The sequence below is a fragment of the Micromonospora sp. NPDC049891 genome, assembly GCF_040660295.1.
Taxonomy (GTDB): Bacteria; Actinomycetota; Actinomycetes; order Mycobacteriales; family Micromonosporaceae; genus Micromonospora.
This window is the reverse complement of record NZ_JBFAML010000001.1, coordinates 56,512-170,455: the sequence shown is the minus strand read 5'-3', so window position 1 is coordinate 170,455 and position 113,944 is coordinate 56,512. Positions and strand designations below refer to the sequence as shown.

Annotated in this window: 106 protein-coding genes, 1 tRNA gene, 1 pseudogene and 1 riboswitch (2 of these 109 running past the window's edge); of the genes and pseudogenes, 34 read left to right on the top strand and 74 right to left on the bottom strand. The window is 71.4% G+C overall.

Annotated features, from left to right (window positions below):
- A protein-coding gene (locus AB0I71_RS00815; RefSeq protein ID WP_357581151.1) for a response regulator transcription factor crosses the window boundary here: on the top strand, window positions 1–14 show its 3' end. The gene continues 589 nt to the left of window position 1, outside the view; 14 of the gene's 603 nt are visible here — the last part of the coding sequence; its start codon lies off the left edge, out of view; its stop codon occupies window positions 12–14.
- 28 nt (window positions 15–42) lie between these two features.
- The gene (locus AB0I71_RS00810; protein WP_357581150.1) at window positions 43–432 is read left to right on the top strand and encodes a DUF4260 domain-containing protein; all 390 of its coding nucleotides are present in this window, start codon (window positions 43–45) and stop codon (window positions 430–432) included.
- 68 nt (window positions 433–500) lie between these two features.
- Here the strand turns inward: AB0I71_RS00810 and AB0I71_RS00805 are convergent, their stop codons facing one another.
- From AB0I71_RS00805 to AB0I71_RS00795, 3 genes are all read right to left on the bottom strand, one after another.
- Complete coding sequence (locus AB0I71_RS00805) at window positions 501–1,139, bottom strand: hypothetical protein (protein ID WP_357581149.1); 639 nt, start codon at window positions 1,137–1,139, stop codon at window positions 501–503.
- Complete coding sequence (locus AB0I71_RS00800; protein ID WP_357581148.1) at window positions 1,139–1,654, bottom strand: SigE family RNA polymerase sigma factor; 516 nt, start codon at window positions 1,652–1,654, stop codon at window positions 1,139–1,141. Before AB0I71_RS00800 ends, AB0I71_RS00805 begins: the two co-directional genes overlap by 1 nt.
- Window positions 1,655–1,950: 296 nt before the next feature.
- Window positions 1,951–2,023 (bottom strand) — tRNA-Thr (locus AB0I71_RS00795).
- A gap of 127 nt (window positions 2,024–2,150) precedes the next feature.
- Here AB0I71_RS00795 and AB0I71_RS00790 point away from each other — a divergent pair.
- Complete coding sequence (locus tag AB0I71_RS00790; protein ID WP_357581147.1) at window positions 2,151–3,938, top strand: metallophosphoesterase; 1,788 nt, start codon at window positions 2,151–2,153, stop codon at window positions 3,936–3,938.
- Between the two features lie 71 nt (window positions 3,939–4,009).
- On the opposite strand, the gene ricT is transcribed toward AB0I71_RS00790, so the two are convergent.
- From ricT to tmk, 6 genes are all read right to left on the bottom strand, one after another.
- Complete coding sequence (gene ricT, locus AB0I71_RS00785) at window positions 4,010–4,858, bottom strand: regulatory iron-sulfur-containing complex subunit RicT (protein WP_357581146.1); 849 nt, start codon at window positions 4,856–4,858, stop codon at window positions 4,010–4,012.
- A gap of 436 nt (window positions 4,859–5,294) precedes the next feature.
- The gene (locus AB0I71_RS00780) at window positions 5,295–5,990 is read right to left on the bottom strand and encodes a hypothetical protein (protein ID WP_357581145.1); all 696 of its coding nucleotides are present in this window, start codon (window positions 5,988–5,990) and stop codon (window positions 5,295–5,297) included.
- The gene (locus AB0I71_RS00775; RefSeq protein WP_357581144.1) at window positions 5,990–6,295 is read right to left on the bottom strand and encodes a type VII secretion target; all 306 of its coding nucleotides are present in this window, start codon (window positions 6,293–6,295) and stop codon (window positions 5,990–5,992) included. Before AB0I71_RS00775 ends, AB0I71_RS00780 begins: the two co-directional genes overlap by 1 nt.
- 1 nt (window position 6,296) lies before the next feature.
- Window positions 6,297–6,626 (bottom strand): YbaB/EbfC family nucleoid-associated protein, encoded by a 330-nt coding sequence (locus AB0I71_RS00770; protein WP_093404078.1) that lies wholly within the window; start codon window positions 6,624–6,626, stop codon window positions 6,297–6,299.
- Window positions 6,627–6,770: 144 nt separating this feature from the next.
- Window positions 6,771–7,985 (bottom strand): DNA polymerase III subunit delta', encoded by a 1,215-nt coding sequence (locus tag AB0I71_RS00765; protein WP_357581143.1) that lies wholly within the window; start codon window positions 7,983–7,985, stop codon window positions 6,771–6,773.
- Entirely contained in the window at window positions 7,985–10,081 is a 2,097-nt protein-coding gene (gene tmk / locus AB0I71_RS00760) for a dTMP kinase (protein ID WP_357581601.1), read from the bottom strand. Before tmk ends, AB0I71_RS00765 begins: the two co-directional genes overlap by 1 nt.
- Window positions 10,082–10,478: 397 nt before the next feature.
- Between tmk and AB0I71_RS00755 the strand changes: the two genes are divergently transcribed.
- Window positions 10,479–11,687: an amino acid deaminase/aldolase gene (locus tag AB0I71_RS00755; protein ID WP_357581142.1), complete on the top strand. Its 1,209-nt coding sequence runs from the start codon at window positions 10,479–10,481 to the stop codon at window positions 11,685–11,687.
- Between the two features lie 30 nt (window positions 11,688–11,717).
- Here the strand turns inward: AB0I71_RS00755 and AB0I71_RS00750 are convergent, their stop codons facing one another.
- On the bottom strand, window positions 11,718–12,371 hold the full coding sequence (locus AB0I71_RS00750; RefSeq protein WP_357581600.1) for a TetR family transcriptional regulator: 654 nt from the start codon (window positions 12,369–12,371) through the stop codon (window positions 11,718–11,720).
- Between the two features lie 224 nt (window positions 12,372–12,595).
- On the opposite strand from AB0I71_RS00750, the gene AB0I71_RS00745 reads away from it, so the two are divergent.
- Window positions 12,596–13,912, top strand: a complete 1,317-nt coding sequence (locus AB0I71_RS00745; protein WP_357581141.1) for a D-arabinono-1,4-lactone oxidase — start codon at window positions 12,596–12,598, stop codon at window positions 13,910–13,912.
- Between the two features lie 352 nt (window positions 13,913–14,264).
- Complete coding sequence (locus AB0I71_RS00740) at window positions 14,265–15,152, top strand: DUF559 domain-containing protein (protein WP_357581140.1); 888 nt, start codon at window positions 14,265–14,267, stop codon at window positions 15,150–15,152.
- A gap of 63 nt (window positions 15,153–15,215) precedes the next feature.
- Here AB0I71_RS00740 and topA read toward each other — a convergent pair whose 3' ends face one another.
- The 6 genes from topA to AB0I71_RS00710 form a co-directional block, all read right to left on the bottom strand.
- Entirely contained in the window at window positions 15,216–18,014 is a 2,799-nt protein-coding gene (topA, locus tag AB0I71_RS00735; protein ID WP_357581139.1) for a type I DNA topoisomerase, read from the bottom strand.
- A gap of 303 nt (window positions 18,015–18,317) precedes the next feature.
- A complete protein-coding gene (locus AB0I71_RS00730; RefSeq protein WP_357581138.1) occupies window positions 18,318–19,088 on the bottom strand; it encodes a hypothetical protein in 771 nt (256 codons plus the stop codon).
- Window positions 19,079–19,621 (bottom strand): hypothetical protein, encoded by a 543-nt coding sequence (locus AB0I71_RS00725; RefSeq protein WP_357581137.1) that lies wholly within the window; start codon window positions 19,619–19,621, stop codon window positions 19,079–19,081. Before AB0I71_RS00725 ends, AB0I71_RS00730 begins: the two co-directional genes overlap by 10 nt.
- Window positions 19,622–19,739: 118 nt before the next feature.
- Window positions 19,740–22,118, bottom strand: a complete 2,379-nt coding sequence (locus AB0I71_RS00720) for a sodium-translocating pyrophosphatase (RefSeq protein ID WP_357581136.1) — start codon at window positions 22,116–22,118, stop codon at window positions 19,740–19,742.
- Window positions 22,119–22,411: 293 nt separating this feature from the next.
- Window positions 22,412–22,849 (bottom strand): ATP-binding protein, encoded by a 438-nt coding sequence (locus AB0I71_RS00715; RefSeq protein WP_357581135.1) that lies wholly within the window; start codon window positions 22,847–22,849, stop codon window positions 22,412–22,414.
- Window positions 22,846–23,187 carry an STAS domain-containing protein gene (locus tag AB0I71_RS00710; protein WP_357581134.1) on the bottom strand — a complete coding sequence of 114 codons (342 nt, stop codon included), beginning with the start codon at window positions 23,185–23,187 and terminating at the stop codon, window positions 22,846–22,848. The genes AB0I71_RS00715 and AB0I71_RS00710 overlap by 4 nt, the downstream gene beginning before the upstream one ends.
- Before the next feature lie 200 nt (window positions 23,188–23,387).
- On the opposite strand from AB0I71_RS00710, the gene AB0I71_RS00705 reads away from it, so the two are divergent.
- The 3 genes from AB0I71_RS00705 to AB0I71_RS00695 all read left to right on the top strand — a co-directional run bounded on the left by AB0I71_RS00705 (window position 23,388) and on the right by AB0I71_RS00695 (window position 26,890).
- Window positions 23,388–25,895, top strand: a complete 2,508-nt coding sequence (locus AB0I71_RS00705; protein WP_357581599.1) for a DEAD/DEAH box helicase — start codon at window positions 23,388–23,390, stop codon at window positions 25,893–25,895.
- Window positions 25,896–26,000: 105 nt separating this feature from the next.
- Window positions 26,001–26,207 (top strand): hypothetical protein, encoded by a 207-nt coding sequence (locus AB0I71_RS00700; RefSeq protein ID WP_099847877.1) that lies wholly within the window; start codon window positions 26,001–26,003, stop codon window positions 26,205–26,207.
- Window positions 26,208–26,311: 104 nt separating this feature from the next.
- A complete protein-coding gene (locus AB0I71_RS00695; RefSeq protein WP_357581133.1) occupies window positions 26,312–26,890 on the top strand; it encodes a hypothetical protein in 579 nt (192 codons plus the stop codon).
- Between the two features lie 243 nt (window positions 26,891–27,133).
- Here AB0I71_RS00695 and AB0I71_RS00690 read toward each other — a convergent pair whose 3' ends face one another.
- The 7 genes and pseudogenes from AB0I71_RS00690 to ssd form a co-directional block, all read right to left on the bottom strand.
- Window positions 27,134–27,532 carry an Rv3654c family TadE-like protein gene (locus AB0I71_RS00690; protein WP_357581598.1) on the bottom strand — a complete coding sequence of 133 codons (399 nt, stop codon included), beginning with the start codon at window positions 27,530–27,532 and terminating at the stop codon, window positions 27,134–27,136.
- A gap of 185 nt (window positions 27,533–27,717) precedes the next feature.
- Window positions 27,718–28,086 carry a TadE family type IV pilus minor pilin gene (locus tag AB0I71_RS00685; RefSeq protein WP_357581132.1) on the bottom strand — a complete coding sequence of 123 codons (369 nt, stop codon included), beginning with the start codon at window positions 28,084–28,086 and terminating at the stop codon, window positions 27,718–27,720.
- Window positions 28,083–28,211, bottom strand: coding sequence for a DUF4244 domain-containing protein (locus tag AB0I71_RS00680; RefSeq protein WP_205808979.1), 129 nt, complete (start codon window positions 28,209–28,211; stop codon window positions 28,083–28,085). The genes AB0I71_RS00685 and AB0I71_RS00680 overlap by 4 nt, the downstream gene beginning before the upstream one ends.
- A 62-nt stretch (window positions 28,212–28,273) precedes the next feature.
- A complete protein-coding gene (locus AB0I71_RS00675; RefSeq protein WP_357581131.1) occupies window positions 28,274–28,951 on the bottom strand; it encodes a type II secretion system F family protein in 678 nt (225 codons plus the stop codon).
- Window positions 28,952–29,127: 176 nt separating this feature from the next.
- Window positions 29,128–29,823, bottom strand: a pseudogene (locus AB0I71_RS00670) (hypothetical protein); the annotation flags it as partial.
- Window positions 29,824–30,743: 920 nt separating this feature from the next.
- Entirely contained in the window at window positions 30,744–31,943 is a 1,200-nt protein-coding gene (locus AB0I71_RS00665) for a TadA family conjugal transfer-associated ATPase (protein WP_357581130.1), read from the bottom strand.
- Window positions 31,940–33,043, bottom strand: a complete 1,104-nt coding sequence (gene ssd / locus AB0I71_RS00660) for a septum site-determining protein Ssd (RefSeq protein WP_357581129.1) — start codon at window positions 33,041–33,043, stop codon at window positions 31,940–31,942. Before ssd ends, AB0I71_RS00665 begins: the two co-directional genes overlap by 4 nt.
- A 263-nt stretch (window positions 33,044–33,306) precedes the next feature.
- On the opposite strand from ssd, the gene AB0I71_RS00655 reads away from it, so the two are divergent.
- Together AB0I71_RS00655 and AB0I71_RS00650 are read left to right on the top strand one after the other, a co-directional pair.
- Window positions 33,307–34,194 (top strand): hypothetical protein, encoded by an 888-nt coding sequence (locus AB0I71_RS00655; protein ID WP_357581128.1) that lies wholly within the window; start codon window positions 33,307–33,309, stop codon window positions 34,192–34,194.
- 169 nt (window positions 34,195–34,363) lie between these two features.
- Complete coding sequence (locus tag AB0I71_RS00650) at window positions 34,364–35,305, top strand: hypothetical protein (protein ID WP_357581127.1); 942 nt, start codon at window positions 34,364–34,366, stop codon at window positions 35,303–35,305.
- A 114-nt stretch (window positions 35,306–35,419) separates the two neighbouring features.
- Here AB0I71_RS00650 and AB0I71_RS00645 read toward each other — a convergent pair whose 3' ends face one another.
- Window positions 35,420–35,863, bottom strand: coding sequence for a hypothetical protein (locus AB0I71_RS00645; RefSeq protein ID WP_357581126.1), 444 nt, complete (start codon window positions 35,861–35,863; stop codon window positions 35,420–35,422).
- A 407-nt stretch (window positions 35,864–36,270) separates the two neighbouring features.
- Here AB0I71_RS00645 and AB0I71_RS00640 point away from each other — a divergent pair, with 407 nt between their 5' ends.
- Window positions 36,271–37,077 (top strand): HAD-IB family hydrolase, encoded by an 807-nt coding sequence (locus AB0I71_RS00640; protein ID WP_357581125.1) that lies wholly within the window; start codon window positions 36,271–36,273, stop codon window positions 37,075–37,077.
- 17 nt (window positions 37,078–37,094) lie between these two features.
- On the opposite strand, the gene AB0I71_RS00635 is transcribed toward AB0I71_RS00640, so the two are convergent.
- Window positions 37,095–37,838 (bottom strand): oxidoreductase, encoded by a 744-nt coding sequence (locus tag AB0I71_RS00635; protein WP_357581124.1) that lies wholly within the window; start codon window positions 37,836–37,838, stop codon window positions 37,095–37,097.
- Window positions 37,839–38,395: 557 nt separating this feature from the next.
- On the opposite strand from AB0I71_RS00635, the gene acs reads away from it, so the two are divergent.
- From acs to AB0I71_RS00615, 4 genes are all read left to right on the top strand, one after another.
- Window positions 38,396–40,390: an acetate--CoA ligase gene (acs, locus tag AB0I71_RS00630; protein WP_357581123.1), complete on the top strand. Its 1,995-nt coding sequence runs from the start codon at window positions 38,396–38,398 to the stop codon at window positions 40,388–40,390.
- Between the two features lie 267 nt (window positions 40,391–40,657).
- Window positions 40,658–43,063 (top strand): immune inhibitor A domain-containing protein, encoded by a 2,406-nt coding sequence (locus AB0I71_RS00625; RefSeq protein WP_357581597.1) that lies wholly within the window; start codon window positions 40,658–40,660, stop codon window positions 43,061–43,063.
- A gap of 135 nt (window positions 43,064–43,198) precedes the next feature.
- The gene (locus AB0I71_RS00620) at window positions 43,199–43,702 is read left to right on the top strand and encodes a DUF5818 domain-containing protein (protein ID WP_357581122.1); all 504 of its coding nucleotides are present in this window, start codon (window positions 43,199–43,201) and stop codon (window positions 43,700–43,702) included.
- A gap of 97 nt (window positions 43,703–43,799) precedes the next feature.
- Window positions 43,800–44,732 carry an alpha/beta hydrolase gene (locus AB0I71_RS00615; protein ID WP_357581121.1) on the top strand — a complete coding sequence of 311 codons (933 nt, stop codon included), beginning with the start codon at window positions 43,800–43,802 and terminating at the stop codon, window positions 44,730–44,732.
- 15 nt (window positions 44,733–44,747) lie between these two features.
- On the opposite strand, the gene AB0I71_RS00610 is transcribed toward AB0I71_RS00615, so the two are convergent.
- Both AB0I71_RS00610 and AB0I71_RS00605 read right to left on the bottom strand, forming a co-directional pair.
- On the bottom strand, window positions 44,748–45,113 hold the full coding sequence (locus AB0I71_RS00610) for a hypothetical protein (RefSeq protein WP_357581120.1): 366 nt from the start codon (window positions 45,111–45,113) through the stop codon (window positions 44,748–44,750).
- Window positions 45,110–48,163: an SseB family protein gene (locus AB0I71_RS00605; protein WP_357581119.1), complete on the bottom strand. Its 3,054-nt coding sequence runs from the start codon at window positions 48,161–48,163 to the stop codon at window positions 45,110–45,112. The genes AB0I71_RS00610 and AB0I71_RS00605 overlap by 4 nt, the downstream gene beginning before the upstream one ends.
- A 152-nt stretch (window positions 48,164–48,315) precedes the next feature.
- Here AB0I71_RS00605 and mycP point away from each other — a divergent pair, with 152 nt between their 5' ends.
- On the top strand, window positions 48,316–49,566 hold the full coding sequence (gene mycP / locus AB0I71_RS00600) for a type VII secretion-associated serine protease mycosin (protein ID WP_357581118.1): 1,251 nt from the start codon (window positions 48,316–48,318) through the stop codon (window positions 49,564–49,566).
- 38 nt (window positions 49,567–49,604) lie between these two features.
- Here mycP and AB0I71_RS00595 read toward each other — a convergent pair whose 3' ends face one another.
- Entirely contained in the window at window positions 49,605–49,898 is a 294-nt protein-coding gene (locus tag AB0I71_RS00595) for a WXG100 family type VII secretion target (protein ID WP_357581117.1), read from the bottom strand.
- 26 nt (window positions 49,899–49,924) lie between these two features.
- Window positions 49,925–50,245, bottom strand: a complete 321-nt coding sequence (locus tag AB0I71_RS00590) for a WXG100 family type VII secretion target (RefSeq protein ID WP_357581596.1) — start codon at window positions 50,243–50,245, stop codon at window positions 49,925–49,927.
- A 217-nt stretch (window positions 50,246–50,462) separates the two neighbouring features.
- Between AB0I71_RS00590 and eccE the strand changes: the two genes are divergently transcribed.
- The 4 genes from eccE to rarD all read left to right on the top strand — a co-directional run bounded on the left by eccE (window position 50,463) and on the right by rarD (window position 54,327).
- The gene (gene eccE, locus AB0I71_RS00585) at window positions 50,463–52,337 is read left to right on the top strand and encodes a type VII secretion protein EccE (protein WP_357581116.1); all 1,875 of its coding nucleotides are present in this window, start codon (window positions 50,463–50,465) and stop codon (window positions 52,335–52,337) included.
- A 45-nt stretch (window positions 52,338–52,382) separates the two neighbouring features.
- Window positions 52,383–52,769 carry a phage holin family protein gene (locus tag AB0I71_RS00580; protein ID WP_357581115.1) on the top strand — a complete coding sequence of 129 codons (387 nt, stop codon included), beginning with the start codon at window positions 52,383–52,385 and terminating at the stop codon, window positions 52,767–52,769.
- A gap of 128 nt (window positions 52,770–52,897) precedes the next feature.
- On the top strand, window positions 52,898–53,395 hold the full coding sequence (locus AB0I71_RS00575) for a GNAT family N-acetyltransferase (protein ID WP_357581114.1): 498 nt from the start codon (window positions 52,898–52,900) through the stop codon (window positions 53,393–53,395).
- Window positions 53,392–54,327 (top strand): EamA family transporter RarD, encoded by a 936-nt coding sequence (gene rarD / locus AB0I71_RS00570; RefSeq protein ID WP_357581113.1) that lies wholly within the window; start codon window positions 53,392–53,394, stop codon window positions 54,325–54,327. The genes AB0I71_RS00575 and rarD overlap by 4 nt, the downstream gene beginning before the upstream one ends.
- Before the next feature lie 58 nt (window positions 54,328–54,385).
- Here the strand turns inward: rarD and AB0I71_RS00565 are convergent, their stop codons facing one another.
- Both AB0I71_RS00565 and AB0I71_RS00560 read right to left on the bottom strand, forming a co-directional pair.
- Window positions 54,386–55,078 carry a zf-HC2 domain-containing protein gene (locus AB0I71_RS00565; protein WP_357581112.1) on the bottom strand — a complete coding sequence of 231 codons (693 nt, stop codon included), beginning with the start codon at window positions 55,076–55,078 and terminating at the stop codon, window positions 54,386–54,388.
- The gene (locus AB0I71_RS00560; protein WP_093404197.1) at window positions 55,075–55,590 is read right to left on the bottom strand and encodes a sigma-70 family RNA polymerase sigma factor; all 516 of its coding nucleotides are present in this window, start codon (window positions 55,588–55,590) and stop codon (window positions 55,075–55,077) included. The genes AB0I71_RS00565 and AB0I71_RS00560 overlap by 4 nt, the downstream gene beginning before the upstream one ends.
- A gap of 227 nt (window positions 55,591–55,817) precedes the next feature.
- Here AB0I71_RS00560 and AB0I71_RS00555 point away from each other — a divergent pair, with 227 nt between their 5' ends.
- Window positions 55,818–57,941, top strand: coding sequence for a PhoX family phosphatase (locus AB0I71_RS00555; RefSeq protein WP_357581111.1), 2,124 nt, complete (start codon window positions 55,818–55,820; stop codon window positions 57,939–57,941).
- Between the two features lie 82 nt (window positions 57,942–58,023).
- Here AB0I71_RS00555 and AB0I71_RS00550 read toward each other — a convergent pair whose 3' ends face one another.
- The gene (locus tag AB0I71_RS00550; RefSeq protein ID WP_357581110.1) at window positions 58,024–58,806 is read right to left on the bottom strand and encodes an IclR family transcriptional regulator C-terminal domain-containing protein; all 783 of its coding nucleotides are present in this window, start codon (window positions 58,804–58,806) and stop codon (window positions 58,024–58,026) included.
- A 154-nt stretch (window positions 58,807–58,960) separates the two neighbouring features.
- On the opposite strand from AB0I71_RS00550, the gene AB0I71_RS00545 reads away from it, so the two are divergent.
- On the top strand, window positions 58,961–60,151 hold the full coding sequence (locus AB0I71_RS00545) for an MFS transporter (RefSeq protein WP_357581109.1): 1,191 nt from the start codon (window positions 58,961–58,963) through the stop codon (window positions 60,149–60,151).
- Between the two features lie 69 nt (window positions 60,152–60,220).
- On the opposite strand, the gene AB0I71_RS00540 is transcribed toward AB0I71_RS00545, so the two are convergent.
- The 27 genes from AB0I71_RS00540 to paaA all read right to left on the bottom strand — a co-directional run bounded on the left by AB0I71_RS00540 (window position 60,221) and on the right by paaA (window position 87,687).
- Window positions 60,221–61,294 carry a polyprenyl synthetase family protein gene (locus AB0I71_RS00540; RefSeq protein ID WP_357581108.1) on the bottom strand — a complete coding sequence of 358 codons (1,074 nt, stop codon included), beginning with the start codon at window positions 61,292–61,294 and terminating at the stop codon, window positions 60,221–60,223.
- Between the two features lie 102 nt (window positions 61,295–61,396).
- The gene (gene nuoN, locus AB0I71_RS00535) at window positions 61,397–62,947 is read right to left on the bottom strand and encodes an NADH-quinone oxidoreductase subunit NuoN (protein ID WP_357581107.1); all 1,551 of its coding nucleotides are present in this window, start codon (window positions 62,945–62,947) and stop codon (window positions 61,397–61,399) included.
- Complete coding sequence (locus tag AB0I71_RS00530; protein ID WP_357581106.1) at window positions 62,944–64,476, bottom strand: NADH-quinone oxidoreductase subunit M; 1,533 nt, start codon at window positions 64,474–64,476, stop codon at window positions 62,944–62,946. The genes nuoN and AB0I71_RS00530 overlap by 4 nt, the downstream gene beginning before the upstream one ends.
- Window positions 64,477–64,555: 79 nt before the next feature.
- Window positions 64,556–66,502, bottom strand: a complete 1,947-nt coding sequence (nuoL, locus tag AB0I71_RS00525) for an NADH-quinone oxidoreductase subunit L (RefSeq protein WP_357581595.1) — start codon at window positions 66,500–66,502, stop codon at window positions 64,556–64,558.
- Between the two features lie 24 nt (window positions 66,503–66,526).
- On the bottom strand, window positions 66,527–66,844 hold the full coding sequence (gene nuoK / locus AB0I71_RS00520) for an NADH-quinone oxidoreductase subunit NuoK (protein WP_013731028.1): 318 nt from the start codon (window positions 66,842–66,844) through the stop codon (window positions 66,527–66,529).
- Complete coding sequence (locus tag AB0I71_RS00515; RefSeq protein ID WP_204019985.1) at window positions 66,841–67,611, bottom strand: NADH-quinone oxidoreductase subunit J; 771 nt, start codon at window positions 67,609–67,611, stop codon at window positions 66,841–66,843. Before AB0I71_RS00515 ends, nuoK begins: the two co-directional genes overlap by 4 nt.
- Window positions 67,608–68,249, bottom strand: coding sequence for an NADH-quinone oxidoreductase subunit NuoI (gene nuoI, locus AB0I71_RS00510; RefSeq protein WP_357581105.1), 642 nt, complete (start codon window positions 68,247–68,249; stop codon window positions 67,608–67,610). The genes AB0I71_RS00515 and nuoI overlap by 4 nt, the downstream gene beginning before the upstream one ends.
- A gap of 1 nt (window position 68,250) precedes the next feature.
- The gene (gene nuoH / locus AB0I71_RS00505; protein ID WP_357581104.1) at window positions 68,251–69,597 is read right to left on the bottom strand and encodes an NADH-quinone oxidoreductase subunit NuoH; all 1,347 of its coding nucleotides are present in this window, start codon (window positions 69,595–69,597) and stop codon (window positions 68,251–68,253) included.
- Entirely contained in the window at window positions 69,594–72,089 is a 2,496-nt protein-coding gene (locus AB0I71_RS00500) for an NADH-quinone oxidoreductase subunit G (RefSeq protein ID WP_357581103.1), read from the bottom strand. Before AB0I71_RS00500 ends, nuoH begins: the two co-directional genes overlap by 4 nt.
- Window positions 72,089–73,405 (bottom strand): NADH-quinone oxidoreductase subunit NuoF, encoded by a 1,317-nt coding sequence (gene nuoF / locus AB0I71_RS00495; protein ID WP_099847906.1) that lies wholly within the window; start codon window positions 73,403–73,405, stop codon window positions 72,089–72,091. Before nuoF ends, AB0I71_RS00500 begins: the two co-directional genes overlap by 1 nt.
- Window positions 73,402–74,442 (bottom strand): NADH-quinone oxidoreductase subunit NuoE, encoded by a 1,041-nt coding sequence (nuoE, locus tag AB0I71_RS00490; protein ID WP_357581102.1) that lies wholly within the window; start codon window positions 74,440–74,442, stop codon window positions 73,402–73,404. Before nuoE ends, nuoF begins: the two co-directional genes overlap by 4 nt.
- Entirely contained in the window at window positions 74,439–75,764 is a 1,326-nt protein-coding gene (locus tag AB0I71_RS00485) for an NADH-quinone oxidoreductase subunit D (protein WP_099847908.1), read from the bottom strand. The genes nuoE and AB0I71_RS00485 overlap by 4 nt, the downstream gene beginning before the upstream one ends.
- Window positions 75,761–76,492, bottom strand: a complete 732-nt coding sequence (locus tag AB0I71_RS00480; protein ID WP_357581101.1) for an NADH-quinone oxidoreductase subunit C — start codon at window positions 76,490–76,492, stop codon at window positions 75,761–75,763. The genes AB0I71_RS00485 and AB0I71_RS00480 overlap by 4 nt, the downstream gene beginning before the upstream one ends.
- Window positions 76,489–77,166: an NADH-quinone oxidoreductase subunit B gene (locus tag AB0I71_RS00475; protein WP_093404021.1), complete on the bottom strand. Its 678-nt coding sequence runs from the start codon at window positions 77,164–77,166 to the stop codon at window positions 76,489–76,491. The genes AB0I71_RS00480 and AB0I71_RS00475 overlap by 4 nt, the downstream gene beginning before the upstream one ends.
- Window positions 77,167–77,179: 13 nt before the next feature.
- Entirely contained in the window at window positions 77,180–77,545 is a 366-nt protein-coding gene (locus AB0I71_RS00470; RefSeq protein ID WP_278178368.1) for an NADH-quinone oxidoreductase subunit A, read from the bottom strand.
- A 108-nt stretch (window positions 77,546–77,653) separates the two neighbouring features.
- Complete coding sequence (locus AB0I71_RS00465) at window positions 77,654–78,928, bottom strand: geranylgeranyl reductase family protein (RefSeq protein ID WP_357581100.1); 1,275 nt, start codon at window positions 78,926–78,928, stop codon at window positions 77,654–77,656.
- Between the two features lie 132 nt (window positions 78,929–79,060).
- Window positions 79,061–79,270 carry a hypothetical protein gene (locus AB0I71_RS00460; protein ID WP_357581099.1) on the bottom strand — a complete coding sequence of 70 codons (210 nt, stop codon included), beginning with the start codon at window positions 79,268–79,270 and terminating at the stop codon, window positions 79,061–79,063.
- A 93-nt stretch (window positions 79,271–79,363) separates the two neighbouring features.
- On the bottom strand, window positions 79,364–80,077 hold the full coding sequence (locus AB0I71_RS00455) for a demethylmenaquinone methyltransferase (RefSeq protein ID WP_357581098.1): 714 nt from the start codon (window positions 80,075–80,077) through the stop codon (window positions 79,364–79,366).
- A 137-nt stretch (window positions 80,078–80,214) separates the two neighbouring features.
- Complete coding sequence (locus tag AB0I71_RS00450) at window positions 80,215–81,399, bottom strand: hypothetical protein (protein ID WP_357581097.1); 1,185 nt, start codon at window positions 81,397–81,399, stop codon at window positions 80,215–80,217.
- A gap of 503 nt (window positions 81,400–81,902) precedes the next feature.
- Window positions 81,903–83,093, bottom strand: coding sequence for a cyclic dehypoxanthinyl futalosine synthase (gene mqnC, locus AB0I71_RS00445; RefSeq protein ID WP_357581096.1), 1,191 nt, complete (start codon window positions 83,091–83,093; stop codon window positions 81,903–81,905).
- A 114-nt stretch (window positions 83,094–83,207) separates the two neighbouring features.
- On the bottom strand, window positions 83,208–83,618 hold the full coding sequence (locus tag AB0I71_RS00440) for a type II toxin-antitoxin system VapC family toxin (RefSeq protein ID WP_357581095.1): 411 nt from the start codon (window positions 83,616–83,618) through the stop codon (window positions 83,208–83,210).
- Window positions 83,615–83,893 (bottom strand): type II toxin-antitoxin system prevent-host-death family antitoxin, encoded by a 279-nt coding sequence (locus tag AB0I71_RS00435; RefSeq protein WP_357581094.1) that lies wholly within the window; start codon window positions 83,891–83,893, stop codon window positions 83,615–83,617. The genes AB0I71_RS00440 and AB0I71_RS00435 overlap by 4 nt, the downstream gene beginning before the upstream one ends.
- A gap of 32 nt (window positions 83,894–83,925) precedes the next feature.
- Window positions 83,926–85,089 (bottom strand): 1,2-phenylacetyl-CoA epoxidase subunit PaaE, encoded by a 1,164-nt coding sequence (gene paaE / locus AB0I71_RS00430; protein ID WP_357581093.1) that lies wholly within the window; start codon window positions 85,087–85,089, stop codon window positions 83,926–83,928.
- A complete protein-coding gene (paaD, locus tag AB0I71_RS00425) occupies window positions 85,086–85,562 on the bottom strand; it encodes a 1,2-phenylacetyl-CoA epoxidase subunit PaaD (RefSeq protein WP_357581092.1) in 477 nt (158 codons plus the stop codon). Before paaD ends, paaE begins: the two co-directional genes overlap by 4 nt.
- A gap of 4 nt (window positions 85,563–85,566) precedes the next feature.
- Window positions 85,567–86,292, bottom strand: a complete 726-nt coding sequence (paaC, locus tag AB0I71_RS00420; protein ID WP_357581091.1) for a 1,2-phenylacetyl-CoA epoxidase subunit PaaC — start codon at window positions 86,290–86,292, stop codon at window positions 85,567–85,569.
- Between the two features lie 55 nt (window positions 86,293–86,347).
- Window positions 86,348–86,635, bottom strand: a complete 288-nt coding sequence (gene paaB, locus AB0I71_RS00415) for a 1,2-phenylacetyl-CoA epoxidase subunit PaaB (RefSeq protein WP_357581090.1) — start codon at window positions 86,633–86,635, stop codon at window positions 86,348–86,350.
- Window positions 86,632–87,687, bottom strand: a complete 1,056-nt coding sequence (paaA, locus tag AB0I71_RS00410) for a 1,2-phenylacetyl-CoA epoxidase subunit PaaA (RefSeq protein ID WP_357581089.1) — start codon at window positions 87,685–87,687, stop codon at window positions 86,632–86,634. The genes paaB and paaA overlap by 4 nt, the downstream gene beginning before the upstream one ends.
- Before the next feature lie 357 nt (window positions 87,688–88,044).
- On the opposite strand from paaA, the gene AB0I71_RS00405 reads away from it, so the two are divergent.
- Together AB0I71_RS00405 and AB0I71_RS00400 are read left to right on the top strand one after the other, a co-directional pair.
- On the top strand, window positions 88,045–89,022 hold the full coding sequence (locus AB0I71_RS00405) for a hypothetical protein (protein ID WP_357581088.1): 978 nt from the start codon (window positions 88,045–88,047) through the stop codon (window positions 89,020–89,022).
- Window positions 89,022–89,966, top strand: a complete 945-nt coding sequence (locus AB0I71_RS00400) for a serine hydrolase (protein WP_357581087.1) — start codon at window positions 89,022–89,024, stop codon at window positions 89,964–89,966. Before AB0I71_RS00405 ends, AB0I71_RS00400 begins: the two co-directional genes overlap by 1 nt.
- 127 nt (window positions 89,967–90,093) lie before the next feature.
- Here the strand turns inward: AB0I71_RS00400 and AB0I71_RS00395 are convergent, their stop codons facing one another.
- The 3 genes from AB0I71_RS00395 to AB0I71_RS00385 are packed head-to-tail and all read right to left on the bottom strand — an operon-like array spanning window position 90,094 to window position 93,002.
- The gene (locus AB0I71_RS00395) at window positions 90,094–90,945 is read right to left on the bottom strand and encodes a menaquinone biosynthesis protein (RefSeq protein ID WP_357581086.1); all 852 of its coding nucleotides are present in this window, start codon (window positions 90,943–90,945) and stop codon (window positions 90,094–90,096) included.
- A 33-nt stretch (window positions 90,946–90,978) separates the two neighbouring features.
- Window positions 90,979–92,379: an MFS transporter gene (locus AB0I71_RS00390; RefSeq protein WP_357581085.1), complete on the bottom strand. Its 1,401-nt coding sequence runs from the start codon at window positions 92,377–92,379 to the stop codon at window positions 90,979–90,981.
- 41 nt (window positions 92,380–92,420) lie between these two features.
- Window positions 92,421–93,002: a metalloregulator ArsR/SmtB family transcription factor gene (locus tag AB0I71_RS00385; protein ID WP_357581084.1), complete on the bottom strand. Its 582-nt coding sequence runs from the start codon at window positions 93,000–93,002 to the stop codon at window positions 92,421–92,423.
- Window positions 93,003–93,175: 173 nt separating this feature from the next.
- Between AB0I71_RS00385 and AB0I71_RS00380 the strand changes: the two genes are divergently transcribed.
- Together AB0I71_RS00380 and AB0I71_RS00375 are read left to right on the top strand one after the other, a co-directional pair.
- Window positions 93,176–95,254 (top strand): AAA family ATPase, encoded by a 2,079-nt coding sequence (locus tag AB0I71_RS00380; RefSeq protein WP_357581083.1) that lies wholly within the window; start codon window positions 93,176–93,178, stop codon window positions 95,252–95,254.
- A gap of 124 nt (window positions 95,255–95,378) precedes the next feature.
- Window positions 95,379–96,143: a VOC family protein gene (locus AB0I71_RS00375; RefSeq protein WP_357581082.1), complete on the top strand. Its 765-nt coding sequence runs from the start codon at window positions 95,379–95,381 to the stop codon at window positions 96,141–96,143.
- A 61-nt stretch (window positions 96,144–96,204) separates the two neighbouring features.
- Here AB0I71_RS00375 and AB0I71_RS00370 read toward each other — a convergent pair whose 3' ends face one another.
- The 7 genes from AB0I71_RS00370 to mqnE form a co-directional block, all read right to left on the bottom strand.
- Window positions 96,205–97,038, bottom strand: a complete 834-nt coding sequence (locus AB0I71_RS00370) for an ABC transporter ATP-binding protein (protein WP_357581594.1) — start codon at window positions 97,036–97,038, stop codon at window positions 96,205–96,207.
- Window positions 97,039–97,070: 32 nt separating this feature from the next.
- Entirely contained in the window at window positions 97,071–98,174 is a 1,104-nt protein-coding gene (locus tag AB0I71_RS00365; RefSeq protein ID WP_357581081.1) for an iron ABC transporter permease, read from the bottom strand.
- A gap of 33 nt (window positions 98,175–98,207) precedes the next feature.
- Window positions 98,208–99,143 carry an ABC transporter substrate-binding protein gene (locus AB0I71_RS00360; protein ID WP_357581080.1) on the bottom strand — a complete coding sequence of 312 codons (936 nt, stop codon included), beginning with the start codon at window positions 99,141–99,143 and terminating at the stop codon, window positions 98,208–98,210.
- A 110-nt stretch (window positions 99,144–99,253) separates the two neighbouring features.
- Window positions 99,254–99,314, bottom strand: a riboswitch (cobalamin riboswitch).
- 160 nt (window positions 99,315–99,474) lie between these two features.
- The gene (locus AB0I71_RS00355) at window positions 99,475–101,355 is read right to left on the bottom strand and encodes a M14 family zinc carboxypeptidase (protein ID WP_357581079.1); all 1,881 of its coding nucleotides are present in this window, start codon (window positions 101,353–101,355) and stop codon (window positions 99,475–99,477) included.
- Between the two features lie 175 nt (window positions 101,356–101,530).
- The gene (locus tag AB0I71_RS00350) at window positions 101,531–101,821 is read right to left on the bottom strand and encodes a DUF4229 domain-containing protein (protein ID WP_357581078.1); all 291 of its coding nucleotides are present in this window, start codon (window positions 101,819–101,821) and stop codon (window positions 101,531–101,533) included.
- 39 nt (window positions 101,822–101,860) lie between these two features.
- Complete coding sequence (locus tag AB0I71_RS00345) at window positions 101,861–102,283, bottom strand: hypothetical protein (RefSeq protein ID WP_357581077.1); 423 nt, start codon at window positions 102,281–102,283, stop codon at window positions 101,861–101,863.
- A gap of 23 nt (window positions 102,284–102,306) precedes the next feature.
- Entirely contained in the window at window positions 102,307–103,476 is a 1,170-nt protein-coding gene (mqnE, locus tag AB0I71_RS00340; RefSeq protein WP_357581076.1) for an aminofutalosine synthase MqnE, read from the bottom strand.
- A 248-nt stretch (window positions 103,477–103,724) separates the two neighbouring features.
- Between mqnE and AB0I71_RS00335 the strand changes: the two genes are divergently transcribed.
- Both AB0I71_RS00335 and AB0I71_RS00330 read left to right on the top strand, forming a co-directional pair.
- Entirely contained in the window at window positions 103,725–105,293 is a 1,569-nt protein-coding gene (locus AB0I71_RS00335; RefSeq protein WP_357581075.1) for an NlpC/P60 family protein, read from the top strand.
- Between the two features lie 444 nt (window positions 105,294–105,737).
- Window positions 105,738–105,920, top strand: coding sequence for a hypothetical protein (locus tag AB0I71_RS00330; protein ID WP_357581074.1), 183 nt, complete (start codon window positions 105,738–105,740; stop codon window positions 105,918–105,920).
- 310 nt (window positions 105,921–106,230) lie between these two features.
- On the opposite strand, the gene AB0I71_RS00325 is transcribed toward AB0I71_RS00330, so the two are convergent.
- Window positions 106,231–107,022, bottom strand: a complete 792-nt coding sequence (locus tag AB0I71_RS00325) for a hypothetical protein (protein WP_357581073.1) — start codon at window positions 107,020–107,022, stop codon at window positions 106,231–106,233.
- A 190-nt stretch (window positions 107,023–107,212) separates the two neighbouring features.
- Here AB0I71_RS00325 and AB0I71_RS00320 point away from each other — a divergent pair, with 190 nt between their 5' ends.
- The 3 genes from AB0I71_RS00320 to AB0I71_RS00310 all read left to right on the top strand — a co-directional run bounded on the left by AB0I71_RS00320 (window position 107,213) and on the right by AB0I71_RS00310 (window position 109,872).
- Complete coding sequence (locus AB0I71_RS00320) at window positions 107,213–107,425, top strand: hypothetical protein (RefSeq protein WP_357581072.1); 213 nt, start codon at window positions 107,213–107,215, stop codon at window positions 107,423–107,425.
- A gap of 198 nt (window positions 107,426–107,623) precedes the next feature.
- Window positions 107,624–109,165, top strand: coding sequence for a DEAD/DEAH box helicase (locus AB0I71_RS00315; RefSeq protein WP_357581071.1), 1,542 nt, complete (start codon window positions 107,624–107,626; stop codon window positions 109,163–109,165).
- A 77-nt stretch (window positions 109,166–109,242) separates the two neighbouring features.
- Entirely contained in the window at window positions 109,243–109,872 is a 630-nt protein-coding gene (locus AB0I71_RS00310; RefSeq protein ID WP_357581070.1) for a putative glycolipid-binding domain-containing protein, read from the top strand.
- A 67-nt stretch (window positions 109,873–109,939) separates the two neighbouring features.
- On the opposite strand, the gene AB0I71_RS00305 is transcribed toward AB0I71_RS00310, so the two are convergent.
- Window positions 109,940–111,031: a PLP-dependent cysteine synthase family protein gene (locus AB0I71_RS00305; RefSeq protein ID WP_357581069.1), complete on the bottom strand. Its 1,092-nt coding sequence runs from the start codon at window positions 111,029–111,031 to the stop codon at window positions 109,940–109,942.
- Between the two features lie 37 nt (window positions 111,032–111,068).
- Window positions 111,069–111,527, bottom strand: a complete 459-nt coding sequence (locus tag AB0I71_RS00300; protein ID WP_357581068.1) for an Lrp/AsnC family transcriptional regulator — start codon at window positions 111,525–111,527, stop codon at window positions 111,069–111,071.
- A 269-nt stretch (window positions 111,528–111,796) separates the two neighbouring features.
- Between AB0I71_RS00300 and AB0I71_RS00295 the strand changes: the two genes are divergently transcribed.
- Window positions 111,797–112,066, top strand: coding sequence for a BldC family transcriptional regulator (locus tag AB0I71_RS00295; protein WP_357581067.1), 270 nt, complete (start codon window positions 111,797–111,799; stop codon window positions 112,064–112,066).
- A gap of 27 nt (window positions 112,067–112,093) precedes the next feature.
- Here AB0I71_RS00295 and AB0I71_RS00290 read toward each other — a convergent pair whose 3' ends face one another.
- Window positions 112,094–112,723, bottom strand: coding sequence for a UbiX family flavin prenyltransferase (locus tag AB0I71_RS00290; protein WP_357581066.1), 630 nt, complete (start codon window positions 112,721–112,723; stop codon window positions 112,094–112,096).
- A 182-nt stretch (window positions 112,724–112,905) separates the two neighbouring features.
- Here AB0I71_RS00290 and AB0I71_RS00285 point away from each other — a divergent pair, with 182 nt between their 5' ends.
- Window positions 112,906–113,889 carry a terpene synthase gene (locus tag AB0I71_RS00285; protein ID WP_357581065.1) on the top strand — a complete coding sequence of 328 codons (984 nt, stop codon included), beginning with the start codon at window positions 112,906–112,908 and terminating at the stop codon, window positions 113,887–113,889.
- 27 nt (window positions 113,890–113,916) lie between these two features.
- Here AB0I71_RS00285 and mqnP read toward each other — a convergent pair whose 3' ends face one another.
- A protein-coding gene (gene mqnP / locus AB0I71_RS00280; RefSeq protein ID WP_357581064.1) for a menaquinone biosynthesis prenyltransferase MqnP crosses the window boundary here: on the bottom strand, window positions 113,917–113,944 show its 3' portion. Its footprint extends 947 nt past the window's final position; the window shows 28 of its 975 coding nt (coding positions 948–975); its start codon lies beyond the right edge, outside the window; it ends in the stop codon at window positions 113,917–113,919.

Here is a 113,944-nt window from a genome sequence, read left to right as displayed (position 1 = left end):
ACGACTGGCTGTAACTCAGATCGCCACCCTGGGAGTTGTCGCATGAACCCGGTCCAGACGCAGCGCATCGAAGGCGTCGTCGTGGCGGCCTTCGCCATCGTGGTGACCGTCTCCGTCGGGTACGCATGGTGGTGGTTGCTCGCCCTCTTCCTGGTCTTCGACCTGTCGATGGTCGGCTATCTGCGCGGCCCGAGGGTGGGTGCCTTCTGCTACAACCTGGGGCACTCCTACGCGCTGCCGGCGTTGCTCGGCATGATTGCGGTGGCCTTCGCCGCGTTCCGTGACCCGATCGACTGGCTCGGCATTCTCGCCATCGCCTGGGCGTTCCACATCGCCGTCGACCGCGCCCTCGGCTACGGCCTCAAGACCACCGAGGGGTTCGAACACACCCACCTCGGCTCGATCGGCAAGACCAAGCGGTCCGCCGGCTAATCAGCTCGGCGGCCGTCCCGCCTCGCCCGCCGCGCACCTTGAGCAGGTGGGCGGCGGGCGACGGACCTTCAGCCGACGATGCGTTCGACCCCCGGCTGGACGTGGATGCCGTCGGCGAACTCGATGATGTCCTGCTGGGTCCAGCCGCGGGCGTCCCAGATCTGCACCAGCATCCAGACGCCGTCCGGCTGCTTGACCCACAGGTTCTTGCCGCCTTGAGTGCCATCGGCGGTATTGAGCACGCCAGGCTTGCCGCCGACCTCAAGTTGCGTACCGGTCGGGGTGGAGCGGTCGCTCGCCGACTGCAACATGATGCCGATCTTGCCGACGAACGCCAGTGGGTTCTTGTCCGCCGCGTTCTTCGGAGCGATCGTCAGCTCGCTGGTGGTGCCGCCCTGGATCTCCCAGCCCGCTGGGACTTTGTCGATCGTGAAGCCTTGAGGCTGCTCGCCCTCGTAGGCCACGAGGCGGGTAGCCGCGGCTTGGGCCGGCGCGTTGTTGGGAGTGGTGGTGGTCGGGCCAGCCTGGGTGCCGTAGGTGACGGCGACGGCCAGCGCGACGAGCGCGAAGGCTGAGGTACCGAGCGCGCGGGCGGACCGGCGGCGGCGCAGCGCCCGGCGGCCCCGGGCCAGGTCGGCGTCGGCCTCGGCGGCCGACGGCTCGGCGACTGGGCCGGCGATTCGGTCGAGCCGGTCGTGCAGATCCATCATCGGGTGACTCCCGTCAGGGGATACTGGGCAAGGGCGGCCCGCAACCGGTCCAGGGCGCGGGCGGTCTGGCTTTTCACCGTTCCCTCGGAGCAGCCGAGGGCGTCGGCGGTGTCGGCTACGGAAAGGTCGTAGAAGTAGCGGAAAACCACTGCGGCGCGCATCTTTGGTGGCAGGTCCCGAAGGGCCGCGCGCAGGCCGTCGTCGAGATCGCCGCCGCTGCCCGGTTCGGCTCGGGAACGGTCCGGAAGTTCCGCCACCGAGCGTTCGTGCCGGCGCCACCACCTACGGCGTTCGTCGGTGAGCGCGTTGACCAGGGTCCGGCGCAGGTAGCCCTCGATGTTGTCCGCCCGCTGGACCGCCGGCCAGGCGACGTACAGCTTGGTCAGCGTGGACTGGACCAGATCCTCGGCCAGATGCGCGTCACCACCGGTCAGCAGCGTCGCCGTTCGTACCAGCCCGGAACGCCGGCTGAGGACGAAGCTGTGGAACTGCTCGTCACGGTCACGTCTCACACACGCTCTCCTTCACTCTCACAGCCCCCTGACGATTCGCGAGCCAGCGGGGTTGCATGGCGGAGAATGAATGCCCCAATGGTTTGTCGCCCGGTCCGGCAGTGCCTCGGAGCCCGTTGCTCGACTGACGGTTCCGGATGGCGTCCACAGCGTGTGCGGAGTTGCTCGCGTCGTCGGGGTCGAGCCGGCACGCCCACAGGAATGCCTCGGCCGCGCCGAACAGGTCCCCCTCGCGGTGAGGTCGTCGACCTTCGGAAACGGCGAAGCCCAGGTCGATGACCTGGGCTTCTTTACCGAGCCGCCTGACGGAATCGAACCGTCGACCTACGCATTACGAGTGCGTCGCTCTGCCGACTGAGCTAAGGCGGCAACGGTGCTCAAGTGTACGGTACGCGCCGCTCCCGGGCCGAGCGGGATTGCCCCCGAGGCGAACGAACCGGGCACCGGGGCGTTTCCGGGGTCGTCGGGTCACCCGGGCCGCACTACGCTGCGGCGAATGACCGACGATCACACCTCTCGCGACGAACCGGTCGATGTCGGGCCGACCTCCAGCGGCCGGCCCCAACCGCCCGGGGCGTACGCCGAGGAGGCGGCCGGTGGCCGGGCGTCGCGGCGGCCCCGCAGCACCGATCGGCTGGAGCTGGGCTTCACGCCCCGCAAGCCGGTGCCGTGGCTCGCGCCGTTCCTGCTGATCAGCACCGGCCTGCGGACGCTGCTGGCGATGCTGTTCGGTGCGTACCTGGACAAGCGGGAACTCCAGAAGGCGCTGGACGCGGAGATCGCCCGGCAGGTGGGACCGGACGGTGGGCTCTGGCTCGACTACGTGGCCGACCTGGGTGACGGGTTCAACGCCACCTATTCCGTCGCCTACCTGCTCGCCCAGCGGGAGATCACCGTGGACGGGCACCGGCTGCCCCGGGCGCAGACCCTGGTGATGGGTGGCGACCAGGTCTACCCGTCGGCGGAGTACGAGGCGTACGAGGACCGGTGCAAGGGGCCGTACCAGGCGGCGCTGCCGGCCACCCCACCGGAGCAGCCGACGATCTTCGCGGTGCCCGGCAACCACGACTGGTACGACGGGCTGACGGCGTTCCTGCGCCTGTTCGTCCGTACCCGGGACCGGCATTTCGGCGGCTGGCGTACCGGGCAGTCCCGGTCGTACTTCGCCGCCGAACTACCGGCCGACTGGTGGCTGCTCGGTCTCGACGACCAGTCCGGCTCGTACGTCGACGACCCGCAGCTCACCTACTTCGACGCGGTGGCGAAGCGGCTCGGGCCGCAGAGCCGGGTGATCCTGGCGGTGCCGGCGCCGGCCTGGGTGAAGGCCGTCGACCAGCCCACCGCGTACGACTCGATCGACTACTTCATCCGGACCATCGTCGCGCCCACCGGCGCCCGGGTCCGCCTGCTGATCTCCGGCGACCTGCACCACTACGCGCGCTACACCGGGCCGGACGGGCGGCAGCTGGTCACCTGCGGCAGCGGCGGTGCCTACCTGTACCCGACGCACAAGCTGCCCGAGCGCATCGAGGTGCCGCCACGCGACACCCTGGCCCGACGGTCCAGCCCGTCCCGCGCGTACGAACTGGCCGGCCGCTACCCCGACGCCGCCCGCTCCCGCCGGTACGGCTGGGGGATCTTCGCCCGACTGCCGCGTCGTAACCCGGGCTTCTCGACCTTGCTGGGCGTCCTGCAGACCCTGCTGATGCTCTCCATGGCCGGCGTGACCGACTTCCGTTCCGAGGCTTCGGAACAACGGCTGTTCAGCGTGCCGCTGGTGATGATGGTGCTGGTGACGGTGCTCGGGGCGGCGATGTTCGCGAAACCGCCGAGTTCCAGCGGCAAACGCCACGCCCGGCACTGGATCCTCGGCGTCGGGCACGGGTTGGCGCACGTCGGGTTGGCTGCCGCCGGCACCTGGGCCTGGCTGGCCCTGCCGTTCCACGACTGGTCGTGGCCGTTGCCGGCGGTGGCCGCGGCAGTGGTCTACCTGCCGGTGATCGGGCTGGTGGCCAGCCAGTTGGTGGCCGCGTACCTGCTGCTCGCGAGCGCTTTCGGGGTCAACGTCAACGAGCTGTTCGCCGGGCAGGGTATCGAGGACGCCAAGGGCTTCGTCAGGATGCGCATCGATCCCGGCGGCACGCTCACCCTCTACCCGATCGCCGTCGACCGGGTCGCCCGCGACTGGCGGATCAACCCCGACCAGTCCCCCGACTCCTCCTGGCTGACCCCCACCACCCCCCTGACCCCCCGCCTGGCCGAACCTCCCATCACCCTCACCTGACCACCCGACCCACAGCGTTGATCATGAAGTTTTGTCCTCGGCACGGCGTGTGCGGGACAACAACTTCATGATCAGCTCGGTCCAGGGGTGTAGTGCTGGTCGTGTGCCTGGCGGGGGGCGCAGACGGAGGCGCGGGAGCAGGAGCAGCGGGAGCCGTCGGCGTCCAGACGGACGGTCACCGCGTCTCTCGGGACGCTGTGGCCGACCACCCGGCCGTCCCCTTGCGGCGTGGAGACCCGCGAGCCGACCCCCGGGGCGGACTCCTGGAACTTCTGGTACAGCGGATGTTCGTACTTCAGACAGCACATCAGCCGGCCGCACGCGCCGGAGATGCGCAGCGGGTTGAGCGGCAGATCCTGGTCCTTGGCCATCCGGATGGTGACCGGCTCGAAGTCGTTCAGGAACGTCGCGCAGCACAGATCCCGCCCGCAGGAGCCGATGCCGCCCTGCACCCGCGCGGAGTCGCGGGCCGAGAGCTGACGCAACTCCACCCGGCAGTGCAGGGTCGCGCCCAGATCACGGACCAGCGAGCGGAAGTCCACCCGGTGCGGTGCGGTGAAGTAGATGGTGCTGCGCTCACCGCCACCCTCGCCGTTGCCGAGCACGTGGTCGACCGCGACCACCTTCATCGGCAACCCGTGCTCGCGGATCAGCCGTTTGGCCGCGACCTTCGCCTCGGCCTTGCGCCGCCGCAGCTCCTCGTCGCGACGCAGGTCCTCGTCCTGTGCCAGCCCCGCCAGCCGGGGGAAGCCCGCCGTCTCCTCGGTGACCCACTGCGCCGCCCACACGCACTCCGCCACCTCGGGACCGTCATCGGTGGGCACCAGCACCTTGTCGCCCACCTGCGGTCGCAACTCACCGGGGTTTAGATAGTAGAGGCGCCCGTACCGCTGGAAACTGACCGCGCAGAGCATGCCCATTCCCTCACCCTACGTCGCGCGGGGCGGATCGCCCCCCGGACTCCGCCTCGGCTCGACCGAGCACGTCGACGCCCGCCCTGACCGCGCAGCCATCCACGATTGTCGACTCGACCGACCCCCATCCCGGCTACCGGTACGACGATGCCGCCCGGACGGCTGAAACCTGCGTCGCAGGCGGGACAAGACCGGATTGAACGCGTTGAGTGGGAAGCAGACCTGCGGGGGGTGCAGGGAAGGTCACGGCGTCGCTGACGGCCACCCGGGAGGGTGCCCGCGAGCGGCGCCGTGCGCCCTGTGGGCCAGCCCGCGCTTCAGCAGGCTCGGCCGAGCGAGCCGAGCCCGAGCCTGCTGAGCCCGAGCAAGCCGAGCCCGATCGAGCTGAGACCGAGCGAGCCGGGGCCCGGCCGGGCAGCGTCCTGCGAAGCGCGGCCTGGCGTCACCAACCGACGCGGGTCGTCCGGCCGCCCGCCGGGCCGGTGTCCGGGCGGAACCGCCCGCCGCCCGGTCGCCACGGCGACTCGGCCAGGCTCGGTGACCACTGCCGCAACAGGGTCTCCGCTCCGTCGTACGCGACGCAGAGCACCGCCAGCACCCGGGCGCCGATCTCGGCGGCGGCCGCACCCGACCCGGACGTCCCGGCGTCCGACGTCATCCGGCGGACCGAGGTGGCGGCGACGACGGCCACCGCCTCGGTCGAGCCGATCACCTCGGCAAGTGCCCGGGCGACGGCGAGCCGGCTGCCCTCCACCCAGTCGGCGAGCGCGTCGGCGTAGCCGGCGGTGGCTTCCAGCCGCCCGACCAGGCTCTCCGGGCCCTCGTCCAGATGTCGCAACAGCATCGCCCGGGACTGGCCGTACGCCATGGCGGCTGAACCGGACCAGAGCACCGGGTCGGTGAGCGCGGCGCAGGCGTGGTCGTAGCCGTGCACGTGCCGGCGCACGGCGTGCCCGGCGGTGGCCAGCGGCCCAGGCCGCAGGTCGAGGAAGCCGCGCAGCGCGTCACCCGGCAGCACCTGCATCCGGCGCAACAGCGGCCAGACCCGGTGCCCCTCGGGCGCACCGGCCGCGAGCAGCGTGTCGACCCGACCCAGCAGGTCGAGGCCGGGCTCGGTGAGCCGGTCGAGGAAATCCATCACGCCTCACCGGCGAGCCGGCGGGAGACGGCGGAGTCGGTGTCGGAGTAGCGGTCGGCCGCCTCGCGCAGTGCGGCGGCCACGGACGCCACCTGGGCGGCGGCGGCGTGCGCCTCCCGGGCCCGATCGCCGGTCGCGGCCACCCACTGCCGGTGCAGCGCCCGACCCACCTCACCGGGCCGACCCGGTGCGTCGGCGCCGAACGCCACCTGCGCCGGGTCGCCGGCGGTGACCGATCGGGAGAGCGCGGTAAGCGTGGCGCTCGCCTCGTCGAGGCGGCCGGCCAAGATACGAAGGCTGTCCATCTCAGGCCCCCGTCAGCGGTCGGTAGGCGGTGAAGGTCTCGTTGTGCAGCTTTTCCCTCGCCCATTCCGCAGCGTCGGCGGCGGCGGTGACCGCAGCCCGCACCGAGTCGGCCACGTCACGCGGTGCCCGGGTGTGCAGGGGACCGAGGAACCGCACGTCGGTGATCCGGCCGCCGGCGGTGACCACCACCTCGACCAGGCCGTCCGGTGAGCGGACAGTGACCTCGACCGTCGCCACGGCCTGGTCGAACTCGGCCTGGAGAGACTCGATGCGGCGGTAGCGCCGGACCGCCTCCTCAATCCATGCCTCGTCGATCTCACCCCGCGGCATCGCCGGACTCCTCCCGGTTTCATCACTGTGCGTGCCGCTACCGTCACCACGGCACACCGGACCGTACCGCACGCGAATTGCGCCTGTCGATGGCTGTGGGCAACGGTCCGGCTACAGGCGGCCGGGGACGCCGAGTGGCGGCGGTCAGCCCTTCCAGAGGGCGAGCATCATCGCCTCGACGGCGATCCGGGGCTTGACGTTGGCCTCGATCGCGGCGCGACAGGTGAGCACCGCCTCCAGGCGCCGCAGCGACCCCTCCGCCTGCCAGCTACGGGCGCCCGCCCGGGCCAGCTCGGCGGTGTCGGAGTGCACCGGCGACACCGGCGCGCCCAGCGCCATGGTCAACGCGTCCCGGTAGAAGGCGGCGAGATCCACCAGGGCCCGGTCCAGCGCGTCCCGCTGGGCCCGGGTCGCCCGCGACTTCTGGCGTCGTTCCAGGTCCTTCAGTTGTCCGGCGGTGCCGCGGGCGGCGCTGGCCGCGCCTCGACCGGTGCCGCCGGCACCGAGCGCGGTCTCCAGCGCCGAGCGCTCCGCCGCGTCGATCTCGGCGACCGACGCCTCGGCCTCCGCCTCGGCGGCCTCGATCAGCGCGGACGCCGCGTCGAAGGCGGCGCCCACCCCGGTGAGTCGACGCGGCACCGCGAGCACCGCCTCCCGGCGGGCACGAGCCTGCGGATCACGGGCCAGCCGGCGAGCCCGCCCCACATGGCCCTGCGTTGCGGCGGCCGTCCAGCGGGCCACGTCGGGGGCGATCCCGTCCCGACGGACGAGCACCTCGGCCACCGCCTCGGCCGCCGGTTGCCGCAGCGGTACCACCCGGCACCGCGACCGGATGGTCACCGAGATGTCGTCCGGGTGGGTGGACGGCGCACAGAGCAGGAAGACGGTACGCGGCGGAGGCTCCTCCACCGCCTTGAGCAGCGCGTTTCCGGCCGCCTCGGTCAGCCGGTCGGCGTCCTCAATGATGACGACCTGCCAACGCCCGCCGGACGGCGTGCTGGCCGCGCGGAGCACCAGGGCCCGCATTTCGTTCACCCCGATGGAAAGGCCCTCGGGCACCACCAGCCGGACGTCGGCATGGGTGCCGGCCAGGGTGGTGTGGCAGCCGGGGCACTCACCGCAGCCGGTGCCGGACACGCACTGGAGCGCGGCGGCGAAGGCCCGCGCCGCGACCGACCGGCCCGAGCCGGGCGGGCCGGTGAAGATCCATGCGTGGGTCATCCCCCCGCCCGGGTCGGCACCCGTGGCCACCTCGGGCTCGCCGGTGGCGCGCAGCACGGCGACGGCAGCGGCGGCGGCCCGACGAAGCGTCTCCACCGCCTCGTCCTGCCCGACCAGGTCGGCAAAGACGTCCGGCATCAGGTCCGCTCCGTCGTCACCAGCTCCGACGGGGATAACTCGGGCTGCACCGAGGTGTCCGGACCGTGCGCCGGGCCCGGGTGTTCGACCCCGTCCGGGCTGCCGAGCAGTTCCTCCACCCGGCGGGCGACCCGCTCGGCGATCTCCTCGGCCGGGCGGGCGGCGTCAAGCACCAGGTAGCGCTTGGGGTCGGCGGCAGCCAGGTCGAGGAAGGCGTAGCGGACCCGGTCGTGGAAGGTGATCGATTCGGCCTCCAGACGGTCGGCGCTCTCCGCGCGGGCGGCGACCCGGGACAGCCCGGTACGCGGATCGACGTCGAGCAGCACCACCAGATCGGGCTTGAGCCCGCCGGTTGCCCAGGAGGAGAGCCAGGACACCTCGTCGACCGGCAGCGTCCGACCGGCCCCCTGGTAGGCCAGGGACGAGTCGACGTACCTGTCGCTGATCACCACGGCCCCCCGGGTCAGGGCGGGCCTGACCACGGTGGCCACATGATGTGCCCGGTCGGCGGCGTAGAGCAGCGCCTCGGCGCGCGGGGATGGCGCTTCGTCGGTCGAGGTGTCGAGCACCAGCGACCTGATCCGGGCCCCGATGCCTGTGGCACCCGGCTCCCGGGTGACCACCACGTCCCGTCCCTGGCCGCGTAGCAGTTCGGCCAGCTCGCCGAGCTGGGTCGACTTGCCGGCACCCTCGCCGCCCTCGAAGACCACGAAGAGTCCGGCGGAGACGAACGGCTCGGCCGGCATCAGCGGACGGCCCCGGATCGACCCCCACAGGTCGGCCAGGACCGGCACGCCCTTCTTGTCGTCCATCTGCCCGAAGGCGCTGATCCCGGCGAAGATTCCGGCCGCTCCGGCGGCGAGCAGCAGCAGTCGGGTGGAGGAGACGGAGATGCCGAGGTCGGCGATGGTGAGTGTGCGGGAGCCACCGACACCGGCCAGCAGGCTCCCGAGCGCGATCGCCAGGATCAGCACGAGCCGGGTGCCGATCTGGACCACGGCGAAGACCCGGCCGCGTACCTCGTCGGCGACCTCGCCGCCGAGCAGGGTGGTGCCGGAGAGGAAGGCCATCCCGGCACCGGCCCCGACGAAGACCGCACCGACAAGCGCCATGGACAGGTGGATGGCGAAGGCCAGCGTCATCACCGAGGCGCTGGCCAGCACGATGCTCATGCCGAACCAGCGGCGTCGGGACATCTCCCGCACGATCATCGGCCCGAGCCCGATGCCGATCGCCAGGCCGATGAAGATCGCGCCGAACAGCAGGTAGAACGCGGCGTCACCGGCGCCCAGCGAGTCGGCGAAGAAGCGGGCGGTACCGATGACGATGCCACCGCCGGCGAAGGCACCGAGGATGCCGAGGACCAGTCCGCGTACCAGTGGGGTCTGCCCGATGAACCGCCAGCCTTCGGTGAACTGGCGCATCATGCTCTGCTCGGTGCGGTCCCGTTCGTCGGTCTGTCCCTGGCTGATCTCCTTGATGCCGAAGGCCACCACGATGGCGGTGGCGAGCCGGGAGAACGCGTTGAACCAGAGCGCGAGCTGGGCCGGCTGGGCCCAGTCCGGCATCTCGCCGCCGGTGGCGCCCCGGACGATGCCGTCGCCCGAGGCGAGCAGGATCGCGGCGGCGACCGGGGTCAGGCCGTACGTGGTGATCAGGGTGAGCTGGTTGGCCGACTCCAGCCGGGCCCGTGGGATGAGGTTCGGTACCGCGGCTTCCTTGGCCGGGATCCAGAGCAGGGTGACCGTCTCGATCAGGAAGGTGGCGATCGCCGCCCAACTGACCACCCGCGCGCCACTGGCCCCGGTAAGCGCGTAGAGCGGAATGGAGGCGAAGAGCACGAAGCGCAGCAGGTCACAGATGACCATCGTCCAGCGTCTGTCGAACCGGTCGGCGAGCACTCCGGCGACCGGGCCGAGCAGCAGGGCGGGTAACAGCCGAATGGCGATCACGCCACCGAAGGCCGCGCCCTTGGCGGTGCTTCCCTCCACCTGGGCGGCGGCGAAGACGCTCGTGGCGAGCAGGCCGAGCCAGTCACCGAAGGAGGCCGCGCCGAGCACGATCCAGAGCCGGCGGAACGGCCGGATACGCAGCACCGAGCGGATCGCACCGTACCCGGTCAGGTCGGGTTTGCCGCTCGGTCCGCCCGACGGGCTCTGCGTCCCCGCCTTGCCGGGCTGGTTCGTGGCGCCACCGGACTGGCCGGTCGCGTCGCGGCCGGCTGGGCCGGCGGGCTGTCCGGCTGGGCCGGCCGGCTGGTCCGCGGATGGCGACACGCCGGACGACTCGCCGTTGAACTCGCTTTCGATGGCCGTACCTCCACGTGCCGGCCCATCGCTGGGCACCCCCGGTGGAACACTCTAGACCCGGCAGGGACGTCTTCCCGTCCTGCACCGCCTGCTCGCCGAGCCTAGGCCGCCGTGGCCAGCCCGACCCAGGCAACGCGGACGCGAGGCTATTTCGCATTCACCGTTTCACAGTTAGCGTGCACACGTGGCCACCGACAGCGAGAATCTGCGCCACCGGCTGGACCGGGCGACCGCGCACCTCGACCCGCCGTACGCGGTGGTCGACCTGGGCGCCTTCGACGCCAACGCCGCCGCGCTCGTCGACCGGGCCGGCGGTAAGCCGTTGCGGGTCGCCAGCAAGTCGGTGCGCGCCCGTGAACTGATCGCCCGCGCGTTGGCCCGACCGGGATGGCACGCGGTGATGGCGTTCACGCTGCCCGAGGCGATCTGGCTGGTCCGCAGCGGGATCAGCGCCGACGTGCTGGTGGCGTACCCCACGGTCGACCGAGGCGCGCTTGCCGAACTGGGCGCCGATCCGGTGCTCGCCGCCGCGGTCACCCTGATGGTCGACGATCCGGATCAACTGGATTTCTGCGACTCGGTGTCGCCTTCCGGACACCGGCCCGAGCTACGGATCTGCCTCGATCTGGACGCTTCCTGGCGTCTGCTGGGTGGGCGGTTGCACGTCGGCGTCCGCCGCTCACCCGTGCACAGCGCGCGGGCGGCCGGCCGGCTGGCCGCCACCGTCGCCCGCCGGCCAGGCTTCCGACTGGTCGGGCTGATGTCGTACGAGGCGCAGATCGCCGGCCTGGGCGACGCACCGCCCGGGCGGGCGGCGCTCGGCGGCGCGATCCGGCTGGCCCAGCGCGGGTCGTACCGCGAGTTGCTGGTCCGCCGGAGCGCGGCGGTGGCCGCCGTACGCGAGCACGCCGACCTGGAATTCGTCAACGGCGGCGGCACCGGCAGCGTGGCCGCGACCGGCGCCGATCCCGCGGTGACCGAGATCACCGCGGGATCGGGCCTGTACGGGCCGACGCTGTTCGACGGGTACCGCGCCTGGCGTCCCACCCCGGCGGCCTTCTTCGCCTGCGGGGTGGTCCGACGCCCCACGCCCGACCTGGCCACCGTGCTGGGTGGTGGCTGGATCGCCTCCGGCTCGGCCGACCGAAGCCGGCTGCCCCGACCGTGGCTGCCCGCCGGACTCAGCCTGCTCGGTGCCGAAGGTGCCGGCGAGGTGCAGACCCCGTTGACCGGCTCACCCGCCGCCCACCTGCGCATCGGTGACCGGGTCTGGTTCCGGCACGCGAAGTCGGGCGAACTGTGTGAACGGGTGAACGAGCTGCACCTGGTGGACGGCGACAAGGTGGTGGCCACCGTGCCGACCTACCGGGGCGAGGGTCGAGCCTTCCTCTGACCGCCTGCCCGGCCGGCCCGATTGGGCGCGTCAGGCGGGCTGGGCCGCCGGCTGCGCGGGCTCGGCGTCGGCGACGATCTGGTCGTCGGCCGGTTTCGCGGGTTGGACCACCGGCCGGCGGCCGGCGTCGCCCCGAGCGTTGACCTGCCGGTGCAGGTACTCCCGGATCAGCGCCTTCGCCTCGGTCAGCACCCGGTCGTCCCCGTCCGGCTTGCGCCGGAACGCCAGCTTGATCAGGGCGTCGGCCGCCTCCACCGCGATCTCCAGGTGGAAACGCAGGTCCGGTACGTCGGCCAGGCCGAACCGCTCGGTGAGCACCCGGGCCAGCTGGTCAGCGATCACCCCGTTGTTGTCCCGCTGCTCATCGAGCAGATGCAGGTCGACCACGTCGCCGAAGTGCAGGGTACGGAACCCGGGAACGGTGCGGTGCATCGTGATGTATTCATCGATCCCCGCGTCGACCCCGTCCCACCAGTGGGTCAGGTCGTCCGAGGCGAAGCGTTCATCGAGCCGCTGGAGGTAGGACTCCATCGTGCGCAGCGTCAGCGCCTGCACGATCGCCCGCTTGTCCGGAAAGAACTGGTAGACCGACCCGATCGCCACCTCGGCCCGCTCGGCGAGCAGGGTGGTGGTCAGCCCCTCGTACCCCACCTCGTCGACGAGTTCGGCGCAGGCGTCCAGCATCCGCTGGACCCGCGCGACACTACGACCCTGCACTGGCACTCGACGCAGTGGCCCGGTCGTGGCGGCTGAAGTGGACACTCGCCACCCCCTCTCGACGGATGAACATATCTGCACGTCACGAGTCCGTGACTACCGGTACAACGAGCGGACCTCGATTGCGGTGTTTACCAGGGACAACGTTCCTGATATGAATTCGGTTCATATTCATCTTTAGGAGCGGGCAGATGGTCGAGAGCACCGCCACCGAGACCGCCGCCTGGTCGAACTGGGCGGGCAACCAACGCGGCGTGGCCACCGCCGTACTCCGGCCGTCCTCGGTCGACGAGGCCGCCGAACAGGTCCGTCGTGCCGCCGAAGCCGGTGAGCGGATCCGCCCGGTCGGCAGCGGCCACTCCTTCACCCCCGTCGCGGTCAGCGACGGGCAGCGGATGGACCTGACCCGACTCGCCATCGACGTACGCGTGGACGTCGATCGGCGCCTCGTCACCGTACCGGCCGGGATGACGCTGCGGGAGGTGAACGCCCTACTCGCCGGTCACCGACTGGCCCTGCCGAACCTCGGCGACATCGACGCGCAGACGGTGGCCGGGGCCATCTCCACAGGCACCCACGGCACCGGCGCGGCCTACGGCGGCCTGGCCACATTCGTCGAGGCGTTGACCCTGGTGACCGGCGCCGGAGAGGTGCTGCGCTGCTCCGCCGAGGAGCATCCGGAGGTCTTCGACGCCGCCCGCGTCTCGCTCGGCGCACTCGGCGTACTCGTCGAGGTGACGCTGCGCTGCGTGGACGCCTTCGTCCTGCTGGCACACGAACGTCCAGCCGCACTGGACGCCGTGCTGGCGGAGCTGCCCGAACTGGTCGACGCACACGACCACCTGGAGTTCTTCTGGTTCCCGTACACCACCCGGGTGCAGCTCAAGACCAACGACCGGGTGCCCGTCGACGACCGCCCGCTGTCCCGCTGGCGGGGTTGGCTGGACGACGACTTCCTGGCCAACACCGTCTTCGCCGGAGCCTGCCGGCTCGGCCGTGCCGTGCCGGCCCTGGCACCGGGGATCAGCGCGATCTCCGCGCGGGCGCTCAGCGAACGCCGCTACACCGGTCGCTCCGACGCCGTCTTCTGCAGCCCGCGCCGGGTCCGCTTCCTGGAGATGGAGTACGCGCTGCCGCGCGAGTCCCTGGCCGAGGCGCTGGAGGCGGTACGTCACATCATCGACGGGTTGCCGTTCAAGGTGCTCTTCCCGGTCGAGGTGCGGTTCGCCGCAGGTGACCGCATCTGGCTGTCCCACTCCTACGGCCGTGATTCGGCGTACATCGCCCTGCACCAGTACGTCGGCATGCCGTACGAGCCGTACTTCCGGGCCTTCGAGAAGGTGGCGACCAGGCTGGGCGGCCGGCCGCACTGGGGCAAGCTGCACTGGCGCGACGCCACCTCGCTCGCTGCCGCCTATCCCCGCTGGCACGACTTCCAGCAGATCCGCGCCCACCTCGACCCCCACCACACCCTCACCACCCCTTACCTGACCACCCTCCTCGGCTGAACCCACCGCGAATCTTGGTCCGAACCCGCCCCCCAAGGGGCACTTCCGCACCAAGATCTGCCGGCTATCCACAGGGGCAGCGCGGGGAGAAGGTGCCCGGCAGGGTGGTGGCATGGGGAGTCGTGGTGCGGGACCAGTGGAGGGGCCATCCGTTCAAGGCGGATCAGCGGGGCGCGGGGTGGGACCGGGGCAGCGACGAAGCGAGCGGGCGGTCCAGGGGGCACACCAACGCCCGTATGGAAGAGATCCGAGGGCTGGCTGGCGAAACGCTTGGGAGCGTAATCCGGGCTCGACATCCCGGCGAGGATGGGGGTCGGTCCCACCAAGGGACGACGCGGATGAGCTGACCTGGTTGCTGTTCCACCAGGAGCAGGTGCTCAGCCTCGATCAGGCCCGCCAGCACCTGTCGCCGAAGGCCATCCGGCACCGGGTCACGTCCGGTCGTTGGCGGCAGGTGCATCGAGCCGTTTACGTGACGCACAACGGTCCTTTGACACCTACGCAACTGCCGTGGATCGCCGTTCTGTCCGCCGGCCCGGCGGCGATGCTCGGTGGGTTGAGCGCCGCCCGGGCGTGGGGCCTGCGCAGACATGACGACGGATTCGTGCACCTGCTCATACCGGCCGGACACCGGCCGCGTGCGATGCCACCCGGTGTCCAGGTGCACCGCACCACCATTCTGGCCGACGAGGACGTTCTCCACGTCGGGCAACCGCGTCGGACGATGCCGGCTCGGTCGATCGTGGACGCAGCGCAATGGGCGGCCGATGACCATGAGGCGGGTGCCATCATCGCGGCCGGATTCCAGCAGCGCCTCGTCGGCGGCGACGATGTCCAGCGCGTACTCGATCGCCTGCCCCGCGCCCGGCGGCGCAGCCTGATCCGGCGGACGGCTGTCGACGCGGCCGGCGGCGCTCACTCCCTGCCGGAGTTGGAGTTCCTCGCCCTCGTCCGGCGCGCCGGGTTGCCCGAGCCGACCCGGCAGGCGGTCCGGCGGGATGCCGCCGGCCGGCGCCGCTACCTGGACGCGCTGTTCGAGGAGTGGGGAGTGCTCGTGGAGATCGACGGCGGCCAGCATCTCCATCCGGCCACGGCATGGGCGGACATGCGCCGGCAGAACGACCTGTGGCAGCGCGGCGACCGGGTGCTCCGCTTCCCGGCCTGGGCCATCCGCCACGCACCCACCCAGGTCATCACCCAACTCCGCACCGCCCTGACAGCGGCGGGTTGGCACCCCTGACGACGCAGATCTTGGTCCGCCAGCGCCCCGCAGGGGGCAGTTCCGGACCAAGATTCGGCGCGGTCAGTCGGTGGTGCGGGCTTTCGCCGGGGTGGATTTGGCGGCGGGGGTTTTCTTCGCGGTCGCCTTGGTGGCCTTGGTCGCGGTGGACTTGGTGGCCTTCTTGGCCGTCGCCTTCTTGGCCGGGGCCTTCTTCGCGGCGGCCTTCTTCGGCGCCGGACCCTTCGCCCGCTTCTCGGCGAGCATCTCGGAGGCCTCCTCGATGCTCAACGCCTCGGGCGTCTGGCCGCGCCGCAGGGAGGCGTTGGTCTCCCCGTCGGTGACGTACGGTCCGAACCGGCCGTCCTTGATGACCAGAGGCTTCTCGGTCAGCGGGTCGACACCCATCTCCCGCAGCGGCGGGGCGGCGGCCCGACGCTGGCGGGTCTTCGGTGCGGCCAGCAACGCCAGGGCCTCGTCCAGCGTGACGGTGAACATCTTGTCTTCCGAGTCCAGCGAGCGGAACTCGTCACCACGCTTGACGTACGGTCCGTAGCGGCCGTTGTTGGCGAACACCTCCGCGCCGTCCGGGCCGACCCCGATCAGCCGGGGCAGGCTGAGCAGCTTGAGCGCCTGATCGAGGGTGAGCGAATCCGGCGACTGCGAGCGCAGCAGCGACGACTTGCGCTCGCCACTCGCCACGTACGGGCCGAACCGGCCGGACTTGAGCAGGATCGGTTCGCCGGTTGCCGGGTCGTCGCCCAGTTTGCGTTCGCCCCCGCCGCCGAGGAACAGCTCGTGCACCTTCTCCGGGGTCAGCTCGTCCGGTGCCAGCCCTTCGGGAATCGGCGCCCGATCGCCCGGGCTGGTGCCCTCCTCGCCCTCCGCAGCGGGTGCCTGCTCCTCGCCGGGCACCCGGCGCTGAAGGTACGGCCCGTACCGGCCGACCCGCACCACCACCTCACGCCCCTCGTCGTCGGTGAACAGCGGGATCGAGTTGACGCTGCGCGCGTCGATGTCGCTGAGGTTCTCGGTGACCAGTTTCTTCAGCCCGCCGGAGCGGGCGATGTCCTGGTCGCCGGCGCCGTTGGTGGTGCCGAAGTAGAACGCGGTGAGGAAGTCGACCGCCGCGTGGTCGCCACCGGCGATCTCGTCCAGCTCGTTCTCCATGCTGGCGGTGAAGTCGTAGTCGATCAGGCGCGGGTAGTGCCGCTCCATCAGCCCGATCACCGCGAAGGCCAGGAACGACGGGATCATCGCCTGGCCGCGCTTGAAGACGTACCCCCGGTCCTGGATCGTCTGCATGATCGACGCGTAGGTCGACGGACGGCCGATGCCCAGCTCCTCCAGGGCCTTGACCAGCGACGCCTCGGTGTAGCGGGCGGGCGGCTGGGTGTGGTGACCCTGCGCGGCCAGCTCGTCGGCGGTCAGCGGCTGATCCTTGACCAGGTTCGGCAGTCGACGCTCGGCGTCCTCGGCCTCCGCGTTCTCGTCGTCGCTGGACTCGACGTACGCCCGCAGGAAGCCCGGGTCGGTGATGGTCTTACCGGTGGCGCCGAAGTCGGCCTCCTCGCCGCCGGAGGTGGTGGCCCGGATCCGCACCGAGACGCTGGAGCCGACCGCGTCGGTCATCTGCGAGGCGATGGTGCGCCGCCAGATCAGCTCGTAGAGCTTGAACTCCTCGGCCGACAACTCCTTGGCCACGTCGCCCGGGGTGCGGAAGTTGTCCCCCGCCGGACGGATCGCCTCGTGCGCCTCCTGCGCGTTCTTCACCTTGCCCGTGTAGCGGCGCGGCTCCGGCGGCACGCTGCGCTCGCCGTACAGCTCGACGATCTGCCGGCGGGCCGCGGCGATCGCGGTGTCCGACAGGTTCACCGAGTCGGTACGCATGTAGGTGATGTAGCCGTTCTCGTAGAGCCGCTGCGCGGTGCGCATCGTCTGCTGCGACGAGAACCGCAGCTTCCGGGCCGCCTCCTGCTGGAGGGTGGAGGTGATGAAGGGGGCGTACGGGCGGCGCCGGTACGGCTTCTCCTCGACCCGGGTGACGGCGAACGGCCGGCCCTCCAGGCGGGCGGCGAGCCCTCGGGCGCCGCCCTCGTCGAGGTGGACCACACCGGCACCGGGCCTCACCCGGCCGGTGGTCGGCTCGAAGTCCTTGCCGGTGGCGATCCGGTCGCCGTTCAGCGCGACAAGGGTGGCGTTGAAGCTGCGCGGCCCCTCGCCCGGGTTGGTCACGGCGAGGGTGGCCAGGATGTCCCAGTACTCGGCGGTGCGGAAGGCCATCCGCTGCCGTTCCCGCTCGACCACGATCCGGGTGGCCACGGACTGCACCCGGCCCGCCGAGAGCTTCGGCATGACCTTCTTCCACAGCACCGGGGAGACCTCGTAGCCGTAGAGCCGGTCGAGAATCCGCCGGGCTTCCTGGGCGTCCACCAGATCCCTGTCGATCTCCCGGGGGTTGGCCACCGCGGCCTGGATCGCCGGCTTGGTGATCTCGTGGAAGACCATCCGCCGGACCGGCACCTTGGGCTTGAGCGTCTCCACCAGGTGCCAGGCGATCGCCTCGCCCTCGCGGTCCTCATCCGTGGCCAGGAAGATCTCGTCGACCTCCTTGGCCAGCTTGACCAGCTTGCTGATCTGCTGCTTACGGTCGGCGGAGACGACGTAGAGGGCGTGGAAGCCGTTGTCGACATCGACGCCGAGCCGCGCCCACGGCTCGCCCTTGTACCGGGCGGGCACGTCGGCGGCGTTGCGGGGCAGGTCACGGACGTGCCCGAAGCTGGCCTCCACGACGTACCCCGGGCCCAGGTAGCCCGAGATCGTCTTGGCCTTCGCCGGAGACTCGACGATGACCAGACGGGTGGTTCCAGCGTTGCTCGGCACGTCTGTTTCAACCTCATTCCCACTCAATGGCCGCGCCTGGCCGGCTCTGGGGCGCACTCGACCCACCGGTACCCGGCGGTCCGGATGTCCAACGTAACGCGCCGTCCGTGTTTTAAGTTCCGGGGGCGGCGATCCGCCCCGGACGATCTGTGGTCACGCCAGACGGCGTCACCGTACACCCTGGGTAGGGTGTCGAGCGGGCCGCTGTGACCATGGCAGCCCCTCGGTGGAGGTCAAACCCGGCCGATTCTCCCTGTGTTCCCGGACACCCGGCTGTCTTCGATCGGACAGCCACGCCGACCGTCAGACCCGGCTCGGCCAGGCCGTGGGCGGGCTCGCGGGCGGGCGCTCGCCGACCAGCTCGGCCAGCCGGCGCGTCCGGCGGCGGCCCGCGATCCGGTACGCGGGGCCACCGGGTCCCGCCTCGACCAGCTCAGCGGTCAGTCCGGCCGTGGCCAGGGCGGCACCGACCGCAGCCCACCGTGCCGGGTCGCTACCGCCGAGGTGGAGCAGGAAATCGGGCGGATCGGCCACCCCGGCCGCGGCGAGCCAGAGGCGCAGCCGCCGGCCGTCGAGCTGGAACCCGGGCGGCGGCTGCTGCGTCGGGCCGCGCAGCCAGGCCGCCGCGAGCGGCACGATCGTCCGGGTGTACGCGGTCCGCACCGCGTAGCGTTGGTCCTCGGTGGGTGCCCAACTGCTCCGGACACCCCGCTGGGCCAGCTCACCGATGAGCACGTGCACCCGCCAGGCGGCCTGCACCACCACCGACAGCCGGGCCGTGCCCCCCATCCGGTGCACCTCGCCCGGGCCGGCGAGCAGCCCGGCGAGGTCGGCCACGGAGGGTTCACCGGTCTCCGCGCCGAAGAAGACAAGTTGCCGGTCGGAGCCGGTCGCGTCCGTCGGCGCCGCTGTCGGGTCGTCAGGTGGGTGGTCGTCGGCCGGCGGGTCGACGGAGGTGGGCCGACGACCGGTCAGCCGACGGCGGCGCGACGCCTGTGGCGTCTCGGCGGGCGGTGGGAAGGACACCGGCAGCGGTTGTGCCGCCGGTGTCTCGCCGGAACCGCTCAACGGCATTCGGGTACCTCGTCGAAGGCGCGCTTCAACTCCTCGGAGTCGAGTCGGCTGGTGTCCAGCGCGCTCGCGTCGTACTCCTGCTGGAGGGTCTCCACGGCGGCCTGCACACCGTCGTAGAAGGTGCTGGCCTCGCCGGTACCCAGACCGTCGATGGTGGTCCGGGCCCGGCCGTACGCGTCCCGCATCGACGCGAGCGAGGCGCGGAAGCCGGCGGAGACCTCCTGGCCGTGCTCGACCTCGGGCACTCCGGCCTGCTCCACCTTGCGCCGGGCGGTCTCGCTGGCCTGCTCGGCGCCGCCGAAGAGCCGGACCAGGTTCTCCTTGGCCTGCGCCGGGGTGGTCTGCGCGGTCATCTGCTGATCGGTGCTGTTCGTCAACTTGCTGATCTCGGCCCGCCAGGGGGTGAGCGCCGAGCAGACCGAGGCGGCCCAGGCCCGCGGACTGGGGCCGCTGGACCCGCAGGCGACCAACATCAGCAGCGTGGCCAGGACCACCGTGAACTTTCCGGCGGCTGCCGCCCGGCACGTACGCATGCGTTGCAGCGTACGGCTTCTCTTCCCGGTCGGCACCGGTCATCGGTACGGGTCCGCCAGCGGCGACCGGTCCCCGGCCGGCAGACGTTGCCAACCGGGGACCGGTGTGTCCTACGCGTCAGGCCTTGATCGACTCCGGACGGGGGTCCGCAGTGCCGGTACCGCTGTCGGTGTCGTCATCCATGGCGATGCCCTTACGCTTGCTGAACACCACCGACGCGACGATGATCGCCGTCGCCACCGCGGCGATGGTGATCCGCAGGCCCACGTTGCGGTCGTCGCCCACGCTCCAGGCCACCACGGCCGGCGCGATCAGCAGCGCGACCAGGTTCATCACCTTGAGCAGCGGGTTGATCGCCGGACCGGCGGTGTCCTTGAACGGGTCACCGACGGTGTCACCGATGACCGTCGCGGCGTGCGCCTCGGAGCCCTTGCCGCCGTACGCGCCGTCCTCGACCATCTTCTTGCTGTTGTCCCAGGCACCACCGGAATTGGCCAGGAAGACAGCCATCAGCGTGCCGGCCCCGATCGCACCGGCCAGGTACGACGCCAGCGCGCCGGGCCCGAGGCCGAAGCCGACAGCGATCGGCGCCAGGATGGCCAGCAGACCGGGGGTCATCAGCTCACGCTGCGCGTCCCGGGTGCAGATGTCGACGACCTTGCCGTACTCCGGACGCTGGGTGCGGTCCATGATCCCGGGCAGCTCACGGAACTGCCGACGGACCTCCATCACCACGGCACCCGCCGAGCGGGAGACCGCGTTGATGGCCAGGCCGGAGAAGAGGAACACCACAGCCGCACCGATGATCAGACCGACCAGGTTCTGCGGGTTCGACACGTTCAACGCGTTGAGGATCATGTCGTTGACGTCGCCCACACCCGCGTCGGCGTACGCGCTGCGCAGCGTGTCGGTGTAGGAGCCGAACAGCGCGGTCGCGGCCAGCACCGCGGTGGCGATCGCGATGCCCTTGGTGATCGCCTTGGTGGTGTTACCCACCGCGTCCAGCTCGGTGAGCGTACGAGCGCCGTGCTCGTCGATGTCGCCGGACATCTCGGCCACGCCCTGGGCGTTGTCGGAGATCGGGCCGAAGGTGTCCATCGCGACGATCACACCGACGGTGGTGAGCAGGCCGGTACCGGCCAGCGCCACGGCGAACAACGACAGGGTGATCGAGCCGCCGCCCAGCAGGAAGGCGCCGAACACACCGCCGGCGATGAGCAGCGCCGAGTAGACCGCCGACTCCAGGCCGACACTGATGCCGGCGAGGATGACCGTTGCCGCGCCGGTCTGCGAACTCTTGCCGATGTCCTGCACCGGGCGCCTGTTGGTCTCGGTGAAGTAGCCGGTGAGCGCCTGGATGGCGGCGGCCAGCACGATGCCGATGACGACCGCGCCGATGACCACACCGCGCGGACCGAAGAGCGGATCTCCGCCGTTGACGTTGAGCGTCTCCCGCCAGTCGTCACCGAGCTGCGCCGCCCAGGTGGGCTGGAGGTAGGCGAACGTGGCCACCGCGACCAGCACCGCCGAGATCAGCGCGGAGAGGTAGAAGGCGCGGTTGATCGCGGTCAGGGCATTGCGGTCGGAGGCACGCAGCCGGGTGATGAAGACACCGATGATGGCGACCAGCACACCGATGGTGGAGATGATCAGTGGCAGCACCAGGCCGTCGGAGCCGAACGCGGCCCGGCCCAGGATCAACGCGGCGACCAGGGTGACCGCGTACGACTCGAAGAGGTCGGCAGCCATACCGGCGCAGTCGCCGACGTTGTCGCCCACGTTGTCGGCGATGGTGGCGGCGTTGCGGGGGTCGTCCTCGGGGATGCCCTGCTCCACCTTGCCGACCAGGTCGGCGCCGACGTCGGCGGCCTTGGTGAAGATGCCACCGCCGACCCGCATGAACATGGCCAGCAGCGCGGCACCGAAGCCGAAGCCCTCCAGCACCGTGGGCGCGTCGCCCCGGAAGACCAGTACGACGAGCGCGGCGCCGAAGAGGCCGAGGCCGACGGTGAGGAAGCCGACCACGCCACCGGTCCGGAAGGCGATCTTCATGGCCGACTCCCGGCCGCCTTCGCGCTCCCGGGCGGCGGCTGCCACCCGCAGGTTGGCCCGGGTGGCCAGCCACATGCCCGCACCGCCGATGAAGGCGCTGAACAGGGCACCGACCACGAAGAAGAGCGACCGACCGATCTTCACCGCGATCTCGCTACCGTCGGTGTCGTGCACCGGCAGCAGGAACAGCAGCACCACGGCGATCACTACGAAGATCGCCAGGGTACGGAACTGTCGGAGAAGATAGGCCGAGGCGCCCTCCTGGACCGCCCCGGAGATCTCCTGCATGTTGGTGGTGCCCTTGCCGGCGGCCAGCACCGTCTTCGTCAACGCGGCGGCGAAGGCGAGCGCGACCAGCGCGATCACCGCGGCGATGACGACGTACGTGACATTGGCTCCGGTGAGGGAGATCCCGCCGCCCTCGGCGGCCAAGGTGTCGGACATCTGTGTCCTCCTGTGCCGAACAACGCGCCGGCCGGTGGAGACGCACCGTCCGGCGCCTGGATGCGAATTCGCAAGCGCGCGCCGATCCACCCGGCGAACCAGCGACTCCACGCCCATCTGCGCTGGCTGCCGGGTGGATCACTTGCTGACAACCCGCGTACTCTAGCCCTCTCCAGTGTTCGAGGTCACACCGAGGTGGCGGCGGGTCTGGATGATCTCTGTCGCTGTGTTATGAACCGAAATCTGATATAGGAACCGGTCCATGGTCGCGGCGGCGGGTCGCCGGCAGGGGATCAGCGGTTGACCGGCCAGACCATTCGCACCTCGGTGCCGATGCCCTCGTCGACCGGACGGACCTGAAGATCCTCGACGAATCCGGCGAGCAGGGCGAAGCCGACACCGGTCGTCAGATCGTCCTCGTTCAGCGACTCGTTGGCCAGCTGATCGGCGTCCAACGCGGCCAGACCGATGCTTGCCTCGATCGGCGCCCGGTCCACCACCCGCACCGAGTACGCCCCCGAGTCGGACATCTCCACGAGCACCGGCTCGGCCAGGCCGTACTGGCGGTGCAGGGCGACCGCCCGGGTGCACGCCTCGCCGATGGCCAGGCGGACCTCGTCGAGCAGATCCTCGCGGACGCCCGCGCGCCGGGCCACCGCGACGCCGACCAGGCGGGCGGTACGCACGTGCACCGGCGCGGGCGAGAAGGAGAGCCGGACCGTGGCCATCACTGGCCGGCGCCGGTCGCCGCTTCGACCGTCGGATGGAGCGGGAACACCTGGTCCAACGCGGTGATCCGGAAGATCTTGAGCAGCGGCTCCTTGTCGCAGACCAGGGCGAAGGTGCCGTCCGCGGTACGTAGCCGCTTGAGCGCGCCGACCAGCACACCCAGCCCGGTGGAGTCGAGGAAGTCCACCCGACCCAGGTCGACCACCACGTGCCGGGCCCCGGCGTCGATCAGTTCCAGGAGCCGTTCGCGCAGCCGGGGGGCGGTGTAGACGTCCACCTCACCGCCGACCTCGAGCACCGTGTGCTCACCCACGGTGCGGGTCGCCAGCGACAGCTCCATCCGTCCTCCCTCAGCCAGCCGTAGACTCTCTTGGCATCTAACCACTACCCCAGGGTCGGGCCGACGACTCATCGGGGCAGTCCATCCGTACCCGGCACGCCGATTTCCGATTTCCGAACACCAGTGCGAGAGTGCAGGACGTGACCTCGGCAGCCACCGTATCCGCCGGCAGCGGCCCCGAGCGCCGCACGGATGCCGTCCTGGCCGGCCCGCCGGCCGCGTCGCCGGGAGAGTTGCTGCGCCGGCTGCGCCAGCGGCACCCCGCCGATCCGGTCACCCACGTCGAGCGGGTGCCGCCCCGGGCCGGGGTGCCGGCACCGTGGCCGTCCTGGGCTCCGGAGGAACTGCGCGCGGCGTACGCCCGACGCGGGGTGGCCACGCCGTGGCGGCACCAGGTCGAGGCGGCCGGCCTGGCCCACGACCGCCGGCACGTGGTGGTGGCCACCGGCACCGCCTCCGGCAAGTCCCTGGCGTACCAGCTCCCGGCGCTGGCCACGCTGCTCGCCGACCCGCGCGCCACGGTGCTCTATCTGGCACCGACCAAGGCCCTCGCCGCCGACCAGTTGCGCGCCGTCGCCGCGCTGGAGATCGAGGGCGTACGCCCGGCCTGTTACGACGGTGACACCCCTCGCGCCGAGCGGGAGTGGATCCGGCGTCATTCCCGGTTCGTGCTGACGAACCCCGACATGCTGCACCACGGCATCCTGCCCGGACACGCCCAGTGGTCCGGCTTTCTGCGCCGGCTGGCGTACGTGGTGGTCGACGAGTGCCACGTCTACCGGGGCGTGTTCGGCTCGCACGTCGCCCACGTGCTGCGCCGGCTGCGGCGGCAGTGCGCCCGGTACGGACGCACCGCCGGACCGACGTTCGTGCTGGCCTCGGCGACGTCGGGCGACCCGGCCGCGGCGGCCGGCCGGCTGACCGGGCTACCGGTGGCGGCCATCACCGAGGACACCTCGCCGCGGGCGGGAGTCACCTTCGCTCTCTGGGAGCCGCCGCTGCTCCCCCCGGAACCGTCCACCTCCGGCCCCACGCCGGCACCCCGCCAGAAGCCGTCCGCCGGCATGGCGAAGGGTGACCGGCGGGTCACGTCCGGGCAGCCGGAGCCTCGTGCGGAGCCCTCCGCCGATCCGGCGCAGGCGAATCGACAGCCCACCTCCGGGCAGCCGGAGCCGTTCCCCGGTGTCCCGTCCCCGTCCGGGGAGCCGGCTGCGGGGTCCGATCTGACCCAGGTCCGCCGGTCGGCGCTGCGGGAGACCGCCGATCTGCTCGCCGACACCGTCGCCGCCGGGGTACGCACGCTCGCCTTCGTCCGCTCCCGACGGGGTGCCGAGGTGGTGGCGACAAGCGCCCGGCGCAGCCTGGACGAGGCGGTACCGGGGCTCGGCGACCGGGTGGCCGCGTACCGGGGCGGGTACCTGCGGGAGGAACGCCGCGAGCTGGAGCGGGCGCTGCTGCACGGCGACCTGCTCGGGTTGGCCTCGACGAACGCCTTGGAGCTGGGGGTCGACCTGATCGGGCTGGACGCGGTCGTGATCTGCGGCTATCCGGGCACCCGGGCGTCGCTGTGGCAGCAGGCGGGCCGGGCCGGGCGCTCCGGCCAGGAGGCCCTCGCGGTGCTGGTGGCCCGGGACGACCCGCTGGACACCTACCTGGTGCACCATCCGGAGGCCGTCTTCGGTGCGCCGGTGGAGGCCACGGTGCTCGACCCGGCCAACGCGTACGTGCTCGGCCCGCAGCTGGCCTGCGCGGCGGCCGAGGCCCCGCTGACCCCGGCAGACCTGGAACTTTTCGGTGACGGTGCCAAGGAGGCGGTGGAGGCGCTTGTCGAGGCGGGCGCGCTGCGGCAACGGCCGACCGGCTGGTACTGGCGGCACCGGGAACGGCCCGCTGTGGATCTGCGCGGCGAGGGCGGCGCCCCGGTCTGCGTGGTGGAGGCGGCGACCGGTCGGCTGCTCGGCACGGTCGACGGCGGCTCGTCGCACTTCCTGCTGCACGCCGGCGCGGTCTACCTGCACCAGGGCGTGTCGTACGTGGTCGACTCGCTCGACCTCGACGACGGCTGCGCGCTGGTACGCCCCGAGGAGCCGGACTGGTCCACCCACGCCCGCGACGTCACCTCGCTGTCGGTGGTCTCGGTGCGCTCCTACGTCGACGCCGGGCCGGTCGGGTTCTTCCTCGGCGAGGTGGACGTGACCAGCCAGGTGGTCTCCTACCAGCGGCGACGGATCGCCACCGGCGAGGTGATCGACACCCGCCCACTGGACCTGCCGGCGCGCGAGCTGCGTACCGTCGCGGTCTGGTTCACCCTCTCCCCCGAGTCACTGGTCGCCGCCGGGGTCGATCCGGTCGACGTGCCTGGCGCGCTGCACGCGGCCGAACACGCCGCGATCGGGCTGCTGCCCCTGGTCGCCACCTGTGACCGCTGGGACATCGGCGGGCTCTCCACGGCGGTGCACCCGGACACCGAGGCCCCGACCGTCTTCGTCTACGACGGTCATCCGGGGGGTGCCGGCTTCGCGGAGCGGGCCTACGGCATGGCGGCGTCCTGGCTGCGGGCCACCCGTGACGCGATCGCCGAGTGCGGCTGCGAGACCGGGTGCCCGTCCTGCGTGCAGTCCCCCAAGTGCGGCAACGGCAACAACCCGCTGTCCAAGCCGGACGCGATCCGGGTGCTTGACGTGGTGCTCACCAATTTGCCCGAGTGATCGGCCGGGTATGAAATCCGCGAGTGGCGGGCAATGATTATGGGAGCGCTTCCATCGAGCGCTGTGCTTGCCGCTCGTTGTCCTTGCCAGCATGGAGGAGAGGCCGTGGCCGACACCATCGCCGAGACCGTCGACCTGCTCTACACCATTGACCAGGAGAAGCTCGACATCAACCAGCAGATCGCCCTGGGCACCGCGCTCGCCACCCTGGCCCAGGCCGAGCGGCTGGATCAGATCAACGAACGGCTGCGCACCATCCAGCAGTTGTTGACCACCATGACGCACCGGTCGGCCGCCGACGGCATCCGCTGACCGGCGTCGGTTGACCGGCGACCGCCGACCGGCGACCGGTGTCGCTGAAGGCGGCCGTTGTCCGGCTGTGCGACACTCCGGCGCACCACAGTTGAGGAGTTCTCATGCAGCTCGACAGCTTGCAGGCGCAGCGGCAGTTCCACATCCGCCAGCGGGTGCGTTTCATGGTCAACCAGTACGAGGTGCACAGTGTCGCGCCGGACGGTTCCGAGGGCGGGCTGTTGGCGTTCGCCCAGCAGAAGCGGCTCGCCTTCAAGGAGCAGGTGACGATCTACGCCGACGAGGCCAAGCAGCAGCCGTTGCTCGGCTTCAAGGCGCGCCAGCGCCTCGATCTCGGTGCCACGTACGACGTCACCGACCACGCTGGCAACCCGATCGGCCTGTTCCGGAAGGACTTCGCGCAGTCCCTGCTCCGCTCGACCTGGCACGTCGAGCAGGCCGGCCTGCCCAACGTCACCGGCCAGGAGCGCAGCATGCCGGTGGCGTTGCTCCGCCGGTTCGTCGACTCGCTGTCCTGGTTGCCGTACCACTTCGACTTCGTTGCGGACGGCCAGCCCGTCTTCACCGTGGTCAAGAAGTGGGGTCTGCGCGACAGGTACGTCGTCGAGATCCAGCACCCGCAGATCGATCGTCGCCTGGTGATCGCCATGGCCGTCGCCCTCGACGCCCTTCAGGGCCGCTGACGACGGTCCCGACCACAGCGCCCCCCGGCCCGGGCCGGCCCGCTCGACGACCACGCCGAGCGAGCCGGCCCCACCGCCATCACGGCGGTCAGTGGATCGCGCCACCACCGGGGGCCAGTTGATCGCGTTACGCCCCTGCCAGCCACTTGCGTTGCCGTCAGGCCTCTACCGAACCGACGCCGTCTGCCGTTACCCAGTCAACCGCGCCGCGCGCCGGCCCGGCTGGTAGCCGCCGTTATCCGGTCAACCGCGCAGCGGGCCGGCCCGACTGGTAGCCATCGCGGTCCGGGTCATTCCCGGCAACGGGTCCACGATCACCTCCGTGGTGACCAGCACGTCCAGCCCATCGAGCCGGCACCACACCAGCCGGGCACCGTTCGCCGCGACCAACTCCGCAGCCCGGGCGCACGCCACCGGCTCGTCCTGAAGGGCCCGACCCGCACCGGCGAGCGCACCGAGGTCGGCGGCTACCCGGGCCTGCTGTCGCGCCACCCGGGCCGCACCCACCCCGGCGCCGAAGAGCCCGGCCACCACGAACAGCAACCCCACCCCGAGCAGGCAGATCGTGGCCCCACCCCGCTCACCATCCCCGTTCGCTCGCCATACCGCCCACCAGCGGGGCGGCCGATCAGGCCCGCCCAGACGCCACCCCAGCAGGCGCCGCCACCGGGCAGCACGACCCAGCCGACGGACATGGAGACCGCGACCCCGGGCGTGCAGACCACGACCCCGGGCAGGGAGGCCGCGACCCCAGGCGTGCAGACCACGACCCCGGGCAGGGAGGCCGCGGCCCCGGGCGGAGGTGGTTGAGCGAGCTGCGGCGGCGCTCACGGTTGCGGCTCCGGCGCCCCCGGTTCGACAGCCGCGACGGCTGTCGCCTTGACGCTGATCGCGGGCAGCTCGGTACCGAGGGCTCGAACTGAGGCGCGAACCGTCGCCCGGATGTGCTCACCCTCCGAGACGACGACCACCTCCGCACCTGCCGGGGCATGTCGGCCGGCGGCGGCTACGCCCGGCTCTCCCCGGGAGGCGGCGAGCGCCGCCTCCCGGGCCGCGTCCAGGCACGCCGCCTTGGTGCTCACCGCGTTGATCGTGGTCAACCCGGTGAGCAGGAGCAGCACCAGCGCCGGCAGGCCGGCCGCCATCTCGGCCGTGAACGATCCCCGGTCGTGGCCGGCCGGCCGGCGCCCGGTCACTTCAGTGCCCGGTCGATGACGGCTGTCAACGCGGACTGCACACCGTCGGAGGTGAGCACCTTGAGCAGGACACCGCCGAAGGCCACCGCGGCGAGCGTTCCGACCGCGTACTCCGCCGTGTTCATCCCGGCGTCCCCGCGAAGGCGGGCGAGGATTCTGCGCACGTGTTCGTCCTTTCTCGATGGGTTCACAGCACGTCGCCGAGGACAGCGACGATCACCGGCACCAGACCGGCGAGAATGAAGGCGGGCAGGAAGCAGAGGCCCAGCGGCAGCACGATCAGCACGCCCGAACGCCGAGCGGCCGCCTCAAGCGCGACGGCCCGGTCTGCTCTCAGGTCGTCGGAGAGCCGGGTGAGCGCTCCGGCCAGGGCGGCGCCACTGCTCGCCGAGCGGATCGCGGCGGTGGCCACCCGATCCGCACCCGGTACCGCGGCCAGATGTGCCCACGCCTCCTGAGGTCCACCGCCGAGTTGCAGCGTCCGGCCCACCCGGGCAAGTTGTCGGCCCAGCGGCCCGCCGAGCGCGTCGGCCACCGCGAGCACCGAACGTTCCACGGGTGCCCCGGCCCGCAGCGCCGCCGCGAGCAGATCAGCCGCGAGCGGCAGGTCGGCTGCGGCGCGCAGCCGACGGCGGCGGACGGCCGGCGGCTCTATCCGCCGCAGCGACAGGTCGAGCAGCACCACCGTGGGCAACGCAGCCACCGGACCAGCCCAGCCTTCGACAAGTACCGCCACCGCCAGCCCGGACAGCCCGGCGGTCAGCCGAACCAGGTCCGGCCGCCGCTGCGTGGAACCCTGTTGCTGGGCTGAAGCCGGTACCGGGGCTTCGGTAGCTCGGCCGTCCTGGGTTAAGGCCGGTGGCATGCCGCCTGGCCTCGTCCGTCGCACCGTCAAGCGCCAGAACCGCTTACTCGTCCGGCCGGCCATCACGGGTCTGGACAGCCGACGAAACCGGCGCCGGGGCCGGTATCGGCCGACCGTGAGCGCGGCGATCAGGGTGACGCCAGCCAGACCACAGACGACCAGGGTTGTCCCGGGCATCAGCTGTCTCCGCCCGAGGTGGCTGCGAGGCGCTCCGCCCAGAGCAACCCGACCACCTGAAGGCCCACCGCAGCGATCGCACAGCCGCCACCGACCGGGGTGTGCAGCAGGACCTGGAGGGGGTCCACCCCGATCCCGTAACCGAGACCGATCCCACCCAGCGGCAGAGCCGCCAGCAGCCAGGCGGTGGCCCGGGCCCCGGACGCCTGGGCGGTGGCCGCGGCCAGCCCTCGGTCCGTCGACCGGGCGTCAGCCTCGATCCGCTCCACCAGGTCGGCCAGCGGTGCCCCGGTACGCTCGGCCAGCCGTACCGCGGCCCCGGCCAGTCGCCCAAGCCGATCCGCAGTGGGAGCGGAGACGGTACCGTCCGGCAGGTCCTGCTCGGGCCCCGTGGGCGAGCCGGTGACGGCCTCGTCCGGTTGCGCCGCAGCCGAGGTGGCACCAGGGCACGGTCCGGTCAGCACCTGCGCGGCCACCGGTACCGGCAGACCGACCCGCAGGTCCCCGGCCAGGGCGCAGAGCTGATCCAACCGCTCCCGACGCTCCCGGACGGCCCGCCCCACGGTTGCCCGGCGGAGCACCGCCCGCACGCCGAGCGTGCCGTAAGCGCCAAGCGCCACTGCCGCCACCGGACCGACGAGCAGCCCACCGACCGCTACGCCGAGCAGACAGGTCAGCACCAGGATGCTTCGGGGCCCCGCCAGCCGCGCCGTCGGTCGGCTCGCCCCCGGTACACGCTTGTCGGTCCGTTCGCGGTAGTCCGGCTCGGGATGGTCCGTCTGCTCGCGGTGGTCGATCGGTACCCGTTGGTCGGTCACTGCGCGGTGATCGGTCGGTACCCGCTGGTCGGTCACTGCGCGCTGGTCGGTCGGTACCCGGTGGTCGTTCTGGTGGCGATTGTCGGTCCCGCCTGCGGCCATCCGATCCTCGTGCAGTGCAGACGGGTCGACCGCCCGTGCCGTCGACTCCGCAACGGCGGCTGCTGGTCCCGGTACGACACCACCGGGAACGGCACCTGGCCGATTCGGTCGTCGGCTTCCACGCGGCCCCGGTGGACGGGACGCGGTAGGTGCTGTCGGCGGCCCGGACGCGGGCCTGGCGACCGGCGAACCCGCTGGCCTGAACGGATGGGCCACGACGGACGAAGGCGGTGACCCGGGCATGCGCGCCGACAGGCGAATGCCGGGACGCCACACCGGGCAGGCCGACCCGACCGACTCGATGGACCGGGCCACCGGGTTGCTGCCTGCCGGGACACTCTCCGAGCCGACGGCACTCGACACCACGCGCCGCGTGACCCGCACCGCCGGATCACTCTGCCGCGTCAACGGCACCGCCACCTGCGGATGTTCGGGCCCGGACGCAGCGGACGCACCGGTCACCGCCGGCCACCCGACACCTGTCGGCTCCGGACCACTCTGCCGCAGTCCCTGCGGCCCCTCGTCGTCACGCTGACCGCCCACTTCCCGAAGCGCAACGACCCACGCGACCAACTGCTCGTCGGCCGCCTTCCGGCCGTCCGCGGACCGCCTCGGAGCACGTCGGCCCCGTATCTGACGTGTCAGGACCGCCACCAGGACCGGCGACACCGCCGCCACCCACCACCACGCGCCACTCACGACGACACCGCCGACGCAGGCCAGGGCTCACACAGGATCGGCGGCACCGGCACGTCGCGGTTGCGGATCAGCGTGCCGAGCGCCCGGGCCGCCAGGCCGATCCCCCGACCACGAATCCACGCCGGGACGGCGGTGACCAGCCGGTCAGGCCCTTCCGGCAGCAGCAGGCAGATGGACTCCAGCGCGCGGCCCTGCGGTGTGCGGCGGATCTGGAACACCACCTGGAGCGCCGCCGCAACCTGGGCGTGCAGCGCCGGACGCGGAAGCCCGCCGAGCAGACCGAGCGCCTCCAGCCGGGCCGGTACGTCCGTCGGAGTGTTGGCGTGCAGCGTCCCCGCCCCGCCCTCGTGCCCGGTGTTGAGGGCGGCCAGCAGGTCCACCACCTCCGCGCCCCGACACTCACCGACCACCAGCCGGTCCGGTCGCATCCGCAGCGCCTGCCGGACCAGCTCGCTCAGGCCGACGGCACCCGATCCCTCCACATTGGCTGTCCGGGTCTGCAGGCCCACCACGTGCGGGTGTACCGGCCGCAGCTCGGCGGCGTCCTCGACAAGCACGATCCGCTCGGTCCCCGGCACCAGCCCGAGCAACGTGTTCAACAGGGTGGTCTTGCCGGAGCCGGTGCCACCGATCACCAGATAGGCGAGCCTGGCCGCCACGACGGCGGCGAGCACCGGCGCCACCGGCCGGGCCACCGCGCCCTGGGTCACCAGTTCGTCAAGGGTGAACGGCCGCTGCCGGAAGGTACGCAGCGACAGATAGGGCCCCTCGGTAGCCACCGGCGGTAGCACCGCATGCAGACGCGTACCGTCGGCCAACCGCGCGTCGACGCACGGCGAACCGTCGTCCAGCCGGCGACCGGCCCCGGCCGCCAGCCGCTGCGCGAGTCGGCGTACGTCGTCGGGAGTGCCTACCGGCACCGGGACCTGGTGCAGCCCCTGTCCACGGTCGACCCACACCCGCGGCCCGTTGACGAGTACGTCAGTCACCTCGGGGTCGGCCAGCAGCACGGCCAGCGGGCCAGCGCCCACCAGGTCGTCGCGTACCCGGTCGGCGATCCGCAACAGGGCGTTGTCACCGAGTACGGCGGCGTCGGGTTCGGCGCGTACCGCGGAGACGATCGCGGCCGGGGTGACCGGGGTGGTGGCGGCGGCGATCCGCTGCCGTACCCGGGCCGCGAGATTCTCCCCGGTCATGCCGCACCCGCCGCAGGCTGGCCGGTGAGTTCGGTGACGATCCGCTGGCAGAGCTCGGCCAGCGGCCCGCGCCCACCGGCCGCCGGGGCCTCACCCCGTTCCAGCCCTCGGCACAACCCGGGCTCCGGCCGCAGCGAACCGGCCAGTGGCAGGCCGAGCGCCTTGGCGACCTCGGTGGCACGCAGTCGACCGGGAGCGGGGCCCCGGACGATGACGGACAGGTCGTGACAGTGTGGGGCCGCCGCCGTGACCACCCGGGCCGCGGCGGCAGTCGCCCGCAGTTCGGCTGGTACCACCACGAACGCCCGGTCGGCCGCCTGAAGAGCGGTAACCGCGGCGTCGTCGAGTTGGCGGGGCAGGTCCACCACCACGAAGTCCCGGCTCCGCCGGGCGGCGTCCAAGGTGGCGGCCACCGCCTCGGCCGGCACCGCGATCAGGTCGCCCCGGTCCCAGGAGAGCACCACCAGGTCGCCCCGGCTGGGCAACGCTCGCACCAGGGCCGGTGCGTCGACCCGCCCATCGGCCCCGGTCAGCGCCGGCCAGCGCAGCCCTTCCATCTGCTCCCAGCCGAGCACCAGGTCCAGCCCACCGCCAAGTGGGTCGGCGTCGAGCAGCAGGGTGCGCAGCCGTGCCCGGGCGGCGGTGACGGCGAGGCCACCGGCGAGGATGCTGGCGCCGGCACCGCCCCGGCCACCGACAAGCGCGACCATCCGGGCCTGGGCCGTGGTCGCGCCCTCGACACCGCAGTCGGCGAACCGGTCCACCAGCCACGGCTCGGCCGCCGGCAGCACGGCGACGTGTTCGGCCCCGAGCAGGTCGGCCACCTGCCAACCGGACTCGACGTCGCCGGCCCGCCCCACCACCACCAGCCGGGATCGCCGGGGCAGCCGCGCCCGCAGGCAGGACTGGGCCTGGTCACTGCCGACAAGGACCAGCGGGGCAGGTCGCCAGCGGGTGCGGGCGGCCGCCGGATCGGCGGCGACGTCCACCTCGACTCCTCCTGCGGCAGCGAGCCGCAGCAGGTCGTCGAGCAGGTCACCGTCCGAGGTGACGACCAGCGGCAACCGCCGGTCCGGTGGGAGGGAGGTACGGGGTGGCATCGCGGCCTCCAAGCGGTCGGCGCGGGTTCACTGGGTCGAACCCTGCCGCCGCTGCCGCCCCGGACGCCGCCCCGGTCGGCGGGCCTGTGGACAACGAAGCGTTCTGTGGACAACGCCCACAACGGTCGTTGATCTGTTATGTGGACGGGCCGCACATCACACCTATCTCGACCCTCACCACCCATGGCGGGACGTGACGTGCACCACGCATAATCGACGTCCTGTGCCGTCGGCCGAACGGCATTCCTCGCCGGATCGAGGTCATGACTCAGTCGCCAGATCACGAACATGCCTGTGTCGAGCCGAGGCTGCGGGTCGGCCCCTGGCTGTTCGACCCACGTTCCCGTGCCAGGCAGCTGGCGGCGCGGCCGACTCCGCGCGCACTGCCACCGGCACCGGACACAGGCGCCAGCGGGCCGGTCACCCCACCCCCGCCCGTACGCGAGCCCACCGTCTCGTTCGAACCCGCCCACCGCGCCCCCGGCCGGACGTCGCACCGGCTGATGCTCGCGGGCCTCGCCGCCGCCGTGCTCGGTCTGATGCTCACCACGCTCTGGCCGGCGACCGAACCACCGACGGTCGCAGCACCGGACGTGCCATCGGACTGGATTCCGCCGCCGCCCGGCAGCCCGGGGTCCAACCTGGACGGCGTCGCCTCCGCCGGTGCGCTCTCGCCCTCCGTCCCGGCCGCCTCGTCGTCCGTCGGGGGAGTCTCCTCCTCCCGACCGCAACTGAGTCGCCGGGCGACACCGATCCCGTCGGCCACCCGGACCCCATCCCCGGCCGTACCGCCCACACCGACCGCCCGCCCGACTCCCTCGCCGAGCCGGCCAGCGGACCCGCCACCGACCACCCGACCGCCCGAACCTGCGCACCTGACCCCGCTACCGGCATGGCGGGAGCGTGAGCTGCGCTCGGTAAGCGGCGGCAGCGAGACGAGCATCGAGTTCGTCAACCTCCGCCAACGATCGGTGATCGTGCACTGGCTGGACCACCATGGGCACCGGAGGCAGTACGCCGTGCTGCAACCACGCGAGTCGTACCGGCAGCACACGTACGTCGGGCACCCGTGGGTGGTGACCGACCGTCGAGGCCGCGCCCTGGTCTGCTTCGAACCGACGCGCACACCCGCCCGCGCCGTGATCAGGTAACCATGGTGTGGCTGAACGCCGTGCCGCATGGTCGGCCGCTACCGATCCCTGCGGATGACACGTAACGCACGACGAGGTTGTCCATTAGGTGACAGCAGCCTGGCCGAGCGGCAGGACGCGCCTACGCTGAGCCCACTTTCGCCCGGTGACGCTCCGGAGGGAGCCGTCCATGCCATCCATCCTCGCCATGGCTCTCCTCACGACCGCCCTGACGGCCGCACCCGCTCTCGCACCCACCGCCGCCGCGTCCGTCTCCCGGGCCGACTACCGCGCGGTGGACCTCGGCACGCTCGGCGGCGACAGCAGCTACGCCACCGCCATGAACGACCGCGGTGACGTGGTCGGCCGCGCCCAGGGCGCTGACGGCATCTACCGCGGCTTCCTCTGGCGCCACGGCCGGATGATCGATCTCGGGGCGTTCAGCCCGACCGACGTCAACGATCGAGGCCAGGTCGTCGGAGTACGCGACGACGGTCCCGGCGCGTACGTCTGGCATCGCGGGATCTTCCGGCCGCTTGGCGAACCGTTCACCTGGCCCGTGGCGATCAACGACCGCGGACAGGTCGTCGGGCACACCGACACGGGCCCCGTCCTGTGGACGAACGGCCGCGCCCGGCCCCTGCCGCTCGGCCAGGTGTCCGACATCAACGAGCGCGGTCAGGTCGCCGGCGGGGTGTATGTGCCGGACGGCTTCCACGCCGCCCTGTGGCACCGTGGCCGGGTCACCGACCTCGGCGCCGGCCCCTTCAACCGCAGCAACACGTACGCCCTGAACGACCACGGCTGGGCGATCGGCTGGCAGTTCTCGGCCGAGCAGGTCGAACGCGGCATCCTCTGGCGCCACGGCCGCGCCCTCGACGTCGGCACCCTCGGCGGCAGCTTCACCCGGCTGCGAGCGATCAACAACCGTGGCGAGATCCTGGCCAGTTCCCAGGCCACCGACGGAAGCGAACGCCCGGCGCTGTGGCGGCGCGGTGTGCTGCACGACCTCAGCCTCGCCGGGGTCAGCACCGAGGGCGAGGTGGTCGACATCGATGACCGCGGCCGCATCGCCGCGTCGATCCGCCCGGTCTGGGGTGTCAGCCGCGCGGTCGTCTACCACCCGCGCTGACGGAGCCAGCCCCGGGATGCGGTGACAACCTGGGCGCCGTGACCCATGCCGCTGCTGTGTCCACCCGGCTGGGTGCCCTTGACGGCTCCGCTGCCGCTCACCGAGGAGATGCCGCTAGACGGAACTCGCCTTCAGCTTGCGGTGGGCGACCACGACGTAGGCAGCAGTAGGGCAGAGCACAGCGCCCGCGCCGCCCGAGCACGCCAACAGCGTGCCGACGACAGTCGATCCGTCGGTTAGTACTGCGATGCCAGCAACGTAGATCGCTGCCAGCACTGCGGCGACGGCGATCGCGACCGGCAACTTCACGGAAAGCCGCCCGCTTCTCGAGGCCATCTCGCCGATCCAGCCCGCCGGCACGAACAGCAGCGGCACCAGGGCAACGCCCAAACACGCCAGCGAGCAGCACAATACCGGCCCGGCGAGCGGGCCACCTGGATCCCCATTGGTGCTCCACGCGTACCCGAGCAGTCCGGCGTAGATGACGGGGGCCTGCGCGACGAAAACCGCCCAGGCGACAAATGCACCGACCACGTGGCGATCAGTCGTTCTGCTCATGGTGCCTCCCGTACGACGGCTTCGGGAGGGTATGTCAATCGGCAGACGCGGCTTCACCTGGGCCGGCAAGGGAGGGGAAAGGGACGACCCCCGTCGGGGGGAGACGGGGGTCGTCTGAGGTTCGGCTCCGGGGGGGTCGAGCCGAACCCGCTCAGCGGTCACGGGGGGTGCAACCGCCGAGGGTCTGCCGGTTGTACGAGCGATGAATGCTCGTGCTGTGAACAAGTCTGCCTGAGCGGACCTGTGTACGTCGAGTGGTGTAACCTCCACTCCCTGCGAAATCCTGTTCGCAGCGTGTGACCGCGGTCACTGTTCGCAGGCGGGTGGAGGGTCGGCCCGCAGGTCCGAGCGCTCTTCAGCCCCCGGGCACCCGCCGACCATAGACCATCGGGCTAGACTTTCGCGCCGTGGGCCGAAGTGCCGCTTTCTTCGATCTGGACAAGACCGTCATCGCCAAGTCGAGCGCCTTGGCGTTCGGCAGGCCGTTCTACCGGGACGGCCTGATCACTCGGCGTGACGTGGTCAAGTCGGCGTACGCGCAGCTGATGTTCCGGCTGGGCGGCACCGACGAGCAGACCATGGCGCGAACCCGCGACTATCTCGCCACTCTCTGCAAGGGGTGGCAGGTGGAGCAGGTCCGCCAGATCGTCGCGGAGACGCTGCACGAGCTGATCAACCCTTACGTGTACGCGGAGGCCGCCGCGCTGATCGAGGAACATCAGGCTGCCGGTCGGGACGTGGTGCTGGTCTCCGCCTCGGGTGAGGAGATGGTGCGCCCCATCGGTGCGCTGCTCGGGGTGACCGACGTGATCGCCACCCGGATGGGTGTGGTCGACGGTCGGTACAGCGGTGAGGTCGAGTTCTACGCCGCCGGTCCCAGCAAGGTCGAGGCGGTGAGCGAACTCGCCGCCGAGCGCGACTACGACCTGGCCGACTCGTACGCCTACTCCGACTCGTACAGCGATCGCCCGCTGCTGGAGTGCGTGGGTCATCCGACGGTGGTCAACCCGGACCGGCAGCTACGCCGGCTGGCGGTCGAGAACGCCTGGCCGGTGCTTGAGTTCCGGCACCCGGTCCCGCTGGGCCGGCGGCTGCGCGAGCGACCCGCCGTTCCGGTCGCCGCGGCCGCGCTCGGCGTGGGTGTCGGGGTGGCGATCGGCATCGCCTGGTACGGCCGGCACCGCCGCACCCGCGCCAGCGCCTCGCCCGCCTGAACCCGGCCGCACGCCGGTCAGGCGGCCAGGATCTCGTCCCCGATCGCGGTGAGCTGGTCGGCACCCACCTCGACGGCGGACATGTAGTGGCGCAGCCAGGAGCGCAGCCCGTCGGGGGTGCCGGTGGCGAAGGCACCGGCAGCGCCCACGTACTCCGGCTCCCGCTCGCGGTGCCCGACGTCGACGGCGAGCAGGCCGCGTGGGTCGAATCCGGTGGAGAGCAGCACGAGACGGGCCGCGCCCCGGGCCACCACGCCGGAGGGGCCGGCGAACGGGCGCAGGTTGAGCAGTTCACCGTGCACGACGGCGGCCAGCACCAGCGGGGTGACGCGGGTACCACCGGCCACCAGCGTGGCCAGCCCGTCGAGCCGGGCGGCGACCACGGGGTCGTCGATCGGGCGACCCAGCTCGGCCTCGGTGACCACCTCGCGGGCGGCGAGTACGTGCAGCTTCGCCAGCACCTGCCGGGGGGCCTTCGGCCAGAGTTCGCTGAGCCCGGGCAGGGCGCCGGCCACCCGCAGCGCGCCCTGGAGCACCGGTTCGGTGACGGTGCCGGCGCGGACCGTCTCCCGCTCGTGGTCGTGGCCCTCCAGCCCGGCGCTGGCCACCGCCGAGCGCAGACTCACCTCGGCCGCGACCTGGCCGCCGTGGCGGCGCAACGCCCGGTGGCCGAGGGCCTTGTCGAACCGGTCGCGGGCGCGCTCCACGGCGGCGGCGATGTCGGCGAGGTCGAGCAGCGGCGCGAGCGGATCGGCAGTCACCCCGACACGTTAGCGACGATGCCGGTCGGCGCGGGCGCGAGTCACCGGCAACGCGATCCCCACCACCCACCCCGGCCCCGTGCGGTCGCGCCATGCGGCATGTCGGCCTTTCACACCGACGGGAAGGCCCCACATGCCGCAACCCGTGACAGACCCAGCCGCCGCCCCGGCGACAGGCCCAGTCGGACAGGCACGTCCCGTGACAGACCCAGCCGCCGCCCCGGCGACAGGCCCAGTCGGACAGGCACGTCGCGCGACAGACCCAGCCGTCGCCCCGGCGACAGGGCCAGTCGGACGGGCACGGCACGCTGCCCGGCCGATGGGACGCACCGGGTAATGGCAGGTCCGCGCTGCACCTCGGCGCGTGGGAGGGGCCGTTGGGCGACGGGTGCGCCAGGGATCGGTCGCCTCGCTCGGCCGCCGCGACTAACCTGCCCGGGAGAGACCCAGGTCACCCGAGCGACGAGGAGTCACCGCATGAGCGAGCGGCAGCGAGCGAATCATCTATGCAGCGCGCTGGTGCCTCATGCCGGCACGACGCGAAGCGGAGTGCCGGCATGAGCGAGGCATTGGCCAATCTGCTGAACGAGACGCGCCAGTTCCCGCCGCCGGCCGAACTCGCCGCTGATGCCAACGTCACCGCGGACGCGTACGCCGAGGCGGAGTCCGACCGGCTCGCCTTCTGGGAGCGCCAGGCCGCTCGACTGGCCTGGACGAAGCAGTGGGACCAGGTGCTGGACTGGTCCCGGCCGCCGTTCGCCAAGTGGTTCGTCGGCGGGCAGTTGAACGTGGCCTACAACTGTCTCGACCGGCACGTGGAGGCCGGCCGGGGCGACAAGGTGGCGATCCACTGGGAGGGCGAGCCCGGCGACAGCCGCACCATCACCTACGCCGACCTGCACCGGATGACCTGCCAGGCGGCGAACGCGCTCACCGACCTCGGGGTGACGGCCGGTGACCGGGTGGCGATCTACCTGCCGATGATCCCGGAGGCCGCGGTCGCGATGCTGGCCTGTGCCCGGATCGGCGCCACGCACAGCGTGGTCTTCGGCGGTTTCTCCGCCGAGTCGCTGACCAACCGGATCCAGGACGCCTCGGCCAAGGTCGTGATCACCGCTGACGGCGGCTACCGGCGCGGCAAGCCCTCCGCGCTCAAGCCGACGGTCGACGAGGCGGTGGCGAAATGCCCGTCGGTCGAGCACGTCCTGGTGGTCCGGCGTACCGGTGAGGAGGTGGGCTGGTCCGAGCGGGACCACTGGTGGCATGAGGCGGTGGAGCAGGCGTCGGCCGAGCACACCGCGCAGCCGTTCGACGCCGAGCATCCGCTGTTCATCCTCTACACCAGCGGCACCACCGCCCGCCCGAAGGGCATCCTGCACACCACCGGCGGCTACCTGACCCAGGCGGCGTACACCTCGCACGCGGTCTTCGACCTCAAGCCGGAGTCCGACGTCTACTGGTGCACGGCGGACATCGGCTGGGTGACCGGTCACTCCTACATCGTCTACGGTCCGCTCTCCAACGGCGTGACCCAGGTGATGTACGAGGGCACCCCGGACACCCCGCACAAGGGTCGCTTCTGGGAGATCGTCGACCGGTACCGGGTGACCATCCTCTACACGGCGCCGACGTTGATCCGCACCATGATGAAGTGGGGTGAGGAGATCCCGGCCGAGTACAACCTCTCCTCGCTGCGGCTGCTCGGCAGTGTGGGCGAGCCGATCAACCCCGAGGCCTGGATGTGGTACAGGCAGCACGTGGGGCACGGCGAGCTGCCCATCGTGGACACCTGGTGGCAGACCGAGACCGGCAGCATGATGATCTCGCCGTTGCCGGGCGTGACCGCCGCCAAGCCCGGTTCGGCGATGTCCCCGCTGCCGGGCATCGGCGCGGACGTGGTGGACGACCAGGGCCAGTCGGTGCCCAACGGCGGTGGCGGTTATCTGGTGCTGCGCGAGCCGTGGCCGTCGATGCTGCGGACCATCTGGGGGGACGACAACCGGTTCATCGAGACGTACTGGTCGCGGTTCGGCGCGGGTGCCAGCGGCGACGCCAACGACCCGTGGATCTACTTCGCCGGTGACGGCGCGAAGAAGGACGACGACGGGCACATCTGGCTGCTCGGCCGGGTTGACGACGTGATGCTGGTGTCGGGGCACAACATCTCCACCACCGAGGTGGAGTCGGCGCTGGTGTCGCACCCGTCGGTGGCGGAGGCGGCGGTGGTCGGCGCCACCGACCCGACCACCGGGCAGGCGATCGTCGCGTTCGCCATCCCGCGGGGCAGCACCGAGGTCTCCGGCGAGGCCGGCGAGCAGCTCATCGCCGAGCTGCGCAACCACGTGGCGAAGACGCTCGGCCCGATCGCCAAGCCCCGGCAGATCATGCTGGTACCGGAGTTGCCGAAGACCCGCTCCGGCAAGATCATGCGTCGGCTGCTGCGGGACGTGGCGGAGAACCGTTCGCTTGGTGACGTGACCACGTTGCAGGACTCGTCCGTGATGGACCTGATCTCCTCCGGCATGAGCGGCGGCAAGTCCGACGAGGACTGACGGTAGGCGTACGACCTGAAGGGTGGCGGTCCGGGACCGGGCCGCCACCCTTCGTTATGTTCCGGTGCGTCGCGATCGGATCGAGATGTGACAGTGAAAACGCCTGCCAAAAACTCTCTGAAACAAATCTGCGGCTGACTCTTCCCACCAGCCCCACAGGTGCCTAAGTTCACCACTGGCCCCATTTACGGGGGCCTTTTTCACCGGCCCACAACCCCCGACGGGCCGGTTCCCTCAATCCGGAGGTACCACGTGCGGAAAGTCGCAGTGGGTCTGCTCGGACTCTCGTTGACGGCGACAGGACTGACGGTCGGCTCATCCGCCGCCGCCGCGCCGCAGCTGGAGACGCCGGCGGCCGCCCCGTCCATCGCGGAGCCCGCCCACGCCGAACACGACCTGCCGAACCCGCTGGAGGACAAACGCCGCGCCCTGCGTCAGGAGGGCCTCAGTGAGGTGCTCTCGGGCCGAGCCAAGGCCGAACGGATCAACGGCAGCACGGTGGTCAAGGTCGGTGAGCGGGCCACCCGTGGCGGTAAGGCCGGCCGCAACGCCAAGGCCACCAAGGGCGGCCGGGGCCCCACCGAGAAGCAGTACGTCGAGCTGTCCCGGGAACAGACCGACCGGATCTTCGTGATCCTCGCCGAGTTCGGCAACGACCGGCACCCGGACTACCCCGACCAGGACACCGACCCGGACATCCCCGGCCCGACGAAGTTCGACGGGCCACTGCACAACGAGATCCCCGAGCCGGACCGGTCGGTGGACAACTCCACGGTCTGGCAGGCGGACTACGACGCCGAGCACTACCGGAAGCTCTACTTCGGCACCGGCCCCGGTGACGAGTCGGTGAAGCAGTACTACGAGGCCCAGTCCTCCGGGCGGTACAGCGTCGACGGTGTGGTCACCGACTGGGTCAAGGTCCAGTACAACGAGGCCCGCTACGGCCGCTCCAGCGGCTACCCGTGCGACGGGATCGTCTGCAACAACGTCTGGGCGCTGGTGCGCGACGCGGCCAACAAGTGGGTCGCCGACCAGCAGGCGGCCGGACGGACCGACGAGGAGATCGCCGCCGACGTCCGGGCGATGGACCAGTGGGACCGGTACGACCACGACGGTGACGGCGACTTCAACGAGCCGGACGGCTACATCGACCACTTCCAGATCGTGCACGCCGGTGGCGACATGGCCGACGGTGACCCGATCCAGGGCGAAGACGCCATCTGGAGCCACCGCTGGTACGCGTACGCCTCCGACCAGGGGCGCACCGGGCCGCCGAACTTCCCGGCGGGCGGTACCCAGATCGGCAGCACCGGCATCTGGATCGGTGACTACACGATCCAGCCGGAGAACGGCGGTCGCAGCGTCTTCTACCACGAGTACGCCCACGACCTCGGTCTGCCGGACGACTACAACGTCATCAGCGGCGGCGACAACAACAACGAGCACTGGACGCTGATGGCCCAGAGCCGCCTCGGCGCCAAGAACGACGGCGGCATCGGCGAACGCGGTGGCGACCTCGGCGCGTGGAACAAGCTCCAGCTCGGGTGGCTCGACTACGAGGTGATCGTGGCCGGGCAGAAGCGGACGCTGACCCTCGGCCCGCAGGAGTACAACACCAAGGAGGCCCAGGCCGCCGTGGTGGTGCTGCCCGAGCGGGAGTACACCTTCGACAACGGCGCTCCGTTCGAGGGCGAGAAGCAGTTCTTCTCCGGCAACGCCGACGACCTCAACAGCACGATGACCCGGACGTTCGACCTGACCGGGAAGTCGTCGGCGACCCTGTCGATGAAGGGCCGCTACAGCATCGAGGCGGACTACGACTACCTGTTCTTCGAGACCTCGGTCGACGGCGGGCAGAGCTGGACGTCGCAGCCCGGCACCGTCGACGGCGAGCCGCTCAAGGAGATCTCCCCCGGCCGGTTCGCGTTGGACGGCAGCTCCGACGACGAATGGGTCGACGTCGAGATCCCGCTGGACCAGGTGGCCGGCGACAGCGTCGCGTTCCGGTTGCGCTACCAGACCGACGGCGGTGTCTCCGAGGGCGGCTTCTTCGGTGACGCGGTCACCCTGACCGCCGACGGCGAGACCGTCTTCACCGACGGTGCGGAGTCCGGCGCGGACGGCTGGACGTTGGCCGGCGGGTTCGAGGTGGTCGAGGAGACGTACACCCGGAGCTTCGCGAACTACTACATCGCGGGTACCCGGCAGTACATCTCGTACGACAAGTACCTCAAGACCGGCCCGTACTTCTTCGGGTACGCGAACACCAAGCCGGACTACGTGGACCACTACCCGTACCAGGAAGGGCTGCTGATCTCGTACTGGAACACCCGGTGGGCGGACAACGACACGTTCGCGCACCCGGGCGAGGGCCGGAACATGATCATCGACGCCCACCCGCGGCCGATCTACAACCTGACCGGGCAGCCCTGGCGGGCCCGCATCCAGGTGTACGACGCGCCGTTCAGCCTCAAGAAGGCGGACTCGTTCACGCTGCACCTGAACAGCCAGCCGCAGTACATCCGTGGGCAGGCCGCGCAGCCGCTGTTCGACGACACCAAGCAGTACTGGTTCCCGGAGCTGCCGAACCACGGCGTCAAGCTCCCGGCCACCGGCACCAAGATCAAGGTGCTGGAGCAGAACGGGATCTACACCAAGGTCCGCTTCTCCTGATCCACTGAGCAACAGGGGTGATGCCCCGGGCAGGCCACCTGCCCGGGGCATCACCCTTCTCCGGCACCGGCACCGGCATCCGCACCGGCCAGGACCGGAGGGGAACCGACTCGACGCTGCTCACGTCGTACCCTCGTGCCCACCACCACCCGTACCCGAGCGTCGGCGGCCTGCCTCACCCTGCTGCTGGCCCTGACGGGATGCGGCGAGCCGGACGGAGGCACCGTGACCGCCGACCAGAGTCCCACCGCAACCGGCAGCTCTCCGGCTGGCAGCCCCGACGACCGGGACGGCGGCACCCCTGCCGGCGACGCCACCGGGCAGCCTCCCTCCGGCCGTACCGGCGGCACGCTGTCACCGACCGAGCCGCCGCTGATCGGCACCCCGACGGCACCACCGAGTCATCCCACCGAGCTACGCAAGTCAAACGTCCTGGCCGGCCGGCTCAGCCAGGGCGGCAGCGGTCCCTGCTACACCCTGGTCACCGACGACGGCCGGGAGTACGCGTTGCACGGCACCGACAAGGGCACCTTCGCCACCGGCACCTGGGTACGGGTGACCACCGCCGCGGCGACGGCCGAAATGGACTGCGGCCCGGGAATTCAGCTCAGCATCCTCAAGATGAGCCCGGTCGGCTGACCGGTGCCCGGGCCGCCCGTTGCGACGCCGGCCACCGCGCATCGCTCCAGGACTCGGCGAGACCGACGACGTCGGCACAGGGCCTAGGCTGTCGTTCATGACCGAGCAGCGTGGCGATGCCGTCGACGAGTCCTGCGTACTCACCGAGGGGCCGTGGACGCACCGGTTCGTGGGCGCCAACGGCAGCCGCTTCCACGTCGTCGAGGCGGGCACCGGCCCGATGGTGCTCTTCCTGCACGGCTTCCCCGAGCACTGGTGGGCCTGGCACCGGATGCTGCCCGCCGTCGCCGACGCCGGCTTCCGCGCCGTCGCGATGGACCTGCGGGGCTACGGCGCCAGCGACAAACCACCCCGGGGGTACGACGGCTACACCCTCGCCGCCGACGTGGCCGGGCTGATCCGGGCGCTGGGCGAGCGTTCGGCCACCCTGGTCGGCACCGGTGCCGGCGGGATGATCGCCTGGACTGCCGCGTCCTTCCACCCCAACCTGGTACGTCGGCTGGTGGTGCTCGGCGCCCCGCACCCACTGCGGTTGCGGGCGGCCATCTTCGCCGACCCACGCGGTCAGTTCGCCGCGTCGACACCGGCGCTGAGATTCCAGCTGCCCCGGTACGAACACCTCCTCACCCGCGACGACGGCCGGGCGGTGGAGGAGATCATGCGCCGCTGGGGTGGCCGCCGCTGGGTCACCGGCGCGGACTTCGCCGACTACGCGCAGCGCTACCGGGAGGCCATGCGGATCCCACAGGCCGCCTTCTGCGCGCTGGAGGGCTACCGGTGGGCGTTCCGGTCGGTGCTGCGGCTGCACGGCTACCGTTTCGTGAAGCTGATGCAGCGTCCGCTGGCCGCACCCACCCTGCAACTGCACGGCGCGCAGGACGTGGCGGCGCTGCCACGTACCGCCCAGGGCTCCGGTCGCTATGTCAGCGGGACGTACGAGTGGCGACTGCTCGACGAGGTCGGGCACTTCCCGCACCTGGAGACACCGGAACTGGTGCTCGGCGAGATCCTCCGGTGGGCGAAGTCCTGACCCGGGCGGACGGCCTCAGACCCGCTGCTCGCGTACCTCGGTGACCTCGCCGGCGGGTGCCCATCCCTGGTAGACGCCGAAGTCGAAGGCCTCCAACCGCATCGCCTGCGCGACCGGCCAACGTCCGCCGGTGTACTCGACCCGCAGCCACCCGTCGTGCTCGGCCAGCACGATGAACGGCTGCCCCTTCCAGGTGCAGGTCGTCCGGACGTACGCCAGTTCCTCGATCTCGTTGGCCGGGACGACCCGGACGTGCCGGCCGGGGCGCACCTCGGTGAAACCCTCAGTCGGCTCCGACTGGTACAGCCGGACCTCGCCGGCATCCGGGCTGGCCTGGAACTCCCGCCCGCGCCAGCGGGCGACGTAGCCGTCGCGCATCACCGCTCACCGACCTCCTGCCAGGAGAGCGTGTCGGCGTCGAGGACGGCGATCAGCCGTTCGGTGCCGGAGGCGTCGATGCGCACCAGTTGGGCACCGTGCGGCAGCCGGACGCTGTCCACCTTGAACTCGGCCAGCACGTCACTGCCCTCACCGGGGGCGAAGCCGTTGCCCCGGAAGGGGGGTCGTTCGATGACCCAGCCCTCCATCGCCCGCATGGCCGCCTCGTTCTGCCCGCCGTACGGGATCCGGTACAGACTCGGCCGGTACGCCGGCCACCGGAGCACGTAGATCTGTTCGGCGTCCGGCGCGAAGGGCGACTCCGGGTGGCTGAGGCCGAGCGCCTGGTAGAGGGCCGCCGGGGTGGTGAGATGCGCCAGCTCGCTGGCCCGGTGGACGAATCCGGAGACCCGGTCGTAGCCCCGTTCCAGGTAGTAGCCGAGCTGGCTCGGAGCGATCGCCTTCTGCATCACGATCGGCCGGGCCAGGTCGCCGGCCGGTGCCGCCTGTCGTGGGCTGCTCGCCGGAGCGGGGGCCTCGGCAGGCGGCTCGGGTTCGCCGTCGGCGTCGTCGCCGAGACCGAGTTCGGCCGCCCAGTTGGCCAGCCCGACGATCTGCTCACCGGGCAGCTTCGCACCCACCGGCGTGCCGGGGTTGACCGCGAACGACCACGACAGGTCCGGCCATCTACGGATCAGTTGGACGAAGCGGACCTGCACCGTCTCAGCCGTCGGATCGGTGTGGTCGGCGAGGCGCTGCGGGGAGGTGTAGGCCACCACGAAGGTCTGCCCGTCCAGTTGCACTGCCGGCCAGACGAAGCCCGGGTCTCCGGGACGGCTACCGGGGGCGGAGTCGACCGCGACCGGCATGAGGACGCGGGCCAACAGCAGCGTGGACAGGAAGGTGTCGGTGCTGCCGCCGGCGGCGGCACCGTACAGGTCTTCCTCCACCTCGTTGGCGGGTTGGAAGGGCGGACCAGCGGCGGTCGCGGCGGTCGCGCCGGACGTGGGGCCGGACACCGAGGACCCGGCAGGCGAAGGCGCTTCCGCGACCGGCGGCGTGGCCGGTGCCGTCGACGCGGCTGCCGGGGATGGCGGAGTGGCTGCCGGCGGCGCGGACACCGGCGCGAACATCGACGGCGTCTCGGCCACCGGGACGGTCACCGGCTGGGCGTCGGCCGGCGGGGCCGTGCCGGTCTCCGGCGGGGCCTGGCTGGGCGGCTCGGGGGCGGCCGCCGGGGCAGCGACCGTCGGCTCGGGCGTCATCGTCCGGACCGGCACGGTCGGCTCGGGCGTCGCTGTCGACACCGGGACAATCGGCTCCGGCGTCGCTGTCGACACCGGGACGGTCGGCTCGGGCGGCGCGGTGGGCACCGGCGGCGCGGTGGGCACCGGCGGCGCGGTGGGCACCGGCGGCGCGGTGGGCACCGGGACGGTCGGCTCGGATGCCGACACCGTCGGCTCCGGGCGGGGGGTCGGGAAGCGTACCGTCGGCTCGGGGTCGGCGGCCGGAAAGCGCACCGTCGGCTCCGCTGCCGGCGCGGGCGGGACCTGCGGGGCCGCCGCCCCGGTGTCCTGCGGTGCGGGACGGGCCGGCGGCGGGCCCGCCTGGGTCGCTGGCCGCTCTCCGCCGTCCGGTGACCCTTCGCCGTCGGGCTGACCCGGGTATCCGTTGGTGAGGGTGAGGTCCCGGGCCTCGATGATGGTGCCCTCTATGACGATCGGGGTGAAACCACGGCGCGGCGCAGGCGGAGCGGAGACCGGCTCGGCCACCGAGGTCGGCTCTTCCTCCACCGGCTGACGGCGGGGTAGCGCCTGGGTCGGATCACCACCGCCACCGGCGGTCGGGTCTCCGCCACCCGGTGCCGCCCAGCCAGCCGGCGTGCTCACCCGTAGCGACCGGACCGGTCCGTCGGGCGGCGGCAGCGGCTGGGTCGCCTCCTCGTCCGGGCCGGGCCGGGTACGAGTGATGGCCTGGTCGTTCTCGCCGAAGACGAAGGCGCGGGTCGGCCCGTCGGTCGGCGGCTCACCGGCCGGTCCCCGGCGGGGGAACGGCTGACCGCCCCGGAACCGGGACGGTGGTGCGGCCCGCTCGGCGAGGCGGTCACCGCGGTGCGTCGAACGACCGTTCGCGGGTTCGAAGAAGGATCGCTGACCCGCCTGCTCGGTGCCGGAGTCGGCCGGACGTCCGTTGGTGGGCGGCCCGGGCCGCTCAGGTGCCGTGGGCCACCCCGGCCCGGCGGCCGCCGGTTCCTCGTTCCGGCCCGGCGGCGGACGCCGTGGCGACAGACCGTCCATGGCGCCCGGACCGTCCGGTCGAGCACCACCGGGACCACCCGACCACTGGGTGCCTACGGTGCCGGCCCGGCCGATCCCACCGTTGTCGGGCGGCGCCGGGCGCGAAGGGCCGGGTGGCCGGTCGACAGGCTCCGGTCGCGGACCGGTGGCCGTGCTCGACGTCGCCAGCGGCACCTCAGGAAGTTGGAAGGCCGCCGGCACCACGGGCGGTGCCGGGGAGAGCTGGGTCGGTCGGACCGGGCCCGGCGGTCGCGCTTGGGAGGGCGGGTGCGGGGTCGCCGGGGCGGGCGGCGTCGAGGCGGCGTCACGGGCGCGGTTCAGCGCCTCCACGCGTTCCAGCCGGGCGCGTGCGCCCACCGTACGCCCGGGCAGCCGGACGTCACCTCGGGACAGCTGGGAGACGTACCAGGCGGGCAGGTAACCCTCGATGGGCAGGCCCGGGTTCACCGCCAGCCACCACTCGTGATTCGGCCAGCTCGCGGCGAGCTCCGCGTAGCCGGTGCGCCGGCTCGGGCCGGCGTGCTCGCCGAGGCAGGCGCGCATCGCCTCGGCGGAGGTGAACGCCAGCACGTGCGTCCGGCCGCCGGTCGTCCAGGTGCCCCAGCCCACCGGTGTACGCCCGGCGGCGGCCTGTGCGGAGACCGGCAGCAGCAGCTCGACACCGGACAGGATCCGGAAGTAAAGCTGCTGGTCATTGCCGTGCAGCGCGTCGCGCATCGCCGCCTCGGCCCCGGTGGCCGGCTCCCAGTCGGTCACGGCCACCCCTCCTCCCGGGCACAGGCCATAGGTATCGGGTACAACCTACAAGGTGATCACAAGATCACAATGCCAGGCCGGCGGCGGCCTGCCCGGTTCACCAGCAACCGATAACATCCCGTTGCGGTATCGACACGATACGGAGGCGGTCGATGTCCCGGGTACGAGGTGCGCGGCGACACCGGCGGCATGGTCGGCGCTGGTCGTCCGTCCTCCTGGCGGGTCTGGCCGCACCCCTGCTGGCCGGCCCGACGACGGCGGTCGCGATGGTGCCGGCCCGGGCCGCGCCGGGATGCGCGTCGCCACCGGCACCCGCCCGGCCGGTCGCCGCGACCCCCTGGCCACAGCATCGGTACGCCCCGGAACGACTCGCCCGGCTGGCCACAGGTGCCGGGGTGACCGTGGCGGTCCTCGACTCGGGCGTCGACCGGCGGCATCCTCAACTGGTCGGGCGGGTGCTCGCCGGCACCGACCTGCTCGATCCCGGCGGTAACGGCAGCCTCGACTGTGTCGGTCACGGCACCGGCGTGGCGAGTGTCATCGCCGCCGCACCACGCGACGGGACCAGCTTCCGTGGGTTGGCGCCGCAGGCCCGCATCCTGCCGGTCCGGGTCAGTGAGCAGCAGGTCGTGGAGGGACGCGGGACGGGACGCACGGCAGCGCCCCAGGACCTCGGCCGCGCGGTCCGCTGGGCGGTCGACAACGGTGCCGCAGTGGTCAACCTCTCCGTCGTGCTCTACGCCGACCATCCCGCGGTCCGCACGGCGGTCGCCTACGCGGTCAGCCGGGACGTGGTCGTGGTGGCCGCGGCCGGCAACCTGTCCGGTGGCGGCGGCCCGCGCCCCTATCCGGCCACCTACGACGGAGTGCTCGGCGTCGGCGCGGTCGGCGCGGACGGGCTGCGGGCCGACTTCTCGCACACCGGTGCCCACGTGGATCTCGTCGCTCCCGGTGTCGACGTGTTGATCGCCGCCCCCGGGCAGGGGCACCGCACCGCCGACGGAACCAGCTACGCGGCGCCCTTCGTCGCCGCCACCGCAGCCCTGCTGCGCCAGTACCGCCCCGATCTCAGCGCGGTCGAGGTGGCTCGGCGGATCATCGTCACCGCTGATCCGGCGCCCGGCGGCGGGTACGGCGCGGGGGTGCTCAATCCGTACCGGGCGGTGACCGAGACCGGGTCGGTGCCGGGGCCTGCCCGGCCGGCGACCGGGCTCGCCGACCAGCGGCCCGATCCGGCGCTGCTGGCACAGCAGGACCGCCGGAGCGACGCACGGACCCGCGCGCTGCTGCTGACCGGCGTGGGGGTGCCGCTGGTGGCCGCTGTCGTGCTGGCCGCGGCGGTGACGCCCCGGGGGATCCGCCGACGTTGGCGCCCGGCGGACCATGACCACCAGGCGGGGTGACGCCGGCCGGCGTCACCCCGCGATCGGTGCGGAGAAACTCACTGGAAGAGGCCGGTGTTCCGCTTCTCGGTGTCGAGATAGTCGGCGGCTGACTCGTCGACCGCGAGCTTGATGTCCCGCAGCATCACCTGGAGGTCCTGCGAGGCGGTGCGCCACCGCGCCTGCCGCTGCTCGTAGGCCTGCTGGGCCGCACCGGACCAGCTGGCGACCAGCGGCGCCGCATCACGCTCCAGCTGGCCGAGTTGTGCGTCAAGCGTGTTCAACGCCCGCTGGATGTCCGCGCTGGCCTGTTGCAGCGCGGCGAAGTTGACGACAAGCACACCGTGCTCCATCGGATTCTTCTCCCCTGGGTCGTGGGCTAGAGCGGCAGTTGGATGCCGCCGCGGTTGGTGGCGGCCACCCGGGCGGCCGCCTCGGTGTCCGACGCGTCGTACCGCGTGCCGGCGGTGCGGATCGCACCCGCCGTCTCCCGCAGCGCCTGCTGCAGACCGGCCTGATCCTCCGCCCACTTCCGTTTGACCTGCTCGAACGACCGACCGCCAGCCCCGCGCCAGGCCTGCTGGAGGATTTCCAGCTGGACCAACAGTCCACTGAGCATCGACTGCAACGACTGGTCGGTCTGCTCGAACTTCGCCGCGGTCTGTTGCATCACCGCGGCCTCTGCCTGGGTCTGGGACACCTGGGAGGTCACCTCGTCTCCTCGATCGTGGCTGGCCCTTCGGCGGAGAACGCACCACCCACGACGCCGGAGGGGGAGCACGACGCGGGATGGGCCAACGAGAACTCGTCGCTGAGAGTAGCGACACGATCGCGGTTCTGCTACCCCGCCGTGCTCCCCTGTGGACAACGGAATCGCGTGCCGGTAATTACGATGGGCGGCTGTCGGGTTGCGAAGGGTGACCGGGTTCGAGGAGGGTGCGGTGGCGACGACCTCCACCACGCGCCGCCCGACCGCGACCGACCGCCCCCGCTCCGACGATCCGCCGCGCGACACCGGACGTCGGATCCGACCGGCCGGGTCATCGCGACGGCCCGGCCGTCGGTGGCGCTCGACCCGCCTGCCGGCTGGCCAGATCGTCACGACCCAGGTGGCGGCGGCGGGCCTCGTCGCCGTCTCGGGCCGCGGTCCGCTGGCCACTGTCGCCACGGCACTTGTGGTGGCCGGGCTGCTCGCCGTGACCTGGTTCCGGGTGCGCCGACGGTGGCTGCACGAGTGGTTGGTCGTCGGCATCGGCTATCTGGCCCGACGGCGGGCGATCAGGCCCCGCTCCGGGTCGACCGAGCTGCTCGACCTGGTTGATCCGCACGCCGTGGTCCGCTCCGTCGAGCTGGGTGGTGCTCCGGTCCCGGTGCTGGACGACCCGGGCGGCCTGGTGGCGCTGCTGGAGGTCGGCGACCCGGCCGATCTGCTCGGTGACGGCGGGCAGTCACTGCCGTCACCCGCATCGCTACTGCCATCCGAGCCCGACCAGGCGCCGCCCGTACGCGTACAACTTCTGTTGACCGGTACACCGGCACCGGCGGTCGGTGCCGGCGGTGGCGCGGCGGCCGTCTCCTACCGTCAGCTCACCGACGGACGGCTGGCCGGCTGGGAACGGGCGGTGCTGGCGGTCCGGGTGTCGCGGTCCCCGGGCTGGCCGGAGGAGGCGCTGCGGCACGCTCTGGCCGGTACGGTCCGGCGGATCGTCCGGCGGCTGCGTCCGCTGCCCGTGCGGCAGATGGGCGAGCAGTCGATGCGGCGGGTGCTCGCCGAGTTCGCCCACCACGACGGGCGGCCGGTCCGGGAGTCGTGGCAGGCGGTCCGGTGCGGCGGGCTGCTGCAGACCTGCTTCCGGTTGAGCCGGTGGCCGGGCGGGGATGCGGCGACCGCGTTCCTGCCCCGGCTCCGGGGGCTGCCGGCGACCGCCATCACCGTGTCGCTGCACAGCGGAACGGAGCGGCCGACGGCCACCGGACTTGTCGTACGGCTGGCCGCGGCGACGCCCGCCGAGCTGGCGGACGCGGCTCGACAGTTGCGGCGGACGGTGGCCGCGGACGGCGCGGCGGTGGAACGGCTCGACGGCGGGCAGCTGGCCGGCCTCGCCGGCACGCTGCCGCTGGCGCGGCCCGGGGTACCGCCGCTGACCAGCGCCGGGAACCCGGAGCTGGAACTGCCGTACGGGGCCGCCGGGCTGAAGCTCGGCGCCAACCGGCACGGCCACGCCGTCACCGTCCGGTTGTTCCGGCCGGAGAGCACCCGACTAATGCTCGTCGGTGGAGTGCCGGTCGCCCAACTGGTCGCCGTGCGTGCGATGGCACTCGGTGCCCGGGTGATCGTCCAGACGGCCCGGCCGCACGCCTGGGAGCGGTTCGTGCGGGGCATCGGGGGGCCGGGCGGACCGGTTCCGCTGATACCACCGGACCGCCCGGTGACGGGAGAACCCGGCACGCCGCTTGCCCCGGTGCTCGTGGTGCTGGACGCGCCACCGCTGGCGGGTCCCCGACCGGGCACCGCCTGGCAGACCACGCTGCTGGTCCGCGACGTGTTGACCCCGACCGACGGGGACGCGTTGGCCCGGGCCGACCTGGCGGTGTTCCAACCGCTGAGCCGGGCTGAAGCCACGGTCGCCGGCAGTGCGCTGGGGCTCGGCGACGCGGCGGAGTTGCTGACCCGGATCCGGCCCGACATGGTCGCGGTGGTCAACCGTCGGGCCCTGCGGTGGGCACTGCTCGGCTGCACCCCGATCGAGGTGCAGCTCATTGGCGCCGGAGCCCTGCGCCGAGCCGGTTGATCTCGCGGGTTCCGCCCGCGCGCCCGCCGTGGCACCATGCCCGCCATGGGTTTTCTGAAAGGTCTACTGATCCGGGTCGGCGCCACGGCGGTGGCCTTCTGGCTGGCCACGCTGCTCATTCCCGGCATCTCGCTCGACGCGGACTCGGTCTCCGAGACGGTACTGACGCTCGTCCTCGTCGCGGTCATCTTCGGTGTGGTCAACGGGGTGCTCCAGCCGATCATCAAGACCGTCGGCTGCGGCTTCTACCTGCTCACCCTCGGCCTGATCGCACTTGTGGTGAACGGTCTGCTGTTCCTGCTCACCGGCTGGATCGCGGATCAGGTGGGGCTGCCCTTCGACGTCGACGGCTTCTGGCCGGCCGCGGTGCTGGGGGCGCTCTTCGTCGGCGTCGTCACCTGGATCCTCGGCGCCATCCTCGACCGCGACTGACCACCTCCTACCCGCCACGGCCTCCGGTGGTCTCCGCTGCGGCGGTGACCACCGGGGGCACCGGTGCCCGGCCATATCGCGGGAATTCGCTGCTGGCCCCCCTGATCTGAGGCGCTAGTTTCGGCGGGGTGTTCACCCTCACCCACGAAAACGGCTACACGATCAGCACCGATCCGGCCCGGCTCGATCTGGATCTCGTGCACACCTGGCTCTGCCGGGACGCGTACTGGGCGCTCGGGCGTGACCGGGAGACCGTGACGCGGGCGTTTGCCGGCTCGATCGGGTTCGGTGTGTACCGGCCGGCGGACGGCCGGCAGGTCGCCGTCGCCCGGGTCATCACCGACCGGGCCACCTTCGCCTACCTCTGTGACGTCTTCGTCGACCGGGCCGAACGGGGTCGCGGGCTGGGCACCTGGCTGGCGGGCGCGGTCCGTGACCACCTGGCCGAGCTTGGTGTACGCCGGATCCTGCTGGCCACCAACGACGCCCACGGGGTGTACGAGAAGGTCGGCTTCGGTGGCGTGGTCGCCGACAGGTGGATGGAGCTCGACCAGCGCGACCAGGCCGTGAGCCCGCTCACCAGCAAGGATCGACAACCCAGCCCGCCCCTTACGGTGGAGCTGTGACGCCGCTCCGCCTCGGATACCTCTACGGACTTGGTGCCTACCTGCTGTGGGGGTTCTTCCCGCTCTACTTCAAGCTGCTACGCCCGGCCGGCCCGCTGGAGATCCTGGCCCACCGGGTGGTGTGGTCCGTCGCGTTCGTCGCACTGCTGCTCGTGGCGCTGCGCAACGTCGGCTTCCTGCGTGCCCTGCTGCGCCGGCCACGAACGCTGGCCGGGATCGGCGCCGCCGCCACGCTGATCGCCGTCAACTGGTTCACCTACATCTACGGCGTCAACTCCGACCGGGTGGTGGAGACCGCCCTCGGATACTTCATCAACCCGCTGGTGGTGGTCCTGCTCGGGGTGCTGGTGCTGCGCGAGCGGCTGCGCCCGGCGCAGTGGTCGGCGCTCGGCGTCGGCGCGGTGGCGGTGGCCGTACTCACCGTCGACTACGGTCGGCTGCCGTACCTCGCGCTCGTCCTGGCGTTCTCCTTCGGCGGGTACAGCCTGGTGAAGAAGCGCCTCGGCCTGCCCGCGGCGGAGGGTCTGTTCGTCGAGTCGGCCGTGTTGTCGCTGCCCGCGCTGGGCTACCTCGGCTGGCTCGCCGCCACCGGTGACGCCGCGTTCGGCCACGTCTCGGCCGGGCACACGGCCCTGCTGGTGCTCGCCGGGGCACTGACCGCCATCCCGCTGCTGCTCTTCGCCGGCGCCGCCAACCGGCTGCCACTCACCGCCCTCGGCATGCTCCAGTACGTGGCGCCGATCCTTCAACTCGGCTGTGGCGTACTGATCTTCCACGAGCCGATGCCGCCGGCCCGGATGGCCGGCTTCGCCCTGGTCTGGCTCGCTCTGATCGTCTTCACCGCCGACGCCGTACGCCAGGCCCGGCACACCCGCCGTCGGCGCCTGGACGGCACCGTGCCGACCACGGCGGCGGTCGCCACCAGCCGCTGAGACCGCCGGACCCTGAGACCGCCGGACGCTGAGGGCTGCCGGACGCTGGGGCCCCGATTCAGCGGACCTCGTAGGCGAGCACCGGAGTGCCGTCGGCACGGATCAGTTCCAGCCGGACCAGCTCGGCGTTTGTGAACCGGGTCGCCCCGGTGATCCGCAGGTCGTCGCCGGGGGCGGCCAGCCAGGAGCCGATCTGCTCCTGCGAACCGTCGCCGGCGTGCGCCACCAGCCGGAAGGCGTTCGCCTTGCCGTATCCGGCCCGCTCGTCGTAGCCGCAGTGCATGGTCACCTCGGTGCCCCAGTTGGTGCCGGTCAACCCGATCTCGGCGTGCACCGGGACCGTTCCGGCGACCGGTTGCATCTGCACCATCCGCACCTGGGCCCCCGGCCCGTCCAGCCCTTGCCCGGGCAGCACCGTGGCCACCCCGAAGCCGACCACCAGGGCGAACGCGGCGGCGGCCAGCCCGATGACCGCGTACCGCAGCCGACCGGCCTGCCGCTCGCGGCGGCGGCGCTCCCGGGCGGCGTTGAGCAGCTCGGGCACCCGGGGGTTCTCCGGCGGCGGCAGGAACTGTTCCAGGCTGGCCGGATCCAACCGGCCGAGCAGGCCGGGCAGCACGGCGATCTCGGAAACCGACTGCTGGCAGGCCGGGCAGTCGACGAGGTGCCGTTCGTAGGTCACGCGATCGGCCGGGGAGAGCGCGCCCAACACGTACGCCCCGTCGTCGAACGCGAACTCGCAACGGTTCATCCGGTCACCCCCATCTCGGCCAGGACCAGCCGCAGGGAGCGCAGCGCGTAGTGGGTGCGGGACTTCACCGTGCCCGGCGGCACCCCCAGCCGGGAGGCCGCCTCGGAGACCGATCGCCCCTGGTAGAAGCATTCCACCAGGACATCGCGATGCGACGGACTGAGCCGGTTGAGCGCCTCCGCGACCGTCCACGCCTCGACGGCTCGCTCGGTTTCGTCGACGACCTCCGGCGGCTCGGGAAGTTCGTCGGTGTAGACCTCGCCGACCCGGGTGGACCGCCGCCGCCAGGCGTCGATCGCGAGGTTGCGCGCGGTGGTGAAGAGCCAGGCACGTACCGAACCGCGCCGGGGGTCGAGCGACTCCGGATGCCGCCAGGCCCGCAGCAGCGTCTCCTGCACCAGGTCCTCGGCGCGTTGCCGGTCGCCGTTGACCAGCCGCAGCGCGTGCGCGTACAGCGCCTCGGCATGCTCGTCATGCAGGGCGCGCAGCAGGTGTGCGTCGTGGTCGCTGATGGTTTTCTCCTCGCTCTCGGCGCGAGCGGGCGCGGTGTTACGACCTGAGATACGTGCTGTCACGCCTATCGGTTCATTCCCAGCTCAAACCTGGGATTCCCGCGGGGTGGAGTTCATCGCTGGTTCACATCGACGCCGACCCACGCTCACCGCACCGCCCTAGCGTCCGCCGGGTACGCGTCGGTGACCTGCACCGACGTGCACCGACCCTCAGGAGGATCCTCCCCATGAGCGACCGTCCCCGGCTGCTCCCGCTGCTGGGCACCCCCCGCCACGGCAGCCGCGACGCCATGACCTGCCTCTACCGCTGCGGCAACGCCTGTGACCACCCGGTACCCAACACCTCCGACAACGCCTACTTCGGTGACGTGGTGAACGCCGAGGTCAGCCGCCGCGGTGTGGTCCGCGCCGGGGCGGTCGGCGCCCTGGTGCTCGGTTTCAGCGGCGCCGCGGCCGGTGCGCTGGCCGGCGCGGCTCCCGCCGCTGCCGCCCCGGTCCCCCCGATGCCTCCGGCCGGTCAGCCGGCGGCAACCGGCCGTCGTCCGGGCAGCGGTGCCCTGACCTTCAAGCCGATCCCGCCGAACACCCTCGACACGTTCGTCGTCCCGAACGGCTACGACCACGCCGTGGTCATCCGCTGGGGCGACCCGGTGGTGCCAGGCGCGCCGGAGTTCAACCTGCGCCGGCAGACCGCCGCCGCGCAGGCCAAGCAGTTCGGCTACAACAACGACTTCGTCGGTGTGCTGCCGCTGGACAAGGGCGGCAAGCGGGCACTGCTCGTGGTCAACCACGAGTACACGAACGAGGACCTGATGTTCCCCGGCTTCACCAGCCAGGACGCGCTCACCGTCGAGCAGGTGAAGGTGGCGATGGCCGCGCACGGCATGTCCGTGGTGGAGATCGAGCGGGTCGCCGGTTCCGGTCAGTGGCGGGTCGTCGGCTCCGGCCGCCGGCCGTACAACCGTCGGGTCGATGCGCTGAGCAGCGCGTTCGAGCTGACCGGCCCGGCCGCCGGCTCGTCGTTCGTGAAGACGGCCGCCGACCCGAAGGGCCGTACGGTCATCGGCACGCTGAACAACTGCGCCGGCGGCGTGACCCCGTGGGGCACGGTGCTCTCCGGCGAGGAGAACTTCAACCAGTACTTCGTCGGCGGCGACGCGGCGCCGGAGTCGGAGAAGGCCCGGCTGGCGCGCTACGGCATCAGCACCACCGCCCGGTACCCCAGCGGCAGCCGCAAGTGGGACCGGGTCGCCGACCGCTTCGACCTCGCCAAGCACCCCAACGAGGCCAACCGGCACGGCTGGATCGTGGAGATCGACCCGTTCGACCCGCAGAGCCGCCCGCGCAAGCACACCGCGCTCGGCCGGTTCAAGCACGAGGGCGCGAACGTCATCGTCGCGCGCAGCGGGCACGTCGTGGCGTACATGGGTGACGACGAACGCTTCGACTACCTGTACAAGTTCGTGTCGGACAAGAAGTTCATGAAGGGTGACTCCTGGGTCGCCCGTAAGCACAACCTGACGCTGCTGGAGTCCGGCACGCTCTACGTCGCCAAGCTCGACCAGACCAGCGCCGCTGAGATCGACGGCTCCGGCACCCTGCCCAGCGACGGTGCCTTCAACGGCAAGGGTCGCTGGATCAAGCTGGTCAGCGGCAACCGGTCCTACGTGGACGGGATGACCGCCGCGGAGGTGCTGACCTTCACCCGGTTCGCCGGGGACAAGGTCGGTGCGACCAAGATGGACCGTCCGGAGGACGTCGAGCCGAGCCTGCTCACCGGCAAGGTGTACGTGGCGCTCACCAACAACACGAACCGTGGCGTCGGCAGCAACCCGGCGGCGGACGAGGCCAACCCGCGTAGCGCCAACCGGCACGGGCAGATCCTGGAACTGGTCGAGGACCGGGGGGACAACACCGCCGATGCCTTCAGCTGGTCGCTGCCGATCGTCTGCGGCGACCCGGCGGACCCGTCGACCTACTTCGCCGGGTACGACAAGACCAAGGTGTCGCCGATCTCCTGCCCGGACAACGTGGCGTTCGACGCCACCGGCAACCTCTGGATCTCCACCGACGGTAACGCGCTGGGCAGCAACGACGGCCTCTTCGCCACGGCCACCGAGGGTCCGGAGCGCGGCCACCTGAAGCAGTTCCTGACCGTGCCGGTCGGTGCGGAGACCTGCGGTCCGTTCATCACCGACGACAACCGCTCGGTCTTCGTGGCCGTGCAGCACCCGGGTGAGATCACCGGTGCCACTGTCGACAAGCCGGCCTCCACCTGGCCCGACGGCGACTACGCCAAGCCGGGCGTGGTGGTGACCTGGCGGCTGGACGGCGGACCGGTCGGAAGCTGACCCCGCCCCGGCACCGCGCCGGCCGCCATTCCGACGGCCCTCTCCCCACCAGGGAGGGGGCCGTCTCGGCAGCTGACGGCGGTCAGGTGTCGGCGGCCAGGCCGTCGGCGATGGTGCGCGCGGCGGTGAGCAGTTTCGTCCGGACCACCCGGGCGGAGGTCATCATCTCGCTGGCCGGCAGCGCACAGGCCAGCACCGTCCGCCGTTCCATGTCCTTGTCCGGGCTGACAAGCACGGCGGCGCAGGCCACTCCCTGCCGGAACTGGCCCAGTTCCAGCTGCATCCCGCGTCGCTCCCCGGCCGTCAGGTCCGCCTCGAACGCCTCGGGGGTGGTGAGGGTGGCGCTGGTGAACGGACGCATGCCGTACTCCCGCAGGTAGCGGTGGCGTTGCTCGGTGGTGAGCGTGGCGAGCAGCGCCTTACCGAGCGCTGTCGCGTGCGCGCCCTCGTCGAACCCGGGGACGAGATCCTCCAGATACGGCGAGCGGTTCCCCTCCGCCACGGCGGTGATCGCCACCTGGCCACCCACGAACCGGCCCAGAAAGTGGCTCCAGCCGGTCTCCAGGGCCGCCCGCCGCAGGCTCTCCCCGATGGCCGGCGAGCCGCGGAACGCGGCAACCAGTTCGCGGTAGCGGTCGGCCACCTCAAGACCCACGATGTACGTGCCGTCCTCCCGACGGATCACGTAGCCCTCGTACGCGAGGGTGCGGACCAGGTGGTAGGTGGTGGCCACGGTCAGCTCGCAGCGGCGGGCGATCTGTTTGACCGTGAGGCCCCGTGGGGCACGACCGACCGACTCGAGCACTCGAAGCGCGCGGGAGACACTTCGGATCAGGTCCGAAGGTTCCGCCAGGGGGTCACGCACAACCACCTCCGCCACCGGGGACTTACACCATATGAAAAAGCGGCCCGCCGCGAAACGCCTGATCGGGTGGAGGATCCAAGGTCATCAGATACGGGATGTGAGGTGGACCGCACTTTCCGTCGTCGAGATGCGGCTGGCGTAGGTTGGCCGCACCATGACCCACATCGCCCCTCCGCGTACCTCGGCGACCGCCGCACACCCCGTCCGGGCCAGTGCGGTCGCGGTAAGCGTCACGATCGCTTGTGTCCTGCCGGTCTTCCTGGTCGGCGGTCTCGCCGTGCAGATGCGGCAGGAGTTGGGCTTCTCCCCCGCCGGCCTGGGGCTCGTCGTGGCGGTCTACTTCGCCGTCGGCGCCCTCGCCTCGGTTCCCTCAGGTGCGCTCGTCGAACGGTGGGGCGCCGCCGTGGTGGCCCGGACCGGCATCGTGGTCTCCGCCGGCAGTCTGCTCGCCGTGGCGGTGGCGGCCCGGTCGTACCCGGTGCTCGTCGGTCTGCTCGCCGTGGCCGGCACCGCGAACGCCCTCGGTCAACTGTCCAGCAACGCGCTGCTCGCCCGGCACGTCCCGCCCCGTCGGCAGGGCCTGTCGTTCGGCGTCAAGCAGGCGGCCATCCCGGTCTCCACCCTGCTCGCCGGCGTGGCGGTACCCACCCTCGCGCTGACCGTCGGCTGGCGCTGGGCCTTCGTGGCAGCCGCCGGTGCCGCCCTGGCCACCCTGCCAGCCGTACCCTCGCACGGCACCCGGCCCGCGCACCGGCGCACCGGACGGGCCGGCGGCGCGAGCCCGGGACTGGTCCTGGTCGGGGTGGCCGCGACGCTTGCCGCGGGGGCGGCGAACGCGTTGGGCACCTTCGTGGTCGACGCCTCGGTCGACCGGGGCCTCGGCCCGGGGATGGCCGGGCTCACCCTGACCCTCGGCAGCGCGGTCTGCGTGGCGGCCCGGATCGGGGTCGGGTGGCTGGCCGACCGCCGCACCGGCGGGCACGTCGCGGTGATCGCCGGTCTGCTGGTGGCCGGCGCGGTGGGGCTGAGCCTGCTCGCGGCGGGCGGCCCCGGGCCGTTGGTGGTGGGCGTGGTGCTCGGCTTCGGCCTCGGCTGGTCCTGGCCCGGGCTGATGAACTTCGCGGTGGTCCGACTGCATCCACAGGCACCGGCCGCGGCCACCTCGATCACCCAGACCGGCGTGTACGCGGGCGGCTGCCTCGGCCCACTCGCCCTGGGCCCGCTCGCCGCCGCAGCCGGCTATCCCACGATGTGGCTCACCGCCGCCGTCGCCATGCTCGCCGCCGCCGCCCTCATGCTCACCGCCACCCGCCTACTCCCCACCCCACCCGCCTCACCCAGTTGATCAAGAAGTTTGCGTCTGGATTCGCGCGCACGGAGACCAGAACTTCTTGATCAACCCGGTGGGGTGGGGTTAGCTGGTGCGGTCGGCGATGTGGTCGCAGAGGGATTCGAGGGCGCGGCGGGCCGGGCCGGGCGGCAGGGGTGCCAGTTGGGCGCGGGCGTCCTCGGCGTAGCTGCGGACGGTCTCGCGGGAGCGCTTGAGCGCCGGGCTCTCCCGGAGCAGACCGAGCGCCTCGGCGTGCAGGGCGTCGTCGGTGAGCGGCCCGGTGGCCAGGATCTCCCGCAGCCGCACGGACGAGGCGTCCGCGTCGTCGGAGGCGAGGGCGTAGAGCACCGGCAGGGTGGGCACCCCCTCCCGCAGGTCGGTGCCGGGTGTCTTGCCCGACTCCGTCGACTCGCTGGCGATGTCGAGCAGGTCGTCGGAGAGCTGGAAGGCCACCCCGATGGTCTCGCCGTACCCGGCCAGCGCTGCCACGTGCTCCGGCGCGGCCCCACTGAACTGGGCGCCGAAGTGGGCACTTGTGGCGATCAGGGAGCCGGTCTTCTCGGCGATCACCCGCAGGTAGTGGGCCACCGGGTCGTCGCCGGCACGGGGGCCGACGGTCTCGGCGATCTGACCGTGGACCAGCCGGGCGAAGGTACGCGCCTGGAGGCGTACCGCCTCCGGACCCAGCTCGGCCGCGACGTCCGCGGCCCGGGCGAAGAGGTAGTCGCCGACCAGGATGGCCACCGAGTTGGTCCACCGGGAGTTGGCGCTGGGCGCGCCCCGGCGCACCGGCGCCTCGTCCATGACGTCGTCGTGGTAGAGCGTGGCCAGGTGGGTCAGCTCCACCACCACGGCCGCTGAGACGACCTCGGCCCGGGCCGGGTCGCCGAACTGGGCACCCAGGGCCACCAGCAGCGGGCGGAACCGCTTCCCGCCGGCCTCCACCAGGTGCCGGGCCGCCTCGGTGACGAACGGGTCGGCGCTGGCGACACTGGCCAGCAGCTCCGCCTCCACCGCCGCCAGCACGCCGAGGACGGATTCCTCGCTACGCGGGTCGGCGAGGTGGAGGCCGAGCGCGCCGAACTGAGCCGCGCCGGAGCGGCTCCGGCGACCACCGGAGCCGGTGACACCTGAACCCTCGCCACCCCTAATCACCACGCCTCCACCATGCCACACACGTTCTACCTGCACCGGACCGGGGATACACGGCGAGGGCCGGCCCACAGCGCGTGGGCCGGCCCTCGAACGGCAGGTCAGCCGTTACCGAACGAAGTCGGCGGCTGAGGATGCCAGGTCGAGCAGCGGCGCCGGCGCGACACCGAGCACCAGCGTGGCGAGCACCCCGATCACAAGTGCGGCCGAGGTGAGCGCACCCGGAACGGCCACCGTCGGCGTGCTGTCACCCGGCTCGGAGAGCCACATCAGCACCACGACCCGCAGGTACGGGAAGGCCAGCACCATGCTGGTCAGCACACCCGCGATGACCAGCCACACCTGCCCACCGTCGAGCGCCGGACCGAAGACCGCGACCTTGCCCATGAAGCCGCTGGTCAGCGGGATACCCGCGAAGGCGAGCAGGACGAAGGTGAAGACCGAGGCGTAGACCGGCGACCGCCGGCCCAGCCCGGCCCAGCGGGACAGGTGAGTCGCCTCACCGTCGGCGTCGCGTACCAGCGTCACCACGGCGAACGCGGCGAGCACCGTGAAGCCGTAGGCGACCAGGTAGAACATGGTGCCGGAGAGGCCCTCGCTACCCGGCGCCAGCACCCCGATGAGCAGGTAACCGGCGTTGGCGATCGACGAGTACGCCAGCAGCCGCTTGATGTCGGTCTGGGTCACCGCGAACAGCGAACCGACGAGCATGGTGAGCACCGCCACAGCGCCCAGCACCGGGGTGAAGTCCCACCGGGCCCCCTCGAAGGCCACATGGAACACCCGCAGCAGGGCACCGAACGCGGCGACCTTGGTGCAGGCCGCCATGAACCCGGTCAGCGGCGTCGGAGCGCCCTGGTAGACGTCAGGCGTCCAGACGTGGAACGGCGCGGCGGCCGCCTTGAACAGCAGACCGATCGCGACGAGCGCCATACCGGCGAAGAGCAGCACCGGGCTGGCCGTCGAGTTCGCCACTGCCGCGTTGATCGTGGCGAAGTCGACGCCCGCCTGCCGGTCACCGAGCCCGGCGGTGAAGCCGTAGATCAGCGCCAGCCCGAACAGGAAGAAGGCCGAGGCGTACGCACCGAGCAGGAAGTACTTCATCGCCGCCTCCTGGCTCAGCAGCCGCCGGCGACGGGCCAGCGCGCAGAGCAGGTAGAGCGGCAACGAGAAGACCTCGAGCGCGATGAACATGGTCAGCAGGTCGTTCGCCGCCACGAAGATCAGCATGCCGGCGATGGCGAACGTGGTGAGCGGGTACACCTCACCCGCGCCACCGGCGTTCTCCGCCTGCCGGCGGTCCTCCGGCGAGTCGGCTGTCACCGCGGCCTGGGCGACGAACGCGCCGCCCCGCTCGACCGCCCGCTCGCCGAGCAGCAGCAGCGCCACCGCCGACAGCGCGAGGATCGCGCCCTGGAGGAACAGCGTCGGCCCGTCGACGGCGATCACCCCGATGGTGATCACCCGCTTGTCGGCGTTGACCACCACCATGGTCAGCGCCGCGAGCACTGCCAGCACCGCCAGCGGCAGCTGCACGGGATGCCGCAGCCGCCGAGGCACGAACGCCTCGACCAGTACCCCGACCACCGCCGCGCCCAGCATGATCAGAATCGGCGCGATCGCCGCGTAGTCGATCGGCGGCAGTTCAAGCTCGGTCATCGGCTCGCCTCCTGGACGGTGTCTACCGACGGGGCCGGGTCGGTCCGGCCGACGTCCTCCATGGTCGCCTGGATGGCGGGGTTGATCACGTCCGTCACCGGCTTCGGGTAGAAGCCGAGCACCAGGATCAGCGCGATCAGCGGGGCGACGACGACCTTCTCGCGCAGGTTGAGGTCACGCTTCATGCCGTCGATCTCGGTGAGCGCCGGGTTGAGCGTGCCCTGCGTGGTGCGTTGCACCATCCACAGCACGTACGCAGCCGCCAGGATGATGCCCAGCGTGGCGATCACGGCGACCGGTTTGTTCACGGTGAACGTGCCGATCAGGACCAGGAACTCGGAGACGAACGGCGCGGTGCCGGGCAGGGCCAGCGAGGCGAGGCCGGCGAAGAAGAGCACGCCGGCCAGCACCGGCACCAGCTTGCCCGCGCCACCGAAGTCACTCACCAGCGCCGAGCCCCGGCGCGCGATCAGCATGCCCACCACCAGGAAGAGCAGCCCGGTGGCGAGACCGTGGTTGACCATGTAGAGCACGGCCCCGGTGCCCGCCTGGGTGGTGAAGGCGAAGATGCCCACGCCGATGAAGCCGAAGTGGGCGATCGACGTGTACGACACCAGCCGCTTGAGGTCGTTCTGCCCGACGGCAAGCAGCGCCGCGTAGATGATGCCGATCACCGCCAGGCCCAGCGCCCACGGCGCGAACCACTGGGCCGCGTCCGGGAACAGCGGCAGGCAGTACCGCAGGATGCCGAAGGTGCCGACCTTGTCCAGGACGCCGACGAGCAGCGCGGCGGCTCCGGCGGGCGCCGCGCCACCGGCGTCCGGCAGCCAGGTGTGGAACGGGAAGAACGGCGCCTTGATCGCGAAGGCGATGAAGAAGCCGAGGAAGATCCAGCGCTCGGCACCTGTGGAGATGTCCACCTCCGACAGCGCCACCCAGTCGAAGGTCTTTCCGCCGACCACCCACAGGCCGATCACGGCGGCCAGCATGAACAGGCCGCCGACAAGCGAGTAGAGGAAGAACTTGACCGCCGCGTACTGCCGCTGGTGGCCGCCGTAGCTGCCGATCAGGAAGTACATCGGCACCAGCATGACCTCGAAGAACACGTAGAACAGGAAGACGTCGGCGGCGGCGAAGACACCGAGCATCGTGCATTCGAGGACCAGCAGCAGCGCGAAGTAGACAGGCACCGAGCGCTTGGACGACTCGGCGTCGTGCCAGGAGGCCAGGATCACCAACGGCACCAGCACCGCGATCAGCATCAGCATGACGAGCGCGATGCCGTCGGCGGCGAAGGTGAAGTTGACCCCCCAGTTCGGGATCCACGGGTACGACTCGCGGAACTGGAAGCGCTGGCCGTCGACCTGCCAGGTGACCCACATGACCACCGACAGCGCCAGCACCAGCAGCGACCAGCCGAGCGCGACCTGCTTCGCCAGCGTCGGCCGGCTGCGCGGCAGGAGGGCGACGACCACGGCGCCGACAAGCGGCGCCACGGTGAGCACCGAGAGGAACGGGAAGTCGGACATTATGCGGCCTTACCTCCGTCGTCACTGTGCGGTCCGCCGGCGACGGCCGCCTGAGAGGCCGACAGCCTCAAGAGGTCGATCACGCCAACCACCCCGCCTGTACGGCCAGGAAGGCGGCCACCACCAGCAGCGCGCCGGTCAGGATCGAGGTGGCGTACGACCGGACGAAGCCGGTCTGCAGCCGCCGGAGCCGGCCCGATCCGCCGCCGACGCCCGCGGCCAGGCCGTTGATCAGCCCGTCGATGCCCCGGTTGTCGAGGTAGACGAGCGCCCGGGTGAGGAAGATGCCGGGCTTCTCGAAGACCGCCTCGTTGACCGTGTCGGTGTAGAGGTTCTTGCGGGCGGCGGTGACCAGCACCCCGGCCGGCTGCGGTGAGGTCGCCGTCCCGTTGCGGAACAGGAACCAGCCGAGCCCGGCACCGAGCACGGTGACGCCCAACGACAGCACCACGATCGCCCAGTGCGGCAGCACCGCGTCGTGGTGCGCCTCGGCGGTGCCGAGCCCGGCGGTGGTGGTCAGCCAGTCCGGCACGGAGGTGGCCAGCAGCCAACCCGCGCCCAGCGAGCCGATGCCGAGCAGGACCAGCGGGATGGTCATCAGCGGCGGGGACTCGTGCGGGTGCTCGATGTCCTCGGTCCAACGCTTAGGCCCGTGGAAGGTCAGCACGAACAGCCGGGTCATGTAGAAGGCGGTCAACGCGGCACCGAGCACCGCCGCCCCGCCGAACAGCCAGGCCGTCCAGCCCTCCCGCTCGAAGGCGGCGGCGATGATCGGCTCCTTGGAGAAGTAGCCGGAGAACGGGATCATGCCGATGATGGCCAGCCAGCCCGCGCCGAAGGTGAGCCAGGTGATCTTCATGTACTTCCGCAGCGCACCGAAGCGGCGGATGTCCACCTGGTCCTTCATGCCGTGCATGACCGAGCCGGCACCGAGGAACATGTTGGCCTTGAAGAAGCCGTGCGCCAGCAGGTGCACGATGGCCAGCGCGTACGCCGCGCCACCCAGTCCGACACCGAGGAACATGTAGCCGATCTGGCTGACCGTGGACCAGGCCAGCACCCGCTTGATGTCGTCCTTGGCGCAGCCGATGATCGCGCCGATCAGCAGGGTCAGCGCGCCGACGCTCACCACCACCAGCTGCAACGTGGCGTTCGCCGAGAAGATGATGTTGGAGCGGGCGATCAGGTAGACACCGGCGGTGACCATCGTCGCGGCGTGGATCAGCGCCGACACCGGGGTCGGGCCCTCCATCGCGTCCGGCAACCACGCCTGGAGCGGGAACTGGCCGGACTTGCCGGCCGCGCCGAGCAGCAGCAGCACGCCGAGCACCAGCACGGTGCCGCCGGCCAGCGCGCCGACGCCGTTGAACACCTCGTCGTACTGGGTGGTGCCGAGGGTGGCGAACATGATGAAGATGGCGATGGCCAGGCCGGCGTCGCCGACCCGGTTCATCAGGAACGCCTTCTTACCAGCGGTGGCGGCGGCCGGCTTGGTGTACCAGAAGGAGATCAGCAGGTACGACGCCAGACCGACGCCCTCCCAGCCGAAGTAGAGCATCACGTAGTTGTTGCCGAGCACCAGCAGCAACATCGCGGCGATGAAGAGGTTGAAGTACGCGAAGAACAGTCGGCGGCGCTCATCGTGCGCCATGTACTCGACCGCGTACAGGTGGATCAGGAAGCCCACACCGGTGATCAGCAGGACGAAGACCCCGGCCAGCGGATCGAACAGCAGACCGAAGTCCACCTGCAGGCCGCCGACCGCGATGAAGTCCCAGAGGCTCAGCTCGACCGACCTGTTCTCCAGGCCGCGCAGACCGAGAAAGTAGCTCAGGCCGAGCAGGAAGGCGGCGCCGACGGCGGCCACCCCGAGCCAGTGCCCCCACCGGTCGGCCCGCCGGCCGAGCAGCAGCAGGATCGCCGCGCTGGCCAGCGGGATGGCCACCAGCAGCCAGACGCTGCTCAGCAGCCCGTCCGCCGTCGCGTACGAGACGGTCTCGGCCGGAGCAGCCTGGGCGTACGTCATGATTTCGTCCACCGGTGGGCCCCTCTAGTACTTCAACAGGTTGGCGTCGTCGACGCTGGCGGAGCGTCGGGTGCGGAAGATCGCCATGATGATGGCCAACCCGACCACGACCTCGGCCGCCGCCACCACCATCACGAAGAACGCCATGATCTGGCCGTTGAGGTCACCGTTCATCCGGCTGAAGGTGACAAGCGCCAGGTTGGCCGCGTTGAGCATCAGCTCGACACACATGAACAGCACGATCGCGTTGCGCCGGACCAGCACCCCGGCGGCGCCGATGGTGAACAGCACCGCGGCGAGGACCAGGTAGTAGTTCGGCTCGACCGAGAAGAAGTCACTCATTTCTCAGTGCCCTTCAGCGTGGTCTCCTCGGCGGTCAGCTCCCGTACCGGCAGGATGTCCGGCGTGCTGCGGTCGCTCAGCCGCCCGTCCGGCAGACGGGCCGGGGTGGCGACCGACGAGGAGGTGGCGAAGACACCCGGGCCGGGCTTCGGGCCGGGGTAGTTGCCGGGCGCGAAGCGGGCCTTCATGGTGGCCACCTGGTCGCGCTTGTCCTCCTTGCGCCGCTCGACGTGCGCGAGGATCATGCCGCCGATGGTTGCGGTGATCAGCAGCGCCGCGGTGAGCTCGAAGGCGAAGACGTAGTCGGTGAAGAGCAACCGGGCGATGCCCTCCACGTTGCCGCCCGCGTTGGCCTGCTCCAGGCCGACCGGGGTGCTGCCCTGCGTGGCCCGGTAAACCCCGCTGCCGAGCAGGCCGGCGAAGCCGAGCCCCAGGCCGATCGCCGCGATCCGCTGGCCGCGCAGCACCTCGATGAGCGAGTCGGAGGCTTCCCGACCGACAAGCATCAGCACGAACAGGAAGAGCATCATGATCGCGCCGGTGTAGACGATGATCTGCACCATGCCGATGAACGGCCCCGCCTGGAGCACGTAGAACACCCCGAGGCTGAGCATGGTCAGCACCAGCCACAGTGCCGAGTGCACCGCGTTGCGGGCGGCGACCATCCCGATCGCACCGGCAAGCGCGAGCGGAGCGAGGATCCAGAAGGTCACCGCCTCGCCGCCGGAGACCGCACCGGAGGCGGCGAGCAGCGTCGAGGCGCTCATGCCGGCTCCCCCTTCTCCGCCTCGGCCCGCTGGGCGGCCTGCTCGGCACCGGGGAAGGTGACGCCCGGGTGCTCGTCCACCTGGTAGCGGCCCGGCCCCATCGGGGAGCGCTCCGCCCCGGCGGAGGTGCCCGGGTTGGTGAGGCTGCCGATGTAGTAGTCCTTCTCGCTGTCACCCAGCCGCATCGGGTGCGGCGGCTGCTCCATCCCCGGCAGCAGCGGCGCCAGCAACTGCTCCTTGGTGAAGATCAGGTCCTGGCGGTTGTCCCGGGCGAGCTCGTACTCGTTGCTCATGGTCAACGAGCGGGTCGGGCACGCCTCGATGCAGAGCCCGCAGAAGATGCAGCGGGCGTAATTGATCTGGTAGACGCTGGCGTACCGCTCGCCCGGCGAGAAGCGCTGCTCGTCGGTGTTGTCGCCACCCTCGACGTAGATCGCGTCCGCCGGGCAGGCCCAGGCGCACAGCTCGCAGCCGATGCACTTCTCCAGCCCGTCCGGGTGCCGGTTGAGGATGTGCCGCCCGTGGTAGCGCGGCGCCGGCTTCGGCGGGGTGAACGGGTAGTCGGTGGTGACGACCTTCCTGAACATGTGCGAGAAGGTGACCCCGAAGCCCTTGAACGTTCCGGTGATCGCGCCCACGTCACACCTCCTCAGAGTCCTGGCCGGCGGGAGCGTTTGCCGGCTCCCGCTCGGCGACCATGCGCCGGGTGCGCGGGCTCGGTGGTACCTGGAGATCCATCGGGGGCAGCGGGAAGCTGCCCGGCGGCCGGTTCTCGACCTGCTCGACGAGCGTCGGCTTCGGGGCCGCCTTGCGGCTCGGCCAGAACAGCGCGGCGAGCAGCACGATGCCGGCCGGGATGCCGATGGCGTACATCCGGCTCTGGGTGTCCCAGTCGTCGATGGTGCGCAGACCGGCGAGGATCACGATCCAGACCAGGCTGATCGGGATGAGCACCTTCCAGCCGAAGCGCATCAGCTGGTCGTACCGCAGCCGGGGCAGCGTGCCACGCAGCCAGACGAAGACGAAGACCAGCAGGATGACCTTGCCGAAGAACCAGAGCAGCGGCCACCAGCCGGAGTTGGCACCCGACCAGATGGTGATCGGCCACGGCGCGTGCCAACCGCCCAGGAAGAGCGTCACGGTGAAGGCCGACATGGTCACCATCGCGACGTACTCGCTGAGCATGATCAGCGCGAACTTGAGCGAGCTGTACTCGGTCATGAAGCCGGCCACCAGCTCCGACTCCGCCTCCGGCAGGTCGAACGGCGGCCGGTTGGTCTCACCGACGATGGAGATGAAGAAGACGATGAAGCTCGGGAAGAGCAGCAGCGCGTACCAGCCCGGCGCCGGGATGTCGACGCCGAACAGGCTCAGCTCCGTCTTGCTGCCCTGGGCGGCCACGATCTCACTCGTGGACATCGTGCCGGCGAGCATGAACACCGCCACGATGGACAGGCCCAGCGCCACCTCGTAGGAGATCAGCTGGGCGGCGGACCGCAGGCCGCCGAGCAGCGGGTAGGTCGAGCCAGAGGCCCAGCCGGCGAGCACGATGCCGTAGACCGCCATCGACGAGAGAGCGAGCACCACGAGCACCGCCACCGGCACGTCGGTGACCTGCAACGGCGTCTGGTGGCCGAAGATGCTCACCATCGGGCCGAACGGGATCACCGACAGCGCGGTGACCGCGCAGATCACCGAGATGGCCGGGGCGAAGAAGTAGATGACCTTGTCCGCCGAGCGCGGGAGGATGTCCTCCTTGAAGGCCATCTTCAGGCCGTCGGCGAGCGTCTGGAGCAGGCCGAACGGGCCGAGCTGGTTCGGCCCGGGCCGGACCTGCATGAAGCCGACGACCCGCCGCTCGAACCAGACGCCGAGCAGCGTGCCGAGCAGGGCGACCACGAACGCGAAGACAATCTTGCCGAGGATCAGCCACCACGGGTCGTGGCCGAAGTCGCTGAGCGACGGCGCCTGCGCAAGGTAGTTCATGCCGTACCCCCGGAGGAGTTGAGGATCGGGCCCGGCCGGCCCGCCGCGTCGGCGGCGACCGGCCCGGTGGTGCCGGGTGCCGAGATCCGTACCACCGCACCGGAGGTGGCACCCAGGCTGCGCCGCACCGTCGAACCGGGCGAGTTGGTGGGGAGCCAGACCACACCGTCAGGCATCTCGGTGATCGCCGCCGGCAGGGTGAGCGCACCCCGGTCGGTGCCCACCGTGACCGGGTCGCCGTCGGCGACGCCGAGCGCCTCCGCGCTGCCCTTGCCGAGCCGGACCACCGGCGGGCGGGCGGTGCCACCCAGGTGCTCGTCGCCGTCGGTGAGGCTGCCCAGGTCGACAAGCTGGTGCCAGGTCGCCAGCACCGCCTCGCCGGCACCCGGCTGGGGCACCGACGTCGGCGCGACGGTGGGGGCGGCCGGGCGACCCACCCGGGTCACCGGCAGGCTGCCCAGCTCACGCCGGACCGTCAGCACGTCCCCGGTGCCCAGCCGCACGTCCAACTGGGCGGCGAGCGCGTCGAGCACCCGGCCGTCGGTCATCGCGGCGGTGTGCAGCACCGCGTCGAACGGGCGCAGCCGGCCTTCCCAGTCCAGGAAGCTGCCAGCCTTCTCCACCACCGGCGCGACCGGGAGGACCACGTTCGCCCGGCGGGTGACCGCACTGGCCCGCAGCTCCAGGCTGACCAGGAACGGCACCGTGTCCAGGGCCTGCTCGGCCAGCCGCGGGTCGGCCAGGTCGGCCGGATCCACCCCGGCCACCACGAGCGCGCCGACCTGCCCCCCGGCCGCGGCGGCGAGGATCGCGTCGGTGTCCCGGCCCGCCTGACTCGGGATCACCCCGGCCGGGATGTCCCACGCCTCGCCCAGCTCGGCGCGGGCCGCCGGCTCGGTGACCAGTCGGCCGCCGGGCAGCAGGTTGGGCAGGCAACCGGTGTCCACGGCACCGCGGTCACCCGCGCGTCGCGGCACCCAGGCCAGCTTCGCCCCGGTACGCGCGGCCACCTCGGCGGCGGCGGAGAGGCCACCTGGGACGGTGGCCAGCCGCTCGCCGACGATCAGGATCGCCCCTTCGGCGCTGAGCGCCTCGGCGACGGTGGCGTGCTCGGCGAGCACCCCGGCCTCCTCACCCGGCACCACCCGGGCCAGCTTGGCACCGAGCTTCTCCAGGCCACGGGTGGCGAACGGAGCGATCGCGTACACCTTCAGCTTGTTCTTCAGGTACGCCTTGCGCAGCCGCAGGAAGAGGATCGGGCACTCCTCCTCCGGTTCCAGGCCGACGAGCACCACCGCCGGTGCGTTCTCGACGTCGGTGTAGGTGACGTCGGTGCTGCCGGCGACCGTGCTGGCCAGGAAGTCGGCCTCCTCGCGGGAGACCGGGCGGGCGCGGAAGTCGATGTCGTTTGTGTGCAGCGCGACCCGGGCGAACTTGGCGTACGCGTACGCGTCCTCGACGGTCAGCCGACCGCCGGTGAGCACCGCGGCGCCCTGTCCGGTGTCCCGGGCGGCCCGCAGCCCTTCGGCGGCGACGCTCAGCGCCTCGCTCCAGGACGCCTCCCGCAGCTCGCCGGTGTGCTCATCGCGGACCAGCGGGGTGGTGAGCCGGTCGGCGGCGCGGGCGTACTGGAAGCCCCACCGCCCCTTGTCGCAGTTCCACTCCTCGTTCACCTGCGGATCGTCGCCGGCCAGGCGGCGCAGCACCTTGCCCCGACGCCAGTCGGTGCGCTGGGCGCAGCCGGCCGAGCAGTGCTCGCACACGCTCGGGCTGGAGACCAGGTCGAACGGGCGGGCGCGGAAGCGGTACTGGGTGCCGGTGAGCGCGCCGACCGGGCAGATCTGCACCGTGTTGCCGGAGAAGTACGAGTTGAACGGGACGTCGCCGTCCTCGCCCTCGGTCCCGTAGTCCTCGTCCCGGTAGATGTTGATCTCCTCGGCGGAGGAGCGGTTCATCAGGTCGATGAACTTGTCGCCGGCGATCTCCTCGGAGAACCGGGTGCACCGCTGGCAGAGCACGCAGCGCTCGCGGTCGAGCAGCACCTGGGTGCTGATCGGCAGCGGCTTCGGGTACTCCCGCTTGTGCTCGTGGAACCGCGAGTCGGTGCGGCCCGTCGACATCGCCTGGTTCTGCAGCGGGCACTCGCCGCCCTTGTCACACATCGGGCAGTCGAGCGGGTGGTTCACCAGCAGCAGCTCCATGATCCCCTCTTGCGCCTTCTTGGCGACCGGGGAGGTGAGCTGGGTACGGACCACCATGCCGTCGGCGACCGTCTGGGTGCAGGAGGCGACGGGCTTGCGCTGCCCCTCCACCTCCACCAGGCACTGCCGGCAGGCACCGGCCGGAGCCAGCAGCGGGTGGTCGCAGAACCGGGGGATCTCGGTGCCCATCTGCTCGGCGACCCGGATCAGCAGCGCCCCCTTGGGGGCGGTGACCTCGACGCCGTCGATGGTGAGGGTGACCGTCTCGGTCGGCTTGGCAACGTCCGTCATTAGTGGGCTCCCACCAACTGCTTGTCGGACAACTTCGGCGCGGTCCGTCCCTCGATGTAGTCGAGGTAGTCCTGCTTGAAGTACTTCAGCGACGAGGTCACCGGGCTGGTGGCACCGTCACCCAGGCCGCAGAACGAGCGGCCGAGGATGTTGTCACAGGTGTCGAGCAGGGTGTCCAGGTCGTCCTGAGTGCCCTGGCCGGCCAGAATGCGCCGGTAGACCCGGACCATCCAGTAGTTGCCCTCCCGGCACGGGGTGCACTTGCCGCACGACTCGTGGTGGTAGAACTCCAGCCACCGGTACGTCGCGTAGACCGGGCAGTCCTGGTCGGAGAAGATCTGCGTGGCCGTGGTGCCGAGGATCGAGCCGGCGGCGGCCACCCCCTCGAAGTCCAGCGGCACGTCCAGGTGCTCGGCGGTGAGCAGCGGGGTCGACGATCCGCCCGGGGTCCAGAACTTCAGGTTGTGACCCGGCTGCATCCCACCGGCCAGCTCGATCAGCTCGCGCAGGGTGATGCCGAGGCCGCACTCGTACTGGCCGGGGTTGGCGATCCGACCGGAGAGCGAGTAGATCATCGGGCCGGCGGACTTCTCGGTGCCCATCGACTTCCACCAGTCCGCGCCGCCCAGCACGATGTACGGCACGCTGGCGATGGTGCCGACGTTGTTGACCACGGTGGGGCTGGCGTACAGCCCGTGGGTGGCCGGGAACGGCGGGCGCAACCGGGGCTGACCACGGAAGCCCTCCAGGGAGTCGAGCAGCGCCGTCTCCTCCCCGCAGATGTACGCGCCGGCACCCGAGTGGACCACCAGGTCCAGGTCGAAACCGGAGCCGAGGATGTCGCGCCCGAGGTAGCCCTTGGCGTACGCCTCGTTCACCGCGTTGCGCAGCCGGCGGGCGGCGTGCACGGCCTCGCCCCGGATGTAGATGTAGGCCCGGTTGGCCCGGATCGCGTACGAGGCGATGATGACGCCCTCGACGAGCGAGTGCGGGTCGTGGGTCATCAGCGGCAGGTCCTTGCAGGTGCCGGGCTCACCCTCGTCGGCGTTGACCACGAGGTAGTGCGGCTTGCCGTCGCCCTGCGGGATGAAGCCCCACTTGAGACCGGTGGGGAAGCCCGCGCCGCCGCGACCGCGCAGCCCGGAATCCTTCACCAGCTGGATCAGGTCGTCCGGGTGCGCCTTGATCGCCTTGCGCAGCGCCGCGTAGCCGTCCAGCTTCTCGTAGGTGTCGATCCGCCAGGCGTCAGGGGACAGCCAGCGCTTGGTGAGCACGGGCGTCAACTTGGCCAGGGTCTCCGGCGCAGGCGTGGTCACTTCTGAGCCCCCTTGTCGTGCGCGGAGTCCTGACCGCCGCCGGCCGACTCCGCTTCCCTGAGGTTGCGCTCCTGCGCCCCGGTGTCGTCACCGGCCGGCTTGGCGTCGCCCGCCGGCTTGTTGGCTGCCGCACCGGCGGCCTCCGCCGCCCGGGCGTCGCCCGACGCGGGCGGCTGCCCGTCGACGGGAACCTTGGTGCCGGGGGCGTCCGGCACTGCGGTCTTCGCGTCCGGCTGCCGGGTCTCGGCGGTACGCACCTGCGGCGACTTGCGGTCCGGCGCCGGAACGTCGGGCGCGGTGCTGCCGGTCGGCGCGGACTTCGCCGGGGTGGCCGGCGCGGGCTTGTCGCCGTCCCGGCCGCTGCGGATCGGGGTGTTCGGGTCGAAGCCCGGCGCCGAGATGCCGTGCTGCTGGGCCAGCCGCAGACCGCGCAGCGTCGGCTCGCCCGGCACACCGTCGGCGACGGCACCTTCCCGCTCGTCGGCGAAGCCGGCGAGCTGGACCGCCATCTCCTTCAGGGTGCAGAGGCGGGCACCACGGCTCGGCGTGGGCCGGCCACCGGCGCGCAGCTCGTCGACCACCCCGACCGCGGCCTGCGGGTCGACACCGTCGAAGAAGTCGTAGTTGACGGTCATCACCGGGCCGTAGTCACAGGCGGCCAGGCACTCGGCGTGCTCCAGGGTGACCTTGCCGTCGGCGGTGGTCTCGTCGTGCCCGACGCCCAGGTGCTCGGCGAGGGTGTCGTAGACCTCCTGGCCACCGAGCACGTTGCACATGGTGTTGGTGCAGACGCTCACCAGCCAGTCACCGGTCGGCCGGCGCTTGTACATGGTGTAGAAGCTGGCCACCGCGCCGACCTGGGCCTTGTTCAGGCCGAGCACCTCGGCGCAGAACGCCACGCCGGCCGGGGAGACGTAACCCTCCTCGGCCTGCACGAGGTGCAGCAACGGCAGCAGGGCCGAGCGGGACCGGTCCGCCGGGTAGCGCGCGATGATCTCCCGCGCCCGGGTCCGCGTCTCTTCGGTGAAGACAGTCACCGGTCACAACCTCCCATGACGGGGTCCAGCGAGGCGCCGCCGGCGATCACGTCGGCGATCAGGCCACCCTCGGCCATCGCCGGCAGGGCCTGGAGGTTGACGAAACTCGGCTCCCGGTAGTGCACCCGGTACGGCCGGGTCCCGCCGTCGGAGACCGCGTGCACGCCCAGCTCGCCGCGGGGCGACTCGATCGCCACGTACACCTGGCCCGGCGGCACCCGGAAGCCCTCCGTCACCAGCTTGAAGTGGTGGATCAGGGATTCCATCGACTGGCCCATGATCTTCGCGACGTGCTCCAGCGAGTTGCCCATGCCGTCGACGCCGATGGCCAGCTGTGCCGGCCAGGCGATCTTCTTGTCGGCCACCATCACCGGGCCGGGCTTGAGCCGGTCCAGCGCCTGCTCGACGAGCTTCAGCGACTCGCGGATCTCGGCCAGCCGGACCAGGTAGCGGCCCCAGACGTCGCCGTCGGGGTGGGTCGGCACGTCGAACTCGTAGGTCTCGTAGCCGCAGTACGGCATGGTCTTGCGCAGGTCCCAGGCCAGACCGGCGGAGCGGAGCACCGGCCCGGTGACGCCGAGCGCCAGACAGCCGGTCACGTCGAGCACCGCCACGTTCTGCGTCCGCTCCAGCCAGATCGGCTGGCCGGAGAGCAGGTCCTCGTACTCCTTGAGGCGCTTCGGCATGACCTTGAGGAACTCACGGATCTTGACGATCGCCTCGTCCGGCACGTCCTGGGCGACGCCGCCCGGCCGGACGTACGCGTGGTTCATCCGCAGGCCGGTGATCAGCTCGAAGATCTCCAGGATGTACTCGCGCTCCCGGAAGCCGTAGAGCATGATCGAGATCGCGCCCAGCTCCATGCCCGTGGTGGCCAGCCACACCAGGTGTGAGGAGATCCGGTTCAGCTCCATCATGAGCACCCGGATGGTGTTGGCCCGCTCGGTCACGTCGTCGGTGATGCCGAGCAGCTTCTCCACGGCCAGCGAGTACGCCGTCTCGTTGAAGATCGGGGAGAGGTAGTCCATCCGGGTCACGAACGTCGAACCCTGGACCCAGTTGCGGTACTCCAGGTTCTTCTCGATGCCGGTGTGCAGGTAGCCGACGACCGAGCGGGCCTCCCGGACCGTCTCGCCCTCAAGCTCCAGGATCAGCCGGAGCACGCCGTGCGTGGACGGGTGCTGCGGGCCCATGTTGACGACGATCCGACCCTCGTTGATCGGATCGACGCCGGAGACGACGTCGTCCCAGTCCCCACCGGTGACGGTGAAGACCCGACCCTCGGTGGTCTCGCGCTCGGTGGCGTAGTTGGACGCGCTCATTGGTACGACCTCCGCTTGTCGGGCGGCGGGATCTCGGCGCCCTTGTACTCCACGGGCACGCCGCCGAGGGGGTAGTCCTTGCGCTGCGGGTGGCCCTCCCAGTCGTCCGGCATGAGGATCCGGGTCAGCGCCGGGTGGCCGTCGAAGATGACGCCGAACATGTCGTACGCCTCCCGCTCCTGCCAGTCGGCGGTCGGGTAGACGGCTGTGACACTGGGCAGGTGCGGTTCCTCGACGCTGACCGCGGCCTCCAGCCGGACCTGCCGCCGGTAGGTCATCGAGGTGAGCTGGTAGACGATGTGCAGCCGGCGGGCGTCGGCACCCAGGTAGTCCACTCCGGACACCGAGGAGCAGAGCTCGAACCGCAGCGCCGGGTCGTCCCGCATCACCTGGCAGACCTCGGCGATCCGCTCCGGGCGGATGTGCAGGGTCAGCTCGCCCCGGTCGACCACGACCTTCTCGATCGCCTCGCCGAACGCCGGGTACGCCTCCTCCAGCGCGTCCCGCACCTCGTCGAAGTAGCCGCCGTACGGTCGCGGTGAGTCCTCGATCTCGCGGTGCTGGCGGACCAGCCCACCGAATCCGGAGACGTCACCGGTGCCCTGGTTGCCGAACATGCCCCGACCGGCCGGGGCGGCCGGCGGGAACTCGGCGGGCGCGCCACTGGTCGCACCGGCCGGCGTCACCGGGACCGGTACGCCACCGGTGGTCGGCTTGTCGTCAGTCACTTGATCCCCCCGTACGGGTGGAGGTGGTTCTGGGCCTTCATCCAGTTCTCGATCCGCAGCTGCTCCTCGCGGCCCTCGCGGACGGCCTTCGTCCACTCGGCCCGCCGGGCCTTGTCGCTGCGGTACGACGACGGCATCGAGCCGTACGGCACCACCGGCACGTCACCGCGCGCCTCGCGGGCGGCCAGCATCTTGCGGCCGTTCGGGCCGAGCGGCTCGTGGCCGATCTTCTCGCGCAGCTTGAGGATCGCGTCGATGAGCATCTCCGGCCGGGGCGGGCAGCCCGGCAGGTACATGTCGACAGGCACGACGTGGTCGACGCCCTGCACGATGGCGTAGTTGTTGAACATGCCGCCGCTGCTGGCGCAGACGCCCATGGAGAGCACCCAGCGGGGCTCGGCCATCTGGTCGTAGATCTGGCGCAGCACCGGGGCCATCTTCTGGCTCACCCGGCCAGCGACGATCATCAGGTCGGCCTGCCGGGGCGAGGCCCGGAAGACCTCCATGCCCCACCGGCCCATGTCGTAGTGCGGACCACCGGCGGCCATCATCTCGATCGCGCAGCAGGCCAGGCCGAACGTGGCACCCCAGACCGACGACTTGCGCGACCAGTTGACCAGCTTCTCCACCGAGGTGAGCAGGACGCCGGCGGGAAGTTTCTCCTCGATACCCATAGCCGTTCCTCCCTCAGTCCCAGTCCAGGCCGCCACGCCGCCACTCGTAGGCGTACGCGACGAAGACGGCACCGATGAACACCAACATGGCGACGAACCCGAAGACCGGCAGGATGTCGAAGGAGACAGCCCACGGGTAAAGGAAGATCATCTCCACGTCGAAGACGATGAAGAGCATCGCCGTCAGGTAGAACTTGACCGGAAACCGGCTGCCACCGATCGGCTGCGGGCTAGGCTCGATCCCACACTCGTAGGCTTCGAGCTTTGCCTTGTTGTAGCGACGGGGGCCGGCGAACCGGGCGGCGGCTATCGAGAACAGCGCGAAACCCGCGGCGAGGGCGAACAGCCCGATGATGGGTACGTAAGGCGAGAGCGACATTTCTTCTCCTGCTCGTCCTTCCCTGCCCTCGGTGGTTGGCGAAATTCACACTATTCACATCCCACCCCGCACCCTTCGGCGGGGGTGGACCTTGCCTGTTCCGCGCCCCTACACGGCGGGCGCGACCCGGGTCATCGCATTGATGACCCGGTCCATCGCGTCACCGCCACGCGGGTCGGTGAGGTTGGCCAGCAACTTGAGCACGAAGCGCATGAGCGTGGGGTGGGGCATGCCGTGCTTGGTCGCCACGCGCATGATCTCCGGCCGGCCGATCAGCTTCACGAAGATCCCGCCCAGCCGGTAGTAGCCGCCGAACCGGGTCTTCAACTCCTGCGGGTACGCCATCAGGGCCCGCTCCCGCTCGGCACCGGCGGGCCGGGCGAGCGCCTGGACCGCGACCTCCGCGGCCAGTTCGCCGGACTCCATCGCGTACGCGATGCCCTCGCCGTTGAACGGGTTGACCATGCCGCCGGAGTCACCGACGAGCAGCACGCCCCGGGTGTAGTGCGGCACCCGGTTGAACCCCATCGGCAGGGCGGCACCGAGGATCGACCCCTCGGCGTTCGTCTCGTCGGTCATGCCCCACTCCGGCGGCGTGTTGGCCAGCCAGTCGGTGAGCAGCCGCCGGTAGTTCGTCTTGCCGAACGCCGAGGACGAGTTGAGGATGCCCAGCCCGACGTTGACCCGGCCGTCACCGAGGCCGAAGATCCAGCCGTACCCGGGCAGCAGCTCGTTCGTACCCTTGGCCCGCAGCTCCAGCCAGGACTCCAGGTAGTCGTCGTCGTGGCGGGCCTCGGAGCGGTAGTAGCGCCGGACCGCGACACCGATCGGGCGGTCCTCCCGCTTGGCCAGCCCGAGGGCGAGCGGGAACCGGCCCGAGACACCGTCCGCGGCCACCACCAGCGGGGCGTGGAAGGTGACCGGAGCCTTGTCCGGGCCGTCCTCGCCCTGCACCCCGATCACCCGATCGTCACCGTCGAGCACCGGACCGATGACGTTGACACTGGTCCGCAGCTTGGCCCCGGCGGCCACGGCACGCTGGGCGAGCAGGTCGTCGAAGTCGAGTCGGGTGCGTACCAGGCCGTAGTTCGGGAAGCTGGCCAGATCCGGCCAGTCCAGTTCCAGCCGGACGCCGCCACCGATCACCCGCAGGCCACGGTTGTGCAGCCAGCCCGCCTCGGGAGAGGTGTCCACACCCATCCGGATCAGCTGCCGCACCGCGCGCGGGGTGAGCCCGTCGCCGCAGACCTTCTCCCGGGGGAACTCGGTCTTCTCGAGCAGCAGCACGCGTACGCCGTGCCGAGCCAGGTGGTACGCGGTCGCCGAACCACCGGGACCGGCGCCCACGACGATAACGTCGGCGTCGTTCTCCACCGCGGTCATTAGCGCCTCCTCCCCGCCCTGCTCGTGAAATGCTTCACAAGCCAGCCGGGACGAGTCTATGACCGGCACCGTAAGCTCGCCTTGTTAGGTCGACCTAACCTGCTGGAAACGGATCTGCGGGCCGACAGTCCCTCAACACCGGGCCGGGCCGGCACCGTCCAGGCCGGCCCGGATGGTTTCCGGCAACTGCTCGCGCAGGGCGCCACCAGCGGCCCGGTCCAGGGCCGCGAGCACCTCGGTCACCACCTGACGCACGTCGGCCGGATCCGCCCCGGCCAGCCCTCTGAGCTGTTCGACCAGCTCCGCGGCATCGCCGATGGCCACATTCTTCGGATCCGTCATGCCGGCCAGCCTAAGCCGCAAAGGCGACATAATCGCCTTATTCCCCTAAATGATGGTGTTCATGTCTGCACCGCCACATCAGGGGGCGGAAAGTCACCTCCGGACGGCCCGGTGCAGCGCCACCACCCCGCCGGTCAGGTTGCGCCACGCCACCCGATCCCATCCCGCCGCGGCCACCCGCGCCGCCAGCGCCGGCTGGTCCGGCCAGGCCCGGATCGACTCGGCGAGGTAGACGTAGGCGTCGGGGTTGCTGGAGACCGTCCGGGCCACGGCCGGCAGGGAGCGCATCAGGTAGGACAGGTACACGGTGCGGAACGCGGCATTCACCGGGGTACTGAACTCGCAGACCACCAGCCGGCCGCCCGGACGGGTCACCCGGGCGAGCTCACGCAGCGCGGCATCGGTGTCGCTGACGTTGCGCAACGCGAAGGAGATGGTCACCGCGTCGAAGCTGGCGTCGGCGAAGGGCAGCCGCAGGGCGTCGCCGGCCAGCAACGGCACCTGCGGGCGGGTCCGCTTACCTGCGTGCAACATGCCGAGGGACAGGTCGGCACCGACCGCGTACGCCCCGGAGTGGGCGAGTTCCTCGGTTGAGACGCCGGTGCCCGCGCCGACGTCCAGCACCCGGTCGCCCGGCCGCAGGTCGAGCGCGGCCCGGGTGGCCCGCCGCCAGAACCGGTCCTGACCGAAGGAGAGGACGGTGTTCGTCAGGTCGTAACGGGCCGCGACACCGTCGAACATCGCGGCGACCTCGTGCGGCTGCTTGTCCAGACTGGCGCGCTGGCCCTGCGGGGTACGGCTGCTCACCCCTCCACTCTGCCAGCCCGGTCGTCGACGCCCCGGACAGGGTCGAGGCGACACAGTGAGGGCGGGATGGTCACCCATCCCGCCCTCACTGCCGTGCGTTATGTGAACGGCCCGCGCGGGCCGATAGAGGACGAACCTCAGGCGTTCGTCTTTTCGTCACCCGGGGTCACCAGGACCACCCGGCGACGGCGGGCGACCAGGAACATGGCCACACCAGCGGCGAGCACACCCGCGCCGACGCCACCGATCAGACCGGCCTGCACACCGGTGACCGGCAGGCCACCGCCACCGCCGCCACCACCGTTGGTGGCAGTGACCACCACGGCGAAGTCATCGGAGTTGTCGGTCGGGTCGATGTCGGCGAACTCCGACTCCTTGATCTCCCGCACCTCGGCCTTGCCGAAGGTCGGCTTGGTGGCCTGCTGGCTGATCCGGGCCTCGGGCGACAGCGCACCGAACGCCTCGGCCGTCAGCGAGCCGCCCTTCAGGGTGACCGGAGCCTCGACGCCCTTGCCCACCTCGACGGCCAGCGGAACGATCAGCACGGTGTCCCGCTCCAGCAGGAAGGCGTCGTCCTCGCAGACCGCGCCGCGCTTGTCGGAGCTGATCTCGCAACCCTCGATCGGCAGGAAGGTGACACCCTTCGGCAGCTGGTAGCTCAGCTTGATGCCCTGAGCGGTCAGGTCACCCTGGTTGGCGATCTCGCTCCAGAGCAGGGCGGTGTCACCCGGACGCACCGGGCCGTCCTCCTCGAAGGTGTCCAGGTCGATGCGGGTCTTCACGTCGGGGACGATGACACCCAGGTCGACGCCGCTCTCCGGAGTCAACTCGACGTCGACCTCGACGCTGTTGTTGCTCTCGTCGGTGTCGTCCGGCGACTCGATGCTGATCGTCACCGGGGCCTTGTACGGGCCGGTGACGCCCTCGGCCGCCTTGAACAGGACGATCGGCACCTCGGTCGTCTCGCCCGGGCCGGGGATCTCCTTCTTGTCGAGCTCGCAGACCCACAGCTCGGGCTTGGTGTCACCGGTGACGTCACAGCCGCCCTCGGTGAACGCGCCCACCACGAGCTTGGTGTCGTCCACCTTGGAGGTGTCGACCTTGACGAGCACCTTGGTCGGCGTACCCTCGCCCTGGTTGGCGATCTTGGCCCAGCCGACCTTGCCCTCGACGCCGTCGGTGGCGCGGGTGCCGGCGGCGGTGAGGGCCAGGTCCGTCTCGGTGCCAGCGGCGTAGGCCGGCGCACCAAGGGCGGTGAAGGCGCCCGAGGCGAGCAGCGCGGCCGCAGCCAGGCTGGCAGCCCGGCGGGTTCGGAAGATCATGTGATGGTCTCCCCCGTAGGGTGAATGAAAAGGTACGGGCGGGGACGTTAGCGGTCAGCGATCACCCGCGCCACCCTGGAACACACCTGTCACAAGCTGCTCAGCTAATGGCCACTTAAGGATTGTCCGGATTGATGGGTCTTGCTACCTGGTCGCACCCCGGCACCCGGCCAGGCCGGCCCGCCGCTTCGAACCGGATGGATGGTCCACGCGAGCCGTTCGGCTGACAACCCGTCGAGCCACCTCAGTGACACAGCGCTTGGGCCGCGATGACCCGCGGTGATCTCACCCCCGCTGGCACCGCACCCATCGACGCCGCCCGACGACAGATGCCGGAGCCCCCGCGACGCGCGCCGTTCCGCTGACCGGATAGGCCCGGGACACCGCAACTCGTCCGTACCGCGTCGCCGGACGGCCCGGGGCACCGCAACCAGCGCGTACCGCGTCGTCAAGAGGCCCAGGACACCGCACCTCGCGCTGTCGCGCGTCGGGTCGCGGGTCGGTCAGCGCGCCTCGACAAGTGGCAGCGATCGGCCGGCGCCGCCGCCGGGCAGGGCGATCGACGAGAAGTGCGAGACCACCCGGTCGTCGCTCGGGTCGTCGTCGGGGGTGTGGTGCACGGCCAGTCTGTTGTAGAGCGTGTCCCGCTGGGCGGGGATCCGGTCGGCGGAACGGATCATCCCGATCAACTCGTGCAGGTTGGACCGGTGCCGGGCACCCGCCGAGGAGATGACGTTCTCCTCCAACATGATCGAGCCGAGGTCGTCCACGCCCATGTGCAGCGCCAGTTGGCCGACGTCCTTGCCGGTGGTCAGCCAGGACGCCTGTAGGTGAGGAACGGTCTCGAAGAACAGCCGGGACACCGCCACCAGCCGCAGGTACTCCAGGGTCGTCGCCTGGGTGCGCCCCTTGAGGTGGTTGTTCTCCGGCTGGTACGTCCACGGGATGAAGGCCCGGAAGCCCTGCGTACGGTCCTGCACGTCGCGGATCATCCGCAGGTGCTCGATCCGCTCGGCGGCCGTCTCGCCGGTCCCCATCATCATCGTCGCGGTCGACTCGACGCCCTGCCGGTGCGCCAGCTCCATGACCTCCAGCCAGCGCTCGCCCGACTCCTTCAGCGGCGCGATGGTCTTGCGGGGCCGCTGCGGCAGCATCTCGGCACCCGCACCGGCGATCGAGTCGAGCCCGGCGGCCTTGATCCGGGCGATCGCCTCGTCCAGGCTCACCCCGGAGACCTTCGCCATGTGCAGGATCTCGCTCGGCCCGATCGAGTGGATCGCGAGCTGCGGGTACGCCTTCTTGACCGAGGAGAACAGCTCCTCGTAGTACTCCACGCCGTAGTCCGGGTGGTGGCCGCCCTGGAGCATGACCTGCGTGGCGCCCAGCTCGACCGCCTCGCCACAGCGACGCAGGATCTCCTCGGTCGGGTGGGTCCACCCTTCCTTGTGCTTCGGCGCCCGGTAGAAGGCACAGAACTTGCACGCCGTCACGCAGACGTTCGTGTAGTTGATGTTGCGGTCGATCAGGTACGTGACGATGTTGTCCGGGTACCGCCGCCGACGGACCGCGTCCGCCGCCTCGCCGAGGGCGTGGAAGGGGGCGTCGGTGTAGAGCAGCAGAGCTTCCTCGGGCGTGATCCGCCCGCCGTCGGCGCCGCGCTGCAGGATGTCGTCGATCTCCCGGTTCACCGTCACGTCCCCGAGCGTACGCCGACCAGCCGCTCGGCTCTCAGGGGCGCACCTGAGCTGTGATCCATCCCCTGTCCGGCATGGGGCCTGTCGTCCGTCTTCCGGTACGGAGGGACGTGCTCAGGCGGCCCCGGGACTGGCTGTTGGAAGCCCGATGCTCTTGGCAGCGTCCAGCAGTCGACGGTCGTACGTCACGAAGGCGACGAAGTCTGCGCCCGCCTGCTGGGCCAGGATCTCCGCCGTTGCCAGATGGATGGCATCGAGAGTGCGTAGCAGCGGTTCCGGGTAGGCGGCGGCAGTGGCCCGGACGGTGGCATCGATCTCGACCCGATAGAGCCGGGACAGCACGGTCGGCACCCCCACCAGCGCCTGAGGGGCGGCGCGGCGTAACGCCCGGGACACCTCCACTTCGGCCAGCACCGACGAGACGAGCGAGGCCGAGCTGCGGTCGTTCAGCCAGCTGACGAGTTCCTCGGTCCCTGGTTCCCGGCGGAGCAGCTTGATGACGGCCGCCGAGTCGAGGTAGATCACCAGCGTTCCTCGTCCCGCGAGGCGGCGAGGACCGCTGCCGCGTCGACCGTGGGATCACCGAGTACGGGAGGCAGGGGCAGGGGCCCGGTGGAGGCCGGGGCGATCGCGCGCCCCTCTGCCACCAACCGGCCCAGCAGAACGTCGCCTGCTACCACGGGCACCAGCCGAGCGATCGGTTCGCCCCGGTCGGTCACCTCGACTGTCTCCCCGGCGCGCACCCGCGCCAGCACCTTGCTCGTGTGCTGGTTCAACTCCCGCACTGCGATCTGCTCCACGGGAACGAGTGTAGAACGAAACGTTCTACACGTCACGCGTCGTAATCGACGGAGAGGGTGTCGGTGAGCGGGCTGGACTGGCAGGTCAGCACGTAACCGGCGGCCACCTCGTCGGGCTCCAGGGCGTAGTTGCGGGCCATCTCGACCTCGCCGGAGACGACCTTGGCCCGGCAGGTCGAGCAGACCCCACCCTTGCAGGCGTACGGCAGCTCGCCCCGGACCTTGAGCGCGGCGTCCAGCACCCGCTCGTCGCGGCGCATGGTGAAGCTCGACGAACGTCCGTCGAGCATGATCGTCACGTCGGTACCACCGGACGCGTCATCGCTGCGACGCACCGGCTCCGGCGGCGCGTCGACGTGGAACAGTTCGGTACGCACCGCCGACTCGGGCACGCCGCGCTCGGCGAGCACCGCCTTGGCATCCACCACCAGTCCGTACGGGCCGCAGAGGAACCACTCCTCGATCGCGTCACCGGGCACGATGGTGGCCAGCAGCCGGCCCAGCCGCTCGGCGTCGATCCGGCCCGACAGCAGCGGCGAATCGCCCTGCTCGCGGGAGAGCACGTGCACCAGGTGCAGCCGGGTCGGGTAGCGGTCCTTGAGGTCGGCCAGTTCCTCGGCGAACATCACGCTGCCGGCCGTGCGGTTGCCGTACACAAGCGTGAAGGTGCTGGCCGGTTCGACGGCCAGCGCGGTGGCGATCAGGGACAGCACCGGGGTGATGCCCGAGCCGGCGACCACCGCGCCGTAGCGACGAACCCGGTCCGGCCGGTACGCCGTGGTGAAGTGCCCGAGCGGCGGCAGCACCTCGATGGTGTCGCCGTGCCGCAGCGCCCCGCAGGCGTAGCCGGAGAAGGCCCCGCCCGGGATCTCCCGCACACCGATCCGCAACCGCCCGTGCTGCGCCAGCTCCGCCGGGGTGGAGCAGATCGAGTACGAGCGGCGCACGTCCCCGACCGGGGCCGCACCGTCGGAGACGCCCTCGCCCGTGCCGCCACCGTTCCGCGCGGCCTCGGCTGACGCCGGCAGGCGTACGGTCAGGTGCTGGCCGGCGCGGAAGGCGAAGGTCTCGCGCAGCTCCTCGGGCACGGCGAAGGTGATCGCGACGGCATCGGCGGTGAGCCGGTCCACGGCGACGACGGGCAGCGGGTGGAACACCGGCCGGCGGCGGACCGGGCGGGTGATGGTGACAGTCACAGGGCCTTCACATGGTCGAAGGGTTCGGAGCAGGAGCGGCACCGCCACAGCGCCTTGCACGCGGTGGAGCCGAAGCGACTGAGCTGCTCGGTCTCCGGCGAACCACAGCGCGGGCAACGCACCGCCAGGGTGAGCGGCACGACCCCGTCGCGCCGGACCGGTACGGGTGGGGCGATACCGGCGGCGGCCAGCTTGGCCCGCCCGGCGTCGCTGATCCAGTCGGTGCTCCAGGCCGGGCTGTGCACCGTACGCACCTCGGCGTCCGGATGACCCGCGGCGGCCAACGCGCTACGGATGTCGGCGCGGATGACATCCATCGCGGGGCAGCCGGTGTAGGTGGGGGTGATCGTCACCACCACGCGGCCGGTGGCCGGGTCCTCCTGCACCGACCGCAGGATGCCGAGGTCGTCGATGGTGACCACCCGGATCTCCGGATCCACCACCGCCGCCACGGCCTGCCGCGCCCTGCTCATCGGTTCACCAGCGGGCCCCGGGATGGGCGCGGTGCAGCACCTGCATCTCCGCGAGCAGGTACGACAGGTGTTCGGTGTGCACCCCGTCGCGCCCGCCCGCCGGCGTCCAGCCGGGCTCCGGCACGGTGAGGGTCGCCTCGGTGAGCACGGCGGTCACGGTGTCGTCGAAGTCGGCCCGCAGGGTCGCGGGGTCGACCGGGGCGTCCGGCCGTGCCGCGAACAGTTCGTCGGCGTACGGCCAGATCTGGTCGACGCCGGCCTGCATCCGCCGGTGCGACTCCTCGGTTCCGTCGCCCAGCCGCTTCACCCACAGCGCGGCGTGGTCCAGGTGGTACGCGGACTCCTTGCGGGCCTTGCCGCCGATGGCCGCCAGCCGCTCGTCCGGACAGCCGGCCAGGGCGGTGTAGAGCGGAACCTGGTAGGCCGCCAGGACGAGCAGCTTCGCCATGGTCACCGCGAAGTCGCCGTTCGGCAGCTCGACCAGCAGGCAGTTGCGGAACTCCCGGTCGTCGCGCAGGTAGGCCAACGCGTCCTCGTCCCGGCCGGCACCCTCCAGTTCACCCGCGTACGACAGCAGGAGGCGGGCGGCACCGAGCTGGTCCAGGGCGATGTTGGCCAGCGCGATGTCCTCCTCCATCTCCGGCGCCCGGGTGGTCCACTCGGCCAACCGCTGCGCCGCGATGAGGGCGTCGTCGCCGAGTGCGAGGGTGAAGGCGAAGGGACCGTTCACCGAGCCGTCTCCGTTCGCGACTGTGGGGCTCGCAGGCCCGGCTCACTCCTCGCGCTCACAGGTGGGCCACCCCTTCCGGCACCTCGTAGAAGGTGGGATGGCGGTAGACCTTGTCGGCGGCCGGGTCGAAGAAGGCGTCCTTCTCGTCCGGGCTGGAGGCGGTGATGGCGCTCGCCGGCACCACCCAGATCGACACGCCCTCCTGACGTCTGGTGTAGAGGTCACGGGCGTTACGCAGGGCCAGTTCCGCGTCGGGTGCGTGCAGGCTGCCGACGTGGGTGTGCGCCAGCCCGCGCCGGGCCCGGACGAAGACCTCCCAGAGCGGGGTGTGTTGCTGGCTCACGCTGCCACCTTCTCCTTCGCCGTCCGCTTGGCGGCGTACGCGGCCGCCGCCTCGCGCACCCAGGCACCGTCGCTGTGCGCGCGGCGCCGGTGTTCCATCCGCTGCCGGTTGCACGGCCCGTTGCCCTTGATCACCCGCATCAGCTCGTCGTAGTCGGGCTGGGTGAAGTCGTACGCCTGGCGCTCGTCGTTCCAGCGCAGGTCGGGATCGGGCAGGGTCAGCCCGAGCACCTCGGCCTGGCCGACGCACATGTCCACGAACCGCTGCCGCAGGTCGTCGTTGGAGAAACGCTTGATCTTCCAGGCCATCGACTGGGCGGAGTGGGTGGAGTCGCCGTCGGGTGGGCCGAACATGGCCAGGGACGGGTACCACCAGCGGTCCACCGAGTCCTGCGCCATCGCCTTCTGGGCCGGGGTGCCGTGCGCCAGGGTGTGCAGGATCTCGTACCCCTGACGCTGGTGGAACGACTCCTCCTTGCAGACCCGGATCATGGCCCGGGCGTACGGGCCGTAGGAGCAGCGGCACAGCGGCACCTGGTTGACGATCGCGGCGCCGTCCACCAGCCAGCCGATCGCGCCGACGTCGGCCCAGCTGAGCGTGGGGTAGTTGAAGATCGAGCTGTACTTCTGCCGGCCACTGAGCAGCAGGTCGACCAGCTCGTCCCGGCTGACGCCGAGGGTCTCGGCGGCGGCGTAGAGATAGAGGCCGTGGCCGGCCTCGTCCTGCACCTTCGCCAGCAGGATCGCCTTGCGTTTGAGCGACGGGGCGCGGCTGATCCAGTTGCCCTCCGGCTGCATGCCGATGATCTCGGAGTGGGCGTGCTGGGCGATCTGCCGGATCAACGTCCGCCGGTACGCCTCCGGCATCCAGTCGCGGGGCTCGATCTTCTGGTCGGCGTCGACGACCTCGGCGAAGTACGCGGCCAGGTCCGCACCCGGCTCGGCGGCGTCACGGCCACGCTCCGCGGCCGCCCGCAACGCCGCCTCCGCGGCCTCGACCTCACCGAGCAGGCCGCCGGGCGGGTCCTCGCCCGGGAAGTCATTGCCATACATGTCACCAGTGTTACAGCTAGCCGTCAAAGACACCAGAGGGTGTCATACAAATCCCGGACTCCCCACCGTCACCTGCCGGTCGCCATCAGTGGCGTCGGTAACTATGAGTTAGGTCACGAACCAGCGACAAATCCTCGCAACGACCACATAGCGGTTCGTTATCCCGCCTTCACCGCGAGTTGCCCGGTGTCGAGTCCTGGCATAACGCCGATCCGCACGTAGACTTCCTCCGTCACACCGATCGGCTGATGACGATTGCCAGCTCAGGGCCGCTTCCCCCGGCCCGGGCGATCCACACCGGTCAGTCCTGGCAACAAGCCGGTCCCCCCGGCCCCGACATCTGGAGCTCACCCGCTCATGCGATCTCGCGTGACCATGGTGCTTGCCGCTACGGCGGTACTGCTCGGCGGCGTCATGCTGGTGCCGGCCGCGTACGCCCGGCTCTCCGCTGGCGAGGCGAACGCCGGCCCGGAGAGCGTCGCCGCGCCCACGCCCGCCCCACCGCCGCTGCCGACCCTGGCCGCCGGCAAGGTCTCGGTGAACTTCAAGGGTGAGTTCTTCTCCTGGGCGTTGCTGGACCGGGAGACCGACGAGCTGTCCGGCTCGAAGAACATGGCCGCGACCAGCTCGACCGAGTCGATGCTCAAGGCCTGGATCGTCGCGGACTACCTGCGCCAACTCGGCGACAAGGAGCCGCCCGCGGCGATGAAGAAGGCGGCCAGCCGGGCCATCCGGGACAGCGACGACGACGCGACGAACGCCATCTACCGGGCGTCGGGAGGGTCCTACGCGGTGCCCGCCGGTGGCCAGCCGGGTCCGGTGATCAAGCGTGCGATCAGCACCTGCGATCTCACCGACACCAAGCGCGGCAACGTCAAGGGTTACGAGGGTTGGTGGAGCTTCACCCGGATGTCCCCGCGTGACGCCGTACGTCTCGGCGACTGCATCGCCGACGGCACCGCCGCCGGCCCGAAGTGGACCAAGTGGCTGCTCAGCGAGATGAGCAAGGTTCGCGGCAGCACCGCCGCCAAGGACCAGGGGCCCCGCTCGGGCGGCGGTCGATGGGGCATCATCGACGGCCTGCCGGAGTCGATCACCAGCCAGGGACCGGTCAGCATCAAGAACGGTTGGACGGTTCTCAACTACGACGGCAACTGGCACGTCAACTGCCTGGCCGTCACCGAGAAGTGGAGCCTCGCGGTGATGCTGCGTTACCCCCGCGGCAGCGGGCTCGACTACGGATCCGACGTCTGCGCCAGCGTCGCCAGCCAGTTGGTGACACCGCAGCCGGGCGGCGCCCTCAAGGTGCCGCAGCAGCCGATCGGGAAGCTCTGATGGCCCGCCGCAGCCGGGGTGGTCGTGACGGCGAGACATCGCCACTGCGTCTGATCGCGATCGCGGCGGTGCTGATCGGGCTGGTCCTGGTCTCACTCCGTCTGCTGCCCGGCTCGCCCTTCGAGTCCACCGCCGCCGCCCAGTGGGGCCGGGGTGAGTCACCGGCGGCCCGGGACGCCACCCGGACCGACCGCAGCGTACGACCGTCGCCGTCGCCCAGCCCTTCGCCGGAGCCCGAGCCGCTGCCCTTCGAGGCGAAGGAGATCGACCTGGACATCGACGGCTGGTACGCGTGGAGCGTGCTGGACCGCCGGTCGGGCGAGATCATCGGCTCGGACAACATGGCCGAGACCAGCACCACCGCCTCCCTGATCAAGTCCTGGATCGTCGCCGACTACCTGCGTCGTACCGCCGACGCCGGGCAGACCCCGAGTGACGCGAAGCTTGACGACCTGACCCGGATCATCCGGGACAGCGACAACACCCGGACCGAGCAGCTCTACACCCAGATCGGCCGGTCGGCCTCGATCAAGCGGCTGCTGTCGACCTGCAAGCTGACCGACAGCAAGGTGTCGAGCGATCTCGGCTGGAGCCGGACCGAACTCTCCCCCCGGGACACCGCCCGCCTCGGCGAGTGCATCGCCGACGGCACCGCCGCCGGCCCGAAGTGGACCAAGTGGCTGCTCAGCGAGATGCGCCAGGTACGCGGTGCCGGCGACTTCGGCATCCGCAAGGCGTTCCCGGCCGCCGAGGCGAAGAAGATCGCCATCAAGAACGGCTGGGTCGACCGCACCCGTGAGCAGGAGATCCACGTCAACTGTCTGGCGATCGGCGACACCTGGACGATGGGCGTGATGCTCCAGTACCCCATCAACAAGGGCTACGAGTACGGCATGGACAACTGCCAAAAAATCACCGAAGCCCTCCTAACCCAAACCCCCTAGCCCCCTCCCTCCCCTCTCCTCGACGCGCGCCGATCTTGCACTTTGGTCGCTGAAACACGGCTTATGCCGGAAAAGCGGCGAACCAAAAGTGCAAGATCGCGGAGACGGGCAGGGGTGGGGCGGGGGGTCAGCGGGTGAAGAAGGTGGGGCCGGTGGGTGGGAGGGGTGGGGTTTCGCCCAGGGCGGCGGTGAGGCGGGCGAACTCGCGGATGCCGGCGATCTGGCGGTCGCCCAGGGAGAAGTCCAGGGTCCGGAAGTACTCCGCGAGAGTGGTCGCGTCGAAGGGTTCCCACCGGGCCGCCGACTCGGCGACCTGATCCAGCTCGGCCAGGCACAGGTCACGTGAGCGCAGGAACCCCTCGTGCACCTCTTTGACCAGGCCGGGATGGGCCGCGGCGAAGTCGCGGCGGACCGCCCAGACGGCGAAGACCATCGGCAGCCCGGTCCATTCCCGCCACGCCTGACCCAGGTCGGTCACGGTCAGCCCCTGCCGGGGTGCCTCGTACATCGCGCGCAGGGCCACGTCGCCGATCAGCACCGCGGCGTCGGCCTCCAGCAGCATCTGGGTCAGATCCGGCGGACACCGGAAGTACTCCGGACGGACCCCGTACCGTTCGCGCAGCAGCAACTGGGCGAGCAGCACTCCGGTCCGCGAGGTGGAGCCCAGTGCCACCCGTGCGCCGTCGAGGTCGGCAAGCGGCCGGGTGCTGACCAGGTTCACCGACAGCACCGGCCCGTCGCTGCCGACGGCCAGGTCGGGCAGGAGCAGCAGCTCGTCGGCGTGCCGCAGGTACTCGACGAAGGTGATCGGCCCGATGTCCAGGTCACCGGCGACGAGTTGGGCGCTGAGCCGGTCCGGTGAGTCCTTGCGCAGGTCGACGTCGAGCAAGGCGCCGGAGCGCATCAGCCCCCAGTAGATGGGCAGGCAGTTGAGGAACTGGATGTGCCCGACGCGGGGGCGGGCAAGGCGCTCGACCATGCCCCGACCGTATCCCCGACGCCCGTGACCTGCTCAGCCGGACGCCGACGAAGTGGCCAACCCCGCACCCGACCCGGCACCCGACGGCTCGGCACCCGGCGACCCGACGCTCGGTGGTCCCGCAGGTGACGACTCCGCGTCCGGCGCTTCGGCTCCCGCCGGCCCGGTGCGTCCGAGGCCCGCCGGTGCCTGCGTCTGCCGGGCGCGGGAGCGCTCGGCCCGGACCGCTCGGCGGACAGGTACCACGAAGCCGAGCAGCACCAGTAGACCGGCCACGCCGCAGCCGACGATCAGTGGGCGGGGCTCGGTCGCCTCCAGCAGCAGGCCACCGAGCAGGTAACCGACCATCGCCGCACCCTGCACCGAGGCACCCACGGCGGCGAAGGCCCGCCCGCGCGCCGCCTCGGGTACCCGCCGCGCCACCACCAGGTTGTGGAAGACGTTGTCGCCGCCGTTGCAGAGGCCGCCGAGCAGCCAGAGCGGCACCAGCAGTGCAGCGGTGGGGACCGTCACCGAGACCAGCACCGCCACGCAGCAGCCGCCGAGCAGCAGCAGGCCGCCCTGGACCAGGGCGCCGTCGTCGGTGAGCCGACCGGCCACCCGCGCGAAGATCCAGGCACCGCAGAGCACCCCGAGCGTCCAGGCACCGGTCACCAGGCCGTAGACGGAGGCGGAAGCGCCGAGGGTCTCGCGTACGTAGAAGACCTCGATGACGTTTATCGCGCCGATGGCCGCGATCACACCGGCCAGGGTCGCCACCATCGCCACCAGCAACGGGTCCCGCCGCAACCGCCAGCTTCCAGCCGGCTCAGCGTCGCGGTCCACGATCGCCACGCCGCCGGTCACCGTCACCTGCCGCGGGCCACCCCGGCGGGTACGGACAAGCAGGCCGGCGACGACGAGCGCCAGGTAGCCGATCGCGGCGATCAGCAGCGGTACCCGGGTGCCGAAGCCGCCTACCAGGAACCCGGCCAGGGCCGGCCCGGTCAGGACGCCGAGCATGCCCGCGGTCTGGTTGAGGGCGGTGGCTCTGGGCAGGTCCGTGGCGCGCACCATGGCGGGCACCAGGGCGGCGAGCACCGGTTGGGCGACGGCCAGGCCGGCGGCGAGCAGCGCGACCAGACCCACCACCAGCAGCGGGTGCCCGGCGTACGCCAGCGCGACGCAGATCGCCGACTGGGCCAGCCCGGCGCCGATCAGCAGCACCCGGCTGTCCACCCGATCGGCGAGGCGCCCGGTCAGCGGGGCGAGCGCCACGAGCGGCAGGGTGGCCGCCAACAGCATGCCGGCGACGGCACGGCCGCCGGCGCCGGAGGTCTGCAGGCTCAGCGTCAGGGTGGTGGCCGTGAGGAACTGCCCGCAGGTGGCGAACCCCCGGGCGGAGGTGGCCAGGGCGACGTCGGCCCACCGCGATTCGCCAGATGTGAAGGACATACTTCGAAAGTAATGCTTCACATCTGTCTGGCGCAAGCATGTCAGGCCAGCGGCACCGCCCGGTACTGGACGGCCACTCGACGCGCGCCCGGCGGCGGGTCGGTCCGGGTGCGTTTGCGGTAGGGCTTGAGCAGGGCCATCACGGCCTCGTTCAACTCCGCCAACTCCTCGGCGGTGAGCAGCAGCAACGACTCGCTGAGGATCGCGCTGCGGTACCACTCCTCGGACTCGTCCGGAGCCCGGCGCAGCCAGTCCCGGCTACGCTCCAGTCCCCGAGCCAGAAAAACCTCGACCAGGGTCTGCTCAGCGTCGCGTACCGACGGGTCGGCGTCCCGGCCGGCGTCGATGGTCCATTGCTGGACCGCGGCGCGCCAGAGTCGCTCGCGGGCGTCCCCCCGGCTCGGCGCCTGCTCCACCAGGCCGAACTTGGCAAGTGCCCGCAGGTGATAGCTGGTCGCGCTCGGCGACAGGTCCACCACCTCGGCGCACTCGGTGGCGGTCACCGCGCCCTCGGTCGTGGCCAGGTGTTCCATGATCGCGAGCCGGGCCGGGTGGGCGAGCGCCCGCAGCGTCTGCGGGTCGCTGATCGTCACCCGGGGCGGCTCGGAGTGCGCCTGCGTCATACCCCCATGATCCCTGGCCGGAGGGAAAACCGGTTGTCGACGGCACGCCCTCCAGTAGGCTGTTCGTTCCGCCTGACGGCCGCGGTGAGTAGCACCGCAGCGGACGTCCCCGCGCCGACCCACGAGTCGGAAACGCGAGCGGCAGCCTTCTTCCCGTGTCGAGGAGTACGTGGATGAGCCTGCACGCCCAAGAAATCCCCCAGCCGTACGGACTTGACGACGAGCTGGCCGCCGAACGGGCGCACCTGACCCGGTCACGGGCGGCGCTGCACCGGATGCGGGAACGTGCCGAGGCGCTCTTCGCCACCGGCGACAAGGTGGCCGGCGACGCGTACACCGCCGAACAGCTCGGCCGACACCTGGCCCGGCGGGTCGCCGAACTCGCCGACGACCCGCGTACCCCACTCTTCTTCGGCCGGCTCGACTTCGGCGACGCGGAGGCCGACCATGCCGGCCGCCGCTACCACGTCGGTCGCCGGCACGTCACCGACGAGCAGGGCGAACCGTTGGTGCTGGACTGGCGGGCGCCGGTGTCCCGCGCGTTCTACCGGGCCAGCGCCCGCGAACCACAGGGCCTGGCGGTGCGCCGCCGGTTCGGCTTCGGCGACGGCAAGCTGACCAGCTTCGAGGACGAACACCTGGACCGGGGCGAGGAACTCGGCACGGCCAGCCGGATCCTCACCGCCGAGATCGAACGTCCCCGGGTCGGGCCGATGCGGGACATCGTCGCCACCATCCAGCCCGAGCAGGACGAACTCGTCCGGGCCGACCTCGCCGACTCGATCTGCGTGCAGGGTGCCCCGGGCACCGGCAAGACCGCCGTCGGGCTGCACCGCGCGGCGTACCTGCTCTACCTGCACCGGGAGCGGTTGCGGCGGTCGAAGGTGCTGGTCGTGGGTCCGAACCGGGCCTTCCTCGGCTACATCGCGGCGGTGCTGCCCGCGCTTGGTGAGGTCGAGGTGGAGCAGGCCACCGTGGAGGATCTGGTCGACCGCGTGACGGTGCGGGCGGTGGATCCGCCGGCCGTGGCCACGCTCAAACACGACGCGCGGATGGCCGAGGTGCTGCGCCGGGCCGTCGACGCGTACATCGGCGAGCCGGCGGAACCGGTGCTCGTCTCCGACGGCTCGTTCCGCTGGCGGATCGGGCTGGAGCCGCTGCACCGGCTGGTCCACGACACCCGCGCGGAGCGACTGCCGTACGCCGTCGGGCGGGACCGGGTCCGGGCCCGGGTGGTCGGACTGCTGCAACGGCAGGCCGAGGCCCGGCGGGCGGAGTCGCCGGGCGACGCGTGGCTGCGCCGGATGAGCCGGTCGAAGCCGGTCACCGGGTTCCTGGACGCCGTCTGGCCGGCGCTCACCCCGGAGGGCCTGCTGCACGCGCTGTACACCGACCCGGACCGGCTCGCCCAGGCCGCTGACGGCCTGCTCACGCCCGACGAGCAGCGCCTGCTCACCCACCCGGCACCCGGGACCGGGCGCGCCACCGGCACCGGGTTGGGGCGGACGGCGAAGGCGACCCGCTGGACGGCCGCGGACGCGGTGCTCATCGACGAGGCGGCCGGCCTGCTCGAACGGTCGGCGGGCTACGGACACGTGGTGGTCGACGAGGCCCAGGACCTGTCCCCGATGCAGTGCCGGGTCATCGCCCGGCGCAGCGAGCACGGCTCGCTCACCCTCCTCGGCGACCTGGCGCAGGCCACCGCGCCGTGGGCGGCCACCGACTGGCGGGAGAGCCTGCGTCACCTGGGCAAGCCGGACGCCACGGTGGTGCCGTTGACAATCGGGTTCCGGGTGCCCGCCGCCGTGCTCGCCTTCGCCAACCGGCTGCTTCCGGCGCTCGCCGTCAACGTGCCGCCGGCCGAGTCGCTGCGCGGTGACGGCACGCTTGAGGTGCGTACCGTGACCGATCCTGCCGGTGCGACGGTGGCCGAGGTGCGGGCGGCGCTCACCCACGAAGGGTCGATCGCCGTGATCGCCGCCGACGACGCCGTGGACGGGCTGCGGTCGGCGCTGGCCGAGGCGGGGGTGGAGACCGCGACCGCCGACGGGCCGGCGGCCGGGGCGCGCGTCACGGTGATGCCCGCGACCCTGGTCAAGGGCCTGGAGTACGACCACGTCATCGCGGTCGAGCCGGCCGCCATCGTGGCCGCCGAGCCACGCGGCCTGCACCGGCTGTACGTGGTGCTCACCCGGGCGGTCTCCCGGCTGTCCGTGCTGCACGCCGAGCCGCTGCCCGCACCGCTGGGCTGACGCGGCCGGGGTCGCCGGTTCAGTTGATGTTCCGCCCGTTTCCACCCCGGGCTGCGGCGGACCGGTGCCACCATGCCCAGGAGAGCGGTCGGCCGGTGGTCGCCGCAGGTCGAGAGGGGTGGCCGTGGTCAGCGTCGCGCCGGGTACGCCCTGTTGGGCCGACCTGGCGACGCCGGGACTCGACGCCGCCCGGCGGTTCTATCCGGAACTGTTCGGCTGGACCGGCCGGGTGGACCCCGAGCCGGAGGCGGGCGGGTACACGGTCTTCCTGCTGGATGGCCGGGCGGTGGCCGGGGCGGGCCCGCCGGCCGTACCGGACCAGGTGCCGATCTGGTCGACGTACGTCGCGACCGACGACGCGGATCTGGTCGCCGGCCGGGTGGAGCGGGCCGGTGGGCAGGTGGTGGTGCCGCCGTTCGAGGTCTTCGACCGGGGCCGGATGGCGGTCTTCACCGATCCCGCCGGAGCCGCGTTCAGCGTCTGGCAGCCGATGACCTTCGCCGGTGCCGAGGTGTTCGACGTGCCCGGCGCGATGAGCTGGACCGAACTGGTCACCCCCGATCCGGACGGGGCGCGGATCTTCTACGAGCTGGTCTTCGGTTGGCAGCCGGAGGAGGAGCCGATGGGCCAGGTCGCCTACACCGGATGGCGGCTCGGCGACCGCCTGGTGGCGGGGATGATGCCCCCACTGAGTGGCGAATTCCCGGCCGACTCGCCGGCCTACTGGACGCTGTACTTCTCCGTCGCCGACGCGGACGCCGCCGCCGCCCGCGCCGCCGAACTGGGCGGCACCATCCTGGTTCCCCCGCGCGATATCCCCGCCGGCCGCGTTACCGCCCTCCGCGACCCCCACGGCGCCCTCTTCTCCCTCATCGCCCTCACACCCTGACCCACCCCGACCCCACCCCACCCCCGACCCCGCCGATCATGCAGTTGTGGTTGTCGCTTTGTCATCTTTCGCGGCTTTTATCAGGTGCCACAACTGCATGATCGGCGCGGGTGGGGCGGGTGGGGCGGGTGGGGAGGACGAGGGGGCCGTGGGGGCCGGGGATGACGCGGACGTGGGCGCGGTAGTGGCGGGAGAGCAGGTCCTCGGTGAGGACCTCGTCGGGGGTGCCGGTGGCGACGATGCGGCCGTCGGCCAGCAGCACCATCCGGTCGGCGTACTCGCCGGCGATGGAGAGGTCGTGCATGGTGGCCAGCACCGTCAGGCCGTGCGTCCGGCGCAGCTGGTCGACAAGTTCGAGGACCTCCTGCTGGTGGCCGATGTCGAGGGCGCTTGTGGGCTCGTCGAGCAGCAGCAGGGTGGCGCCCTGGGCCAGCGCCCGGGCCAGGAAGACCCGCTGCCGCTCGCCGCCGGAGAGGGTGGCCAGCTCCCGGGCGTGGAAGTTGGCGAGGTCCAACCGGTCGAGCACCTCGTGCACCGCGGCGAGGTCGGCGGCGGACTCCCGACCGAGCGGCGCGATGTACGGGTTACGACCGAGCAGCACGTAGTCCAGCACCGCCATGCCGGGCGGTACGACAGGTGACTGGGCGACAGTGGCCACCACCCGGGCCCGTTCCCGGCGGCGCAGCTCACCGAGGGGCGTACCGAAGAGCCGCACGGCGTCCGGGGCGGGCAGCAGGCCGCCGACGGCGCGCAGCAGCGTCGACTTGCCGGCGCCGTTGGGACCGATCACCGTGACCCACTCACCGGTGGCGACGGTCAGGTCGACACCCGCGAGGATCGGCGCACCGTCCAGGCTGATCCGCAGGTCACGCAGGTCGACGGCGGGGGCGGGCAGGGCCCCCGGCGGCGGCACCGGCGACGAGGCGCTCATGTCAGCACCCGGCGGACCGAACGCAGCACCACCACGAAGAACGGGCCGCCGAGCAGCGCGGTGACCACCCCGATCGGGATCTCCTGTGGTGCGGCGGCGGTCCGCGCCACCACGTCGGTCAGGGCCAGGAAGGCACCCCCGAACAGCAGCGACAGCGGCAGGATCACCCGGTAACTCGCCCCGGCCAGCATCCGTACGGTGTGCGGCACGATGATGCCGACGAAGCCGATCAGGCCGGAGGCGGAAACGGCGGCGGCGGTGCCAAGCGAGGCGGCGGCGATCAGCAGGTACCGGGAGCGCTGCGGATGCAGGCCGAGGCTGGCCGCCTCGTCGTCACCGACCGAGAGCACGTCCAACTCCCGCCGGTGCAGCAGGATGATCAGGCTGGTCAACAGGAAGTACGGCAGGACCAGCCGGACGTCCTGCCAGCCGGCGGTGGCCAGCCGCCCGAGCAGCCAGGAGTACACCTGCTGGATGCTCTCCGCGTGCCGTTGCAGCAGGTACGTCTGCCCGGCGCTGAGGAACGCGGAGACGGCCACCCCGGCCAGGATCAGGGTCGCCGGGGAACGGCTGCGCCCGCCGGCCGAGCCGAGCAGGTAGGTCATCGCCACCGCACCGAGGGAGCCGACGAAGGCGGCGAGCGGAATGGTGACCGGCAGTCCGGTCAACGCTCCGCCCGCCCCCACTCCCAGGGTGAGCACCACGGTGACCGCCAGCCCGGCCCCGGCCGCGACGCCGAGCAGGTACGGGTCGGCCAGCGGGTTGCGGAACACCCCCTGGTAGGCGCCGCCGGCCAGGGCGAGCAGCCCGCCGACCAGCAGGCCCAGCACCACCCGGGGCAGCCGTAGCTCGGTGACGATGGCAATCTCCCGCTCGGTGAGTCCGCTGTCCAGGCGTACCCCGGGCAGCAGGTTGAGCAGTTCGATCGCGACGCTGCCGGGCGGCAGGCTGACCGGGCCGAGCGAAACCCCGGCCACAAGCGTGACGAGCACGGCGAACACGCCGGCCGCGAGCCAGCGTTTCCGCAGACCCGCCGGCCGGGGCGGGGTGACCGCCCCGGCCGGCGCGACGGACGGGCTCTTCCTCAGCGCGAGGCGCATGACGGCGAACCTGTCACCGTCCGGCGGCCAGCGTCACTGGGACACCTTGGCGGTGGCGTCCACGATGGTCCGCAGCAGGTCCACCACGCGCGGCCCCCAACGGGACGCGATGTCGTCGTCGAGTTCCACTACCTGGTCCTTCTGCACCGCGCTGACCGACGCCCAGCCGCTACGGGCCTTGACCGTCGCGGCGCTCTGCTGGCAGCACTTGACGTCGGAGAGGAAGACGAAGTCCGGGTTGGCGTTGACGATCACTTCCTGCGACAGCTGCGGGTAGCCGCCGCTCTTACCGTCGGCGTCGGCCGCGTCGGCGATGTTCTCCAGCCCGGCGAGGCTGTAGATCGAGCCGATGAAGGTCTTGCTGGTCGCGGTGTACAGCTCCGGACCCAGCTCGTGGAAGTAGGTGGGCGCCTTGGCCCGCTGCGGCACCTCGGCCACGATCTTCGCGATGTCGTCCTTCATCCGCTGCACCACGTCGGCCGCCTCGGTGGCGTTGCCGGTGAGCGTGCCCAGCTCGGTGAGCTGCCGGTACGAGTCGTCGAGGGTCTGCGCCGCCGGGGTCAGGTAGACCGGGATCTTGAGCGTGGTGAGCTGTTCGACGATCTTGTTGCGGTCATCGCTGAGCACCACCAGGTCGGGGTCCTTCGCGGCGACCGCCTCAGCGTTCGGCTGATAGCCGGAGAGATCCGTCTTCGGTGCGTCGGCGGGGAAGTTGGACTGGTCGTCGACCGCGGTGACCTGCGGACCGGCGCCGATGGCGAAGAGCATCTCGGTGGCCGTCGCGGACAGCGAGACGATCTTCTCGGGTCGCTGCTCCAACGTCAGCTTGCCGACGGTCACCGGGAAGGCGGCGGCGCTCGGGCTGCCGCCGGTGGCGGGGGTGTCGGTGGTCTTCTCGGCGCAGGCACCGAGCGCGAGCGCGGCCACCGCCAGGCTGGCGGCGAAAACCACGGGGGTACGTCTGAACATCGGTCCTCCTGTCGGTCGAGGAGTGTGCTGCTTCGCCGACAGGGAGCCGAGGCACCCGTCCGCGAGGCGCCCTTCCTCGAGAGCGCGGATCGCGACCGCGCCCCAGGCGACCTGGCTCGTCCCCGATTTCGGGGCATCACAGTTGCGGGACAGCGCCGGTGTCTCACCGGCTTCGCTGGAACGGGTCGGTAAGACCGTAGCGCACGTTGCGGCGGCGCCCCGCCGAGCAGGCCGTCGCGCTGCCGGAGACCCGGCCGGGAGTTGGCCGGTCTGCCCGTTTGGTCCCGGGAACGGGGCCCCGCGAGGGGTGCGGCGGGGCCCCGTACCGACCTCAGGAGGAGGTGATGGTGACGTTGTCCACAGCCGCTTCGACGAGGCTGGCGGTCGAGGCGTCGGCGGCCTCCACCAGGATCCGGACGGACTGGCCGGCGTACGGGGTGAGGTTGAGGTTCGACACCGTCCAGGCACCGTTGCGGTTGCTGGCCGCACCGGCCTGGGTGAGCAGCGCCGTGGTGCCGCCGTTGTGCACCACGCTGACCCGGAGGTAGTCCGCCGAGGACGAGTTCGAACCGTGCGCCAGGTACCACGCCAACGACAGCGTCAACGTGCCACTGGACGGCAGCGTGACAGCCGGCGAGCGGGCGCTTGTCACCCCGCCGTCGACGTCGTAGTCGCCCGCACCACTACCGGCGAGCCGACCGGTCACCAGGTCGTTGCTGCCCGCGTACGGGGTGAGCTGCTTGGCTCCGCTGGAGTTGGTGGCCTGCGCGGCACCCCGTTCCCATTGACCCGAGGTCGCGGTGTCGGTGCCGTTGGGGTTGATCGTCCAGCCGGTCGCGGTCTCGAAGGTGTCCGACCAGACAGTGGTCCCGCCGCCACCGCTACCGCAGTACTGCGCCTGCTTGCCGATGGCCCGGTACGGGCAGTCGGCGTACTCGGAGAGGATCAGCACCGCCTCGCGGTTGCGCGAGGTCTGCTGCGGGATGACCTCGTCGGGCGGGTAGAAGCCGCCGCCGGAAGCCGAGCCCGGATACAGCTCGAAGGTGTACGCCCAGATGCCGTGGGTCGCCCACATCCAGTCGATGCTGCTGCCGTCGGTGATGTACAGGTCACTGGACTGCTGCGGGGTGAAACCGTTCGTCGCCGCCATCTGCTGGCCGATGGTGGCGAAGGTGTTGTACTGGTCGGCGCTCATTCCCGGGGCGGTGTTGTTGTACGTGTAGCCGTACGGCCAGAGCACCAGCTCGGAGTAGGTGTGGAAGTCGATGTTGGCCTTGATCTGCTGCACCCCGCCGACGACCCGGCTGTTGACGAAGTTGCGCAGCGCCTGCGTCTCGGGCGCGGAGAACGCCGACGGACCCCGGTAGGTGTCCGAGGAGGTGGAGCCCGACGAGCCGCCGCAGCACCCGAAGTTGTAGCTCCAGTTGCGGTTCAGGTCGGTGCCGACGTACGACGATCCGCTGTTGGGTTGGCGGTTCTTGCGCCACGACCGGTACGAGCCGGTGGCGATGTCGTACTCGCTGCCGTCCGGGTTGACCGACGGCACGACCCAGATCTCCCGGTTGTTGACCAGGCTGGTGATCCGCGAGTCGGAGCCGTAGTTGTCGGTGAAGAGGTTGAGCAGGTAGAGCGCCATCTCGACGGTCAGGTGCTCGCGGGCGTGCTGCTGGGCGTTGAACAGGATCTCCGGCTCGTTCTCGTCGGTGGCGACGTTGTCGGAGATCTTCACCGCGACCAGGTCGCGGCCCTCGTAGGAACTGCCGATGCTGACCTTCCGCGCGATCGTCGGGTGGTCGGCCACCACCTTGTTGACCGCCGCGATCATCTCCGGATAGTCGTGGTAGTTGGCGTCGGCCGACGGGAAGCCGAGAATCCCGACGTCGCCGTCCGCCTGTCCCCGGTCGGTCGGCAGCGCGGCGATCGCTTCCAGCCGGAACCCGAGCCGGGTGATGGCGGCGGCCTCGGCCCGGGTGGCCGAGACGTGCAGCACCCCGTGCTCGGAGTAGTCGATGGCGGCGCCCGTACGGGCGACCGCGTTGCGGTCGGCGAGAGTCTTCGGGCCGAGCACCCGGTAGGGCACGGCGGCCGGTTGTTCGTCCCGGTTGGGTGCCGGCTCGGCGGAGACCGGCGGTGCGGCGATGGTGAGCAGGCCGAGCCCGGCGGCGACGATGAGCGCCAGAGCACGGCGGACAGGGATGGAACGGAAGGCCATGGACAACCTCCTGCAGGCGCGGGGATCCCCCGCTCGGTAGCGGACAGCCCACCACCGGTCACATGGTCATATCAACATTGATCGTTGTTTGGTCCATCCCAGCCGGATCCTCATGCCGGCGACATGTTTCCGCAGACCGGCCCGCCACGAAGCCTGGTGCCAGCCTGCCGGGCGTTCAGCCCTTCTCGTCGGCGGGCCGGTCACCCGCCGGGCCGTCGGCCTGGTCGTCACCGGCCAGCGCGGACCGCAGGCGCTCCTTCTCCACACGGCGGCGCTCGGCGGCGGCGGCCATCTCCTCGGCCATCTCGTCGCGCCACCCCTTGAGCAGGAAGAACGAGACAGCCGCGGAGAACAGCAACGCCAGGATCAACTTGAGGAAGATGTCCATGTCGACAGGCCAGAGGGCCGCCACCACGACCACGAACAGACCGATCCGGCCGAGCGTGTACTTGACCGCCGCACTCACGTTCGTTCGCTCCGCTCGCTCACGTCACCACACTCCGTTTCAGCTGGTCCGGTTGGCCAGCCAGCGCACGCCGGGAAACCAGATCATCGCGTACACCACTGTGAACGTGGTCGCGGCCAGCACGCCGGACAGCAGCGGCGGCAGCGCCGTCGCCACGCCGGCCACCAGCAGCCCGGAAACCACAGCCATCGCGACGGCCACCAGCGCGGCCACCACCCGGGGTGCACCGAAACCCCAGGCCCGGAAGTCCTCCCAGAACAGCCAGGCGGGCAGGATCATCGCGAGCCAGCCGTTGGCCTGACCGAACTCACCGGCACCGAACCAGGCGAAGGCCACGTCGAAGAGCACGAGCACCAACAGCCCGATGACCACGCCGGCCAGGCCGACCCCCATCAGGTCCCCCAGGGTCCGGATCCGTCCTTCGGCATCCCGGCGGGGAAACGCGCTCTGCTGCTCGGTCATCGTCGTGCCAGGGTACGCGTCGGTCAGGCCCAGACCTGCTGCGGCTCGGCCCGACGCTCGGCCAGCGTGGGGGCGGCGTCGTACTCGCGGACCACCTCGTAGCGGGTGTTGCGCTCGACCGGGCGGAACCCGGCGTCCCAGATCAGGTGCAGCAGGTCGTCGCGGTGCATGGTGTTCGGCGTGCCGTACGAGTCGGCGTCATGAGTGATCTTGTATTCCACGACCGAGCCGTCCAGGTCGTCCACTCCGAAGTTGAGCGAGAGCTGGGCCACCGACAGGCCGTGCATCACCCAGAAGCACTTGACGTGCGGAACGTTGTCGAACAGCAGGCGGGAGACCGCGAAGGTCTTCAGCGACTCGGCCGGCGAGGCCATCGTGGTGCGGGCCTGGATCCGGTTACGGATCTTGCCGTCCGCCGAGTCCACGAAATCGTGCTGGTAGCGCAGCGGGATGAAGACCAGGAAGCCGCCGGTCTCGTCCTGCAACTCGCGCAGCCGCAGTACGTGGTCGACCCGGTGCCGGGGCTCCTCGATGTGGCCGTAGAGCATTGTCGACGGCGTCTTCATGCCCTTGCTGTGCGCCAGCCGGTGGATCCGTGACCAGTCCTCCCAGTGGCAGGCGTGGTCGACGATGTGTTGACGGACCTCCCAGTCGAAGATCTCCGCGCCGCCACCGGTCAGCGACTCCAGACCGGCGTCCATCAGCTCGTCGAGGATCTCGTCGGCGCCGAGCCCGCTGATCTTCTCGAACCACTGCACCTCGGTCGCGGTGAACGCCTTGAGCTTGACCTTCGGCAGCGCGGCCTTCAGCTCGCGCAGCACCTTGGGGTAGTAGCGCCAGGGCAGCGTGGGATGCAGGCCGTTGACGATGTGCAGCTCGGTGAGCTGCTCGTCCTCCATCTCCTTGGCCTTGCGGACCGCCTCGTCGATGCGCATCGTGTACGCGTCCTTCTCGCCCGGCTTGCGCTGGAAGGAGCAGTACGCGCAGCTCGCGCTGCACACGTTCGTGAGGTTCAGGTGCCGGTTGACGTTGAACATCACCCGGTCACCGTTCATCTCGGTGCGCCTGTGGTGGGCCAGCCGCCCCAACCAGGTCAGGTCGTCGCTGGAGTAGAGGGCGATCCCGTCCTCACGAGTCAGCCGCTCCCCCGCGTACACCTTCGCTTCGAGTTCGCGCTTGAGTCCGGCGTCCATCGAAAGCCCCGTCCCCTTCCACCTGCGGTCGCGACCGGAACGCGGTCGCCACCCGAGCCTACGTCGGTCGCGCCGGCAACTCACACCGTGGTCGTCGGCAGCAGACTCTCAGCCTCCCGTTATCCGGCCAGACATCGACATCAGTGCACCGGGTGAGGTAAGACAGGGTGGGGCACGACACACACTGGTAGCGTCCCGAACCGCCGCGCCGACCGAGCGTGGCAGAGCAACGCCGGACGGGGAGCGGAATGATCGACAGCGCGGACGGACGGCAGCGGCGACGGGGTCCGGCGGTCTCGCCGGTACTACGGCCGGCGCTCTGGTCCGCCCTGCTCGCCGCGGTCGCCAGCACGGTCCTCGCCGCACCGGCGTACGCCGAGCCGGGCATCCCCGTCACGGTGCCCGACACCGGCTCCCGTCCGGTCGTCACCGGCCCGCTCCAGCTGCCCGGCGCGCCCGCCGGCACGACCCCGGGCCTGGTGCCACCGGCGCTCGGCACCCCGGGTGCCAGCGCACTGGAAACCCAGATCAACGCCGCCGAGGCCCGCGTCGCCGAGCTGGGCACCCGACTGCTGGAGCTCGAACAGCAGCGCAACGAGGTGCAGACGCAGTTCCTCGCCGCCGAGCGTGACCTGGAGTTCGCCCGGGGCGCGGTCCAGCAGGCACAGCAGCGCGCGGACCAGGTGGCCGCCGAGGCGATCAAGGCTGCCGCCGCGCTGCCGCCCGGCGGCTTCGCCACCGATCTGCGTGACCTGGAGCTGCTCCGCCGGGCGAACCGGGGGGAGAAAGTCGACCACGCCACCGGTCCGGCGGCCGGTGAGCTGGCCCGCACCCGGGCCGACGAGCAGGTGGCGACCCAGGCGTACACGGCCGCACAGTCCCGGCTCCAGGGCGTCGAGCAGCAGTACACCGCCACCCAGCAGGCGCTGCGTGACGCCGAGGCGAAGCTGATCAAGCTGCGCGACGAGAACTCCGCGCAACTTGTCGAGCTGGCCCGCCAGCAGGAGGCCGCCGAGCAGCAGCTCGGCGCCGATTACGTCGACCAGTCGGCCGGCGGGATGGTCGCCCATCCCACCGCACTGGCCGCCGTCGCGTACGCCCGCAAGCAGCTCGGCGACCCGTACGTCTGGGGGGCCACCGGGCCGAACTCGTTCGACTGCTCCGGCCTGGTCTGGTCGGCGTACCGGTCGGCCGGCTACTACCAGCTGCCCCGGGTCTCCCGCGACCAGTACTACGCGACCAGGTCGCGCACCGTGCAGCGGGACGCCTTACTCCCCGGCGACCTGGTCTTCTTCGCCTCCGGGAGCAGCTGGCGGACCATCCACCACATGGGGATGTACATCGGCGGCGGCAAGATGATCCACGCGCCGACCACAGGTGACGTGGTGAAGATCTCCACGGTCCGCTGGTCCCGGCTCTACGCCGCGACCCGGGTGGTGGGGGCGGTTCCGGCACCGACGACCTCGCCCACCCCGTCGCAGCCGCCGACCCCGAAGCCGAAGCCGACCCCCAAGCCGACGCCGAAGCCGACGCCCTCCAAGACGCCGAAGCCGACCACGTCACCGACTCCCTCGCCCACCCCGTCGGGCAGCCAGTCGCCGACGCCGAGCCCGTCGGGGTCCACCACCCCGTCGGCGACCCCGTCGGATCCCACCACCCCGTCGGCGACCCCCTCGTCAACCGCCTCGCCGACGCTCGGCGCCAGCAGCTTCGCGCCGACCACCTCGGCCGGCACTGCCGATCCGACCTCGGCGGCCAGCAGCGCGGCGCCGGAGGACAGCGCCTCGGCCAGCCCGTCGGCCGCCGGCGGACGCTGACCAGCACCGGCGCTGACACCGGGCCCGGTTGCGCCCGCCTACCGTCGATCGCCGACAGTGACGGAGCCGGGCGGGGAGTCCGAACGGCACCGTCATGTCTCGCCGACATTTCAGGTCTGGGAGACATGACGTTCGGGGGAGAGATGCCCGCCGTGCAGGCGTGGAAGTCACGACACCGATCAGCATCGGCAGTTGTGGATGTCCGGCCTGCGCGCGGCCGATGACACCCGGGACGCGGGTACGCGCTCCGGGTGTGCCACACGGGTGGAATGTGGCACGGTGTCTCTCAGGCACTCCCGGTCCCGCGGTACGGGTCCGGTTGCGAGCGTGGCGCGGAGGCGACGATGACGGAGCACGAGGTTCCGGCGGGGCCGGTGGACCCGACCCCTGCGGCCACCGCCGAGCCGGAACCGCCCGCCGGCACCGCCTCCGACCAGGCAGCCGATGAGGTTGCCCCAGAGTCTGCCGTCACCTCGTCGCCCGCCGACCGTCGGCAAGCCGGCACCGCCGATCGCCGGCAAGCCGGCACCGCCGACCATCCGACAGCAGGCGCTGACCGGTCGACGGCAGGCACGGTTGACCGGTCGGCGGGACCGGCCCGAGGCCGGGCAGGTGTCGCCCGGGTGACGACGCCCGGTGGGGTGGTTCATGGCCAGCCACCGGCGACCGCCGGAGCGCCCGGATCCGCAGCGGGCACCACGTACCGCGCCACAGCCACCGCGGGGCCGGTGAGCACCGGCGGAGCTGTGGCCGCCCCCGCCGGGGCGACCGCGGTGACCGGCCCGGCCGGCGTTCCCGGCCAGCGGGAGGCTGGACAGTCGAACCGGGACCCGGGAACACCGAAACCGGTTCGGGCCAGTGTCCGGGTTCCTGGACTCAGCCAGGTGAGCGTGGACGAGGCGCAGTCCGCCGGGAGCGGTGGCAAGGCATCAGGTGTCTACCGGTCCGCTCCGGTCGAACCGGAGCCGGTCAAGCCGCCGGAGCCCGCCCGGCCACCGGAGCCGGCCGAACCGCCGCCGCCACCCGCTCCTGAGCCGAAGCCCGGACCCCGACCCCCGGTACCCGGACCGGTCCCACCTGGGCCGACCCCGCAGCCGTCGCCAACCCCGGAACCACCCTCGCCGACCCCGGTGCCGCCAGCCCCGGAACCGCCCGCGCCGACCCCGGTGCCGCCGACGCCCGGGCCGTACCCACCGGAACCGGTCCCCGCTCCGCCGCCCGGGCCGTACCCGCCGGAACCGGTCCCCGCTCCGCCACCCGGCCCCCGGCCCGCGCCACCGGTTCCGGGCCCACCGACGCCGCCTCCCGGCCCGCCCGTGCCGGCACCACCACCGCCGCCAGGTCCGATGCCGGCACCGCCGTTTCCGCCGCCGCCGGCGACCGCCGGCACCACCGGGGTCGCACCGTCCTCCGCCGCCACGCCGCTGACCGTTCCGCCCGCCGCCGCGCCCCGGACCGTCCCGCCCGCCGCGTCGGGCGGAGCCGACGCGGCTCCTGTCGTGCCGGCACCGGCGCTGCCTGTCTGGCCGCCACCGACAAACCCCGGCGGCCGCCGGGACGAGCCCGCACCCAGCTCAGCGGGGGTCGCGCCGCGGCCGTCGTCCCGCCCGGGGCTGCGTCCGGGCTCAGCCGCGTCGCTCGCGGCGGTCACCGCTGCGGGGAGTGGTCCGGGTACGACCCGACCTCCGACCAGCACGTCCGAACCCGCCGCCCGGGTCGGCACGTCCACGCCCGAATCGACGCCGGCTGTCCGGTCGCCGGGAGAGGCCGAGCGGACGCACCGTCCGGTTGAGGCAGGGCAGACGCGCCCTCCGGTCAGGGCAGGACAGACGGACCGTCCGGCCGAGGCAGGGCAGACGCACCGTCCTGGCGGTTCCGACCTGAGCGCGTACTACGCCGGGCTGGAAAGTTCGGCGACGGTGGCCTTCCCGACGGGAGAACAGGAGACCTCCGGCTCGTTGACCGGGCACATCCTGGCTCAGGGCTGGGCGGACACGGCGGCTGAGAGGTCGAGCAGCACGCTCCGCGTCGTGATCCTGATGGCTGTCGCGCTGGGGGTGCTGGTGGCGATCAGCGTACTGGTGGTGCTGTTCGCGAACGACGCGTTGGCGGGCAGTGGCCTGTCCGGGTGACCGACCGCTCCCGGATCGTTGGTGAGTCCGCCCACTACCCGACTCCGGCGCGGGTGGGTACGCGCCGACCGCCGTACACTGGTGGGTGATCACTGACCTGGCGCGTGACCACGCGCCCATGGGCGATCTTGCGGAAGATCCGGCGGCCACGGCCGCAGCGGGACATCGCGAAGATGCGCCCCGCTCGAAAGGCATTTCTTGACCACCTCCGCTGACCTCGGCATGCCCCCGTTCTCCCCCGACCTTCCCGCCGCGCCGCAGCCGGCTGGCACGACAACTCCCACCCCGGTCACCTTCGACTCGCTCGGGCTTCCCCGGCCGCTGGTCCGGGCGCTGGACCGGCAGGGCATCACCACCCCGTTCGAGATCCAACAGGCCACCGTGCCGGACGCACTCGCCGGACGCGACGTGCTCGGCCGTGGGCAGACCGGCTCCGGCAAGACCCTCGCGTTCGGGCTGCCGCTGCTGGCCCGGGTCGCCGCTGGCGAGCGGGCCCGGCCCCGGCACCCACGGGCGCTGGTCCTGGTGCCCACCCGGGAACTGGCCATGCAGGTGAACGACGCGCTGCTGCCGCTGGGCAAGGCCGTCGGCGTGTTCCTCAAGACCGCCGTCGGCGGAGTCCCGTACGACCGGCAGATCGATGCGCTGCGGCGCGGTGTCGAGGTGGTGGTGGCCACCCCGGGCCGGCTCGCCGACCTGATCGACAGGGGTGTCTGCCAGCTCGACGACGTCGAGATCACCGTGCTCGACGAGGCCGACCAGATGGCCGACATGGGTTTCCTGCCCGAGGTCACCGAGCTGCTGGCGAAGACGCCGGCGAACGCGCAGCGACTGCTCTTCTCGGCCACTCTGGACGGTGACGTCGACGCGCTGGTGCGGCGCTTCATGACCGACCCGGTCACCCACTCGACAGCGCCGGCGACCGCAGCCGTGTCCACGATGGACCACCACCTGCTGCTCATCCCGCCGCAGGAGAAGTTCCCGGTGACCGCGTCGATCGCCGCTCGGGCGGGCCGGACCATCGTGTTCGCCCGTACCCAGTTGGGCGTGGACCGGCTGGTCACGCAGCTCGCCGCCGTCGGCGTACGCGCCGGAGGGCTGCACGGGGGCAAGACCCAGCGGATGCGCACCCGCACGCTCGCCGAGTTCCGCGAGGGACGGACAAACGTCCTGGTCGCCACGGACGTCGCGGCGCGGGGCATCCACGTCGACGGGGTCTCGCTGGTGCTGCACGTCGACCCGCCGAAGGACCCGAAGGACTACCTGCACCGCGCCGGGCGTACCGCCCGGGCCGGTGAGTCCGGCGCGGTGGCCACCCTGGTGCTGCCGAAGCAGCGCCGCACCACCCTGGCGATGCTGGAGAAGGCAGGCGTGGAGCCGGCCCAGTCCCGGGTGCGCCTCGGTGACCCCGTGCTGGCTGAGCTGACCGGCGCGCGGGAGCCGAGCGGCGTACCGGTTCGTGAAGAGCCGGAAGAGCCCCGTCGCAGCAGCCGGCCGGGCGGCCCCCGCCGCTTCGGCGACCGGCCCACCGGCGAGCGCCGCTACGCCGACCACGGTCACCGGGGTGAGCGCCGTTTCACGGAGCAGGCACCCGGCGACCGCCGTTACCACGACCACCCGCGCGGCGAGCGCCGCTTCGGCAGTGATCGGGGCGGTCGGTCGGAGGGCTGGAGTTCGCACGACCGGCCACGCGACGATCGACGTGGCACGGGCGGCCGACCGCGGGCCCGCACTTACTGACCACAGGGCGCCGCTCGCGGTGCTGGTCTTCGGCGCATACGCTGCCCGGCTCTGCCGGGTGGCGTAACGTCCGGCTCATGTCGACCACGCCGAAGTCGCTGCTGTGGACCCGTACGGACACCGCAGGTGCCGAGCACGCCGTGGTCGACGACGGTCACGGTCTGACGGCGCAGGGCACCCAGCTGGCCGTCGACCCGGTTCCCTACACGTGTCGCTACCAGGTGACCACCGACACCGACTGGTCGAGTGTCCGCCTGGAGGTGGAGGTCGAGGGAGCCGGGTGGCGGCGCAGCGTACGGCTCGAACGGGCGACGCAGCGGTGGCGGGTGACCGCCGCCGAGCAGGGTGACCTCGACGCGGTCCTGACCGCCGGTGGGCACGCCCCGGCCGGGCTGCCCGGCCTGGAGGACCAGGATCGGCTGGCCGACGCCCTGGACGTGGATCTGGGCGGCTCGCCGCTGTTCAACACCCTGCCGCTGCGCCGGCTCGGCCTTACCACCGCACCGCCCGACACCGTGCACCGGATCAGCGTGGCCTGGGTGCTGCTGCCCAGCCTGACGGTGCTGCCCACCGAGCAGGTGTACACCGGGCTGGGCCCGAACCGCTTCCGGTACGCCAGCGGTGGCTTCAGCGTCGAGGTCGAGGTGGACGCCGACGGCTACGTGCTGCGTTACCCAGGGCTGGCCGAGCGCGCGCCGACACGCTGACCGACATCCGCTGACGAGCCGGCCGGTCGCTCAGCCCGGCCAGGGAGCTGTCGGTCAGGGCCGGCGGTCAGGTTGGCCAGGAGCCGTCGGTCAGGAAACGGTCGACGGTGGCCAGGTGCGGCGCCAGGTCGAGGCCCTGCCCGGCCACCCACTCGTCGGCGTAGTAGGTGTCGGCGTACCGGTCACCAGCGTCGCAGATCAGGGTGACCACCGAGCCCGTCCGGCCGGCGGCGAGCAGTTCCGCGATCAGGCCGAAGGCACCCCACAGGTTGGTGCCGGTCGACCCGCCCACCCGTCGACCCAGCACGGCCGAGGCGGCCCGCATGGCCGCCAGGGACGCCGCGTCGGGCACCTGCACCATCCGGTCCACCACCGAGGGCAGGAACGACGCCTCGACGGTCGGGCGGCCGATCCCCTCGATCCGGGAGCCGCGTCCGGTGCGTACCGACCAGTCGGCCGCCTGCCAGGCGGGGTAGAACGCGGAGTTCTCCGGATCGACCACGCAGAGTTTGGTGGGCAGCCGCCGGTAGCGGGCGTACCGACCAATGGTGGCGCTGGTGCCGCCGGTGCCCGCGCCGACCACGATCCAGGCCGGTATCGGATGCCGTTCCAGGGCGAGCTGTGCGTAGATCGACTCGGCGATGTTGTTGTTGCCGCGCCAGTCGGTGGCCCGCTCGGCGTAGGTGAACTGGTCCATGTAGTGCCCGCCGGAGTCCTCGGCGAGCCAGCGTGCCTCGATGACCACCTTCGCCGGGTCCTGGACGAGATGACACCGGCCGCCCTGGAACTCGATCTGCGCGATCTTCTCGGGCGAGGTGGAGGCGGGCATCACCGCGACGAAGGGCAACCCCAGCATCCGGGCGAAGTACGCCTCGGAGACCGCCGTGGAGCCGGACGACGCCTCGATGATCGTGGTGTCGGGCCCGATCCAGCCGTTGCAGAGCCCGTACAGGAACAACGAGCGGGCCAGCCGGTGCTTCAGCGACCCGGTCGGGTGGACCGACTCGTCCTTGAGATAGAGGTCGATCCCCCATTGCCGGGGCAGCGGGAACGGCAGCAGGTGGGTGTCGGCGGACCGGTTGGCGTCCGCCTCCACGGCCGCGATCGCCTCGGTCACCCACCGCCGGCTGGCCTCGTCGCACCGGTCGAGATGAGTCACGCCGGAAACCTAGCAAGCCGACAGGCGGCGCCGGGGCTCAGGCCGCTGGCGGAGCGACCGACTGCGGGCGGTTCTCCCACTTGGTCGACAGGGCGATGCCGGTACGGGTGGAGGCGACCCCGGGCGTCCGGTTCAGCCGTACGATCAGCTGCTCCAGCTCGGCGATGGTGCCCACCCGGGCCTTGAGCAGGAAGGACTCGACGCCGGCCATGAAGTAGCAGGATTCGATCTCGGGCATGACCCGGAACGCCTCCAGCACGTCGTCGGTGTCCGCTCCGGAGTCCTCCACGATGCCGATAAGGGCTGTCACACCCAACCCGATGGTTTCCGGCTCGACCTCGGCGCGGTACGCCCGAATGACGCCCCCGGACTCCAACTTGCCGACCCTTTCGTGCACTGCCGGAGCGGAAAGGCCGACCTGGCGGGCCAGCTCGGCGTACGACAGGCGGGCGTTGCCGCGGAGCAGGTCCACGAGGTTGAGGTCGATGGCGTCCACGGACTGTAGACCCTAGTCGGCGTGGCGTAACACCCGGACTCCGGTATCCGTTTGACCTGGCAGCGGGTGACAGTTCGCATACCCGGGGTTCGGAGGGCGCGACGCCGGTACCATTTACTAACTTCCCACTCAGTGCGTTTTTCGCGTTTGGCGGACAGGCCAGGTCGCTGGTGCTGTAATTGCCATACGTCCCTCATGACGGCTCTGGGCTCGCACCGGCCGGGGGCAGTGTGTTCAGCCGGGGGCTTCGTCGATGCGAGGAGGGGGCTGTGGACACTGGAGATCGCCTGCTGACACCGGGTGAAGTCGCCGCGCTGTTTCGGGTGGACCCGAAGACCGTGACGCGCTGGGCGGCGGCGGGCCGGATCGGCAGCATCCGGACTCCAGGAGGGCATCGCCGGTTTCGGGAATCCGAGGTGCGGGCCCTGCTTGAAGGGGAGGGCATGTTGGAAGAGGCGGACGAGATGGGTAGGCCGCGCAACGCGGGCCCGGCCGCTTCGACCGGCTCTGCCGGCCCGGCAAACGCCGGCATGTACTGAAGTGCGGGTCGGGACGCGGGCCGGCCGTCAGGTCCGGTCCGCGTTCAACTTTCCGGCCCACCGCTTGAACAGGGTGTGCGGCACGTCGAGGGCGTCGAGCACCTTGCCCGCCACGAAGTCCACAAGTTGGGCGGCGGAGGCGGCGGCGCCAGCACCGTAGAAGCCGGGACTGGCCGGCAGCACCACCGCGCCGGCGTCATGCAGCGCGATCAGGTGTTCCAGGTGGCTGCGGGTCACCGGCGTCTCGCGGGGCACCATGACCACCCGCCGACGCTCCTTGAGGTTCACCTCGGCGGCCCGCTGCAACAGGTCCTTGGACAGGCCGATGGCGATACCGGCGCAGGCCGCCGTGCTGGCCGGCACCACCACCATGCCGCGTACCGGATAGGAACCGCTGCTCGGTCCGGCAGCGAGGTCACCCGCGGGCCAGTGCCGCAGGTCCGCCTCGGTGACGTCCCGCCCGAGCCAGCTGGCCAGGTCCTCGGCCCAGTGAGCGTCCCGGAACGGCCGTCCGGTCTCGTCGAGGACGGTCAGCCGGGCGGCTCGGGAGACGATCAGGTCCACCGGTTCCCCGGCGTCGAGCAACCCGCGTACGACTGCTGCCGCGTACGGCGTGCCGGAAGCCCCGGACACCCCGACCACCCATGGTTCGCGCATCCCCTCAGCCTGCCTGGTCACCGTCGGCCCCGGTCGGGCACCCCGGAAAGCGTGTCCGAGGTGCCCATGATCGCCGCAGGCTGAGCCGTTACGCCACCGATGCCCGGCGGGTCTGCGGGGGCCACCGGGAGCTGGCATGCTGCCCGGTGACGGACGCGTGGGGCGGGCAGAGGGGACGTGAGATGAGCGACGAGATCATCTCGTCGTCGACCGGCCGTGCCCACCACATCCTGCCGTCCCTGCGTGCCGCCTGTCCCATCCCACCGCAGCTCTCCCCGCATGCCGACGGGGTGCAGGAATGGCTGGTGTCCGAGCTGCCGTTGGACGCGCCGACGCGCGAGCGGCTGGGGCGGGCCGGTTTCGCCCGCTACGCGGGTCGGCTCTATCCCGATGCCACCGAGGCCGACCTGCGCATCCTGACCGCGCTGTTCACCTGGTTCTTCCTGGTCGACGACGCCTGCGACGGGCCGGACCGGAGTGGCCTGGACGAGATCCGGGCGCTGCGCGACGGTGCGGTCGCGCTGCTGCGCGGCGGTGGTCGGCCGCGGCACCCGGGGCTGGCCGGTCCGCTACGCCGGTTGCTGGTCAGCGCCTGGCGGGAGCCGCACCGGCGGATGCCGGCCCGCTGGCGGCTGCGCTTCGCCGACGCGGTCGCCCATCACCTCGACGGCACCTGGCAGGAGGCGGTCAACAAGGCGACCGGGCACGCGCCCGGCGTCGAGGAGTATGTCCAGTTACGCCGGGCGACCTCGGCGGCGTACGTGTCGTATCCGCTTGTGGAGTTCGTCAGCGGCCGGCCGTTGCCCGACCCGGTCTACCACCACCCACGGCTGAGCGAGCTGCGCGCCATCGGTAACGACCTGCTCTCCTGGTACAACGACATCGCCTCGCTGGACCGGGACGCGGCCGTCTCCGGTGGGCACAACCTGGTGCTGGCGCTGGCCGCCGAACATCACGTGCCGGTGCCCACCGCCGTCGATCTGGCGGTCGAGCGCTGGCACGAGTCGATGCGCCGTTTCGTCAGCCTGCGGGCCCGCGTGCCGTCGTTCGGTCCGGCGCTGGATCCTGCCGTCACCGCCCACCTCGACGGGGTGGCCCGGGCAGTTCGCGGCACCATCGACTGGACCCTGGAGAGCGCCCGCTACGCCGTGTCGACCAGCGGCTGACCCGGTCCGCAGGCCGACGCGGACGACTCAGGCGCGCAGGCCGAGCCGGACCACC

Bases quoted from the DNA above. Each gene is read 5' to 3' on its own strand.
- AB0I71_RS00810 (WP_357581150.1), top strand. From the start codon at position 43: ATGAACCCGGTCCAGACGCAGCGCATCGAAGGCGTCGTCGTGGCGGCC.
- AB0I71_RS00805 (WP_357581149.1), bottom strand. From the start codon at position 1,139: ATGGATCTGCACGACCGGCTCGACCGAATCGCCGGCCCAGTCGCCGAG.
- AB0I71_RS00790 (WP_357581147.1), top strand. From the start codon at position 2,151: ATGACCGACGATCACACCTCTCGCGACGAACCGGTCGATGTCGGGCCG.
- ricT (WP_357581146.1), bottom strand. From the start codon at position 4,858: ATGGGCATGCTCTGCGCGGTCAGTTTCCAGCGGTACGGGCGCCTCTAC.
- AB0I71_RS00780 (WP_357581145.1), bottom strand. From the start codon at position 5,990: ATGGATTTCCTCGACCGGCTCACCGAGCCCGGCCTCGACCTGCTGGGT.
- AB0I71_RS00775 (WP_357581144.1), bottom strand. From the start codon at position 6,295: ATGGACAGCCTTCGTATCTTGGCCGGCCGCCTCGACGAGGCGAGCGCC.
- AB0I71_RS00770 (WP_093404078.1), bottom strand. From the start codon at position 6,626: ATGCCGCGGGGTGAGATCGACGAGGCATGGATTGAGGAGGCGGTCCGG.
- AB0I71_RS00765 (WP_357581143.1), bottom strand. From the start codon at position 7,985: ATGCCGGACGTCTTTGCCGACCTGGTCGGGCAGGACGAGGCGGTGGAG.
- AB0I71_RS00750 (WP_357581600.1), bottom strand. From the start codon at position 12,371: ATGCTGGACGCCTGCGCCGAACTCGTCGACGAGGTGGGGTACGAGGGG.
- AB0I71_RS00745 (WP_357581141.1), top strand. From the start codon at position 12,596: ATGGTCGAGAGCACCGCCACCGAGACCGCCGCCTGGTCGAACTGGGCG.
- AB0I71_RS00730 (WP_357581138.1), bottom strand. From the start codon at position 19,088: ATGCCGTTGAGCGGTTCCGGCGAGACACCGGCGGCACAACCGCTGCCG.
- AB0I71_RS00725 (WP_357581137.1), bottom strand. From the start codon at position 19,621: ATGCGTACGTGCCGGGCGGCAGCCGCCGGAAAGTTCACGGTGGTCCTG.
- AB0I71_RS00720 (WP_357581136.1), bottom strand. From the start codon at position 22,118: ATGTCCGACACCTTGGCCGCCGAGGGCGGCGGGATCTCCCTCACCGGA.
- AB0I71_RS00710 (WP_357581134.1), bottom strand. From the start codon at position 23,187: ATGGAGCTGTCGCTGGCGACCCGCACCGTGGGTGAGCACACGGTGCTC.
- AB0I71_RS00695 (WP_357581133.1), top strand. From the start codon at position 26,312: ATGCAGCTCGACAGCTTGCAGGCGCAGCGGCAGTTCCACATCCGCCAG.
- AB0I71_RS00680 (WP_205808979.1), bottom strand. From the start codon at position 28,211: ATGAACACGGCGGAGTACGCGGTCGGAACGCTCGCCGCGGTGGCCTTC.
- AB0I71_RS00675 (WP_357581131.1), bottom strand. From the start codon at position 28,951: ATGCCACCGGCCTTAACCCAGGACGGCCGAGCTACCGAAGCCCCGGTA.
- AB0I71_RS00665 (WP_357581130.1), bottom strand. From the start codon at position 31,943: ATGACCGGGGAGAATCTCGCGGCCCGGGTACGGCAGCGGATCGCCGCC.
- ssd (WP_357581129.1), bottom strand. From the start codon at position 33,043: ATGCCACCCCGTACCTCCCTCCCACCGGACCGGCGGTTGCCGCTGGTC.
- AB0I71_RS00655 (WP_357581128.1), top strand. From the start codon at position 33,307: ATGACTCAGTCGCCAGATCACGAACATGCCTGTGTCGAGCCGAGGCTG.
- AB0I71_RS00650 (WP_357581127.1), top strand. From the start codon at position 34,364: ATGCCATCCATCCTCGCCATGGCTCTCCTCACGACCGCCCTGACGGCC.
- AB0I71_RS00645 (WP_357581126.1), bottom strand. From the start codon at position 35,863: ATGAGCAGAACGACTGATCGCCACGTGGTCGGTGCATTTGTCGCCTGG.
- acs (WP_357581123.1), top strand. From the start codon at position 38,396: ATGAGCGAGGCATTGGCCAATCTGCTGAACGAGACGCGCCAGTTCCCG.
- AB0I71_RS00615 (WP_357581121.1), top strand. From the start codon at position 43,800: ATGACCGAGCAGCGTGGCGATGCCGTCGACGAGTCCTGCGTACTCACC.
- mycP (WP_357581118.1), top strand. From the start codon at position 48,316: ATGTCCCGGGTACGAGGTGCGCGGCGACACCGGCGGCATGGTCGGCGC.
- AB0I71_RS00595 (WP_357581117.1), bottom strand. From the start codon at position 49,898: ATGGAGCACGGTGTGCTTGTCGTCAACTTCGCCGCGCTGCAACAGGCC.
- AB0I71_RS00580 (WP_357581115.1), top strand. From the start codon at position 52,383: ATGGGTTTTCTGAAAGGTCTACTGATCCGGGTCGGCGCCACGGCGGTG.
- AB0I71_RS00565 (WP_357581112.1), bottom strand. From the start codon at position 55,078: ATGAACCGTTGCGAGTTCGCGTTCGACGACGGGGCGTACGTGTTGGGC.
- AB0I71_RS00555 (WP_357581111.1), top strand. From the start codon at position 55,818: ATGAGCGACCGTCCCCGGCTGCTCCCGCTGCTGGGCACCCCCCGCCAC.
- AB0I71_RS00545 (WP_357581109.1), top strand. From the start codon at position 58,961: ATGACCCACATCGCCCCTCCGCGTACCTCGGCGACCGCCGCACACCCC.
- nuoN (WP_357581107.1), bottom strand. From the start codon at position 62,947: ATGACCGAGCTTGAACTGCCGCCGATCGACTACGCGGCGATCGCGCCG.
- AB0I71_RS00530 (WP_357581106.1), bottom strand. From the start codon at position 64,476: ATGTCCGACTTCCCGTTCCTCTCGGTGCTCACCGTGGCGCCGCTTGTC.
- nuoL (WP_357581595.1), bottom strand. From the start codon at position 66,502: ATGACGTACGCCCAGGCTGCTCCGGCCGAGACCGTCTCGTACGCGACG.
- nuoK (WP_013731028.1), bottom strand. From the start codon at position 66,844: ATGAGTGACTTCTTCTCGGTCGAGCCGAACTACTACCTGGTCCTCGCC.
- AB0I71_RS00515 (WP_204019985.1), bottom strand. From the start codon at position 67,611: ATGAGCGCCTCGACGCTGCTCGCCGCCTCCGGTGCGGTCTCCGGCGGC.
- nuoH (WP_357581104.1), bottom strand. From the start codon at position 69,597: ATGAACTACCTTGCGCAGGCGCCGTCGCTCAGCGACTTCGGCCACGAC.
- AB0I71_RS00500 (WP_357581103.1), bottom strand. From the start codon at position 72,089: ATGACGGACGTTGCCAAGCCGACCGAGACGGTCACCCTCACCATCGAC.
- AB0I71_RS00485 (WP_099847908.1), bottom strand. From the start codon at position 75,764: ATGAGCGCGTCCAACTACGCCACCGAGCGCGAGACCACCGAGGGTCGG.
- AB0I71_RS00475 (WP_093404021.1), bottom strand. From the start codon at position 77,166: ATGGGTATCGAGGAGAAACTTCCCGCCGGCGTCCTGCTCACCTCGGTG.
- AB0I71_RS00470 (WP_278178368.1), bottom strand. From the start codon at position 77,545: ATGTCGCTCTCGCCTTACGTACCCATCATCGGGCTGTTCGCCCTCGCC.
- AB0I71_RS00465 (WP_357581100.1), bottom strand. From the start codon at position 78,928: ATGACCGCGGTGGAGAACGACGCCGACGTTATCGTCGTGGGCGCCGGT.
- AB0I71_RS00460 (WP_357581099.1), bottom strand. From the start codon at position 79,270: ATGACGGATCCGAAGAATGTGGCCATCGGCGATGCCGCGGAGCTGGTC.
- AB0I71_RS00450 (WP_357581097.1), bottom strand. From the start codon at position 81,399: ATGATCTTCCGAACCCGCCGGGCTGCCAGCCTGGCTGCGGCCGCGCTG.
- paaD (WP_357581092.1), bottom strand. From the start codon at position 85,562: ATGAGCAGGGCGCGGCAGGCCGTGGCGGCGGTGGTGGATCCGGAGATC.
- paaA (WP_357581089.1), bottom strand. From the start codon at position 87,687: ATGTATGGCAATGACTTCCCGGGCGAGGACCCGCCCGGCGGCCTGCTC.
- AB0I71_RS00405 (WP_357581088.1), top strand. From the start codon at position 88,045: ATGCGATCTCGCGTGACCATGGTGCTTGCCGCTACGGCGGTACTGCTC.
- AB0I71_RS00400 (WP_357581087.1), top strand. From the start codon at position 89,022: ATGGCCCGCCGCAGCCGGGGTGGTCGTGACGGCGAGACATCGCCACTG.
- AB0I71_RS00395 (WP_357581086.1), bottom strand. From the start codon at position 90,945: ATGGTCGAGCGCCTTGCCCGCCCCCGCGTCGGGCACATCCAGTTCCTC.
- AB0I71_RS00390 (WP_357581085.1), bottom strand. From the start codon at position 92,379: ATGTCCTTCACATCTGGCGAATCGCGGTGGGCCGACGTCGCCCTGGCC.
- AB0I71_RS00385 (WP_357581084.1), bottom strand. From the start codon at position 93,002: ATGACGCAGGCGCACTCCGAGCCGCCCCGGGTGACGATCAGCGACCCG.
- AB0I71_RS00380 (WP_357581083.1), top strand. From the start codon at position 93,176: ATGAGCCTGCACGCCCAAGAAATCCCCCAGCCGTACGGACTTGACGAC.
- AB0I71_RS00365 (WP_357581081.1), bottom strand. From the start codon at position 98,174: ATGCGCCTCGCGCTGAGGAAGAGCCCGTCCGTCGCGCCGGCCGGGGCG.
- AB0I71_RS00360 (WP_357581080.1), bottom strand. From the start codon at position 99,143: ATGTTCAGACGTACCCCCGTGGTTTTCGCCGCCAGCCTGGCGGTGGCC.
- AB0I71_RS00355 (WP_357581079.1), bottom strand. From the start codon at position 101,355: ATGGCCTTCCGTTCCATCCCTGTCCGCCGTGCTCTGGCGCTCATCGTC.
- AB0I71_RS00345 (WP_357581077.1), bottom strand. From the start codon at position 102,283: ATGACCGAGCAGCAGAGCGCGTTTCCCCGCCGGGATGCCGAAGGACGG.
- mqnE (WP_357581076.1), bottom strand. From the start codon at position 103,476: ATGGACGCCGGACTCAAGCGCGAACTCGAAGCGAAGGTGTACGCGGGG.
- AB0I71_RS00335 (WP_357581075.1), top strand. From the start codon at position 103,725: ATGATCGACAGCGCGGACGGACGGCAGCGGCGACGGGGTCCGGCGGTC.
- AB0I71_RS00330 (WP_357581074.1), top strand. From the start codon at position 105,738: ATGAGGTTGCCCCAGAGTCTGCCGTCACCTCGTCGCCCGCCGACCGTC.
- AB0I71_RS00310 (WP_357581070.1), top strand. From the start codon at position 109,243: ATGTCGACCACGCCGAAGTCGCTGCTGTGGACCCGTACGGACACCGCA.
- AB0I71_RS00290 (WP_357581066.1), bottom strand. From the start codon at position 112,723: ATGCGCGAACCATGGGTGGTCGGGGTGTCCGGGGCTTCCGGCACGCCG.
- AB0I71_RS00285 (WP_357581065.1), top strand. From the start codon at position 112,906: ATGAGCGACGAGATCATCTCGTCGTCGACCGGCCGTGCCCACCACATC.